Source organism: Algibacter lectus (assembly GCF_900112395.1).
Lineage (GTDB): Bacteria > Bacteroidota > Bacteroidia > Flavobacteriales > Flavobacteriaceae > Algibacter > Algibacter lectus.
Genome location: NZ_FOLN01000005.1, coordinates 230,686 through 346,028 on the forward strand (window position 1 = coordinate 230,686; position 115,343 = coordinate 346,028).

General features: G+C 33.5%; 104 protein-coding genes and 1 rRNA gene (1 of these 105 running past the window's edge). 29 read left to right on the top strand and 76 right to left on the bottom strand.

Features of this window, described 5'->3' with window-relative positions:
• Both carB and rpmH read right to left on the bottom strand, forming a co-directional pair.
• On the bottom strand, positions 1 to 896 hold the beginning of the coding sequence (gene carB, locus BM246_RS10855) for a carbamoyl-phosphate synthase large subunit (RefSeq protein ID WP_074937848.1). Its footprint begins 1,957 nt before the window's first position; only the first 896 of its 2,853 coding nucleotides appear in the window; the start codon lies at positions 894 to 896; its stop codon lies beyond the left edge, outside the window.
• A gap of 114 nt (positions 897 to 1,010) precedes the next feature.
• Positions 1,011 to 1,172 carry a 50S ribosomal protein L34 gene (rpmH, locus tag BM246_RS10860; protein ID WP_042495769.1) on the bottom strand — a complete coding sequence of 54 codons (162 nt, stop codon included), beginning with the start codon at positions 1,170 to 1,172 and terminating at the stop codon, positions 1,011 to 1,013.
• Positions 1,173 to 1,464: 292 nt separating this feature from the next.
• On the opposite strand from rpmH, the gene BM246_RS10865 reads away from it, so the two are divergent.
• Positions 1,465 to 2,040 carry a hypothetical protein gene (locus BM246_RS10865; RefSeq protein ID WP_042495771.1) on the top strand — a complete coding sequence of 192 codons (576 nt, stop codon included), beginning with the start codon at positions 1,465 to 1,467 and terminating at the stop codon, positions 2,038 to 2,040.
• Between the two features lie 76 nt (positions 2,041 to 2,116).
• Here the strand turns inward: BM246_RS10865 and BM246_RS10870 are convergent, their stop codons facing one another.
• Complete coding sequence (locus tag BM246_RS10870; protein ID WP_042495773.1) at positions 2,117 to 3,037, bottom strand: lytic transglycosylase domain-containing protein; 921 nt, start codon at positions 3,035 to 3,037, stop codon at positions 2,117 to 2,119.
• 36 nt (positions 3,038 to 3,073) lie between these two features.
• Complete coding sequence (locus BM246_RS10875; RefSeq protein ID WP_042505819.1) at positions 3,074 to 3,739, bottom strand: alpha/beta hydrolase; 666 nt, start codon at positions 3,737 to 3,739, stop codon at positions 3,074 to 3,076.
• Between the two features lie 122 nt (positions 3,740 to 3,861).
• On the opposite strand from BM246_RS10875, the gene BM246_RS10880 reads away from it, so the two are divergent.
• Positions 3,862 to 4,158, top strand: a complete 297-nt coding sequence (locus tag BM246_RS10880) for an N-acetyltransferase (RefSeq protein WP_042495776.1) — start codon at positions 3,862 to 3,864, stop codon at positions 4,156 to 4,158.
• Positions 4,159 to 4,234: 76 nt separating this feature from the next.
• On the opposite strand, the gene BM246_RS10885 is transcribed toward BM246_RS10880, so the two are convergent.
• Positions 4,235 to 4,630 (bottom strand): hypothetical protein, encoded by a 396-nt coding sequence (locus tag BM246_RS10885; RefSeq protein ID WP_042495779.1) that lies wholly within the window; start codon positions 4,628 to 4,630, stop codon positions 4,235 to 4,237.
• Positions 4,631 to 4,753: 123 nt separating this feature from the next.
• Positions 4,754 to 6,082, bottom strand: a complete 1,329-nt coding sequence (gene mtaB, locus BM246_RS10890) for a tRNA (N(6)-L-threonylcarbamoyladenosine(37)-C(2))-methylthiotransferase MtaB (RefSeq protein ID WP_074937850.1) — start codon at positions 6,080 to 6,082, stop codon at positions 4,754 to 4,756.
• 89 nt (positions 6,083 to 6,171) lie between these two features.
• On the opposite strand from mtaB, the gene BM246_RS10895 reads away from it, so the two are divergent.
• Positions 6,172 to 7,803, top strand: coding sequence for an ABC transporter substrate-binding protein (locus BM246_RS10895; RefSeq protein ID WP_074937989.1), 1,632 nt, complete (start codon positions 6,172 to 6,174; stop codon positions 7,801 to 7,803).
• On the opposite strand, the gene BM246_RS10900 is transcribed toward BM246_RS10895, so the two are convergent.
• From BM246_RS10900 to BM246_RS10915, 4 genes are all read right to left on the bottom strand, one after another.
• Positions 7,800 to 8,504, bottom strand: coding sequence for a lysoplasmalogenase family protein (locus BM246_RS10900; RefSeq protein WP_074937852.1), 705 nt, complete (start codon positions 8,502 to 8,504; stop codon positions 7,800 to 7,802). The genes BM246_RS10895 and BM246_RS10900 overlap by 4 nt on opposite strands.
• Before the next feature lie 48 nt (positions 8,505 to 8,552).
• The gene (locus BM246_RS10905; RefSeq protein WP_083415780.1) at positions 8,553 to 9,464 is read right to left on the bottom strand and encodes a TolB family protein; all 912 of its coding nucleotides are present in this window, start codon (positions 9,462 to 9,464) and stop codon (positions 8,553 to 8,555) included.
• Between the two features lie 89 nt (positions 9,465 to 9,553).
• Positions 9,554 to 10,729 (bottom strand): GlmU family protein, encoded by a 1,176-nt coding sequence (locus BM246_RS10910; RefSeq protein ID WP_042505825.1) that lies wholly within the window; start codon positions 10,727 to 10,729, stop codon positions 9,554 to 9,556.
• 129 nt (positions 10,730 to 10,858) lie between these two features.
• Positions 10,859 to 11,110, bottom strand: a complete 252-nt coding sequence (locus BM246_RS10915; RefSeq protein ID WP_042495792.1) for a type B 50S ribosomal protein L31 — start codon at positions 11,108 to 11,110, stop codon at positions 10,859 to 10,861.
• Between the two features lie 161 nt (positions 11,111 to 11,271).
• Between BM246_RS10915 and BM246_RS10920 the strand changes: the two genes are divergently transcribed.
• From BM246_RS10920 to BM246_RS10950, 7 genes are all read left to right on the top strand, one after another.
• Entirely contained in the window at positions 11,272 to 11,802 is a 531-nt protein-coding gene (locus BM246_RS10920; protein WP_042495793.1) for a DUF4199 domain-containing protein, read from the top strand.
• A 39-nt stretch (positions 11,803 to 11,841) separates the two neighbouring features.
• Positions 11,842 to 12,792, top strand: coding sequence for a glycosyltransferase family 2 protein (locus BM246_RS10925; protein WP_042505827.1), 951 nt, complete (start codon positions 11,842 to 11,844; stop codon positions 12,790 to 12,792).
• Positions 12,793 to 12,911: 119 nt separating this feature from the next.
• A complete protein-coding gene (locus BM246_RS10930; protein ID WP_175489796.1) occupies positions 12,912 to 14,642 on the top strand; it encodes a phospho-sugar mutase in 1,731 nt (576 codons plus the stop codon).
• Positions 14,643 to 14,680: 38 nt separating this feature from the next.
• The gene (locus BM246_RS10935) at positions 14,681 to 16,516 is read left to right on the top strand and encodes an ABC transporter ATP-binding protein (protein WP_042505828.1); all 1,836 of its coding nucleotides are present in this window, start codon (positions 14,681 to 14,683) and stop codon (positions 16,514 to 16,516) included.
• A 296-nt stretch (positions 16,517 to 16,812) separates the two neighbouring features.
• On the top strand, positions 16,813 to 17,355 hold the full coding sequence (locus BM246_RS10940; RefSeq protein WP_074937858.1) for an RNA polymerase sigma factor: 543 nt from the start codon (positions 16,813 to 16,815) through the stop codon (positions 17,353 to 17,355).
• A gap of 33 nt (positions 17,356 to 17,388) precedes the next feature.
• Complete coding sequence (locus BM246_RS10945) at positions 17,389 to 17,886, top strand: hypothetical protein (protein ID WP_074937861.1); 498 nt, start codon at positions 17,389 to 17,391, stop codon at positions 17,884 to 17,886.
• 6 nt (positions 17,887 to 17,892) lie between these two features.
• Positions 17,893 to 18,342, top strand: coding sequence for a Spy/CpxP family protein refolding chaperone (locus BM246_RS10950; protein ID WP_074937863.1), 450 nt, complete (start codon positions 17,893 to 17,895; stop codon positions 18,340 to 18,342).
• Between the two features lie 9 nt (positions 18,343 to 18,351).
• Here BM246_RS10950 and BM246_RS10955 read toward each other — a convergent pair whose 3' ends face one another.
• The gene (locus tag BM246_RS10955) at positions 18,352 to 19,077 is read right to left on the bottom strand and encodes an NUDIX hydrolase (protein WP_074937865.1); all 726 of its coding nucleotides are present in this window, start codon (positions 19,075 to 19,077) and stop codon (positions 18,352 to 18,354) included.
• Between the two features lie 174 nt (positions 19,078 to 19,251).
• On the opposite strand from BM246_RS10955, the gene BM246_RS10960 reads away from it, so the two are divergent.
• The gene (locus BM246_RS10960; protein WP_231961845.1) at positions 19,252 to 20,721 is read left to right on the top strand and encodes a mannitol dehydrogenase family protein; all 1,470 of its coding nucleotides are present in this window, start codon (positions 19,252 to 19,254) and stop codon (positions 20,719 to 20,721) included.
• Between the two features lie 73 nt (positions 20,722 to 20,794).
• Here the strand turns inward: BM246_RS10960 and BM246_RS10965 are convergent, their stop codons facing one another.
• The 18 genes from BM246_RS10965 to BM246_RS11050 form a co-directional block, all read right to left on the bottom strand.
• Positions 20,795 to 21,676, bottom strand: coding sequence for a carbohydrate kinase family protein (locus BM246_RS10965; protein WP_074937867.1), 882 nt, complete (start codon positions 21,674 to 21,676; stop codon positions 20,795 to 20,797).
• A 1-nt stretch (position 21,677) separates the two neighbouring features.
• The gene (locus BM246_RS10970; RefSeq protein WP_074937870.1) at positions 21,678 to 23,174 is read right to left on the bottom strand and encodes a mannitol dehydrogenase family protein; all 1,497 of its coding nucleotides are present in this window, start codon (positions 23,172 to 23,174) and stop codon (positions 21,678 to 21,680) included.
• A 22-nt stretch (positions 23,175 to 23,196) separates the two neighbouring features.
• Positions 23,197 to 24,165 (bottom strand): ABC transporter permease, encoded by a 969-nt coding sequence (locus BM246_RS10975; RefSeq protein ID WP_074937873.1) that lies wholly within the window; start codon positions 24,163 to 24,165, stop codon positions 23,197 to 23,199.
• Positions 24,166 to 24,191: 26 nt separating this feature from the next.
• Positions 24,192 to 25,715: a sugar ABC transporter ATP-binding protein gene (locus BM246_RS10980; RefSeq protein WP_074937875.1), complete on the bottom strand. Its 1,524-nt coding sequence runs from the start codon at positions 25,713 to 25,715 to the stop codon at positions 24,192 to 24,194.
• Between the two features lie 20 nt (positions 25,716 to 25,735).
• On the bottom strand, positions 25,736 to 26,800 hold the full coding sequence (locus BM246_RS10985) for a substrate-binding domain-containing protein (RefSeq protein WP_042495808.1): 1,065 nt from the start codon (positions 26,798 to 26,800) through the stop codon (positions 25,736 to 25,738).
• Positions 26,801 to 26,841: 41 nt separating this feature from the next.
• Positions 26,842 to 27,690 carry a hypothetical protein gene (locus tag BM246_RS10990; RefSeq protein WP_083415781.1) on the bottom strand — a complete coding sequence of 283 codons (849 nt, stop codon included), beginning with the start codon at positions 27,688 to 27,690 and terminating at the stop codon, positions 26,842 to 26,844.
• A 346-nt stretch (positions 27,691 to 28,036) separates the two neighbouring features.
• A complete protein-coding gene (locus BM246_RS10995) occupies positions 28,037 to 29,101 on the bottom strand; it encodes a WD40/YVTN/BNR-like repeat-containing protein (RefSeq protein ID WP_074937877.1) in 1,065 nt (354 codons plus the stop codon).
• 113 nt (positions 29,102 to 29,214) lie between these two features.
• Positions 29,215 to 29,883 (bottom strand): SCO family protein, encoded by a 669-nt coding sequence (locus BM246_RS11000; protein ID WP_074937879.1) that lies wholly within the window; start codon positions 29,881 to 29,883, stop codon positions 29,215 to 29,217.
• Between the two features lie 4 nt (positions 29,884 to 29,887).
• Positions 29,888 to 30,499 carry a toxin-antitoxin system YwqK family antitoxin gene (locus BM246_RS11005; protein ID WP_042505843.1) on the bottom strand — a complete coding sequence of 204 codons (612 nt, stop codon included), beginning with the start codon at positions 30,497 to 30,499 and terminating at the stop codon, positions 29,888 to 29,890.
• Positions 30,500 to 30,510: 11 nt separating this feature from the next.
• Entirely contained in the window at positions 30,511 to 31,311 is an 801-nt protein-coding gene (locus tag BM246_RS11010; protein ID WP_074937881.1) for a YHYH protein, read from the bottom strand.
• Between the two features lie 160 nt (positions 31,312 to 31,471).
• The gene (locus BM246_RS11015; protein WP_074937885.1) at positions 31,472 to 32,881 is read right to left on the bottom strand and encodes a CotH kinase family protein; all 1,410 of its coding nucleotides are present in this window, start codon (positions 32,879 to 32,881) and stop codon (positions 31,472 to 31,474) included.
• 18 nt (positions 32,882 to 32,899) lie between these two features.
• Positions 32,900 to 33,646: a DUF2490 domain-containing protein gene (locus BM246_RS11020; RefSeq protein ID WP_074937887.1), complete on the bottom strand. Its 747-nt coding sequence runs from the start codon at positions 33,644 to 33,646 to the stop codon at positions 32,900 to 32,902.
• A 1-nt stretch (position 33,647) separates the two neighbouring features.
• Positions 33,648 to 34,250: a DUF4956 domain-containing protein gene (locus BM246_RS11025; RefSeq protein ID WP_042505847.1), complete on the bottom strand. Its 603-nt coding sequence runs from the start codon at positions 34,248 to 34,250 to the stop codon at positions 33,648 to 33,650.
• Between the two features lie 2 nt (positions 34,251 to 34,252).
• The gene (locus tag BM246_RS11030) at positions 34,253 to 35,002 is read right to left on the bottom strand and encodes a polyphosphate polymerase domain-containing protein (protein WP_042495819.1); all 750 of its coding nucleotides are present in this window, start codon (positions 35,000 to 35,002) and stop codon (positions 34,253 to 34,255) included.
• 206 nt (positions 35,003 to 35,208) lie between these two features.
• Entirely contained in the window at positions 35,209 to 35,694 is a 486-nt protein-coding gene (locus BM246_RS11035) for an EF-hand domain-containing protein (RefSeq protein ID WP_042495820.1), read from the bottom strand.
• A 122-nt stretch (positions 35,695 to 35,816) separates the two neighbouring features.
• Positions 35,817 to 36,356, bottom strand: coding sequence for a Spy/CpxP family protein refolding chaperone (locus BM246_RS11040; RefSeq protein ID WP_074937889.1), 540 nt, complete (start codon positions 36,354 to 36,356; stop codon positions 35,817 to 35,819).
• Between the two features lie 7 nt (positions 36,357 to 36,363).
• A complete protein-coding gene (locus tag BM246_RS11045; protein ID WP_052415456.1) occupies positions 36,364 to 36,687 on the bottom strand; it encodes a hypothetical protein in 324 nt (107 codons plus the stop codon).
• A 68-nt stretch (positions 36,688 to 36,755) separates the two neighbouring features.
• Positions 36,756 to 37,337: an RNA polymerase sigma factor gene (locus tag BM246_RS11050; RefSeq protein WP_042505851.1), complete on the bottom strand. Its 582-nt coding sequence runs from the start codon at positions 37,335 to 37,337 to the stop codon at positions 36,756 to 36,758.
• Positions 37,338 to 37,482: 145 nt separating this feature from the next.
• Between BM246_RS11050 and BM246_RS11055 the strand changes: the two genes are divergently transcribed.
• The 3 genes from BM246_RS11055 (at position 37,483) to purL (ending at position 44,611) form a co-directional block, all read left to right on the top strand.
• Entirely contained in the window at positions 37,483 to 38,700 is a 1,218-nt protein-coding gene (locus BM246_RS11055) for an RsmB/NOP family class I SAM-dependent RNA methyltransferase (protein WP_042505852.1), read from the top strand.
• 219 nt (positions 38,701 to 38,919) lie between these two features.
• Positions 38,920 to 40,779: an endonuclease gene (locus BM246_RS11060; RefSeq protein WP_074937892.1), complete on the top strand. Its 1,860-nt coding sequence runs from the start codon at positions 38,920 to 38,922 to the stop codon at positions 40,777 to 40,779.
• A 157-nt stretch (positions 40,780 to 40,936) separates the two neighbouring features.
• A complete protein-coding gene (purL, locus tag BM246_RS11065) occupies positions 40,937 to 44,611 on the top strand; it encodes a phosphoribosylformylglycinamidine synthase (RefSeq protein WP_074937893.1) in 3,675 nt (1,224 codons plus the stop codon).
• A gap of 66 nt (positions 44,612 to 44,677) precedes the next feature.
• Here the strand turns inward: purL and BM246_RS11070 are convergent, their stop codons facing one another.
• Positions 44,678 to 45,127 carry a hypothetical protein gene (locus BM246_RS11070; RefSeq protein WP_074937895.1) on the bottom strand — a complete coding sequence of 150 codons (450 nt, stop codon included), beginning with the start codon at positions 45,125 to 45,127 and terminating at the stop codon, positions 44,678 to 44,680.
• Positions 45,118 to 45,681 (bottom strand): hypothetical protein, encoded by a 564-nt coding sequence (locus BM246_RS11075; RefSeq protein WP_074937897.1) that lies wholly within the window; start codon positions 45,679 to 45,681, stop codon positions 45,118 to 45,120. Before BM246_RS11075 ends, BM246_RS11070 begins: the two co-directional genes overlap by 10 nt.
• A gap of 301 nt (positions 45,682 to 45,982) precedes the next feature.
• On the opposite strand from BM246_RS11075, the gene BM246_RS11080 reads away from it, so the two are divergent.
• From BM246_RS11080 to BM246_RS11105, 6 genes are all read left to right on the top strand, one after another.
• Positions 45,983 to 47,752, top strand: a complete 1,770-nt coding sequence (locus tag BM246_RS11080) for an AMP-dependent synthetase/ligase (protein ID WP_074937899.1) — start codon at positions 45,983 to 45,985, stop codon at positions 47,750 to 47,752.
• A gap of 101 nt (positions 47,753 to 47,853) precedes the next feature.
• Positions 47,854 to 48,300 (top strand): MarR family winged helix-turn-helix transcriptional regulator, encoded by a 447-nt coding sequence (locus BM246_RS11085; protein ID WP_042495830.1) that lies wholly within the window; start codon positions 47,854 to 47,856, stop codon positions 48,298 to 48,300.
• A gap of 9 nt (positions 48,301 to 48,309) precedes the next feature.
• Complete coding sequence (locus tag BM246_RS11090; RefSeq protein ID WP_074937901.1) at positions 48,310 to 50,718, top strand: 3-hydroxyacyl-CoA dehydrogenase/enoyl-CoA hydratase family protein; 2,409 nt, start codon at positions 48,310 to 48,312, stop codon at positions 50,716 to 50,718.
• A 5-nt stretch (positions 50,719 to 50,723) separates the two neighbouring features.
• Complete coding sequence (locus BM246_RS11095; RefSeq protein ID WP_074937904.1) at positions 50,724 to 51,917, top strand: acetyl-CoA C-acyltransferase; 1,194 nt, start codon at positions 50,724 to 50,726, stop codon at positions 51,915 to 51,917.
• 26 nt (positions 51,918 to 51,943) lie between these two features.
• On the top strand, positions 51,944 to 53,752 hold the full coding sequence (locus BM246_RS11100; protein WP_042505862.1) for an acyl-CoA dehydrogenase family protein: 1,809 nt from the start codon (positions 51,944 to 51,946) through the stop codon (positions 53,750 to 53,752).
• A gap of 166 nt (positions 53,753 to 53,918) precedes the next feature.
• The gene (locus tag BM246_RS11105) at positions 53,919 to 55,250 is read left to right on the top strand and encodes a M28 family peptidase (RefSeq protein ID WP_074937905.1); all 1,332 of its coding nucleotides are present in this window, start codon (positions 53,919 to 53,921) and stop codon (positions 55,248 to 55,250) included.
• Between the two features lie 136 nt (positions 55,251 to 55,386).
• Here BM246_RS11105 and yajC read toward each other — a convergent pair whose 3' ends face one another.
• The 3 genes from yajC to nusB all read right to left on the bottom strand — a co-directional run bounded on the left by yajC (position 55,387) and on the right by nusB (position 57,290).
• A complete protein-coding gene (yajC, locus tag BM246_RS11110) occupies positions 55,387 to 55,683 on the bottom strand; it encodes a preprotein translocase subunit YajC (RefSeq protein WP_042495844.1) in 297 nt (98 codons plus the stop codon).
• 10 nt (positions 55,684 to 55,693) lie between these two features.
• On the bottom strand, positions 55,694 to 56,260 hold the full coding sequence (locus tag BM246_RS11115; protein ID WP_074937907.1) for a DUF1573 domain-containing protein: 567 nt from the start codon (positions 56,258 to 56,260) through the stop codon (positions 55,694 to 55,696).
• Positions 56,261 to 56,342: 82 nt separating this feature from the next.
• Entirely contained in the window at positions 56,343 to 57,290 is a 948-nt protein-coding gene (gene nusB, locus BM246_RS11120) for a transcription antitermination factor NusB (protein ID WP_081958580.1), read from the bottom strand.
• A 197-nt stretch (positions 57,291 to 57,487) separates the two neighbouring features.
• Here nusB and BM246_RS11125 point away from each other — a divergent pair, with 197 nt between their 5' ends.
• Together BM246_RS11125 and BM246_RS11130 are read left to right on the top strand one after the other, a co-directional pair.
• Positions 57,488 to 59,245 carry an ABC transporter ATP-binding protein gene (locus BM246_RS11125; protein WP_074937908.1) on the top strand — a complete coding sequence of 586 codons (1,758 nt, stop codon included), beginning with the start codon at positions 57,488 to 57,490 and terminating at the stop codon, positions 59,243 to 59,245.
• Between the two features lie 138 nt (positions 59,246 to 59,383).
• Positions 59,384 to 59,779, top strand: coding sequence for a PUR family DNA/RNA-binding protein (locus BM246_RS11130; RefSeq protein ID WP_074937910.1), 396 nt, complete (start codon positions 59,384 to 59,386; stop codon positions 59,777 to 59,779).
• A 57-nt stretch (positions 59,780 to 59,836) separates the two neighbouring features.
• Here BM246_RS11130 and BM246_RS11135 read toward each other — a convergent pair whose 3' ends face one another.
• The 3 genes from BM246_RS11135 to BM246_RS11145 are packed head-to-tail and all read right to left on the bottom strand — an operon-like array spanning position 59,837 to position 62,116.
• Positions 59,837 to 60,838 carry a lysophospholipid acyltransferase family protein gene (locus BM246_RS11135; protein ID WP_231961846.1) on the bottom strand — a complete coding sequence of 334 codons (1,002 nt, stop codon included), beginning with the start codon at positions 60,836 to 60,838 and terminating at the stop codon, positions 59,837 to 59,839.
• A 48-nt stretch (positions 60,839 to 60,886) separates the two neighbouring features.
• On the bottom strand, positions 60,887 to 61,777 hold the full coding sequence (locus tag BM246_RS11140; RefSeq protein WP_074937913.1) for a bile acid:sodium symporter family protein: 891 nt from the start codon (positions 61,775 to 61,777) through the stop codon (positions 60,887 to 60,889).
• Positions 61,778 to 61,780: 3 nt separating this feature from the next.
• Positions 61,781 to 62,116, bottom strand: coding sequence for a tRNA-binding protein (locus BM246_RS11145; RefSeq protein WP_042505870.1), 336 nt, complete (start codon positions 62,114 to 62,116; stop codon positions 61,781 to 61,783).
• Positions 62,117 to 62,163: 47 nt separating this feature from the next.
• Here BM246_RS11145 and BM246_RS11150 point away from each other — a divergent pair, with 47 nt between their 5' ends.
• A complete protein-coding gene (locus BM246_RS11150) occupies positions 62,164 to 62,724 on the top strand; it encodes a thioredoxin family protein (RefSeq protein WP_074937998.1) in 561 nt (186 codons plus the stop codon).
• Here BM246_RS11150 and BM246_RS11155 read toward each other — a convergent pair.
• The 10 genes from BM246_RS11155 to BM246_RS11200 all read right to left on the bottom strand — a co-directional run bounded on the left by BM246_RS11155 (position 62,721) and on the right by BM246_RS11200 (position 70,118).
• Positions 62,721 to 63,206: a GNAT family N-acetyltransferase gene (locus tag BM246_RS11155; protein ID WP_042495861.1), complete on the bottom strand. Its 486-nt coding sequence runs from the start codon at positions 63,204 to 63,206 to the stop codon at positions 62,721 to 62,723. The genes BM246_RS11150 and BM246_RS11155 overlap by 4 nt on opposite strands.
• Before the next feature lies 1 nt (position 63,207).
• Positions 63,208 to 63,753 (bottom strand): YfiT family bacillithiol transferase, encoded by a 546-nt coding sequence (locus BM246_RS11160; RefSeq protein ID WP_074937915.1) that lies wholly within the window; start codon positions 63,751 to 63,753, stop codon positions 63,208 to 63,210.
• Positions 63,754 to 63,774: 21 nt separating this feature from the next.
• The gene (locus tag BM246_RS11165; RefSeq protein ID WP_074937916.1) at positions 63,775 to 64,197 is read right to left on the bottom strand and encodes a hypothetical protein; all 423 of its coding nucleotides are present in this window, start codon (positions 64,195 to 64,197) and stop codon (positions 63,775 to 63,777) included.
• Positions 64,198 to 64,434: 237 nt separating this feature from the next.
• A complete protein-coding gene (locus tag BM246_RS11170; protein ID WP_042495869.1) occupies positions 64,435 to 65,367 on the bottom strand; it encodes a peptidylprolyl isomerase in 933 nt (310 codons plus the stop codon).
• 186 nt (positions 65,368 to 65,553) lie between these two features.
• Positions 65,554 to 65,787, bottom strand: a complete 234-nt coding sequence (locus BM246_RS11175) for a hypothetical protein (RefSeq protein WP_042495871.1) — start codon at positions 65,785 to 65,787, stop codon at positions 65,554 to 65,556.
• A 182-nt stretch (positions 65,788 to 65,969) separates the two neighbouring features.
• Entirely contained in the window at positions 65,970 to 66,482 is a 513-nt protein-coding gene (locus tag BM246_RS11180) for a hypothetical protein (protein WP_074937918.1), read from the bottom strand.
• Between the two features lie 121 nt (positions 66,483 to 66,603).
• Entirely contained in the window at positions 66,604 to 67,224 is a 621-nt protein-coding gene (locus tag BM246_RS11185) for a hypothetical protein (RefSeq protein ID WP_074937920.1), read from the bottom strand.
• A 234-nt stretch (positions 67,225 to 67,458) separates the two neighbouring features.
• The gene (locus tag BM246_RS11190; RefSeq protein WP_074937922.1) at positions 67,459 to 67,830 is read right to left on the bottom strand and encodes a hypothetical protein; all 372 of its coding nucleotides are present in this window, start codon (positions 67,828 to 67,830) and stop codon (positions 67,459 to 67,461) included.
• A gap of 86 nt (positions 67,831 to 67,916) precedes the next feature.
• Positions 67,917 to 68,387 (bottom strand): hypothetical protein, encoded by a 471-nt coding sequence (locus BM246_RS11195; RefSeq protein ID WP_074937924.1) that lies wholly within the window; start codon positions 68,385 to 68,387, stop codon positions 67,917 to 67,919.
• Between the two features lie 183 nt (positions 68,388 to 68,570).
• A complete protein-coding gene (locus BM246_RS11200) occupies positions 68,571 to 70,118 on the bottom strand; it encodes a hypothetical protein (protein ID WP_042495882.1) in 1,548 nt (515 codons plus the stop codon).
• A 148-nt stretch (positions 70,119 to 70,266) separates the two neighbouring features.
• Here BM246_RS11200 and BM246_RS11205 point away from each other — a divergent pair, with 148 nt between their 5' ends.
• Together BM246_RS11205 and leuB are read left to right on the top strand one after the other, a co-directional pair.
• Complete coding sequence (locus BM246_RS11205) at positions 70,267 to 71,442, top strand: 2-isopropylmalate synthase (protein ID WP_074937926.1); 1,176 nt, start codon at positions 70,267 to 70,269, stop codon at positions 71,440 to 71,442.
• A 54-nt stretch (positions 71,443 to 71,496) separates the two neighbouring features.
• Positions 71,497 to 72,615 (top strand): 3-isopropylmalate dehydrogenase, encoded by a 1,119-nt coding sequence (gene leuB / locus BM246_RS11210; RefSeq protein WP_074937928.1) that lies wholly within the window; start codon positions 71,497 to 71,499, stop codon positions 72,613 to 72,615.
• Between the two features lie 269 nt (positions 72,616 to 72,884).
• On the opposite strand, the gene BM246_RS11215 is transcribed toward leuB, so the two are convergent.
• From BM246_RS11215 to BM246_RS11305, 19 genes are all read right to left on the bottom strand, one after another.
• Entirely contained in the window at positions 72,885 to 73,853 is a 969-nt protein-coding gene (locus BM246_RS11215; protein WP_074937930.1) for a bile acid:sodium symporter family protein, read from the bottom strand.
• Between the two features lie 108 nt (positions 73,854 to 73,961).
• Complete coding sequence (locus BM246_RS11220) at positions 73,962 to 74,504, bottom strand: hypothetical protein (RefSeq protein ID WP_074937932.1); 543 nt, start codon at positions 74,502 to 74,504, stop codon at positions 73,962 to 73,964.
• Positions 74,505 to 74,559: 55 nt separating this feature from the next.
• Positions 74,560 to 75,834 (bottom strand): argininosuccinate lyase, encoded by a 1,275-nt coding sequence (argH, locus tag BM246_RS11225; RefSeq protein WP_074937934.1) that lies wholly within the window; start codon positions 75,832 to 75,834, stop codon positions 74,560 to 74,562.
• 82 nt (positions 75,835 to 75,916) lie between these two features.
• Entirely contained in the window at positions 75,917 to 76,987 is a 1,071-nt protein-coding gene (locus tag BM246_RS11230) for a M20 family metallo-hydrolase (RefSeq protein WP_042505877.1), read from the bottom strand.
• A gap of 2 nt (positions 76,988 to 76,989) precedes the next feature.
• On the bottom strand, positions 76,990 to 77,769 hold the full coding sequence (gene argB / locus BM246_RS11235; protein WP_042505878.1) for an acetylglutamate kinase: 780 nt from the start codon (positions 77,767 to 77,769) through the stop codon (positions 76,990 to 76,992).
• Positions 77,770 to 78,708, bottom strand: a complete 939-nt coding sequence (locus tag BM246_RS11240; protein ID WP_042505879.1) for a Rossmann-fold NAD(P)-binding domain-containing protein — start codon at positions 78,706 to 78,708, stop codon at positions 77,770 to 77,772.
• A gap of 99 nt (positions 78,709 to 78,807) precedes the next feature.
• Positions 78,808 to 79,572, bottom strand: coding sequence for a glutamate 5-kinase (gene proB / locus BM246_RS11245; protein WP_074938000.1), 765 nt, complete (start codon positions 79,570 to 79,572; stop codon positions 78,808 to 78,810).
• 1 nt (position 79,573) lies between these two features.
• Positions 79,574 to 80,767, bottom strand: coding sequence for a glutamate-5-semialdehyde dehydrogenase (locus BM246_RS11250; RefSeq protein ID WP_074937936.1), 1,194 nt, complete (start codon positions 80,765 to 80,767; stop codon positions 79,574 to 79,576).
• Between the two features lie 137 nt (positions 80,768 to 80,904).
• On the bottom strand, positions 80,905 to 82,059 hold the full coding sequence (locus tag BM246_RS11255; protein WP_042505881.1) for an aspartate aminotransferase family protein: 1,155 nt from the start codon (positions 82,057 to 82,059) through the stop codon (positions 80,905 to 80,907).
• A gap of 2 nt (positions 82,060 to 82,061) precedes the next feature.
• Positions 82,062 to 82,856, bottom strand: a complete 795-nt coding sequence (proC, locus tag BM246_RS11260) for a pyrroline-5-carboxylate reductase (protein ID WP_074937938.1) — start codon at positions 82,854 to 82,856, stop codon at positions 82,062 to 82,064.
• 239 nt (positions 82,857 to 83,095) lie between these two features.
• On the bottom strand, positions 83,096 to 84,079 hold the full coding sequence (gene argC, locus BM246_RS11265; protein WP_074937940.1) for an N-acetyl-gamma-glutamyl-phosphate reductase: 984 nt from the start codon (positions 84,077 to 84,079) through the stop codon (positions 83,096 to 83,098).
• An 85-nt stretch (positions 84,080 to 84,164) separates the two neighbouring features.
• A complete protein-coding gene (locus tag BM246_RS11270; RefSeq protein ID WP_042495901.1) occupies positions 84,165 to 85,346 on the bottom strand; it encodes an argininosuccinate synthase in 1,182 nt (393 codons plus the stop codon).
• Between the two features lie 30 nt (positions 85,347 to 85,376).
• A complete protein-coding gene (locus BM246_RS11275) occupies positions 85,377 to 85,949 on the bottom strand; it encodes a GNAT family N-acetyltransferase (RefSeq protein ID WP_042495904.1) in 573 nt (190 codons plus the stop codon).
• A 456-nt stretch (positions 85,950 to 86,405) separates the two neighbouring features.
• Entirely contained in the window at positions 86,406 to 87,383 is a 978-nt protein-coding gene (locus BM246_RS11280) for a ThuA domain-containing protein (RefSeq protein ID WP_074937942.1), read from the bottom strand.
• A gap of 16 nt (positions 87,384 to 87,399) precedes the next feature.
• The gene (locus tag BM246_RS11285; protein WP_074937944.1) at positions 87,400 to 88,191 is read right to left on the bottom strand and encodes a 3-keto-disaccharide hydrolase; all 792 of its coding nucleotides are present in this window, start codon (positions 88,189 to 88,191) and stop codon (positions 87,400 to 87,402) included.
• Positions 88,191 to 89,243, bottom strand: coding sequence for a sugar phosphate isomerase/epimerase family protein (locus BM246_RS11290; protein WP_074937946.1), 1,053 nt, complete (start codon positions 89,241 to 89,243; stop codon positions 88,191 to 88,193). The genes BM246_RS11285 and BM246_RS11290 overlap by 1 nt, the downstream gene beginning before the upstream one ends.
• 129 nt (positions 89,244 to 89,372) lie before the next feature.
• A complete protein-coding gene (locus tag BM246_RS11295) occupies positions 89,373 to 90,521 on the bottom strand; it encodes a Gfo/Idh/MocA family protein (RefSeq protein WP_074937948.1) in 1,149 nt (382 codons plus the stop codon).
• A gap of 6 nt (positions 90,522 to 90,527) precedes the next feature.
• The gene (locus BM246_RS11300) at positions 90,528 to 91,700 is read right to left on the bottom strand and encodes an MFS transporter (protein ID WP_074937950.1); all 1,173 of its coding nucleotides are present in this window, start codon (positions 91,698 to 91,700) and stop codon (positions 90,528 to 90,530) included.
• 204 nt (positions 91,701 to 91,904) lie between these two features.
• Positions 91,905 to 92,936: a helix-turn-helix transcriptional regulator gene (locus tag BM246_RS11305; protein WP_074938002.1), complete on the bottom strand. Its 1,032-nt coding sequence runs from the start codon at positions 92,934 to 92,936 to the stop codon at positions 91,905 to 91,907.
• Between the two features lie 210 nt (positions 92,937 to 93,146).
• On the opposite strand from BM246_RS11305, the gene BM246_RS11310 reads away from it, so the two are divergent.
• From BM246_RS11310 to BM246_RS11320, 3 genes are all read left to right on the top strand, one after another.
• Positions 93,147 to 95,972 carry a TonB-dependent receptor gene (locus tag BM246_RS11310; protein WP_074937951.1) on the top strand — a complete coding sequence of 942 codons (2,826 nt, stop codon included), beginning with the start codon at positions 93,147 to 93,149 and terminating at the stop codon, positions 95,970 to 95,972.
• Positions 95,973 to 96,079: 107 nt separating this feature from the next.
• The gene (locus tag BM246_RS11315; protein WP_074937953.1) at positions 96,080 to 97,981 is read left to right on the top strand and encodes a 3-keto-disaccharide hydrolase; all 1,902 of its coding nucleotides are present in this window, start codon (positions 96,080 to 96,082) and stop codon (positions 97,979 to 97,981) included.
• Between the two features lie 16 nt (positions 97,982 to 97,997).
• Entirely contained in the window at positions 97,998 to 99,971 is a 1,974-nt protein-coding gene (locus BM246_RS11320; RefSeq protein ID WP_074937955.1) for an auracyanin family protein, read from the top strand.
• A 221-nt stretch (positions 99,972 to 100,192) separates the two neighbouring features.
• Here the strand turns inward: BM246_RS11320 and BM246_RS11325 are convergent, their stop codons facing one another.
• From BM246_RS11325 to ilvD, 8 genes are all read right to left on the bottom strand, one after another.
• Positions 100,193 to 102,427, bottom strand: a complete 2,235-nt coding sequence (locus BM246_RS11325; RefSeq protein ID WP_074937957.1) for a DUF7133 domain-containing protein — start codon at positions 102,425 to 102,427, stop codon at positions 100,193 to 100,195.
• Between the two features lie 283 nt (positions 102,428 to 102,710).
• Positions 102,711 to 103,220, bottom strand: a complete 510-nt coding sequence (gene azu, locus BM246_RS11330; RefSeq protein WP_074937959.1) for an azurin — start codon at positions 103,218 to 103,220, stop codon at positions 102,711 to 102,713.
• Positions 103,221 to 103,387: 167 nt separating this feature from the next.
• A complete protein-coding gene (locus tag BM246_RS11335) occupies positions 103,388 to 104,980 on the bottom strand; it encodes an NADP-dependent glyceraldehyde-3-phosphate dehydrogenase (protein WP_042505887.1) in 1,593 nt (530 codons plus the stop codon).
• A 196-nt stretch (positions 104,981 to 105,176) separates the two neighbouring features.
• Positions 105,177 to 106,442 (bottom strand): threonine ammonia-lyase IlvA, encoded by a 1,266-nt coding sequence (ilvA, locus tag BM246_RS11340; protein WP_042505889.1) that lies wholly within the window; start codon positions 106,440 to 106,442, stop codon positions 105,177 to 105,179.
• 111 nt (positions 106,443 to 106,553) lie between these two features.
• Entirely contained in the window at positions 106,554 to 108,029 is a 1,476-nt protein-coding gene (ilvC, locus tag BM246_RS11345; protein WP_042495917.1) for a ketol-acid reductoisomerase, read from the bottom strand.
• A gap of 12 nt (positions 108,030 to 108,041) precedes the next feature.
• A complete protein-coding gene (gene ilvN, locus BM246_RS11350; RefSeq protein ID WP_042495918.1) occupies positions 108,042 to 108,578 on the bottom strand; it encodes an acetolactate synthase small subunit in 537 nt (178 codons plus the stop codon).
• A gap of 21 nt (positions 108,579 to 108,599) precedes the next feature.
• A complete protein-coding gene (ilvB, locus tag BM246_RS11355; RefSeq protein ID WP_042505893.1) occupies positions 108,600 to 110,336 on the bottom strand; it encodes a biosynthetic-type acetolactate synthase large subunit in 1,737 nt (578 codons plus the stop codon).
• Positions 110,337 to 110,375: 39 nt separating this feature from the next.
• Positions 110,376 to 112,058, bottom strand: a complete 1,683-nt coding sequence (gene ilvD / locus BM246_RS11360) for a dihydroxy-acid dehydratase (protein WP_042505895.1) — start codon at positions 112,056 to 112,058, stop codon at positions 110,376 to 110,378.
• 681 nt (positions 112,059 to 112,739) lie between these two features.
• On the opposite strand from ilvD, the gene metK reads away from it, so the two are divergent.
• Positions 112,740 to 113,993 carry a methionine adenosyltransferase gene (gene metK / locus BM246_RS11365; RefSeq protein WP_042505896.1) on the top strand — a complete coding sequence of 418 codons (1,254 nt, stop codon included), beginning with the start codon at positions 112,740 to 112,742 and terminating at the stop codon, positions 113,991 to 113,993.
• A gap of 110 nt (positions 113,994 to 114,103) precedes the next feature.
• On the opposite strand, the gene BM246_RS11370 is transcribed toward metK, so the two are convergent.
• Positions 114,104 to 114,550, bottom strand: coding sequence for a protein-disulfide reductase DsbD domain-containing protein (locus BM246_RS11370; protein ID WP_074937961.1), 447 nt, complete (start codon positions 114,548 to 114,550; stop codon positions 114,104 to 114,106).
• A 543-nt stretch (positions 114,551 to 115,093) separates the two neighbouring features.
• Positions 115,094 to 115,201 (bottom strand): 5S ribosomal RNA (rrf, locus tag BM246_RS11375).
• Between the last annotated feature and the right edge of the window lie 142 nt (positions 115,202 to 115,343).

Consider the following 115,343-nt stretch of genomic DNA (forward strand, 5'->3'; position numbering starts at 1 on the left):
GCGATAATATCTTCATTCTCGTCTGGAGAAATAGCAAACTGTACGTTACATCCACCTGCAAAATCACCAATATTACGCATCATATGGATAGCCATATCACGCATTTTTTGGAAGGTTTTGTCGCTTAATGTCATTGCTGGAGCAACCGTTATAGAATCTCCTGTATGAATACCAATTGGATCCATATTTTCGATAGAACAAATAATAACAACGTTATCATTAGAATCTCTAAGCAACTCTAACTCATACTCTTTCCAACCTATTAAGGCTTTATCAATCATAACCTCGTGAATTGGAGAAATCTCTAATCCGCGTGTTAACAACTCATCAAAATCTTCTTCTTTATATACAAAAGAAGCACCTGCTCCACCTAAAGTAAAGGATGCTCTAATAATTAAAGGGAAACCAAATTCTTGAGCAATTTCTTTACCTTTTAAGAATGAAGTTGCTGTTGCTTGTGGTGCCATTGGAATACCAATATCCAACATTAAGTGTCTAAACTTCTCTCTATCTTCGGTAATATTAATGGCATCAATATTAACACCAATAATTTCTACACCAAAATCTTTCCAAATTCCTTTTTCATCAGCTTGAATACATAAATTTAAAGCCGTTTGCCCACCCATTGTTGGTAAAACCGCATCAATTTGAGGATGATCTTTTAAAATCTGAATTAAAGATTTCGTAGTCAACGGAAGTAAGTAAACATGATCGGCCATAGATGGATCGGTCATGATAGTTGCTGGGTTGGAATTGATTAGAATTGTTTCTATCCCTTCTTCTCTTAGCGATCGTAACGCTTGAGTTCCTGAATAATCAAATTCGCAGGCTTGTCCAATTACAATTGGTCCTGAGCCAATAATTAATATCGATTTTAGTTTTGAATTTTTTGGCATTTTTACTCGTTATTTTATTGTAGCTTAATGAATTGCAAAAATAGTAATCAGTTGACATAAAAAAAGGCATTACACTTAAGTAACACCTTTAATTTATCAACAATTGTTAATCATTTATTTCTTATGTCTAGTTTCAGTAGAAACAGATAATTTTTTTCTTCCTTTAGCTCTTCTACGTGCTAATACCTTTCTACCATTGGCAGAAGCCATTCTTTCTCTAAAACCGTGTTTGTTTCTTCTTTTTCTCTTAGAAGGCTGAAAAGTTCTTTTACTCATTATCTTGTATCTTTAAAACTGAATTGTATTTTTTTAAATCTATGGCTCTGAGTGTTCCCCAAAACTGACGGCAAATATACGAAGACTTTTCACTTTGACAAATGTTATTAGAAAAAAAGTTATATTATTTTTATTCTGAACAAAAACATAGATAACACCGCAATATATTTGACTTCGTTAGTCTTTTTTATGATAAAGGTTTCATTTGTTTTTCATAAAAATTTAGTTTCTTTGCACAACTAATAGTTAAATAGAAGGATATTTTCTTCTAATTTCATACCAAAACTCAACCATGTACAATAAAATTATAAAACTTATTATCGCTGCAGGTATTATTGCTTTTGCAGTTTATCAATTTACAGAAGGTTATATAGGTAATGGCATTATGCTTATTTTACTATCGCTAATTTTCATTTTCTTATACTTTAAGAATGAATTTATTTTATTAGCTTTTTTAAAATTAAGAAAACAAGATTTTGAAGGTGCTACAAAATGGTTAAATAAAATTAAAAACCCAGAAACTGCTTTAGTAAAAAAACAACAAGGTTACTATAACTATTTGCATGGTATTATGGTATCGCAATCTAACATGAATGATGCTGAGAAATACTTTAAAAAAGCAATTTCTCTTGGTTTATCTATGGATCACGATTTAGCGATGGCTAAATTAAACTTAGCTGGTATTGCTTTTTCTAAACGAAGAAAAATAGAAGCTCAAAAATTACTTACTGAAGCAACAAAACTTGATAAACAAGGGATGTTAACCGACCAGATAAAAATGATGAAGGATAACATGAAACGTGCCGTTGGACCAACACAACATTATGGTGCTGGAGGTTCTGTAAGATCTCAAAAACGTAGAGGATAACATTATTTAAATACTCCATAATAAAAAAGCCAATACTTTTAAAAGTATTGGCTTTTTTATTGATATCTACTACCGACTAGTTGTAATATCCTTCTTCAGGAATATCGATATAATATTGTTTTCTAGATCTATTGTTTAAGTGTGGCTCACGTAACCAAGGGTTATGTAACTTTAATATTTTGTAGTTTATACCATAATTTTCGGCAAACTTAGTAAAATCTGTTACTGCTGTATCTACTTCTACTTTGTAAGTTGGTACAGGCGTGTATAAATCTTTATCTCTAAAATTGAAACCATATGTATCTGGGTTAGATAAAATTTCTTTTAAAGCTACAATTCTAAACATATAACGCCCTGTTTCTTCACCTAAAAGCAAATCGTAATACTCACTTACATTTTGTTCTTTTAAACGCCTAGAAACACCTGCATTTCCAGCATTATACGCGGCAGCTGCTAACGTCCAAGATCCTAATTGCTCTTTCGCTCTTAACAAATATCTACAGGCTACTTCTGTAGCCATTTCTAAATTGTAACGCTCATCAACATTATTGTTTACTTCTAAACCATTTTCTCTACCTGTTGCAGGCATAATTTGCCAAAACCCTCTTGCTCCTGCTGGAGATACCGCATTGGTTAAACCACTTTCTATAACAGCTAAATATTTAAAATCGTCTGGCACACCATGTTTAGCCAAAATAGGCTCTATAATTGGGAAATACTTTTTAGAGCGCTTAAACATTAATAAACCATTAGATTGCCAATACGTGTTTACTAACAACTCTCTATCCATACGTTCTAAAATATCTGGATTATCAAGTGGCATTGGCTCTCCTGCGAAATCTAATTTTTCTGGAACTTGCAATGCATAAACATTATAATCGTTTATTAATTTAGTTTCAAAATTCTCATCGGTAGGAGCTTCTTGAAAAGCATTAATAAACAAGGCGCATAAGCTTAATAAGCCTACTAAAGCTAAGGTTTTCTGTACTATTTTCATTTTTACTTCTTTTTATTTTAAATGTAAGTTTTTTATTTAATTTTCTAATATAATTTTTGGTAAATTTTCGTTAAACCATTTATACTTATTTATAATCGCAATATGTGTTCCGTTTTTAACAACCATACAGTTTTTTATATTTTTAATAGGAAAAACCCCATCGGCATCACCATGGATATGTACTATATCTTTTGGAGCCTCTTTTTGCTCCCAGCAAACCATTTGCTCTATAGCCCAAGATAAATAACGACTATCATTAACCGAAAGGTATTTTTGATAAAGTTCTATACGTTTCTTAACCACATTACCTACTGCATATTTTTCGAATACATCAATATTTGAAGCCAATTGTGTTGGCACTAACTTATAAGCCTTTGTTGTTTTAGCCAACAACATACGTTTTGGCAATTCGTCCATAGATTTAACACTCGATGCAATAATTAATTTCCTCGTTTTTATATGCTTAGCCATTTCTTGTACTAAAACACCTCCAAAAGAGACACCTAATAAAACAATATTATCGTGTTTTACACCCTGAGTCATTCGCAAAGCATAATCACTAAGCGACTCATTTTCAATAGGTATCATCCATTCTAACAGATGAATTTGAAAGGTTTCTTCTGGTAATTTTATGTTTTCAAAAATTAACGGACTAGCAGCCATTCCTGGCATGAGGTAAACATGTATTAGCTCTTGATGCATAAGGGATTAACTTCTATTTAACTATAATATAATGTTTTTTTTTCGTACTTTTGCACGACAAACTTATACAAAAATAGTTCTCACTATTTCAAGTTTGCAAATAATTTTAAAAATTTTATGATATGGTTGAAGCTGCTGAATTGATTGACAACGATTTTTTACGTCAATTTGAAATTAAAATCGATGACCAAATGGCCATAATCGAATATTCTCTACAAGAACGAAAGATTTTTTTAACAAAACTTTTTATTCCAGAAAGCATAACGGACGAAAACTTTAGTAAAGATTTTTTATCTGCTGTATTTGATCAAATAGCTGAACGTAACTTAAGCGTGATGCCTACTTGCCCAGAAATAGCAAAATTTGTTAGAAGCAACAGAAAGTACAAGCGCATGCTACCAGTAGGCGTAAGAATCTAATTTTAGAAATAACCTAAAACAAAAAATCCGAAGCAAAGCTTCGGATTTTTTTATGTTTTATATTCAACGTTGACTATCAATAATAATCTGAATAATCATTAGATATTTTATCAAGAACAACCACACCTGCAGAACCAGTTAACTCAAGTTGTCCGTCATCATTTATTTCATAACTATTTCCAGAGACATCTGTATCTAAAAGCGTAACCACTTTACCATTTAGCTCCCAATTAAAAGGCTCTAAACTTGAAGTCTCTTCACCTGTATTCGTTTCGATAGCATAAATACTTAATCCGGTATTATTGTCTCCAAAAACTAATGTAAATGTTGTTGTAGCTTCTGTGGTAACCTCACTGGTTTGCCAAACTCCTAATAAAATAGAATCTTTATCGTTATCATCATTGTCACTAGAACAAGACATGAACAGAAAAACAACTAAGAGAGAAGTTAATAATTTTAAGTTTCTTTTCATAATTAATAAATCTCGATACTTTATACCGAAAACACTTGATGTAAACTTACATCAGCAAACAACATTTAGCAAAATAAAATCGTTTAAACTCAAATAAACCAATGCAAGATGAAAAAGCAGTTATTAAGCAACGCTATCTTGCTTAACAAAATCGAAACGCACTAAGCCATCATCATCAATTTTCGTAAGATTTACCGCATGTAAAGTATTTACCAATTCTGGGTTCCATGGCGTTTTTACTTTTACATAATTTTCTGTAAAACCATGAATGTAACCGCTTTTATTTTCACTTTCAAACAAAACAGTTCTTGCTGATTCTAATTGACTTTCATAAAATGCACGGCGTTTTTTAACCGATAAGCCCCGCAACATCTTACTTCGCTTACTACGTACATTACCTGGAACAATACCATCCATTTCTGCAGCTTCGGTATTATCTCGTTCCGAATACGTAAACACGTGTAAATATGAAATATCTAACTCGGTTAAAAAATTATAAGTTTCTAGAAAATGCTCATCAGTTTCACCCGGAAACCCAACAATAACATCCACACCAATACAGGCATGAGGCATAACTTCTTTTATTTTAGAAACACGATCTACATAAAGTTCACGCATGTAACGGCGTTTCATTTTTTTAAGAATTTCATTACTTCCAGATTGTAGAGGAATATGAAAGTGTGGTACAAAAGCTCTAGATTTCGAAACCAAATCAATGGTATCATTCTTTAGTAAATTAGGTTCAATAGACGAAATTCGTAAACGCTCAATACCTTCTACTTTGTCCAACTCTGTTACTAAATCTAGAAACGTATGCTCATGTTTTTTGTTTCCGAATTCACCTTTGCCATAATCACCAATATTAACACCGGTTAAAACAATTTCTTTTATATTTTGTTTTGAAATATCTCGTGCGTTTTTCAATACGCCTTCCATAGTGTCACTTCTAGAAATACCACGTGCTAAAGGAATGGTGCAATATGTACATTTATAATCGCAACCATCTTGAACTTTTAGAAAAGCACGTGTTCTATCTCCAATTGAATAAGAACCAACATAAAAATCGGCATCTTCAATTTCGCAAGAATGCACTTCACCAAAATCGTTTTTAGATAAATCGTTTAAATAATCTGTTATTTTAAATTTCTCTGTAGCACCAAGCACCAAGTCTACTCCGTTTACATCGGCTAGTTCCTGAGGTTTTAATTGTGCATAACACCCCACTGCAGCTACAAAAGCATTTGGATTAGATTTTTGAGCTTGCTTAACAATAGTTTTAAAACGTTTGTCTGCATTTTCGGTTACCGAACAGGTGTTAATAACGTAAATATCTGCCTTTTCAGAAAAATCTACGCGACTAAATCCCTCATCGTCAAAGTTTCTAGCTATAGTTGATGTTTCGGAAAAATTCAGTTTGCAACCTAAAGTATAAAATGCGACTTTTTTATTCATTATATTTTGTTATCCTCTGCTTGTTTCAAGATCTTTTTAAAATTATCTTTACATTTAAAAAGTCTGCAAATTTACAATTAATAAGTTATATGATAAAACATGTTACTAGTCAAATAATAAACTATCTCTCAATTAGTTGCGTTGTTTTATTCATTTTTTCATGTGAAAGCGATACAAATACAGCCAAAGACCATCTTGTTTTTCGCTATAATGAGCATAAAAATATAGGATCTCTAGATCCTGCTTTCTCTAAAGACATTGCCGATATTTGGGCAACCAACCAACTATTTAATGGTCTGGTACAAATGGATAACAACTTAAAAGTAATACCATGTATTGCAAAAAACTGGACAATCTCTGAAGATGCAAAAACATATAACTTCAGCCTTAGAAATGATGTCTATTTCCACAAACACGAACTATTTGGCAAAGACTCCACCAGAACCGTTGTTGCTACAGATGTCGCTTATAGCTTAAACAGATTATTAGATAAACAAATTGCATCTCCCGGAAGTTGGATTTTAAATAAAGTAGACCAATTTAATGTGATTAACGATACTACGTTTCAAATTAAATTAAAACAACCATTTCCCGCGTTTTTAGGGTTACTAACCATGAAATACTGCTCGGTTGTGCCTAAGGAAATTGTAGATTTCTATAATTCAGATTTTAGAGCACACCCTATTGGAACAGGGCCCTTTAAATTTAAACGCTGGGAGGAAAATGTAAAGCTAGTTTTTAGAAAAAATGAAAATTATTTTGAAAAAGACCTTGACGGAAAGCAGCTACCTTACCTAGAAGCTGTTGCCATCACCTTTTTACCAGACAAGCAAAGTGAATTTATGCAATTTGCGCAAGGAAACATTGATTTCGTTTCTGGTTTAGATGCCTCATATAAAGATGAAATTTTAACGGCTGATGGTAAATTAAGAGCATCCTACGAAAAAACATCGCGCTTAATTCGTGGTCCATATTTAAATACCGAATACTTAGGGTTTAACTTAGATTCTGAAACCTCGGAAACACAATCAAAACTATTAAGACAAGCCATTAATTACGGCTTCGATAGAAAAAAAATGATGATTTACCTGCGTAACGGTGTTGGAATTCCCGCAAATGGCGGCTTTATACCTAAAGGTTTACCTGGTTACAATGCGACTACAGGTTTTAACTATAAGCCAGAAAAAGCTAAACAATTAGTTGAACAATATAAAAACGAGACCGGTAAACAAAACCCCGAAATTACAATTACAACCATTGGAAACTATTTAAGTTTTTGCGAATACATACAACGTGAACTACAAAAAACGGGACTTATAGTCAACATTGATGTTATACCTGCCGCCACTTTAAAAGATGCTAAAGCGAACAATAAATTAGATTTATTTAGAGCGAGTTGGGTTGCCGATTATCCTGACGCTGAAAATTATTTATCTTTATTTTATAGTAAAAACTTTTCACCAAACGGACCAAATTACACGCACTTTCAAAATCCACAATTCAACTCTTGGTACGAACAAGCTTTTACTGAAACTAATCCGGAAAACAGAGAACAACTTTATTCTAAAATGGATTCATTAGTTATGCAAGAAGCTCCAATTATTCCTTTATTTTATGATGAAGTGGTTCGATTTACAAGGAAAAACGTTCAGCATTTAGGCATAAACCCTATCAACTTACTAGAATTAAAACAGGTGAAAAAATTAAAAGAAAATATTTAGTCTATTTCAACTGGTTTAATTAAAACTTCTTCTAAAACACCAAGAATAAAAAGATATTGTCCCAACTCATATAAAACAAGAAGCGTTGGACCATCAAAGGCAAAACTATTTCCGTAGAGTTTTACAACCAACATACTTTCTGATATCACAAAAAATAACAAGCCTAAAAACACCAAAACATAACTCTTGTAGCAAACAAATTCCTTTCGAACAAAAGCGAATGCTAATAAAACTATAGAAATAAAAAAATAAATAACGATTATTATAAGTTGATCACCTAACTTTTCGTAAACCTCATTAACAAGCACGAACATATACAAACTAAAAAACAACAAGAAAAAGAATATTCTCTTAAAGCTAAAATCATGATTTTTCGCTAACCTCAAGGCATAGAAAAACTTGCCAGCAACAAAAAAAACAAAAGAGAGTAAAAAAAATATTTGATTATTATTCATAAGTGTACCAAAACACCCACCAATAGTAAAAAGAACTAACCCAATAATTACGGCGTTAGATTTTAATTTTGGTACCTTATCATTCTTGTTTACCAAATAGTAAACTAACAACAAGCCTGTTACTAAACTCTTAGATATATGTCGATTAAAGGATGTATCGAGATTTTGTTTAATTAAATTATCCAGCACCACTGCAACCAAAAACACTACAGAAAACAAGTAAATATTTTTAAAAAAAATATTCATATAATATATTAGTTGTCTTATTTTTTTTCAAGATAGGCAATTCCCTACTTATTTCATTTTAAAAACATAGATATCATCGTCTCCTTTTCCGCCTAAGCGTTTCGACGATAAAAAACCAGAAGTATTATTTGCATTCATTATTAAAGACAAATCGTCCTTAACACTATTTAATGGTTTTTCAAGTTTTTCTGCTTTTTCATAAGTACTATCTTCATTAATTTTACATTTATACAAATCGTAACCTCCAAAGCCATTAGGTCTGTTGGATGAAAAATACAATGTATTATCACTAGCTATAAATGGGAACATTTCTTTTCCATAAGAATTCACCTTGGAACCTAAATTTTCTGGTTCACTAAATGTGTTGCCATCTAAAATATCCACCTTAAAAATATCTGAACCTCCTTTTGTAGTAGCCTTACCTCCTTTAATATTTGCGGTAAAAAACAAAGTTTTACCATCGGGACTTAACGCGGGGTGCGCATAAGAAAACCGAGGTTTACAAAATGGCAAAACTTTAAAATTAGTAAAACCAACACCGGCTTTAAACTCCCCAACTTCTAAATGAAAATTAGTTTCCTTAAACCTAACGTTTGGTTTATTTTTATTGGTATAAACTGTAGTGATATAAATAAGACTTCCGTCTCGAGATAATGTTGCGCTAGTAATTTGCGGTACACCAGCTTTGGGATCGATTTGAACAGTTGATAAGTTTTCAATAGTCTCAGAATTCTTAATCTCACCTTGAAATATTGTTAGTTTTGGCTGGCCTTGAACGCGCTTTACTCTTCCTTTTTTATCAAGTTGAAAAGATGTTACTATAACCGCATCGGCAACTCGCATTAATCCAAAATGAGGATTTTCATTGTTCAAACTTAAATTCTCAACAACATAATTTTCATTTTGAGCTAAAACTATTCCGTTACAAAACAAAAAAACACAGACTACAAATTTCATCATAAAAAACTGATATTTAAACAAATATACAAATACCTGTGTAATTCAAAAGTTTACAAAAAAACTTCGTCTGTTTATTTTAAAACATAAATCTATTCTCTTCTAAACTTTTTTGTTTCCTCAAAAACATGAGTTAAAATAGCCTCTTCTTGCTCGGTAAATTCAATACCGCGCCTACTCATAACAATTTTAGTTACCTCAAAAGCTTTCTTTGTTAAGTAAGTGGTAAAACCACTGCTTCCGCCCCATGAAAAACTTGGTACAAAATTACGAGGAAACCCCGTTCCAAAAATATTTGCACTAACGCCAACTACAGTCCCGGTATTAAACATGGTGTTTATTCCACATTTACTATGGTCACCCATCATTAAACCACAAAACTGTAAACCTGTTTTAGCAAAACCTTCTGTTTGGTAATCCCATAAGCGCACTTCGGCATAATTATTTTTAAGGTTAGAATTGTTAGTGTCAGCACCTAAATTACACCACTCACCTAATACAGAGTTCCCTAAAAAGCCTTCATGTCCTTTATTAGAATACCCAAAAATAACCGAATTATTAACCTCGCCACCAACTTTACTAAAAGGCCCTACTGTTGTTGGACCATAAATTTTGGCTCCCATTTTAATAGTAGAAGATTCGCATAAAGCAAAAGGCCCACGAATAAGCGCACCTTCCATTATCTCCGCATCTTTAGCAATGTATATAGGTCCGTTTGTAGCGTTCAACGAAACATATTCCAATTTCGCCCCTTCTTCTATAAAAATGTTTTCTGGAGCTATAAGGTTATTGGTTTCCGAGATAGTTTCAGACTTTCTATCTTCTGTAATTAATTCAAAATCGGCCTTGATTGCATCGCCGTTTTTAGAAAAAATATCCCAAGTATTTTCAATTTTTAATACATCGCCATCAAACTCAATGGCTTTGTAGTCATCAAAATCAATATCTTCTTGTCCTTCTACTGCAAAAAAAGCAATAACATCGTCTCCTTGAAAAATAGCTTGATTTTCTTCTAATGTTTTAATTTTAGCAACCAATCCCTCATTTGGCAAGTACGACGCATTAATCATAACATTAACTTCCATCTCCACCATCGGATATTTATCTGCTAAATAATCTTCAGTTACCGTAGTTGTTGTGCAACTTAAATAGCTTTCCCACTTTTCACGAATAGTTAATATGCCTACTCTAATATCTGCAACAGGCCTTGTATAAGTAAAAGGCAATAGATTATTTCTTGAAGGACCGTCAAAAAGTATATAATTCATTTTAAGTATAAAATTAAAAGCTTGCCAACACAAACTTTAATTATGAATTCAAATGTAATTTAAATATAGAAAACAAAAAAGCCTTCCATATTAAATATGAAGGCTTTATATATTAAATGTAGGCTAAATTTATTTTTTAAACTTAGCGTATTTGTTTTTGAACTTGTCAATACGACCAGCTGTATCTACTAATTTAGATTTACCAGTGTAAAAAGGATGAGACGTTCTAGAAATTTCCATTTTTATTAATGGATATTCAACACCGTCAACCTCAATAGTTTCGTTTGTATTTGCTGTAGATTTTGTTAAAAACACATCTTCGTTAGACATATCTTTAAACGCTACTAATCTATAATTTTCTGGGTGTATACCTTTTCTCATCGCTAAATGCTTTTTATTCTTTTCAATTTTGGAAGTGCAAATTTAAGTAAATTTTATAAATTCACAATCTTTTTTGCATTTTATTTTTTACTGGTACAAATGTAACGTTTTAGTATCTTTGAACACTAACAATTCAACTAAAATAATTTAATCAAAATATCATGGAAAAAACTTTAAAATCTATTGCTACTAATTTCGGATTGTATTTAGGAGCTTTTCTAGCGCTAATCACTATAATTCCTTACGCCGTAAATATTGAATTACTTGCTAATACTTGGCTAGGTGCCTTCATTTTAATTGCTATTATTGTTTTCGGAATTGTTTCTGTAGCCAAGGTTAAACAAGCTCAAAACAGTTATGCTACTTTTAAAGAAGCTTTTACAGCCTATTTTATTACTGTTGCCCTAGGGTTACTAATTAGTACTTTAGTATCTTATATATTATTCAATTTTATCGATCCAGAAGCTGCAACCGCTTTAAAAGAGATTACTATTGAAAAAACAGTACAAATGATGGAGGGCTTTAATTCACCAACTGATATTATCGACCAAACCGTTGAAAACATGGAAGCTCAAAACAATTATTCTTTAGCCAACATCGCTAAAGGTTTGGCCGGTTACTTAGTTATGTTTAGTATTATTGGTTTAATAGTTGCGGCAGCAATGAAAAAAAAGAACCCTGACGCAGAATAATTTCAGTATTTTTGAACTTTATTATCTGAAAAAAATTACATGGATATATCAGTAGTTATACCACTACTTAACGAACAAGACTCTTTAACCGAATTGCACGATTGGATTGCTGGCGTTATGCAAAAGCATCAATTTTCGTACGAAATTATTTTTATTGATGACGGAAGTAAAGATGAGTCATGGAATATCATCACCTTACTTTCAACGCAAAATAATAGCGTAAAAGGCATTCGGTTTTTACGGAATTTTGGAAAATCTCAGGCTTTACATGCCGGTTTTGAAAAAGCGGAAGGCGATGTAATTATCACCATGGATGCCGATTTACAAGATAATCCAGACGAAATTCCGGATCTTTATAATATGATTACAAAGGATGGTTTCGATTTGGTTTCGGGCTGGAAAAAGAAACGTTATGACTCTGTAATAGCTAAAAACATTCCATCAAAACTATTTAATTGGGCTGCCAGAAAAACATCGGGAGTAAAACTGAACGATTTTAATTGTGGCTTAAAAGCTTATAAAAAAGAAGTTGTAAAAAACATTGATGTTAATGGCGAAATGCACCGTTATATTCCGGTGCTTTCAAAAAACGCAGGCTTCTCTAATATTGGTGAAAAAGTAGTACAGCACCAAGCCAGAAAATATGGTGAAACTAAATTTGGCATGGATCGTTTTATTCATGGTTTTCTAGATTTAATTACCATTTGGTTTCTATCTCGTTTCGGAAAACGCCCTATGCATCTCTTTGGAGCATTAGGCTTTATAATGTTTGCCATTGGTTTTGCATTTGCAATTTATCTTGGTATTGATAAATTATTTCTAGATCGCGCAGGTAGGTTAATTACGCAACGCCCTCAATTTTATATCGCACTTTCTACCATGATTATTGGTACACAGTTTTTTGTAGCTGGGTTTTTAGGAGAAATTATCTTGAGAAACAGACCAGATAAAAAACGGTATTTAATTAAAGATGAATTAAATTTAAACTAAAATCATTAAGAAATAGTTAAAAACACTTTTAAGAGCATCAAAATTGCCTGTTTTTAAAAATTATTCTTCAACAATTGTTTACTTTTGTTCTCATTTGTTACACAACTAATTATACATATATGATACACATTGAACCAAAAATTTTAGACAGAATAAACGCCTGGTTAACACCAGCTTTTGATGAGGAAACGCAAAAAACTATTAAAGATAGTATTGCAAACAATCCAAAAGATATACAAGAAAGCTTTTATAAAGATTTAGAATTTGGTACAGGTGGTATGCGTGGTATTATGGGGGTTGGTACAAACCGTATTAACAAATATACTTTAGGTAAAAGCACACAAGGTTTAAGTGATTATTTGCATAAATCTTTTCCAGATGAAACACCTAAAGCTGTAATTGCTTACGATTGTAGACACAACAGTAAATCTTTAGCAAAATTAGTTGCCGATGTATTTTCTGCAAATGGTATTCAAGTTTATTTATTTGAAGATTTACGTGCTACACCAGAATTATCTTTCGCAGTAAAACATTTAAACTGTCACTGTGGTATTGTATTAACAGCATCTCACAATCCACCAGAATATAATGGTTACAAAGTATACTGGCAAGATGGTGGGCAATTAGTACCTCCGCATGATGGTGGTGTTATTGGCTTAATTAACGATTTAGATTATGCTGATATTAAGTTTGAGGCAAACAACGATTTAATTCAATATATAGGTAAAGATGTTGACGATGTTTTTATCAACGCATCAGTTCAAAACGGTTCGGTTGGCGCAACTCAAGCCGCTAAAGACGATTTAACTATTGTATTTACATCATTACACGGTACATCAATTACCGCAGTTCCAGAAACATTAAAACGTGCTGGATACAAAAATGTACATATTGTAAAAGAACAAGAAGTGCCAGATGGTGATTTTCCAACAGTAAAATCTCCAAACCCAGAAGAACCTGCTGCTTTAAAAATGGCTTTAGAATTAGCCGATAAAGTAAATGCAGATATCGTTATTGGTACCGATCCAGATTGTGATCGTTTAGGCGTAGCCGTTAGAAATGCTGATGGTGAATTACAATTACTAAACGGAAACCAGACCATGTTAATGATGACGGATTTCTTACTAAAACAATGGAAAGAAGAAGACAGAATTAAAGGTAAAGAATTTATTGCATCTACAATTGTATCTACACCTATGCTAACAAAACTAGCTACATCTTACGGTGTAGAAAGTAAAATTGTTTTAACTGGTTTTAAATGGATAGCTAAATTAATTCACGATTTTCCAAAATTAGATTTTATTGGTGGTGGTGAAGAGAGTTTTGGTTTTATGGTTGGCGATTTTGTTCGCGATAAAGATGCCGTAACCTCTACCCTATTAGCATGCGAAATTGCAGCTATCACAAAATCTAACGGAAGTTCTTTCTTTAATGAATTACTTCAATTATATACAGAACATGGTTTTTACAAAGAGAAATTAATTTCGTTAACCAAGAAAGGTATTGAAGGTGCTGAAGAAATCAAACAAATGATGACGGATGCTCGTAACAACACACTTAAAGTTGTTAATGGTTCTAAAGTTGTAAAATTTGAAGATTACGATTTATCAATTTCAAAAAACATGATTACTGGTGAAGAATCTACAATAGACGTTCCAAAATCTAATGTACTAATTTACTATACTGAAGATGGAAGCCAAGTAGCATTAAGACCAAGTGGAACCGAACCAAAAATTAAGTTCTACGTAAGTGTAAACACAGAGCTAAAAGCTGTTGAAGATTTTAAAACAACCGAAGCTTCATTAGACGCTAAAGCTGAAGACATCTTAAAAAGCATGAACCTTATTTAAGGATCAGAACAATTTAAATAAAACAAGCATCAATTTAGATGAATCATTTTTATAACATACTTCGGTATGCCAAACCATATAAAAATTTCGCCATAGGACACATTATCGCTAATGTGTTTTATGCGTTATTTGGTACACTTTCTTTTATAGCATTAAAGCCTATGCTAGACGTTATTTTCGACGCAAAAAAGGTGGTTCCTACATCAAAACCTGTTTACACAGGCATAATGAAGCTAGGAGAATATGCTGAAAACTATTTAGCGTTCGAAATGAATCAACTAACTGGTGGCGATAATGCCAAAGCATTAGTTTATGTGGTTGGCTTAATAATTGTTATGTTTTTCCTAAAAAATATTGCCGGTTATTTAGCAAATTACTTCTTAGTGTTTTTAAGAAATGGGGTTATTCGAGATTTAAGAAATAGCGTTTACAAAAAAACAATGGAGTTGCCGCTTTCTTATTTTTCAGAACAACGTAAAGGTGACATCCTATCAAGAGTAACTAGTGATGTTTTAGATTTACAATACTCTTTTCTATCGGTTTTAGAATTAATCGTAAGAGAGCCTCTAACTATTATTTTCACACTAATAGCCATGCTATACATTAGTGTAAACTTAACATTATTTGTATTCGTTTTCATCCCTATAATGGGCTTTATTATCTCAAGAATAGGAAAAAGTTTAAAACGAAAATCCGATCGTGTTCAAAAAGAGCAAGGTGTTTTCTTATCTACTTTAGAAGAGACATTAACAGGATTACGTATCATTAAAGGTTTTAGTGCAGAAGACAACTTCAATACAAAGTTTCAAGAATCAACAACTAGATTTTACAACTTCTCAAACAAGCTACTAAATCGTCAAAACCTAGCATCGCCAAGTAGTGAGTTTTTAGGTATTTGTATGATTGCCGTAATTTTATGGTATGGAGGAAACTTAGTATTAAGCGGTAATGCCGATTCCTCATTAACGGGCAGTACCTTTCTTGTTTACATGGGGCTTGCTTATAACATTTTAACACCTGCAAAAGCGATTAGTCGCGGTTTATACAAAATAAAACAAGGTAGCGCTGCTGCGGAAAGAATACAGGAAATTATTGATACACCTAACCCTTTAAAAGATAAAGAAGGTGCTATCGACAAAACGAGTTTCGATTCTGAAATTGAATTCAAAAACATTTCCTTTAAATATCAAGATGATTATGTTTTAAAAGATTTTTCATTAACCATTCCTAAAGGAAAAACCGTTGCTTTAGTAGGCCAATCTGGTAGTGGTAAATCTACAATTGCCAACTTAATCACTCGTTTTTACGATGTAAACAAAGGAGAGATCTTAATAGACAGCATCAACATTAGTGATTTAAAAACAAGTGCTTTACGTGCGCAGTTAGGTATTGTAACACAAGATGCTATTCTATTTAACGAAAGCATAAAAAACAACCTAAAACTAGGTAAACAAAACGCTACCGACGACGAGGTTATTGAAGCCTTAAAAATTGCAAATGCCTGGGAATTTGTAAAAGATTTACCAAATGGTATTGAAACCAATATTGGCGACGCAGGAAACAAGCTTTCTGGCGGACAAAAGCAACGCTTAAGTATTGCGCGCGCTGTACTTAAAAGCCCTCCAATTATGGTGTTAGATGAGGCGACCTCTGCCTTAGACACCGAAAGCGAACGCTTAGTACAAGTTGCTCTAGAAAACATGATGAAAAACAGAACATCTATAGTTATTGCACATAGACTTTCAACCATTCAAAATGCAGATCAAATTGTTGTTTTAAACAAAGGCGAAATAGTAGAGCAAGGTAAACACCAGGAACTTATTGATAAAAATGGCGTTTATAAAAAACTTGTAGATATGCAAAGTTTCGAATAAACTTCAAAAACATGTTGTAAAATATAAAAAGGATAGAGACTTGGGGGTTTCTATCCTTTTTTGTAGGTTAATGCTAGATTTGGGGCATCTAACAACTTAAGCAGGTTTCTGAAGCAAATTTAAGACAATTAATCTTACAAAACAAAATAAATATGCTTTTAATCTAAAATATATGCTTTTTAACGGTAAAAACAAACAAAATCTATAAAAACAGAGCGTTTTATATTTTTAAAAAAAACATTATAACGTATTAAACCTTTTGTATATTTATAAGTCTAAGAAATAAAGAAGTATTAGTGACGGACGAAATACAGCTCATAGAGCAATTAAAATCGGATACCCATAAAGAATCCGCCTTTAGAGAGCTAATAACGCTTTACAAAGAGCGACTGTATTGGCATATTCGAAATATTGTAAAATCGCATGATGATACTGATGATGTATTGCAAAACACCTTTATTAAAATCTATAAAAACATAGGTAATTTTAAAGGTGATAGTAAACTTTTTTCCTGGATGTACCGTATAGCTACTAACGAGTCTATTACGTTTATAAACAAAAATGCTAAACGTTTGCAAACAAGTAACCAGGAAGTACAAGATTCAGCTATTAATAATTTAGCTTCCGATGTTTATTTTGAAGGCGATGCTATTCAATTAAAATTACAGCAAGCCATTGCTACGCTTCCGGAAAAGCAACAATTGGTTTTTAATATGAAATATTTTGAAGACATTAAATATAAAGATATGTCTGAAATTTTAGAAACAAGTGAAGGCGCTTTAAAAGCATCGTACCATTTGGCAGTCAAAAAAATTGAAGCGTTTTTAACCGAAGATTAAACCTTTTAGAAAAACACAAGTCTTAATAATAAGATGAAAACAAATAAAATACATAACGTAACTAATTCAGGCTTAAAAGCTCCCAAAGATTATTTCGATAATCTAGAAGATCGCTTAATGGCTGAAATTAAGCTAAATGAAACCGTGAGTGATTCTGGTTTCAAAGCTCCCGATGGTTATTTCGATACCCTAGAAAGCAGTATTTTAAGTAAAGTTTCAGAAAAAGAAACGACAAAAGTGATTCCTTTGTTCAACAAAAAGAATCTACTTTATTTTTCAAGTATTGCTGCCGCAGTTCTATTATTATTCAATCTTTCAATTTTTGAAAAAGAAACAAGCTGGGACAGTCTAGACACCGAAACCGTAGAGAACTATATTTTAGATGAAAACGTAGGCTCTTATGAAATCGCCTCACTATTATTAGTAGACGATATATCTGAAGATGATTTTGACTCTTTAGAATTTGCAGACGAAGCTATGGAAGGCTATTTTCTAGAAAACACTTCTGTAGAAGATTTAATTATAAAATAACAAAACATGAAAACATACATTTCAACCTTATTCGTACTCTTATTTACCGTAAGTGTATTTGCTCAACATAAAGATCGCGAGCGCATACAAGCGTTAAAAGTATCCTTTATTACCGAAAAGTTAGACTTAACAGCTAAAGAAGCGCAAGCATTCTGGCCTATTTACAATGCCTACGACGAAAAATCTAGAAAATGTAAATATGAAGATATGCGTGGTATTCGTAAAGAAATAAAAGATAATGCAGCTACACTTACTGATGCTAAAGCTGAAGAATTATTAGAGAAATTTGTACAGGCCGAAAACACATTGCACCAAGAGCGCGTTAACCTTATTGTTAACTTAAAGAAAATAATTTCTCCAAAAAAGATAATTTTACTAAAAGCTACAGAAGATGATTTTAACCGCAAATTATTTGACGAATACAAGAAGCGTAAACGCGAAGGAAAGAAGGAATAACATTAAAGATTATACATTAACAATAAAGTCTTTTTCCGAAACTTTATCATAAACATCACGGCTAAAAACATACAATTTGGATGGTTTTTTAGCCGTTCCTTTTTTAGTTTCATTTAATGGAACAATATATATTTTCTTCAATACTTTCTTTCTAAAGTTTCGGTTATCGAGTTCTATTTCTAAAACCGACTCGAAAGCAAATTGCAATTCATTTAAAGTAAATTTATTAGGCATTAAATCGAATATTATGGGCTCTACCATAATTTTCTGTTTTAAATCCTCGTGCGCATCTTTAATAATTTTACTATGATCGAAGCCTAGCTCTGGCAACGCATCGATAGAAAACCACTTAAACTGATCTTCATCAACAATAATGCTTTCTATGGGTTGTGCAAAATAATAAGCAATAGTCATAGATTGCGTTTTTACACCATGGCTACGCACCCAAAGTAAATCTTTATCAGATTTTAATCGTGTTGGATTTCCGTAGGTTCTAAATTGAGTTCTGTTAAATTCATTATACCCCGTAATACCTTCAAAAATTACATTGGCAGACTCCTCTAAGGTTTTACTAATAAAAACACGTCCACCGGTAATCATCCAATCGTCAATAACTGGGTAATTTTCATCAAACATATTCAAGGTTCGCTTTCGCAATAAAACGTTTAAACCCAAATCATTTAATCCAAAAATCACACAATCTACCGATACATTATCTCGCTTCCTAAAATCCATTTTTCACCTTAAAAATTCATCTGTAAAAAAAACAATAAAATATTTTTATATTCTCTAATATACAATGAAACCGCAAATTTTCAATGCAAATCAATATTTTTTTATGTAAATTTAAAAAGAATTTAAACACCCACACAATACCAAAATAAAATGCCCAATTCTTTATATTTAAACATGGAAAATATAGAAGCGATAAAAGAAAACGCTTCTACCCCTCTGTTTGATCGCGACCAAGTTAAAACAAGTATTGCACATATTGGCGTGAGTAATTTCCATCGCTCTCACCAAGCCTATTACATGCACAATTTAATTGAAAAGCATCATGAATTAAGCTATGGTATTTGTGGTATAGATTTATTGGATTCCGATAGAAAAACTTATAATGTTTTAAAAGACCAAGACGGGCTTTACACCCTAATAACCAAAGATGCCACTAGCGTACATAAACCTAAAATAATTGGCTCTATTGTAGAGTATTTTTTTGGACCAGAAAACCCAATGGCGGTTATTGAGCGCTTGGCAAACCCTGATATTAAAATAATTAGTTTAACCATTGCAGAAGATGGTTATCACTTAAATGAAATTACTGGTGAATTTAACCAAAAACATCCTGCAGTAGCAGAAGAAGTTATAAACCCGTTTAACCCGAAAACTGTTTTTGGATACTTAACACAGGCTTTTAAACTTAGAAAACTTCGCGGATTATCTGGTTGCACCATTCTATCTTGCGACAACATTAAGGATAATGGAGACACCATGAAGCTTTCGTTTTTAAATTACGTAAGTAAGAATGAACCCGACTTACTACCTTGGCTAAAAAGCAATACAACCTTTCCAAACACAATGGTTGACAGAATAACACCAGTTACCCACCACAAAGATTTAGATGCGCTAAAAAACGACTATTTAATAGAAGACCAGTGGCCTGTAGTTTGCGAATCTTTTACAGAATGGATTATTGAAGACAACTTCTATAAACAAAAGCCAAATTGGGAACAAGTAGGTGTTCAATTTGTAAAAAATATTGCACCATACCAAAACATGAAATTGCAGCTTTTAAATGCTGGCCATAGTATTTTAGGCGTTTTAGGCACTTTACACGGTTACAAAACAGTACAAGAAGCTGCCAATGATGATGATTTTATTTTATTTCTTGAAACTTTTATGGACCTTGAAGTAACACCAACTTTGGTTGATGCCAAAAACAAAACTATAGAAGAATATAAAACAACTTTAATTTCTCGGTTTAAAAACCCGAATATAAATGATAGTCTGTCTCGGATTTGTAGTGAAAGTTCGGCTAAAATTCCAATTTTTATTTTGTCAACACTAGATATTCAGCTTTCAGAAGAAACAAAAGATTTTAACCACATTGCTTTTGTAATTGCAGCTTGGTGTAAATATAACGATGGTATTGACGACCAAGGCAACCCTTACAACATAAACGATTCTATCAGTAATACACTAATTAGAATGGCAGCACTATCTCAACAAAACCCTATTAAGTTTTTAGAAATAAAATCGATTTTTAAAGACTTAAGTAACCATTCCGTTTTCACGGAAAAGTATTTTAAATATTTAAGCTACCTAAGAACACACAACATTAAAGAAAGCATTATAAACTTCAATGCTAATTTAATTTAACTCTATAAAACGAGAAAAGCTTTATGACCAAATTCATAAAGCTTCTCAAGCACTATTAACAAAAAACAAATTCTTAGCTGTTAATCATTCGCTTTATATCTGTTTCTTTAATTTCGGGATTTGCACCTTCGCTACTTGCTACAATGGCACCAACGGCACAAGCAAAGTTTAAAGCGTCTTGCGGTGCTGTTTTATTTAATAATTGTGTAACAATGGAAGCCAAAAACGAGTCGCCAGCACCAACCGTATCTACAACTGTTACCTCATAACCATCGTTATAATAAAAGGTATTATTAAAATACAAAATAGCGCCTTTACCTCCTTTAGTAACACAAATAGTTTTTGCCTGAGTTTCTTTCGCCATAAACTGAATAGCGTCTTCTAAAACATTAGACTTTAAGCCCAAATCACTTGCTATCTCTAAAATTTCATCGTCGTTAAACTTTACAAAATCAGCCTGACTCATTAAGTATTTTAGTACCTCAGCAGTATAATATGGCTGTCTTAAATTAACATCAAATATTTTATATTTTGCTAATTTCAAAAGCGCATAAAGCGTTTCTCGAGAAACATCACCTCTAGCTATTAAACTACCAAATACAAAGGCATCACCATTAGATACAATCGCTTTTACCTGATCGTTAAGCTCGATTTTATCCCAAGCTCTAGGAAACATAATATCGTAAGAAGCAGAACCTGTTTCATCTAATACTACTTTTACTTTTCCTGTTTTGTGAGTTGAATCTACTTGAACACCATCAACATTTACGCCTTTTGACTTAATGAATTTAACGATCTCCTCGCCATTTTCATCTTCACCAATACGACTAATCATAGACACATTATTTCCAAAAGATTGCAACCTAACTGCAACATTTAATGGAGCGCCTCCAATTTTTTTCATGGTTGGAAAAACATCCCACAAGACTTCTCCAAAACTTGTGATATTTGCCATTTTATATAAAATTTACACGATTAATATTCATTTCTAAAACACATTTTTCGACACCATGCTTTACAATGTCTTTATAAGCGCTAGTATAAGCTTCCGCAAAAAGTTTAGAATCTTTTAATTTTCCGAAAACAGATTCGATTTCTAAAAACGTGGTTGGACAATTTTTAGATTCCTTTGCCTTTTCATTTAAAACAGATGCCATAACATCTTTAACATTTATAGCCTTTCCGTTTTCATCACTACCCAAACTGTAAATAGCCCATGCCGCAGTTACTAAAGCTGCATGCTCAATATGGCCATCTAATTTTAACTGCGCATTTATAGTTGGTAAAATAAATATTGGGAATTTAGCCGAAGTTTCCGAGCAAATTCGATCAATTTGATCCTTAATATAAACATTACCGAAACGTTGTAGTAAAGATACTTCGTAACTTTCTAAATCCACACCTTTTAAGTCACTTAAAATTGGAGCAACTTCTCTACCCATATAAGCTCTTAAAAATGCATTTACACTTGGGTTGTTAGCAGCTTCATCTATAGTATCATACCCCATTAAAGCACCTAGAATTCCTAAAACAGAATGACCAGCATTTAATAACTGAAGTTTCATTTTTTCGTAAGGCTCCACGTTTGGCACAAATTGAGCGCCTACATTTTCCCAGCTTGGTCTTCCTGCAGAAAAATAATCTTCTATAACCCATTGTTTAAAAGGTTCGCAAACTACTGGCCATGCATCATCAATACCAGAAGTTTCTTTTAGGCTTGAAATATCCGAAGGACTTGTTGCTGGCGTAATTCTATCTACCATAGCATTCGGGAAAGATACATGCTCTTCTACCCAAGCAACCAATGCTGGCTCGGCAACGCCTACATAACTTAAAAGCATTTTTTTAGTCATGTGTCCATTACCTTGTATATTATCACAAGACTGAATAGTACAACCTTTTAAGCCACGTTCCTTTCTTAATTTCAACGCCTGCGTTAAGTAACCAAAAATAGTTTTTGGAGCTTCAGCATTAGCTATATCGTGTTGCACTAAAGGGTTTTCAAAATTGAATTCACCTGTTGCCTCATTATAGTTATAACCACCTTCTGTAATTGTTAGACTAATAATTTTAACATCTGGGCTAGCCATTTTTTCAATTACTTTCTTAGGATCTTCTGGCGCATACAGTACCTCAACAATAGAACCAATTACACGCTTAGTAAGCGTACCATCTAGCTCTTTTACAACTAGAGTGTATAGGCCATCTTGTTCCTTTAAAGTATTATATATTTTAGCATCAAAATCTAGCAATGCTACACCACAAATACCCCAATCTGCATTCGATTCATCATGCAATAATTGATCGGTATAAAACGCCTCATGCGATCTATGAAACCCACCAATACCAACATGTACAATTCCAGTTTTCACATTATTCCTGTTATATTTAGGAATAGAAACCTCACCCTCAAACCTTGATAGGTTCTGGTTATTTAATTTATAACTTGTCATTTTTTCTAAGTATTATATGATATTATTTGCTATCGAAACGTTGAAGTAACACAGCAAAAATAATGATAGCTCCTTTTACAACTTGCTGCGGATAAGATGGTACATTTAAAAGGTTTAGAATATTTCCTATTAAACCTAAAATAAGCACACCCATTAAGGTATTTATCGCGGTACCTTTTCCGCCATTTAAACTTGCTCCACCAATTACAACGGCAGCGATAGCATCTAACTCCCAAGCCATCCCCATGTTAGGCGACCCTAAGTTGGTTCTTGATGCTACAATTACAGCAGCAGTTGCTGCTAAAGCTCCAGAGATAGCATAGACTAAAAACTTGTATTTATTAACTTTTATACCAGATAAACGCGATGCTTCTTCATTACTTCCAATAGCAATTATTAATCGTCCAAAGACGTTGTAACGCAACATAACCATAGCTAAAATCACAATTAAAAAGAATACAATGGCAATATTTGGAATACCTAATGTAGAATTATTTGCAAAGTTAGACATAAACTCTCCTCCTGGAGTTTTGAAAGTAATTGGAGATCCTTTAGAATAGATAAACCCTAATCCTCTAGCAATCGTCATTAAAGCCAAAGTAGCGACAAAGGGTGCCATTTTTTGAAATGCGACCAAATATCCGGCAATACTCCCTAAGGCAAAACCAATAACAATAGTTAGTACAATTGCCAATGGTAGCACCACAATATTAACTAGAATTGCAAAGGTAACCGCCAGTAAAGCTACCATAGAACCCACAGATAAATCGATTCCTCCGGTTAAAATAACAAGCAACATACCGATACTAATAATACCTATACCCGAAACTTGTTTTAATAAATTTGAAAGATTTGTTGATGTAAAAAATACATCCGAAATTAATGCTGAAAAAACAACCAGCAATATGAAAATGAAAATTGTATTATGTTTTACGAGAAACTTAAGTATACCGCCAGGGCTACTAAGTTGTTGTTTTATTGTTAATGCCATGATTTTTGTTTTTTGTTATAGTTTTGTTAGACTACTTGTTTAAGTTTTTCGCCAATAGAATAGCGTAAAATGTTTTCTTCGGAAAATTCTTCTTTGGTTAACTCTCCGTAGAATGTACCTTCGTGCATCACTAAAATACGATCTGCTATCCCCATAATTTCAGGCATATCAGAAGAGATTACTACAACTCCAACGCCTTTTTTAGCAACTTCATTAATAAGATTATAAATTTCAATTTTCGCCCCAACATCAACGCCACGTGTAGGCTCGTCAATAAAAATAACTTTACTGTCTATACTTAACCATTTTGCTAAAGCCACCTTTTGTTGGTTTCCACCACTTAGGTTTTTAACATCGACCTCTGAACTTGGAGTTTTTATATTTAATTTTTCAATTAAACCTAACACATTTTTATACTCATCGTCCACATTAATAAAGCCTAGCTTTCCTGAAATACCTGCAAAATTGGTTACACTAATATTTCGTCTAATGGACAATGGTAAAAACACACCGTCTTCTTTTCTATCTTCTGAAACAAAACCAATTTGGTGTCCAACAGCACATACTGGTGAATTTGTTTTTATTTCTTTTCCGTTTAAAATTAAAGTTCCCGATTTTTTCTTGTGAGCTCCAAAAATAAGTTTTGCGGTTTCCGTTCTCCCACTTCCTCCTAAACCTGCAATTCCAAGCACTTCACCAGGACGTACCGAGAATGATACATCGTGAACTAAAGTATCTTTTGCTGTTAAGTTTTTAACTTCAAATACAGGAACATCTCCTATTTTCACATCACGTGTTGGATATAAATCTTTCAATTCTCTACCAATCATTAAACGAATTACTCCATCCGTATTTGTATCTTTAACAGCCATACTTCCAGTATCTACACCATCTCTAAGTACGGTAACAGAATCTGCAATTTTAAAAATCTCATCTAAATGATGCGAAATGTAAATAATAGAAATTCCCTTATCTCTAAGCTTAAAAAGGTTATCGAATAATTTTTTAGTATCCGTTGGATCGAAAACCGTTGTAGGCTCATCTAGCACCAAAACTTTAGTGTCTTCAGAAAGTGCTTTGGCAATTTCAACCACTTGCTTTTGCACAATACTTAAGTTTCTTACGGTTGCAGATGCATCAATATCAAACCCTAAAGAATCTATTAATTCTTGAGCATCTTTAGTAATTTGCTTCCAGTTCATCCAAAATTTACTTGCACCAAGTTTGTGCAGATATATGTTTTCGGCTACCGATAAATCGTTTACTAAAGATAATTCTTGATACACAACACTAATACCTAAAACCTGCCCGTCGTGAGTGTTTTTAGGACTAATTTCTTCACCATCTAAAATTACTTTTCCAGAATCTTTTTGATGCACACCACTAAGGATTTTAACCAAAGTAGATTTACCCGCACCATTTTCGCCAAGTAAAGCGTGGATTTCTCCAGGCTTTACTCTTAAATTTACATTTTCTAGTACTGAAACAACACCAAAACTTTTTGATATTCCGGTCATTTCAAGACGGTATTCATTATCTGAATTATGCATATCAATAAAATTTTAAAAGATTAAAATAATGCTTTTGGATCGTAGTACTTAGCAGCGTTTTCTTTTGTAATTAGTAAAGGCGCTGTGAAAGATGTTTTTTGGAAATCTCTTTTTCCGTTGATATATTCAATAGCATATTGAACAGCATTTTTACCAATTTGCACTGGGCTATTCATTGCTGTACAACCGTAAAAATCGGTATCCATAATATACTTAATAGCCTCTTTTTGTCCGTCTGCACCAGCTACAATTAAAATATCGTCTGTTTTACCAGCTTGAGCAATTGCTTTAATAGCTCCTAATACACAAACATCAGATTCTGTAATTACTACATTAATATCTGGGTGCGCTACTAAAATATCTTCCATAGCTTTTAAACCACCAGCATAAGACCACTCTGTATAAGCTTGCGTTTTTACATTTAAATCTATTTTACCTTGCGTTCTTAATTGCTCTTCTGTAATACCTTGCAATAAACCTTGCTTGCGAGTTCTTCCAACAGGGTTACCAGCGTTACCACTTAATAAAGCAATATTCATTGTTTTGTTTCCCATTTTTTTAACTAACCACTCACCTGCTAATTCTCCGTTTGCTAAATTGTTAGACTGTATAGTTGTAACATAGTCTGCGGAAGGATTTATAGAACTATCAATAATAAAAACAGGAATACCTGCAGCTTTTGCTGCTCTTGTAACACCTACTAAAGCATCAGGATCTTTTGGGTTTAGCAATAAAGCGTCAACACCTTTAGTAATTAAATCTTCAACAGCTGCAACTTGTTTGTTAATATCATCTTGACCATCGGCAGATAAAAATACCATACCATTTTTTTCTGTATTAGCTTTTATACTTTGTAATAAAGCTTGATAATAAGGAGCATTTAAAGATGGTGTACAATACCCAATTTTCATTCCAGTTAAATCTACATTACTTGCTACAGTAACACCTGTATCTTCTGCAGAATTTACAGTGGCACTTGTAGAACCTGTTTGCTCTACACAACTAGATAAATTAAATATTAATGCAAGCACCATTAATGGCTTTAAACATTGCTTTAGAACCGAAGTTTTGTTTTTTGTTTTCATAATGAACGTTTTAAAGAATTATTTTGTTTAGTTATTGGTTATTAAAATATTGTAAAATCTACTTGAAGTACCGTTTTCTCTTTTTCTGGATTCCACATAGCAGTTACTCCAATTGGTAAATTATAAGTACCTAATTTAACATTTTTATTGAAGGTTGCCCCTACATTTATTAAATTACCAGCTCCTTCGGTATAAAAAGTTTTATCTGTTACAAAAGACCATGCGCCTCCTGCGAAAAGTGATAAGCTAGAATCTCCCTTTTCCCAAACCTTACTACTCACCTCAAAGTAATGCGTCCAAGAGTCTTCTAAAGAACCATCAGTTTGCACTTCGTAGTCTCCAGAACCACCACCAAGAACGGTAGCAAAGTATAATAACGTGTTTGGCGTAACATTGTAACCAAAGTTAAGATCTACAAAGTTATACCCTTGTGTCTTATCATAACTCCAGTAATGTAACACATCACCACGCTCTTCTACACCTGTATAGTTATTATGAGTAACCGCTTCGATAAAGAACTTATCAGAAAAACGATATTTTGTATAAATAGAAAATTCTTGATAGTGAGCACCAACATTTTCACCTGTAATTTTATTAGTGACATCTACTGTTGTTAAACTCGCACCGCCCCAAACACCAAAAGTGAATTTAGCATCTCTTGAATTAAACTCCAAATTAGTAGCAAGCATAGCACCTGGGTGCACAACAAACCCATGCCATAAGTGCATGTTTTTTAAATGAGCACCAGCTGTAAAAGCTTTATAATCATCGTTTACTACATCGTCTTGTCCCTGTACAGAGTTAAAACCTAAAAAAAGCACAGCTAGTAAAATAGCTTTAATAGAAGATAAATTAGAATGGTTACTAATTCTTTGAAGTGGTAGTTTCATAATTTCAGTATTTAGTTTAGTTTTTTTTAATAACGTACTTTGGACGTTTATTTTTTCAAATATATATAATTATATTTAATATTTCCAAATAAAAAATAAAACAATACACTACAAAACAGATGATTACAGTGTTATTATTGCGTTAAACAAACCAAAACCCTTTACAAATAAGAGGTTTAACGTATTTATAACGCTTGTAAATAAAATAAGAAAAATTTAAAAAAAATAGTAGAATTTTACCGAATTCTAAATAAATGAAGTAAAATTCATAAGACTTGACAATTCCCAAGATAAACAAAAAATATTATTTTTCCTACAAATACATTTCTAAAATGAAGACAATCTACTATTTAAAATGAAGTTTAGATACTCTTCCCGCTCCAGCAGCATAAGCGATTGAATCGCTAACAAAGCGTATAGTATAAAAACCATCATCACTAACATGTTTCCAAGTATCACCGGCATCATTAGAAATATCGATACCTTTAAAACCTACTGCAACCAATTTTTTCCCGTTAGACTGAGGAACATATTGCACACAACTCCGGTATCCAGGGTTTGCTCCACTAGCAACAACCTGCCATGTTTTACCTCCATCGGACGTTCTAATTTTATTAGCAACATTAGCTTCAGGCTTCGTGTAATCGCCACCAATAGCAAAACCATGCTGGGCATCATAAAAATCTATTGAGTACATCCCTGTAGTTTCTGCGCCTTGTATAATAGGAGTTTCAAAAGCTTGCCATGTTTTTCCTTTATCCGGAGAATACAATATTCTACTCGACTTTCCTCCTGTTGCAACCCAAGTATGTTTACCTACAATAGAAATGTTGGTGTCGCTGGCAGCAAAAGCAGCTTCACCTTCTTTAGCTTTTGGTAAATTTTCGCATGGAATTTTAGACCAACTATTTCCTCCGTCTCTAGTAACTATAATACTTAAACATGTATTGGTAGGATCTCCAATAGCAACACCTTCTTGGTCGTTCCAAAAATCTAGAGCATCGTAAAATGCTTTTGAATGGTTTTCTTGATAAACAAGCCGCTTCTCGTCGTTTTTAACTTCATACAATCTTGCCGGACTCTCAATAGATAATCCGAAACCGTTTTTTGAAGTTACAGCTAAAGATCTAAAATTGTTTTTAATTGAATCTGGCGCTACAGCAATCGGGTAAACAATATTTAATCTTTTATCAGTATCACTATTATAAATATGTCCTGCTTTTCCGTTTGAAGTTAAAAAGAAAACCCCATTATTTTCCTTAACAATTTCTAACGCTCTAACGTTTAAAAGTGAATCTACTAACAAATGCCTAACCACAACGGTACTAAATTGTTTTTCTGGTAACTGATAATGGTTTCCACAAGACAACAAACTAAGTAACACTAAAACAATAAGGCTCATATTTTTCATAGGTACAAATTTAGTCAAAAATTAAAAAGGCTCCAGCTTTACGCGTGGAGCCTTTAGAGCTATTAAACAAAATTTAACCTACTATTAATACTGACCTAATCAAATAGCTATATTTATATTTCTTGTTTTAAAGCTTTAACATCGGTAATTAATTGAGCCATGGACGCTCTATTTAAACCATTATAAATTCCTCTAATATGTTTATTTTTATCAATTAATAAGAAATTTTCGGTGTGTAAAAAATCATCAATACTTTTTACTTCTCCTAAATCACTTTCAACAAAATAATAATCTCTTCCGAGGGTATAAATTTCATCTCTACTACCTGTTACTAAATGCCATTTATTATCTATAACATCATTTTTATTGGCATATGCACGCAAAACACTAACAGAATCTGTACTTGGCATTACGGAATGTGATAACAATAAAACATCCTGATCGTTTTTAAATTCCTCTTGAATTTTCGCCATATTGCCCGTCATTTTAGGACAAATACCTGGGCAGGTTGTAAAAAAGAAATCGGTTATATAAATTTTACCTTCAAAAGTATCTTGAGTAACTGTTTCTCCTGATTGATTTGTTAATGAAAAATCTGGAATTTTATGAAATGTTTTTTCTTCTTCTGTATTTGGCGTTAACCAATGTGGTGTAAAAGATTCATCGTTGTAATACGGCAAATAATCTACTCTACTATTTTCAACAACTTTAATATTTTCTTTTTTAACTTCATTCTTACACCTTGCAAAAACAAGCAGCACTGCAATTAATAGATATTTCATAACATTATTTTTTCCTGATAATTACTTCATCTTCTAACCTAACACATGATGTTGCTCTTCTCATACCGAAAACACGACCATTTTTGGCTTCATAATTAACATACATTTTGCCATTAGCTAACCAAGCTTTTTGAAAGCCATGTTCTTTTCCATCAACAAAATTTCTTAATTTATTCAATTGCCCATCTGAAAACCATTTTCTTTCCACACCTTGCTTTACGCCGTTTTCATAATAAGTTTCACCAGACAAAACACCATTTTCCCACCATGTTTTGTAGCTACCTACCAACCTATTATTTTTATAATAAGATTCTAATTGAAGCTTTTCGTTTCTAGTCCAACGTTTTGCAACACCTTCTCTTTTACCATTATAAAAACCCCATTTTTCTTCTAAAACACCGTTTGGGTAGTACTTTAAAGAATAACCATTGTAAGGCTGACCTTTATAATACCATATGCCTTTGTTTCCGTTAAGAACCAATTCTTCTTTTAAAACCTCAACACTATCAATAACGATTAACTCACCTTCAACAGCACTAGCTGTTTTACCAGATACACCTTTCTCACAACTCGTGATTGATAAAGTAATAAGTATAAAAAAAAGAATTGGTTTCATAATTTTAAAATTTAATATCCTTGAAATGGCCCTGCAAAAAGAACATACGCTGGCTGATATGCATAATTTCCCGCAGCGTACACTTCATTAATAATATGATAATGATACTCCTCTACACCATCTGTATATTGCGTAACAGATGTATGACCACCTGAAGCATCTAAATCTGTAGGCGTTCCTCCTGTAGAATTACATTGTCTTCCATAAATAAAAACACCATCAAGCAATATTCCAACTAAACTATCATCATCGCTAGTAATTGGTGTAGGCTCTAAGTGATAATGATATACACCAGGACCTTTATGAGCTCCAGCCCAATCTAAACTTCCGGCAGCTTGATCTAAATCTCCTGCACCTTCTTGATCGTTAAATATAGATGCCCCACTAACCGCTATACCAATAGTATTTAATTGTGTTGCAACAGTTGCTCCAGTTAAATCTGGTGTAGCATCTACTGTAAAACTCGCCGCTTCACCTTGCCCTCCACCTATATAAGTATCCTGAGTTGTTTTTGAAACATCTGGCTCATCGATGTAAAGCGCATTATCTGTTTCCCAATACACTGAAGTATGGTCTGGATACCCAGTGGTTTCAATGTAAACTTCCGTACCATCATCAGATAAAATAGCCGTAACCGCATCTGAATTAAATGCCGCAAAAGCGGCGTGCAATTCTGTTACTGCCTCTTCTCCATCATCACTATCTGCTTCTTCAGAGCTACTATCTTCACTACTACTACACGCTAGTACCGACATTAATATCAAAGCTAAAAAGCTCGAATACGACACTATTTTTTTAATTTCCTTTTTCATTTTAATCTATTCTTTAAAGTTATATATAATTGATATGCTTTTTTAGATGTGTTTATAAAAATAAACTTGCGCCAATTTTCACTTTTTTTTGATAAAAAAGAGAAACACCCCAAAAACATTGATTTTTTGAGGTGTTTTTTCTTAAAACTATTTACTAATATTAATCATTTAAGTAACTACTTACTGCAGATGCTCTGCTCGACACATGACTTTTTAATCCACTTACAGCAGACTGAAAGTCTGAACTTGAATTTAAAAACGTATAACCCGAAACCTCGGCATTTACATATTCTTCTAGTAAAGATGAATAAGAATCATACAAAGCCTGCATAGCACTAGTTTCAAAAGGACCATCGACAACCTCCTGAACGTACGTATCGTATTTTGCTCTGTAAACCTCATCACTATAGATGTAACCAATTAATGGCCATGTTGATGAATTTAATCCTGAAAAATCTAAAGACAACGCACCTCCTTGTTTCCCTGTTTGTAAAGACTCGTTGTTATCCCAAGGAATCCAGTTTAATTTACCGGTATCAGGGTTATTATACAAAAAGTAATTATGCGTCATCCTACCATAAGTATCCCAGTTTTGAATAACCGTATTTACAGCTAAATATTTTAAATACACATCGGTATCAAAAACCGTTTCTAAACTCGCTCTCCATGCCTCCGCATCGCTTGTTCTAGAACTATCATTAATAACATCTAACAAGTTTGCAACATCGGTAAAATCAGCTTCATCTTCGTTTGTTTTTTTAACATATTCATCTTCATCATAAGTTCCGCTAGCAAAACTTGCCGCATCTCCGTCTGGTTTATATAAATTACCGTCGTTATCAGCATATTGCGTATCAATAACCGTATCATCAACCTCTTCCACCAAAGTATAAACTCCAAAATATTGCGGTCCATCACCATGGTCTACATACACCGTATAAAACGCGGTATGTGACGCTACTAAACCTGCATTTCTAAAGACATCTGTCGCCACTTTTTCGCGCATCATAGAACTATCATCATAATTATTTTTAAGACTCAATTTCTTAAAGCCATAAAAGCGTTGGTTTTTTATTTGTGGATAATCATCTTCAAATTCATCAAAGTCAAGCTTGAATGACAACTTCAAAATACCAGCCTGCCAAGCACTTTGCAAGCTTGAATTTCCTTTAAAACGAATACCAACACGATACCATTCTTTATCTTGATAAAAAACTTCACCAGGAACAAAAACAGGATCTTCATCTGAAAAACCAGAACTACCACCTCCTCTAGAACCGAATGTTCCGTAAAGGTTAGTCATATCATCAAGCATAGCCTCCCAACGTTCTTCCGTGATTACAATATCCAAACGTTTCACAGTGCCATCCTCGAACACCTCATCAAAATCACCATCAACATCATTACTATGTGTTTCCGTTGTCCAATCTGTCGCTTCAAAATCAGTATCATCTGTAGTTATTACAACATCGTCTTCTTCGCCTGCCGATTGAGCGAAAGTACTATCATTAGCGCAAGAAAAAGCAAGCGCTAGAAAAGTAGATAAAAATAGGGTTTTTAAATATTTCATGTTTTTAATTTTAGTTTGTTAATTTTTCTTTTTTTTCGATTTATTCTTAATTGTATACATATATTTTAGACCAATTATATTGGTAACATCGGGTAAATCGACATTCAATTCTTTTTCAAAACGATAGAAAACACCAATCTCTCCAAAGTTTTTAATTTTATAATCTGTACCAAACGTTAATCTGTATTTGCTAAAGCCATTGTCATCTTCTTTTTCAAAATGATTAAATAGTTCTGCTGAAAATTTAGGATCCAATCTCCAGTTATTGATATTATATTCTACAGATGCTTTTAAACGAACATTCTGATTTGCATAATCACCCTCTTCTGAAGACACACCTAATTCATTTTTATGTTGATAACGCAAACGATAACCTAGTTTAAAATCATCTATTTCGTGTTTATAACTAGCATCGATATTAAAACGAAAATGATTCTCGTAACCTTGAATATTTCCTTGATTATCATTCTGACGAATATATCTAAGACCTCCTGCTAGTTTAAAATCTTTAAACAACTTATACTCAGCATTCAATTGAGTAAAATATTCATCTATCACAGATATATCCTCCTTTAACCGTAACTGCTCTTCTAAACTAAACGTCCATTTTTTATCTAATTTATACTCTAACCCTATGGTGTTCCAAGATCCCCAATCACTATCACCAGACTGTCCAAAACTTAAACAACCACTAAGCATAGCAACCCATATAACATTTAATAAGAAGCAATGCCTTAACCTAACCCCTTTAATTTGATTCTTCATATTATTTTCTGTTGTAGTAATAAATAGTTAGTACTGCTGTATCTCTTAAAAAATCTACGTTACCAATCGAAACATTGTTAATACTTAAACCTGTTCGATCCTCCAAATCGGTCTTAAGTAACTCATAATTCTCAGGTTTTATATTTTCTATATTTTCGTAGACAATCTCTTTAGTAACTTCGTGCTTTAAATGCCAAAACTTTTCAATTATAGCTATAGAAATTACCACAACAGTATTGGCTAGAAGAATTTCGGAATAACTCATTTTTTTGTTAGCCAAAGAGTTCATTACAGAAACACCAATAACAACAAACAAATAGGTCATTTCTTTAATATCGATAGCATCTGTTCGGTACCGTATAATACCGAAAATAGCAAAGAGACCTAGAGCCATACCAATATCTAACTCGAATTTTTTAAGCGTAAAACACAAGAAAAACACGATAAAACTTATCATATAAAAAGTAAACAAATAATCTTTTCGTCTAGAAGATGTATAATACAACCAGCGTATAATTAGCGTTAAAAACCCTAAGTTTATTGTAAAACGGAAAGCCATTTTAAAAAAATCGTCGTCGAAAATTGGTATCTCTAAAAACTCCATAGTTATGCTGTAATGTTATTGATTTTTATTAATTTCTTTTTAAACACATTGTACTTTACATCATTGTACAAGCTTATCATACCAATACAATATTTACTTATACTATAAGGATGCTGGCGTAAAGATTTTAAGGCTTTTACTATTGCCGAATTTCTATTGAAACGTTCTTGCTTAACTTCCACAACAACTAAATCATTATAGTTTTTCTCTGTTTCGTTAATTTTAAAAGAAAGGTTTAAATCTATAGTAACACGCTCTTTACTTTTTAAATTCACTAAGGTTATTCGGTTAAAACCATTCCAGAGGCTAGGCTCTAAATTAAAGTCTTCGTTTGTAGTTTCTGCGATAAAGGCTTCTGATGATTTTGATAAATTCAATTCAAAATCTTTTACAGGAATTCGTGTTTTATTCGTTTCTCCCTTACCATTCTTTTGCTTAATCTCAAGAAAACAGAGATTAGATTCAACATATTTACGCTGTCTAATTTTTGTTCTATTATTCTTCCCGTTATGGTGATCGTTGTAAAATTTATTATCTACAGTATCAAAATACAATGATGAGTAACTCATTACTCTATCCGTATTAATTTCTAAAACTCGATACTCCTGCTCTATCGAATGTAAAATAGAAACCAACTGCTTTTTATTAATTACAAACTTAGTATCGGTTCGCTTCATTAAGGCTACACTATTCATTTCATCTAACGAAATAGAAGAAAACCTACTCATTATTTTTTGAATGTTTTGCGGCATATTATCAACTTATTTAATATTAATAGAATGTTATTAAATTGTTACATAAAGTTTAGATGCCCATCTGTTTTAAAACTTGCGCTTGTATTATGTTAAAAAAATCTTAACAAAAAAAAACAAAAAAAAAAGACTCAAAATTTTTAAATTTTGAGTCTTTAAAAAAACTACAATGAGAGTTATAGTTTGTATTATAAATAATTAATCAATTACCTTCTTTGTGGACGCTCTGGCTTTGGAGCATTTTTTAATTCTGCCTCAGATAAAAAACCATCTTTATCAGTATCAACTTTAGAGAAATCGTTTTTCAATGGCCCCTTAACTTCACTTTTAGACAGTTTACCATCCTTATCAGCATCCATTTGTTCTAACAACTCCGTGTAAGTTGGCATACCTTTTCCTTGACCTTTACTCTTCTTTTCCGATTTTGCTTCTTTTGCCTTCGGTTTCATTTCAGCTTCAGTAATAAAACCATCTTTATCCGCATCAATTGTAGCAAACTGTTCTTTTAAAGGTCCGTCTACTTCATTTTCCGATAGTTTACCATCTTCATTAGCATCTAGCTTTTTCAACAACTCACTAAATGATGGCGGTTTTTGATTTCCCTTTTCTTCCGACTGTGCAAATGTTTGAGTCGAACCTAATAATGCCAATCCAAAAACTAAGGCACCTGTTTTAAATGTTTTATTTTTCATCTTAAAAATTATTTTATTGTTTATATAAGTTTAGATGGTATTATTTGTATAAACTCGCGCGCAGTTTTGTTAATATAATCACAAAAAAAAAGACACTCAAAATGAATGTCTTTTCTTTTATATTAATGCATTGGCGGTCGCCCTTCGTGCTCTCCACCCATTCTTGGTGGTGGCGGTCCGTTTCTATCTCTACCTTCTTGATCAGGGCCACCTTCTCTATTATTCGGTCCTTTCTGAAGTGCTTGTTTCATTATACTCTTAAATTTTTCTTTTTGTTCAGCATTGCATAATTCTTGAATATCTCTAAAATGATAAAATGCCATTTTATCAAACTCCATTTCCTTTAAAGCAATTTTACGAGCTAAAGAATCTACAACATTAGAATCTAAATCAGTCTCAGATAATTTACTAAACAAAGCATCCTTCATTTTTTTGATACCACTATTGTTTCGCATCATATTTTGACGATGCTCTCTATTTAGAATTTGCACAGCCTCTAGTTGCTCTTCGTTAAAGTTCAACTCATCTATAATAAAACTCATAGGATCTTGGCGCTCCATCTTTTGTTTCCCTATAGGCTTCCCTAAATAATTAAAGAGAAAAAAAGCATTAACAGCTACCAGAAAAACAAGTAGAATGTATAAAACTATATTTTTTTTCATTTGATTTTTAATTTAAAAATGATGTTGTCGAACTAGACGACAAACCGTATGTTTCTGCAAATTGATTCAAGTTCTCATCATAACTAGAGGTTCCCGAACTATTATCTAACTGCGTAAATGCAAGCACGTTTAAAACAACAACACATGCCAAAGTAGCCAATTGTAATTTTGGCGTAAACCAACTCGATGCCACAACAACCTCTTCCTTTTCAGAAAACAAACGTTGCATGGTTTTATCCTTAAAAAAAGGCGACACATTTACGGTTTCAATACCATCGACAGCTTGTAAAGTACTATCTATTTTCTGTTGTATATCTTTATTAATATCCATATCTTTTGTATTATAAAACTTTAGATGCAATATTTTATTAAAACTTGCGTTAGGCTGCTCATTTTTTTTTACTTCATGTCATTTTTATAAAAATCACCCAAAACATCTTGCAAGTTTTTTTTCGCCCTAAACATTAACGACTCTACCGACGACAAACTTTTTTCTGTAATATCACAAACCTCCTGATTACTAAGCCCATCTATTTTACTAAGCGTAAAAACCACACGCTGGGCATCGGGCAATTGGTTTATAGCTTTAAAGAGCGTTTCACTCTTTTGTTTATTCTCTAATAAAACTCCCGGATGGTTCATTTCTGTAAAATATTTGGTTTTATCCATAGGGATTTCATTTCCCATTATAGATTGCAGAAAGGCAAAACGCTTTTTCGTGTTTTTCTTCCTAATAAACTCCAAACATTTATTGGTGGTAATTCGGTAAATCCAAGTTGATAATTTCGAATTCCCTTTAAATTTATTAATCGAATTGAAAACCTCAACAAAAACATCCTGCGCAATATCTTCGGCATCTTCTTTATTGGGTACAAACGAGATACAAGTTGCAAACACTTTTTGCTGAAAGAGATCTAGCAACTTTCCATACGCAAATTGCTTACCTGCTCTTAAATCGTTTATAAAATCTTGTTCTTCCAAATGCGTTAATTAATCGCTGCAAATTAAGAAAAATTATTAATGAATAAAGCGTAACTTTGCAAACTCTAATAATTAATGCAGTTTGGATGAAAGATGGATAACTTTTGTTTGAAAACTTCCAACTGAAAACTGAGAACTAGAAAAAATGCGATTACACAGAAATTTATGCTTTGCGGTTATTGACGGTTTAACCCTAATCTTCAACGAAGGAAAATACGCCGATAAGGTTATACAACAACTTTTAAAACGCGATAAGCGTTGGGGAGCGAGAGACCGTGGTTTTGTTGCCGAAACTACTTATGAAATGGTAAGATGGAAACGTCTATATGCCGAAATTGCCGAAGTAAAAGAACCTTTTGACCGTGACAACCTGTGGCGTATGTTTGCTGTTTGGGCAACTTTAAAAGGTGTAAAATTACCAGATTGGAAATATTTTGAAGGTACACCATTACGCCGTATTAAAGGGCGCTATGATGAGCTTTCTAACAATAGAAAATTTAAAGAATCTATCCCAGATTGGATGGATGAAATTGGAGTAAAAGAATTAGGTAAAGAACTTTGGAGCAAAGAAATTGAAGCTTTAAACGTGCAAGCCGATGTTATTTTACGTGTTAACACATTAAAAACAACTAAGGAAGAGCTACAAACCGCCTTGTTTGATTTAGATATTGAAACCGATTTTTTACCAGATCACCCAAGTGCTCTAAAATTAAAAGAGCGTGCTAATGTATTTTCTACTGAAATGTTTAAAAACGGACATTTTGAAGTACAAGATGCCTCGTCTCAATTGGTTGCCGAGTTTTTAAATGTAGAGCCTGGTATGCGTGTTGTAGATGCTTGTGCCGGCGCTGGAGGAAAAACGTTGCACCTTGCTTCTTTAATGGAAAACAAAGGACAAATTATTGCCATGGATATTTATGGTAATAAATTGAACGAATTAAAAAGACGTGCAAAACGTAATGGTGCTCATAATATTGAAAACCGTGCTATAGAATCTACTAAAGTTATTAAAAAACTTTATGACAAAGCCGATCGTGTTTTAATCGATGCGCCTTGTTCTGGCTTAGGTGTTTTAAGAAGAAATCCCGATGCTAAATGGAAACTTCAGCCCGAGTTTATTGATAAAATTAAGAAAACACAACAGGAAATCATTCAGCAATACAGTAAAATGGTTAAGCCTGGCGGACAAATGGTTTACGCAACGTGCTCGGTATTACCTTCGGAAAATCAAGACCAAGTAGCTACCTTTTTAAAATCGGAAGCGGGAGAAAATTTCTCTTTAGTAAAAGATAAAAAGGTAATGGCTCATAAATCTGGATTCGACGGATTTTACATGGCACTTTTAGAGCGTAAAGTGAACTAACACCTATTCACTTAAAATATAAATAAGAAAGACTATCTGAAAAGATGGTCTTTTTTTATTTATAAAATCTTCAAACACATTATAAAAACAGAACAAGTTCGACTTCACAATTCCTTAACATAAGAGCGAGAAAAAGATTTTAACTTTGCGAAAAACTAAAGCACACCCTTAACTTGTGTTTTCATCTTATTTTTATAATTAATTAATCTATTCACCTCTATGAAGCACTTTTACTTATTCTTTTTATTTGTTACAACTTTAAGTTTTGCACAGCTAGCACCGCCACAAAACTTACAAAGCTATTACCAAGATGTAGATTTTTCGCAAACAGGACTAGATCTTTTTAACGATTTAGCTATAGAAACAGCTGCAAAACACACCCAGTACCTTACATATACGCCAGGTATTTGGGAAGCCAGTAAAATAACCGACCAAGATCCAGACAACCTCAATAATGTATTATTAATCTACGGCTACAGCGATACCGATGGCAACTACGTTACAGACCGAACTCGCAGTAACACTTCAACAGGTGGTAATCAAGGTACCGATTGGAATAGAGAACACACGTTCCCAAACTCTTTAGCCAGCCCTAAATTAGAAAGTACAGGTAAAAATGTACCTCCCTATGCCGATGCTCACAACCTGAGACCTTCCGATGTTAGAATGAACTCTAACCGTGGAAATTTAAAATACATCACCAATATTGGAGCAGATGGTAACCCAATTACAACTACAGCTGCTAATATTTCTGGAAGCTGGTATCCAGGAGACGAGTGGAAAGGCGATGCTGCTAGAATTATAATGTACATGTATTTAAGATATGGAACACAATGCAAACCAGTGTTTGTAGCTAATGGAGAAACCAACGCTATCGATTCAAACATGATTAATCTTCTTTTGGAATGGAATGCACAAGATCCAGTTTCTATAGTTGAAGACCAAAGAAACGCTTATCACGGAGACGTTAATAATGCTTACGGACAAGGAAACAGAAATCCATTTATTGACAACCCATATTTAGCAACAGCTATTTGGGGCGGACAAACTGCTCGTAACCGTTGGGGAGAATCTCAACCAAGCGATACACAAGCACCAACAGTACCGGCAAATTTAGTAGCAAGTAACGCAACGAGTACTACAGTAGATTTAAGTTGGGATGCTTCTACAGATGATACAGGTGTTACTTCATATCAAATTTATGTCGATGGGGAATATTTCATTTCTTCGCAATCAGAAACTTCTTTAACACTTAATGGTTTAACTCCAAAAACATCATACAGTTTTTCTGTACTTGCTGCAGATTTAGCAAATAACAAATCGGATTTAAGCGATGCGGTAAGTGCTACAACATTAGAAGATTCTACGCCAGTAAGTGGCGCATGTATCACAGAAACTTTCGAAAACCTAGTTTCCACAGTAGGATCTAATGACAGCCAATATACTGACAGAACATGGACAGGTAATGATGGAGACATATGGACAGCTACTTTAGCCAGAATCGATCAAGTAATTTTACCTGAAAGCAAAGCCATTACTTTTGATGTACGAGGCACTAAAACGGGTAAGGTCACATCTCCAATGTTCTCGGGGGGTATTGGTAGCTTAACAGCAACGACTCAACGAGCTTACAGCGGAGGTTCTGGAAATTTAGACGTTATGGTAAATGGTAACGTTGTTGGTTCACTACCTTATGGAGACTCTGCACAAACAACAACCATTTCTAATATCAATATCACTGGCAATGTAACTATTGTAATTACAGAAAACACAAGTGGCGGAGATCGTGTAACTCTAGATGATTTATCTTGGACTTGTTACACCTCATTAAGTACAGATGATAAATTTTTAGAAGACCTAAAAATATACCCAAACCCAGTAAAAGGAAGCAACATTAATATTGACACCAACGAACCTCTAGAATTTGGTATCTACGATATTCTTGGAAAGCAAACCAATAGAGGCGTAATTTCTTCTTCTGCGCAAAGCATAGATGTAGCAAACTTAAAGCAAGGTGTATATATTTTAAAACTTTCTTCAGAAGCAAGAAGCATCACTAAAAAAATAGTTAAACAATAAGCACACAACTACTCTTACCAAAAGCGGCTTTTTAAAGCCGCTTTTTTTTGTTTAAAACCTCGTGAATAACTCTCTATTTTCCTTCGCATTTTTTTAATAGAAAATCGGCTAAAAAAAAGTAAATTTGCACTTTCTTTAAACTAACAACACACATATAATGATTCATTTCTTTGGAAACGTAACCAGCAAGATATTTGCTGTTCAAACAACAAAAGAATTATCTACAGAAACCATAACAAAATTGTCTTGGTTATTTGGCGACCAACCTAAAATAGAACAAGCATCTTTAGATGCTTTTTTTGTTGGCCCACGAGCTGCGATGATTACACCTTGGAGTACTAATGCTGTTGAAATTACTCAGAATATGGGAATTTCAGACATTATCAGAATTGAAGAATTTTCAGCTTCAACAGAAGAATTCATGGATTTCGATCCTATGATTTCAGAAAAATTCGCAAGCTTAAATCAAGATACTTTTACTATAGATATTAAGCCCGAACCTATTTTAAACATTGAGAATGTTGGTGCTTATAATGAGCAAGAAGGCTTATCTTTAAGCACTGAAGAGGTTGAGTATTTAGAAAGTGTTGCTAAAAAAATTGGTCGTCCGCTAACAGATTCTGAAGTTTTCGGATTTTCTCAAGTAAACTCAGAGCACTGTCGTCACAAAATTTTCAACGGAACTTTTGTAATTGATGGAGAAGAAAAACCAACATCACTTTTCAAATTAATTAGAAAAACATCCGAAACAAATCCAAACGATATCGTTTCGGCTTATAAAGACAATGTTGCTTTTGTAAAAGGACCAGTTGTTGAGCAATTTGCTCCTAAAACAGCTGACAAACCAGATTTTTACGAAACAAAAAATTACGAGTCTGTTATTTCGCTTAAAGCGGAAACACATAACTTCCCAACAACCGTAGAACCTTTTAATGGTGCTGCAACAGGTGCTGGTGGAGAAATTAGAGACCGTCTTGCTGGCGGAAAAGGGTCTTTACCTTTAGCAGGAACGGCTGTTTACATGACATCGTATTCTCGATTAGAAGAAAACCGCCATTGGGAACAAAAGTTTAAAGCTAGAAAATGGCTTTATCAAACTCCAATGGATATTTTAATAAAAGCTTCAAATGGTGCTTCAGATTTTGGAAACAAATTTGGACAACCTTTAATTACGGGTTCTGTTTTAACTTTTGAACATGCCGAAAACGCATCATCTAGCGATTCTGAACCAAGGAAATTAGGTTTCGATAAAGTAATTATGCAAGCTGGTGGTATTGGTTACGGTAAAGCAGACCAAGCCTTAAAAGACACACCAAAAGAAGGCGACAAAATCGTTATTCTTGGTGGTGAAAATTATAGAATTGGAATGGGAGGCGCTGCGGTGTCTTCTGCAGATACAGGTGCACTTTCATCTGGTATTGAGTTAAACGCAGTACAACGTTCTAATCCTGAAATGCAAAAACGTGCTGCTAATGCCGTTCGTGGTATGGTAGAAAGCGATGAAAACTTCATTGTTTCTATTCACGATCACGGTGCCGGTGGACACTTAAACTGTTTATCAGAATTAGTTGAAGATACTGGTGGACATATCGATTTAGATAAATTACCTGTTGGAGACCCAACACTTTCTTCAAAAGAAATTATAGGTAACGAGTCTCAAGAGCGTATGGGCTTAGTGATTTCTGAAAAACATACAGAAACCCTAAAGAAAATTGCAGACCGTGAGCGTTCGCCAATGTATACTGTTGGAGAGGTAACTGGTAACAATCGTTTTACTTTCGAATCTAAAACCAAAGGTGACAAACCAATGGATTTAGCTTTAGAAGATATGTTTGGTAGCTCACCAAAAACCGTTTTAACAGATAAAACTGTTATTAGAAATTATAAAAACCCACGTTATAAAACCAAAAACTTAAAAATATACTTAGAGCAAGTTTTACAACTTGAAGCTGTAGCTTGTAAAGATTGGTTAACAAACAAAGTAGACCGTTGTGTTGGTGGTAAAGTAGCTAAACAGCAATGTGTTGGTCCTTTACAAATTCCTTTAAACAATGTTGGTGTTATGGCACTAGATTTTAAAGGTAAAGAAGGTGTTGCAACCTCTATTGGCCACTCGCCTATTTCTGGTTTAATTAACCCTGTTGCAGGAAGCAGAAACTCAATAACAGAAGCACTTACAAACTTAGTTTGGGCACCTTTAAAAGATGGTTTAAATGCGGTTTCGCTTTCAGCAAACTGGATGTGGCCTTGTAAAAACGAAGGTGAAGATGCGCGTTTATATGAAGCGGTAAAAGCCATTTCAGAATTTTCTATAGATTTAGGAATCAATGTGCCAACCGGGAAAGATTCACTTTCTATGAAACAAAAATATCCTGATGGTGATGTTATTTCTCCAGGAACGGTTATTATTTCTGCTGGTGCTAACTGTAATGATATTACTAAAGTTGTTGAGCCTGTTTTAAAACAAAACGGTGGTAACATTTACTATATCAATATTTCTCAAGATGATTTTAAATTAGGAGGAAGCTCTTTCAACCAAGTCTTAAATGCTATTGGAAATGAAACGCCAAATGTAAAAGATGCAGCTTATGTAAAAGCGGTTTTTAATACTATTCAAAATTTAATAACAGAAGATAAAATTGCAGCTGGTCATGATGTGGCTTCTGGTGGTTTAATTACTACTTTATTAGAACTTTGTTTTGCTGATGTTAATTTAGGTGCCGATTTAAATCTTTCTAAATTAGGTGAAGAAGATGCTATAAAAGTACTTTTTGCTGAAAACTCAGGAATTGTTTTTCAAGCAGATGCTTCTGTAGAAACTATTATGTCAGAAAATAAAATAAAGGCTATTAATATTGGTTCTGTAAACAATACAGGACAATTAAACATCAAAAACAACGACGAGAGTTTCTCTTTCGATGTTGCAGAAACTAGAGATGTTTGGTATAAAACGTCTTATTTATTAGACCAAAAACAAACGGCAAATAATTTAGCTGAAGCACGTTTCAAGAATTATAAAAATCAACCTCTTCAATATACATTCCCGAAAAATTTCACAGGAAAACTAGAAGCTTTTACTGGCAAACGCCCAAAAGCAGCTATTCTTCGTGAAAAAGGATCGAATTCAGAACGAGAAATGGCTAACGCTATGTATTTAGCTGGTTTCGATGTTAAGGATGTACACATGACAGATTTAATCTCTGGTCGTGAAACCTTAGAAGATATTCAGTTTTTAGGAGCTGTTGGTGGTTTTAGTAATTCTGATGTACTTGGTTCTGCAAAAGGATGGGCAGGCGCTATTAAATACAACGAGAAAGCAAATAAAGTAATTCAAGATTTCTTCAAAAGAGAAGATACATTATCGGTTGGTATTTGTAATGGATGCCAATTGTTCATGGAATTAGAAGAAATTAATCCAGAACACGAAGTACACGGAAAAATGATTCATAATGATTCTCATAAACACGAAAGTTCTTTTACTTCTGTAAAAATTCAAGATAATAACTCTGTAATGCTCTCAACTTTAGCAGGAACAGAATTAGGCGTTTGGATTTCTCATGGTGAAGGTAAATTTAGCTTACCACTTTCCGAAGAAAACTATAATATTGTTGCTAAATACGGTTACGAAGGCTATCCAAATAATCCAAACGGATCGGATTATAACACGGCAATGCTTTCTGATAAAACAGGGCGTCACTTAGTAACTATGCCACATATTGAGCGTTCTACGTTTCAATGGAACTGGGCAAATTACCCAGAAGGAAGAACGGACGAAGTTTCTCCTTGGTTAGAAGCTTTTGTGAATGCTAGATTATGGATCGAAAAAAAGTAAACTAGTATATAAATTATAAAAGCGGTTTAAGATTAAGTTCTTAAACCGCTTTTTTATACGTTAATTTTAATTATTTCCTTTAGATTTTCTGTACCGCTTTATTTGCAAGCCTCTCTTATGCAATTTTCTTTGTTTTCTTATAAGAGGAAAACTTAAACTAACCAAAAGTGCTATGCACGCAGCCGAACCTAAACCTCCACCAAAACCATAAAAAAAGCTACTGGTGTTAAAAAAAATAATGGTGAACACTATTCCTGAGAACCCTATTAAAAAATAGTTTGATAATACTTTAGACGACACCATACCTATAAAAGATGCTCCAAAACAAACTAATGGTAAGTTTTGAGTTAAATACGGTGACAACAAATCAGGACAAACTAAAACAAACACGCCAACCAAAACACCTACTAAAGAAGATGCTCTAACTGGTCCTTGGTTTAAATCTACATGCAAAAAGAACGTAAACATTGCAGAAACCCCACCAACTAAAAATAATATATATTGTTCTATACCCATTGAGAAATAAGAGATGTAATTAAAAAAGCAAACACAACACCAGCAAAAGCTAAAGTCCCCAGTTTACCACCAACTCCATGAAAAGTATCCTTTGTTCCAACCAAAAGCACCCCAGTAGTAGCACTCGCTATGCTTATAATAATATAATCGGTAGACACACTTATATTTGTCATTCCCACAAAAGCTCCGCAATATACAGCGGCTGGTACACCTTGAGCAAACGTGCTTCTTTTAAATAAACTAGGAATAAAACTCGCTATTAAGCCAACTAAACTAGCCGATAAAACACGGTTTAAACCAAAAGAACTAGATAAAACATAGGTTATTATAGCTCCAAAGAAAACAAAAGCAACAATTAACACATGCTCAAAACTATGATCTACAGAGTTTAAGGGTGTTTTCTTGTAAGTAACAACAAGCAATACTAAGGACATAACAATAAAAATCGAAACAAAAATATTATTCTGATTTTCAAATAAAATTGCAGCTAAAAACCCTAAATGGCATAAAATTATCGAAAAGAAAGAAAGCTTTTTTACATGTTTTTTAAACATACAAATTGTTTAATAAGAGCATCAAAAGTACAGAATATCAAGGAAATCTTCTCAATAAACCGCTAGGTATTTCAACAAAAAATGATACGTCTTAAAAGCAAGTTAAAACAAACTTATATTTAACCATAATATTGTATATTAATAACTGCTAAGCAATTAAAGCACTCAAAAAACTAAACTCATAGAGAATACAAAATTGACAGAAATCAATAAAGTTTTATACGAATACAATACTTTTTTGGTACATTATTTGATAATCTTATTTTATTTCCTATTTTGCACCCTAGAATACTTATAGCCCATGACCAAAATCACCAGACTTTTTGACTTTCCTTATTACCAATTAGAAACATACAATTTAGATAAGGCTTTTAACACAAAACATAATGGAAAATGGCAATCTACTTCTTCGCAAGAATATGTAGATCAAGCCAATGCCATAAGTCGTGGTTTATTAAAATTAGGTATAAAGCCTAACGATAAAATTGCGGTTATATCTTCTACAAACAGAACAGAGTGGAATATATTAGATATTGGAGTTTTACAAGTAGGTGCGCAAAACGTACCAATTTATCCAACAATTTGCGCCGAAGATTATGAATATATCTTAAATCACTCGGAATCTACATATTGTTTTGTTTCAGATAAAGAAATTCTAATTAAACTAAATTCAATAAAAGGAAACACAAAACTGAAACACGTGTACACTTTTGATGATATTCAAAACGAATCTAGCTGGAACGAAGTACTTAAGTTAGGTGAAGATACAAGTATACAACATGAAGTTGAGGCTAGAAAAAATGATGTAAAATCTACAGATTTAGCCACATTAATTTATACTTCGGGAACTACAGGAAGACCGAAAGGTGTTATGCTATCTCACAACAACCTCGTTTCAAATGTTTTAAATAGTCAAAACCGTGTTCCTTTTGAATATGGAGTTGCGAAAACACTTAGTTTCCTTCCCGTTTGTCATGTTTTTGAACGCATGATTCTTTATTTATATCAATATTGTGGTGCAGAAATTTACTTTGCAGAGTCTATCGACAAAATGAGCGATAACCTTAAAGAAATCAAGCCAAACGTAATGACCGCTGTACCACGTCTTTATGAAAAAGTATACGATAAAATTATAGCTAAAGGCAGTGATTTAACTGGATTAAAAAAATCACTTTTCTTTTGGGCAGTTAATCTTGGACTTAGATATGAACCTTACGGACAAAATGGTTGGTGGTATGAGTTACAACTTAAAATCGCTAGAAAGCTTATTTTTAGCAAATGGCAAGAAGGACTTGGAGGAAACCTAGACCTTATGGTTTCTGGCAGTGCCGCATTACAGCCAAGACTTACTAGAGTGTTTGCTGCCGCTGGTTTACCTATAATGGAAGGTTATGGATTAACAGAAACGTCTCCTGTTGTCTCAGTTAATGATACCCGAAACGGAGGTTTTAGAGTAGGAACTACTGGTAGAATAATTGATGATGTTGAGGTTAAAATAGCCGAAGATGGCGAAATACTTGTAAAAGGCCCAAACGTTATGATGGGGTATTTTAAAGATGAAGCCAAAACAGCCGAAGCTATTAAGGACAATTATTTCCACACTGGAGATATTGGAGAAATAGATGCTGATGGTTTTCTTAAAATCACTGACAGAAAGAAAGAAATGTTTAAAACCTCGGGAGGGAAATATGTAGCACCTACCCTACTTGAAAACCAATTTAAACAGTCTCGATTTATAGAACAAATTATGGTTATTGGTGAAGGCGAGAAAATGCCAGCAGCTTTAATTCAGGTAAATTATGATTTTGTAAAAGAATGGGCCAAACGTCATAACATTCCATTTACAACTAATGAAGACATAATCTTAAACACCCAATTACTAGAGAGAATTCAAGAAGAAATTAATTTTGCCAATGCCAACTTCGGCAAATGGGAACAAATTAAAAAATTCGAGATTACTCCAGATGTTTGGACTATAGATGCCGGACACTTAACGCCAACCATGAAAATGAAGCGTAAAGTTATAAAACAAAAGTACCTTTCTCTTATCGAGAAAATCTACAGAGGTTAGTCAAATCTTCTCTTATTAATAAAAGATTAACTAAAATTATTAATAATTTATTATGCATGCATAATAAATTTTACTATATTTGGGAACAACAACCTCTCAACATGAAAGATAGAACCATCGATTACATTTTAAGAACAACATGGCTGGCCGTTCAAAAAATGTATAACGAAGAAGCATTAAAATTTGATAGCACTATGGCAACGGGATTTACCTTATTAAGCATAGACCCAGAAAAAGGAACACCATCAACTGCTTTAGGCCCCAAAATGGGTATGGAAGCAACGAGTCTTTCTAGAATTTTAAAAGCTATGGAAAAAAAAGGTTTGATTGACAGACATCCTAATCCAGAAGATGGCCGTGGTGTAATTATCAAGCTAACACCTTTCGGAGTTCAAAAACGCACCTACTCTAAAGATCGAGTTTTAACTTTTAATGAGAAAATTAAAAATAACATCTCCGATGAAAAACTAAAGCACTTTAATGAAGTAGCCGATGTAATTTTAGAGATGGTTTCTAATAAAAAAATATATACACCAAACGACAACTAGTTAAATAAAATGAGCAAACGTAGAATAAAAAAAATCGCAATTATTGGTTCCGGAATTATGGGGAGCGGTATAGCTTGTCATTTCGCTAACATTGGCGTAGATGTCCTGTTACTAGACATTGTTCCAAGAGAACTAAACGACAAAGAGAAAGCTAAAGGTTTAACTTTAGAAGACAAAATAGTAAGAAATAGATTGGTTAATGATGCACTTACAGCATCGTTAAACTCTAAACCATCTCCAATTTATCATCAAGATTTCGCTAGTAGAATTACCACCGGTAATCTAGAAGACGATATTGCGAAAGTAGCAGATGTAGACTGGATTATGGAAGTTGTAGTCGAAAGACTAGACATCAAGAAAATGGTGTTTGAAAACTTAGAAAAATATCGTAAACCAGGCACATTAATTACATCTAATACCTCTGGTATTCCTATAAAATTTATGAGTGAAGGACGAAGTGAAGATTTCCAGAAACATTTCTGTGGAACACACTTCTTTAACCCAGCGCGTTACTTAAAATTATTTGAAATCATTCCTGGACCAAAAACAGATGCTTCTGTATTAGAATTTTTGAATGGTTACGGTGAGCAATTTCTTGGAAAAACATCGGTAGTAGCTAAAGATACGCCTGCTTTTATTGGTAACAGAATTGGAATTTTCAGCATACAAAGTTTATTTCACGCAGTTAAAGATTTAGATTTAACTATTGAGGAAGTAGATAAATTATCAGGACCAGTAATTGGTCGTCCAAAATCGGCTACCTTCCGTACGGTAGATGTTGTTGGATTAGATACTTTGGTTCATGTTGCAAATGGTATTGCAGAAAACTGCCCTAACGACGAACGATTAGAGCTGTTTAAACTACCAGATTTCATCAAAACAATGATGGAAAACAAATGGTTAGGAAGTAAAACAGGTCAAGGTTTTTACAAAAAACAAGTATCTCCAGATGGGAAAAAAGAAATCTTATCGCTTGATTTAAATACACTAGAATATCGTTCTGCTAAACGTGCAAAATTTACAACTTTAGAACTTACGAAAACGATTGATAAGGTTGTCGACCGATTTAAAGTTTTAGTTAAAGGAAAAGATAAAGCTGGCGAATTCTACAGAAAAAGCTTTGCTGCCTTATTTGCTTATGTTTCAAATAGAATTCCTGAAATAACAGACGATTTATATAAAATTGATGATGCTATGAAAGCGGGGTTTGGATGGGAACATGGTCCTTTCCAAATTTGGGATGCCATAGGCGTTGAAAAAGGAATTGAAATTATGAAAGCTGAAGGTTTAGAGCCTGCTGCTTGGGTAAACGAGATGTTAGCATCTGGAAATTCTTCTTTTTATACTATTAAAGAAGGCGCAAGTTATGCTTATGATATTCCTGAAAAATCACAAGTAAAAATACCAGGTCAAGACAGTTTCATTATTTTGGATAATATTAGAAAATCTAAAGAAGTCTTTAAAAATTCTGGTGTTGTTATTGAAGATTTAGGAGATGGCATATTAAACTGCGAATTCCAATCTAAAATGAATACTATTGGTGGAGATGTTCTTGCAGGGTTAAATAAAGCTATTGATTTAGCCGAAAAAGATTTTGCTGGTTTAGTAGTTGGTAATCAAGCTGCAAACTTCTCTGTTGGTGCCAACATTGGAATGATTTTCATGATGGCTGCAGAGCAAGAGTACGACGAGCTTAATATGGCTATTAAATATTTCCAAGATACCATGATGCGTATGCGTTATTCTTCAATCCCAACTATTTCTGCTCCTCACGGAATGGCTTTAGGTGGTGGTTGTGAATTATCATTACATGCAGATAAAGTAGTTGCAGCAGCAGAAACTTACATGGGACTTGTAGAGTTCGGTGTTGGTGTTATCCCTGGTGGTGGTGGTTCTAAGGAAATGGCTTTAAGAGCATCAGACACTTTTAGGAAAGGAGATGTTCAGCTAAATACACTTCAGGAATACTTTTTAACTATAGGTATGGCAAAAGTATCAACTTCGGCTTATGAAGCTTTTGATATGGGAGTTTTACAAAAGGGAAAAGATGTTGTTGTTGTTAATAAAGACCGCCAAATTGCAGTTGCTAAACAACATGCTATGTTAATGGCTAATTCTGGTTACACACAACCGGTAAAACGTACTGACGTAAAAGTACTTGGTAAACAAGCTTTAGGTATGTTTTTAGTAGGAACAGATTCTATGAAAGACTCCAACTACATTTCTGAACACGACATGAAAATTGCTAATAAATTAGCTTACGTTATGGCTGGTGGAGATTTATCTGAGCCAACTTTAGTTAGCGAGCAATATTTATTGGATTTAGAGCGTGAAGCTTTCTTAAGTTTATGTACAGAACGTAAAACTTTAGAACGTATTCAGCACATGTTAACAAAAGGTAAACCTTTAAGAAACTAAGAAAAATGAAAACAGCATATATAGTAAAAGCATATAGAACCGCAGTTGGTAAAGCACCAAAAGGCGTGTTTCGTTTTAAAAGAACAGATGAATTGGCAGCAGAAACCATCAAATATATGATGAAAGAATTGCCAAATTTAGATCCAAAGCGTATCGATGATGTTATTGTTGGTAACGCCATGCCAGAAGGTGCACAAGGTTTAAATATGGCACGTTTAATCTCTTTAATGGGATTAGATATTGTGGATGTTCCTGGTGTAACTGTAAACCGTTTTTGCTCTTCTGGAGTAGAAACAATTGGTATGGCAACTGCAAAAATACAAGCTGGAATGGCAGATTGTATTATTGCTGGAGGAGCAGAAAGCATGAGTAGCGTACCAATGACTGGTTTTAAACCTGAATTGAATTATGATGCAATTGTAAAAGCAGGTCATGAAGATTATTATTGGGGCATGGGAAATACTGCAGAGGCTGTTGCAAAACAGTTTAAGGTATCTCGCGAAGACCAAGATGAGTTTGCATTCAATTCTCATATGAAAGCATTACGAGCGCAGGCTGAAAATCGTTTTCAAGATCAAATAGTACCAATTGAAGTTGAGCAAACTTATATTGATGCAAACGGAAAGAAAGCGACTAAATCGTATACGGTAACTAAAGATGAAGGACCTCGTGCAGGAACTAGTAAAGAAGCTTTAGCGAAACTTAGAGCAGTATTTGCTGCTGGAGGAAGTGTTACAGCTGGTAACTCGTCACAAATGAGTGATGGTGCTGCTTTTGTAATGGTTATGAGTGAAGACATGGTTAAAGAGCTAGGTTTAGAACCAATTGCAAGAATGGTAAACTATGCAGCCGCAGGTGTTGAACCTCGTATTATGGGTATCGGACCAGTAAAAGCAATCCCGAAAGCATTAAAGCAAGCAGGATTAAAACAAGACGATTTATCTTTAATTGAGTTAAATGAAGCTTTTGCTTCTCAATCTTTAGCAGTAATTAGAGAGTTAAATCTTAACCCAGATATTATTAACGTAAATGGTGGTGCAATTGCATTGGGTCACCCATTAGGATGCACAGGAGCTAAATTATCTGTACAACTTTTTGACGAAATGCGTAAGCGTGACATGCAAGGCAAATATGGTGCAGTTACCATGTGTGTTGGAACAGGTCAAGGGGCTTGCGGAATATTTGAATTTTTAAACTAATAAAGAACTTAATACAAAAATATAAAATGGAAGCAAATGAAAAAGACATCTTAAGAGGTGGTCAATTCTTAGTAAAAGAAACAAATTGTGAAGATGTGTTTACTCCTGAAGATTTTTCAGAAGAGCAAACAATGATGAAAGAATCCGTAATGGAATTTAACGATCGTGAAATCATTCCTCATAAAGCACGTTTCGAAGCTAAAGATTATGCACTAACTGAAGAAGTTATGCGTAAAGCTGGAGATATGGGCTTTTTAAGTGTTGCTGTTCCTGAAGCTTTTGGAGGTATGGGAATGGGCTTTGTTTCTACTGTATTAACGTGTGATTATATTTCTTCTGGAACAGGTTCTTTCAGTACTGCTTTTGGTGCGCATACAGGCATTGGCACTATGCCAATTACTTTATACGGCACAGAGGAGCAAAAACAAAAATACGTACCAAAATTAGCGTCTGGTGAGTGGTTTGGAGCTTACTGTTTAACAGAGCCTGGAGCTGGATCTGATGCAAATTCTGGTAAAACAACTGCTGAGCTTTCTGCAGATGGAAAATCATATAAAATTAACGGTCAAAAAATGTGGATCTCAAATGCAGGTTTCTGTAGTGTGATGATTGTTTTTGCTCGTATTGAAGATGATAAAAATATTACGGGATTTATTGTAGAATATGATGGAGAAAATCCTAACGGAATTACTTTAGGTGAAGAAGAACACAAATTAGGTATTCGTGCGTCTTCTACACGTCAAGTATTTTTTAACGATACTGTAGTACCTATTGAAAATATGTTAGCTGGTCGTGGTGAAGGATTTAAAATCGCCATGAATGCACTTAACGTTGGCCGTATTAAATTAGCTGCTGCTTGTTTAGATTCTCAAAGAAGAATTTTATCTACAGCAGTAAATTATGCTAACGAGCGTAAACAATTTAAAACGCCTATTTCAGACTTTGGAGCTATTAAAGTTAAATTAGCTGAAATGGCAACTAATGCTTACGCAGGTGAATCTGCAACTTATAGAGCTGCAAAAAATATTGAAGACAGAATAGCAATGCGTGAAGCTGCTGGAAATACACATCAAGAAGCAGAACTTAAAGGTGTTGAAGAATATGCAATTGAATGTTCTATTCTAAAAGTAGCGGTTTCGGAAGATGTACAACATGCAGCTGATGAAGGTATCCAAATTTTTGGTGGAATGGGGTTCTCTGAAGAAACGCCTATGGAATCTGCTTGGAGAGATGCGCGTATTGCTCGTATTTACGAAGGAACTAACGAAATTAACAGAATGCTATCTGTTGGTATGTTAGTAAAGAAAGCTATGAAAGGTCATGTTGACCTATTAGGCCCTGCTCAAAAAGTTCAAGAAGAATTAATGGGAATTCCTTCTTTTGATACACCAGACTTTTCAGAATTATTTTCTGAAGAAAAAGTAATGATTAATAAGTTGAAAAAGACTTTTTTAATGGTTGCCGGAGGTGCTGTTCAAAAATTTGGCCCAGACCTAGACAAACACCAACAATTACTTATAGCGGCTGCTGATATTTTAATTGAAATATATATGGCTGAATCTGCTATATTAAGAACAGAAAAGAATGCTAAACGCTTTGGAGCCGAGTCTCAATCTGTACAAATTGCGATGTCTAAATTATACTTATACCACGCTGTAGATATTATCGAAGAAAAAGGAAAAGAGAGTATTATTTCTTTTGCCGAAGGTGATGAGCAACGTATGATGCTTATGGGACTTAAACGTTTTACTAAATATCAAAACTATCCAGACATTGTAGATTTACGTAACGAAATAGCCGAAAAAGTAAAGGCAGAAAACAAATATTGCTTTTAAGGGATTAAAACAATTCATTAGTGACTAACTCAAGTGTTAATAGGCGCTTCAAATTAATTTTTGAAGCGTCTTTTATTTAATATAATTTCATAGTTCTTAATTTTCACTCAAAACGATATTATATTCAAGTCCTTTTCTTTTTTGTATTTTTAAGAAAAAAAACTGAATGAAAAAATTAATACTCCCTTTACTCCTACTTTCTATATCCATTAGCTCTGCCCAAACCAATCAAAAAATATACGATATCATAGATGATGTTTCTGCGGAACGTATAGAAATAGACATTCAAAAACTGGTTGATTTTGGAACTAGAAACACCTTTAGCGATACTATTTCAAACACTAGAGGGATTGGTGCGGCAAGACGTTGGATTAAATCTGAATTTGAAATAATATCATCTAATTGTAAAGATTGTTTGGATGTCTTTTACCAAAAGGACTTTGTTACCAAAGAAGGCAACAGGCGTGTACCTCACGACGCTTGGATTGTTAACGTTGTCGCTATTCAAAAAGGAACGAAATATCCAAACCGCTATATTATCATGAGTGGAGATATAGACTCTCGTGGTAGCGACACTATGGAGTTCACAAAAGATGCTCCTGGTGCAAACGATAATGCTTCTGGTATGGCGGGAACTATTGAAGCTGCTAGAGTACTTTCTAAATATAAATTTGAAAACAGTATTATTTATGTTGGCTTATCTGGTGAAGAGCAAGGTCTTTTTGGTGGAGGCGGTTTAGCCAAATATGCTAAAGAGCAAGGTTGGGATATTATCGGAATATTTAATAATGACATGATTGGAAACATTGAAGGTGTAGATGGAGTAATAGATAATCGTACATTTAGAATATTTTCAGAACCTGTGCCTGCTAACGAAACCGAAAAAGAACGCAATTTAAGACGTTTTTATGGAGGAGAAGTAGATGGGATCTCTCGTCAATTAGCACGTTATATACATAAAACAGTAAAAACGTATATGCCAGAAATGAACCCGATGATGGTTTATAGACTAGATCGTTTTGGACGTGGTGGACACCACAGACCTTTTAACGACTTAGGTTTTGCAGGAATTCGTATTATGGAAGCACACGAAAACTACACGCAGCAGCATCAAGATATTAGAGAAGAAAACGGCATTAAATACGGCGATGTTATTGAGCACGTTAATTTCGATTATGCCAAGAAATTAACCACGGTAAATGCCATTAACATGGCTAGTTTAGCTTGGGCACCACCAGCTCCAAAAACAGTTGCTATTGGTGGTATTGTAGATGCATCGGTTAAATTTAAATGGGATAAAGTAGAAGGAGCTGTTGGCTACAAAATATACTGGAGAGATACCACCTCGCCTACTTGGGATAAAAGTCGCTACGTTGGTGATGTTTCGGAGTTTATGCTTGACGGTATTGTTATCGACAATTATTTCTTCGGAATTGCTTCTTTGGGAAAAGATGGATTTGAAAGCCCTGTAGTTTTTCCTAATCAGATATTAAGATGATTTCCATCTAGAAAGTCTTCACTATTAATCTAACCTTAATATATTTAATTCGACAACCCCGCTTTTAGATAAATATAGAATAAAAAAAAGAACCCAAAAGGGTTCTTTTTTTTATTCACTTAAGAAAAGCAAATATTTATTTTTTAACTACAGCAGGAGCATTTAATTTAGTGCTCATTTCCATAGAAATTGCCGAACGTTCAAATTTTACTTTCCCAGACATTGTTTCGATAACACAGCTACCGTCTTTGTCATTAAGCTCTAAAATTTTGCCGTGTAAACCACTTTTGGTTATAACTTTATCGCCACGTTTTAATTCGGCTGCAAATTTCTTTTCTTTCTTTGCTCGTTTCATTTGTGGTGCAATCATAAAGAAATACACTACTACAAACATTAATACAAACGGCAATAAACTACCAATTCCTTCTCCCATTATATTTTAATTAATCGTGATTATGACCTTCGTGGCCTGGTTGTGTGCTAGATTTAACAGCTCTTGATGCTGCCGCAGCAGAAATACCAGGAACTGTTTGCGTACTTGTAGCTTTCGGAGCTGCGTTGTCATCTGTTTTAACAAATGCCGTAATTTTCACAATCTCTTTACCTTTTTCAGTATTTGCTGTAAGCGTTAAACTCTTAGAGATTTTCCCTTTACCACTACCGTTATATTTTACTGTAAACTCACCTGTTTCTCCAACAGCTAAAGGCTCTCTAGACCAATCTTCAGGTACTGTACATCCACAAGACGTTCCAATATTAGTAATTACTAATGGTGCTTTACCTGTATTTTTATATTTAAAAACTGTTTCAACAGATTTTTTAGCTTCTATTTCTCCAAAATCATGAGTAGTTTCTTCAAACTCAATTACAGGAAAGTTAGATGCGCTAGCATCTCTTACCGCTGCTGCAGTAACATTTGCTTCTTCAATTTTTTTAGCTGCATTTTCTTCTTTACAAGAAGTTAAAGCTAATACACATAATGCACTTAATCCTAATATAACCTTTTTCATTTTTAATATATTTTTTAATTGAAGCTACAAAAATAACAATTATTTAGTCGAATTGAAATTTTTGTAATACTCTTAACATTAATTACATTAAACCTCTACCAATTTTATTTAAATTTCCCGCTTCGGTATACTCTTTTACAAGCTTATCTAAAATACCATTAATAAATACGCTACTTTTTGGTGTAGAATATTCTTTAGCTATTTCTAAATACTCATTAATAGTAACTTTTGCTGGTATAGAAGGAAAACTTTTAACTTCACAAATAGCCATTTGCAACAATACGTAATCTACATTAGCAATACGATCTGAATCCCAATTTTGAGTTTTAAGCTCAATCTCTTTGTTTATTGCCGTTCTATTCAATAATGTTTTTCTAAACAAATCGATAGCAAATTGCTTATCCTCAGAGTCCTTATATAAACGTGGTGTAAAATGATTTTCCGAAGAAGTTAACTTTACCTTTCTAAGTAATTTTAAAATAGTAGTATTTACAGTAGGCAAATCATCTAACCAAGTTAAATTTTTATCTTCTAAATATTCGTAAAGTTTTTCATTTGGAGCGATAATTTCTTTAAAAACATCCACTAAAAACTCTTTATCTTCCTTAAAGCTAGAAGTATCGGTTTCCATGTAGTTTTTATATAGTTCGCTAGATGTAATGGCTTTAAAAATAACCTCTACATACTCGCTATCCAATTCCCAATCCTTAATATTATAAAGTTCTAATTTGTCTTTTAAGTCCAAATTATTCAATAAAATTTTAAAAACTTCATTGTTTACAAACTTACGGTTTGGATCTATATCTTCTTTTGTGGCAAGGTGCTTGTTTTGTTTTTTCACTAAGTTACTCTCAGCTCTTTTTTGAACTTCAATTATAAGTGAAATAAGTAATAAGTATAAGTTATACATATTATCTATGCTAAATAGCAAGAATTTTTGATCTTTACTAAAATCATCACTTTCACTACCTTTAAAGGCATACATGGTTTGCATTACTTTTACACGAATATGTCTTCTATTTAGCATCATTACAAAGAACTTATTATGGTTTGAAAATTTTTATTGCTTTCGTGCGGCAAAAATAACACTATATTTAAATAAAAACCGCTTTTAAACACTTTATTATTTCGAAATACTTTAAGCTATATTTAACAATTGCTTATCGCATATCAATATCTCAATTATAATGAATACCCTATATTTGTATCTTATTTCCTTTAAAATTAATGAAAGAATTACAGCACTTAAATAAGTACTTTCTAAAATACAAAACCAATCTATTAATCGGGATTTTTATTACCATAATTGCCCGTATGTTTTTGTTATTTACGCCTCGATATGTAAAAAAAATATTTATTGTAATAGAAAAATATTTCAATGAAGAAATGCCTATTGAAGCCTTTAAAGCCGAGCTCCTTGAAGCTATTTTATTCATTATAGGTGCCGCAATTATTGGTGGTATCCTTACATTTTTTATGCGTCAGTACATTATAAATGTATCTCGATATATTGAATTCGATTTAAAAAATGAAATTTACGAACAGTACCAAAAGTTATCTTTAAATTTCTATAAGAAAAATAGAACGGGCGATTTAATGAACCGTATTAGTGAAGATGTTGGACGTGTTAGAATGTACGCTGGCCCGGCTATAATGTACAGTATAAATACAGTAACCCTTTTTGTAATTGCGCTAATATATATGTTTGAAGAATCGCCTTCTTTAGCGCTATATACCATAATACCTTTACCTATATTATCGATTGTAATCTACAAGCTAAGTAAAGAAATACATAGGCGAAGTACTATTGTACAAGAGTATTTATCCAAACTATCCACCTTTACACAAGAGTCTTTTAGCGGCATTTCGGTAATAAAAGCTTACGGCATAGAACCACAAACTTCGGCCAACTTCTCTACCCTTGCGGCAGAAAGCAAAGAAAAACAAATAGATTTAGCCCGTGTGCAAGCTTGGTTTTTTCCAATGATGCTATTACTAATTGGTGTAAGTAACCTAATTGTAATTTACATTGGTGGTATGCAATATATTAATGGTGAAATTGAAAGTATTGGTACCATAGCCGAATTTATAATTTATGTAAACCTGCTAACTTGGCCGGTAGCAACCGTTGGTTGGGTAACATCTATTATTCAGCAAGCGGAAGCTTCACAAAAAAGAATAAATGAGTTTTTAAGAATAGAGCCCGAAATAAAAAACACTGTTGAAACAGATACCGAAATCACTGGCGATATTGAGTTTAAAAACGTGACGTTTACTTACGATGACACTAATATTACCGCTCTAAAAAATATCAATTTCCATGTAAAAGAAGGAGAAACCCTTGCTATTATAGGAAAAACAGGATCAGGAAAATCTACTATTTTAGATTTAATTGGCCGTCTATATGATATTGATGAAGGTTCTATAATAATCAATAAACAAGAAATTGATCAAGTAAATTTGTCGAATTTAAGAGACAGTATTGGTTATGTACCTCAAGAAGCCTTCTTGTTTTCCGATAGTTTAAAAAACAACATTAAATTCGGTAAAGAAGACGCTACCGATGAAGAAGTGATTGAGGCAGCAAAAAATGCACAGGTTCATAAAAATATTATTAAATTTAATCAAGGATACGACACCGTTTTAGGTGAACGTGGCATTACACTTTCCGGCGGACAGAAACAACGTGTTTCTATAGCCAGAGCGATTATAAAACTACCTAAAATTTTACTTTTCGACGATTGTTTATCGGCTGTAGATACCGAAACGGAAGAGAAAATCCTTAAAAATCTTAATAAAATTACCGAAGGAAAAACCACGATTATAGTAAGCCATCGTGTATCATCGGCTAAAAATGCAAACAAAATAATTGTTCTAGAAGATGGTGAAATTGTACAACAAGGTACACACGATACGTTAATAGATATAGATGGCTATTACAAACATTTATATTTAAAGCAATTAAGCGAAACCACTTCAAAATAAAACACTTACAGTTCTATTTTGTTTATCTATGGCAATTAAATATTACTTTTTGAAAAGAAACTCCTTAAAAGGTTGGTTTGTTTAGGTTTTTTTTAGATTTTTGAGACACTAGAATTAAAAACAAATTTCTATATAATTATGAACAATAATGGTATGATGGAGAAAGAGGAGATTTTTTCAAAGGTATTGAGAGCAGGAAGGCGTACTTACTTTTTTGATGTAAGAGCAACGAAGGCAGAAGATTATTATTTAACAATTACTGAAAGTAAAAAGTTTACTAATGATGATGGCTCGTTTCATTATAAAAAACATAAAATTTATATTTATAAAGAAGATTTTACAGAGTTTAAAGATATTCTAGCCGAAATGACCGATTATATTATAAATGAAAAAGGAGACGAAGTTATAAGTGAGCGTCACCAAAAAGATTTCAAGAAAGAATACGATAACACAGTCGACGATGGATCTCGCGTTACTGAAGCAGAATTAAAAACACCAGAAAGCTTTACTGATATTAGCTTTGATGATATCTAAAACGTTTCAAAACATATAAATAAAAAATCCGTTGCTAAAAAAAGTAACGGATTTTTTTTATGTCTTAACCGCAAGTAGCGCCAAAAATAAACTACCTAAAATATAACCAAGTGCTATTTGCCATCCGAAGGCTGCAAAAATAATTCCAGAAACCGCTAACAACCAAATAGGCACCAAAGTAATGGCTATTGCAAAACGAAAGGTCCCAATAAACTCAACATCACTAACTTTAGGTTGAGCAATAAACTTCCAAACTAAATACGGTAAAATCAAATTACAAATTAGTAAAAACTTTAATCCGCTTTTCAATAAAGCCGGTTTTGTATATGTATTAATTTCAGATGAAGTGCCTCGGTTCTCTAAAAAATCATGAATTGCTTTTGGATTAGTAAAGCTTACATTCAAATCGTTAAGCTTCATAATCGTTTTCGTATATGTTTCTGTAGGTATGTGTATTGTAAGTTTTGATATTTCAGAATGAATTTTAGTTTTTAAATTTATTACTGCTTCGTTTCTTTTTTCCGAAGCATAGTCTTTTGCTCTAATAGTATCACCGAAATATAACGAAGCCGAATCTCCAAACTGCTCAGCATGCTGGTAATTTAATCCAACCGGAATAAGTTGTAAATCTATATCAGGATAAGTATCCAAAGTATCAAAAACAATACGTGTAAACCCTTTACTTAACGGACGTACGGTTCGTTTTAAATTATGGTTTCCTTCTGGAAAAATAGCCACCATTTCATTCTTATTCAATATGCCCGAACAAGCCTCGAATATAGCTTTGTTATTATTGATAGTGTTCCAACCATCACGAATTCTATAAACGGGTAGCATTTGCAAGCTTCTCAATATTTTGCCTACTAATGGTTTTTTAAAAACAGCTGCTCTCGTTAGAAAATAAGGAAACCTTCCCGACTGTGTACCAATTATCAATGCATCTAACAACGCGTTTTGATGATTCGATAATAGTAATAAAGGTTTATTTTCAGGTATGTTTTCAGCATTAAAAACATCGATTTTCTTATAATAGAAAAACAATCCTATTTTAATATACAACCGTACACTATGTAACCAAATTTTATTCAATAGTACTTTTATTATGTTTTATTTTTTAGACCAATACGTAGCCAATAGTAGTCCTGAAATAATATGCCATATTCCCCAAAACGCTGCTAAAATAGCCATTCCTCCTAACCCATTAAAAAACGAAAATATCAGTAGCAAGCCCAATCCTGAGTTTTGAATACCAGTTTCTATCGCTAACGTTTTTTGATCCAAAAACGACAGTTTAAAAGCCTTCGCTAATAAAAACCCAAGTAAAATAGCGAGTATATTATGCCCTATTCCTAATATTAAAACATGATGAATATAGGCATTAAACACATCTATATTTTTAGAAAAAGCAATAATAACAATAGCCGCAAAAATAACAATAGATAATGGTTTTAGTAGTTTAGATAACTTAATAGCCCATCTCTCTTTATAATAGCGTAATAACATGCCCAAGATTAAAGGAACACCAAGTATCATCAACACTAATTGTATTAAATCGAACGGGTTTAGTGCCACATTTTTTAAAATTTGCGCCGTTGGAGGATACAAATTTCCATAAAACTGAAAGTTAAAAGGTGTCATAAAAATAGCTGCAAAGGTTGCAAATGCCGTTAAACTTATGGATAACGCCGTGTTTCCTTTGGCTAAATGCGTCATGAAGTTAGAAATATTTCCACCAGGACAAGCTGCCACCATCATCATACCTAAAGCAATGCTTGGTTGGGGTTTCACGATATAAACAACACAAAAAGTAATGAATGGTAATAATACAAACTGACTTAAAACACCAACTAAAACGGCCTTAGGTTGCTTAAATAAAATTTTAAAATCGTTTAGACTAATACCTAATGCAACACCAAACATAACAACGGCCAATGCGATGTTTAAAACCCATAGCCCATTACTATCAAAGTTGATTTTCACATCATCGAGTTCTTGCATATGTTATGAAACCGTTGTTCCGTTTTTTACTTTATGTTCCGGATTTAACAATACAACATCTTTACCATCTACAGCACCAACAACCAAACATTCACTCATAAAATTAGCGATTTGTTTCTTCGGAAAATTAACAACAGCCACAATTTGCTTCTGTATTAAATCTTCTTTTTTATAAAGTGTGGTAATTTGTGCCGATGTTTTTTTCATGCCTAAATCGCCAAAATCAATAGTTAATTGATAAGCGGGTTTCCTTGCTTTTGGAAAATTATGCACCTCCAAAATAGTACCGACTCTTAAATCCACTTTTGTAAAATCTTCGAAAGTTATTGCTTGGTTCATTTTTTAAAAATACAAATAATCCCGAACTTAGCATAAAACTTTTAACTATGGCTCAAACTCCTTCCAACATGCTTCTTTTAGGAACAAAAGCACCTCATTTTTCATTGCTAGATACTGTATCTGGAGAAACTCTAGATCTCAATGCTTTAAAAGGTGAAACCGGTACTGTAATTATGTTTATTTGTAACCACTGCCCTTTTGTAATTCATGTAAATGAAGAATTAGTAGCCATAGCTAACGCGTATTTAGAAAAAGGCATTAAATGTATCGCTATTTCTAGTAACGATGTGGTTAACTATCCGCAAGATAGTCCTGAAAAAATGAAGCTTCATGCGGAAACAGAAGCGTATCCTTTTCCTTATTTGTACGATGAAAGCCAAGCTGTAGCAAAAGCTTATGATGCCGCTTGTACACCCGATTTTTATGTATTCAACAGAAATTTAGAATTAACTTATAGAGGGCAATTAGATGATTCTAGACCAGGCAACAGCGTTCCTGTTACCGGTAAAGATTTACGCCACGCCATAGATTGCTTAGTCAATAACACGAGTAATAATGCGCCACAAAAACCAAGTATTGGCTGCGGTATAAAATGGAAAATGGCTTAATTAATTTTTAATTGAAAAATGCCAACATCTAGCCAAGTGTCAAATTTGAAGCCGACTTCTTTTAAATGTGCCACTTGAGTAAAACCAAACTTTTCGTGTAGCTTAACGCTTGCAGGATTCGGAATGGTTAACACACCCAAAACCGATTTAAAATTACGTTGCTTTAATTGCTCTAGTAATTCAGTATATAACTTAGAACCTATTTGTTTACCATGCGCTCCATTTTTAACATATACTGTAGATTCTACAGTATAATTGTAGGCAGGTTTTGGTCTAAACTTACTACCGTAAGCAAAACCTAAAATCTCATTATTGTCTTCAAAAACTATACAAGGGTAATCTTTTAAAATAAGCTCTAACTTTTCGGTAAAAGCACTTAAGGATAAAGCCGATTCATCAAAAGTAACCGTAGTATGTATTACATAATAATTATAAATTTCTAAAAGTGCGCTGGTATCGGCAAGAGTTGCTTTTCTTATCATTTTAAATCCAACCTTTAAGTTTCATTAAATTTTCAATGTGCGCGTAATGGTGGTTACTATGCCAAGCGTAATTACCAACATTAAAATTTAACGGCACTTCACTATTGGTTTCCGGATGAATAAAACTAGCTTGCAAAGCTTCTTCCGATAAGGTTTTTAACAAATATACTAGTTTAAAATGGATGGCTCGTAAATGCGCTAGAGACATGTCTATAGGCGCAGATTTAGAATCTATTAATTCTGCCCAACGCTCTTCAAAATAAGCTTTTATTACAGGCTTATCTTCTGTTAAAGCCCATTTAAAACGTGTATAACTATGGTGATGACTATCGGATAAATGGTGAACAACTTGCCTAATCGTCCAGCCTTCTGGTCTATATGGGGTATCTAGCTGTTGGTCTGTTAAGTCTTTAACTAAACCTTCTAACCTATTAGGAAAGTGCTCTAATATCGAAATCCAGCCCGCTAGATGTTCTTTAGTAATATTGCTAGGGCAAGAAAATTGACCTATTGGGTATTTAAGCTGTTGGAGTTCTTTATCTGTCATAAAAACAAATATAAAACAATGCTAGCTAATTTCTACCATATCATTTTCTACAAAATTTATGGCCATATCTAACTCTTTAAAATGCTTTATAGTACCTTTAAAAAAGAGCTTTTCGATAATGGCATTAGATAGGCGTGTTTTATCTGAAACTACAATATAAGATTTTAAGAAATAACTGTTTTTAAAAAACCTTATCCAATCGGAAGCCATAACCGAATACGAATTAATTCTATTAGATATAAAATTAATAGTTGCCCCATCTGGTGTACCTAGGTATCCAAAGACATCGTCAATAATTCTTTTTGCATGTACATCCCAAGTAAAGTCAACACCTTCATTAACTTCAGAAACAACACATTTTTCGAAAATAAAAACGCTACCAAAGTCGTAATTAAATTCTTTCAATACCATAGGATAAAAATCCGATTCTGTAATACTAATCATACTACAAAAATAAATTTAACCAGAAAATTAAAAGAATAAAATCGTTGAATTAAAAAAATTATCAGTCCTTTGGTATCGCCAAAATACAACAATAAAAAAGCACCCTAAAAAAGAGTGCTTATTTTTATTAAATCTATATAAATCATTGTTGCTAAGCCTAATAATATCAAGAAAACATAACATTTACCATGTTTACTTTTCAATCATTATTCAACTTAAAAACTAAGTCTGTTTAGCTTATTTTACATCCATAAGTTCTACATCGAAAACCAATGTAGCATTTGGAGGAATTACACCACCTGCTCCAGCACTTCCGTACCCTAAGTGACTCGGAATTACTAAACGTGCCTTATCTCCAACTTTTAACAAGCCAATACCTTCATCCCACCCTGGAATAACTTGTCCTACTCCAATTGCGAAATCAATTGGCGAATTACGTTTGTATGATGAATCGAAAACAGTACCATCAGCCAATTGACCTTTATAGTGTACAGAAACCGTTTTACCTTTTTCTGCTTTTACTCCATTACCTTCTTGAATAATTTGGTAGCGTAAACCACTTTCTGTTTTTTCAAACCCAGCAGCCAATTTATCTAATTCTGCTTCACCAGCAGCTTTAGCCGCAGCTAATTTTGCCTCACGAGAACCTTCAAACGTTCTAAATGCTTCAACACCGTTAAAAGCTTCAGCTTCCGCACCAACTCTTACAATCTCTAAGGTATCAATTAAATCACCTTGTGCAATAGCATCAACTATGTTTTGTCCTTCTACAACTTTACCAAAAACAGTATGCTTACCATCTAACCAAGCTGTTTCTACGTGCGTTATAAAAAACTGACTTCCATTAGTTCCAGGTCCTGCATTTGCCATAGACAATACACCTGGTCCGTCGTGTTTTAAATCTGGATGAAATTCATCATCAAATTTATATCCAGGACTTCCTGTTCCTGTACCTTGTGGACATCCACCTTGGATCATAAAATCTTCAATTACTCTATGGAATTTTAATCCATCGTAATAAGGTGTTCCTTGTGGTTTTACTTTGTTTTCAAGATTTCCTTCTGCTAAAGCTACAAAGTGCCCAACTGTTCCTGGCGTTTTTTTGTACTCTAAAGCAACTAGAATTTCTCCTTTTGTTGTATTAAATTTTGCGTATAATCCGTCTTGCATGATTGTTATTTTTAAGAAAGTGCAAATATACGGAAGTAAGTTTGTAGATAAGAAACTTGTGGTTTATTTTTTCGCTTTCGCGGAAAGAGAACATCGCCAACACTTTATATCGTTAAAACTATGTTCCTTTTTATAATTTTTAAGAGTGAGATGGTTTGCTTGGATTTGATAGTTTAAATTCCGGTTTTATTGTTTTTGTAACCATACTCTAATTTCTTTTCTTAAAGAAACCTCAGGTTTTGGTAACGGAATTTTTTGTCCAAATTGTTTACTTTTATTAAATTTTGAATACATAATTTTATGTTTTTTCCACGCTTCTGGATACAATTCCAAGAACTTATTAAAAAAACTTTGCTCATTAATTTTTCCTTCTATTTTAGAAAGTACGTCTTTAAATTTTTCTTCTTGTTCTATAATCATGTTGTTATTATGTAGTAATAAATAAAACTTTTGTAGTCTCTGTTTTTATTTCTCTTAATTGTGGTTAATGGGTTTATATGCACCGATTTTTCTATGGAAAACCTGATATAACAGCATGCATTTACTCTTGATTAAGCACTAAACTAAGTATTATTTTTATATGGTATAAGGTTATATTTCTTTTATTTGAATACATCTTTAATTCTGTCTAAAATTCCTTTTTTCTTTGGAAAAACTTTCTGTTCTCTATTTTTATTTTGTTCCGAATATTTATTTTGTTTTTCTATTTCTTTTAAAAATCTAGGTGTATCTGCTAATAACATTTCTCTAGAATATTGGATTTCATCATCTAAATAATAAATCAAAGCTTTACACTTGTCAATTAAAGCAACTGAAATAAGTCCGATCGAAGCTCCAGCTGCAAAATCAGCTCCCCAAATAAATGAAACAGCAGTATCTTGGTCGGTTAAATCTTTTGTTATAAAATCAGATTCTTTTATTATTTCTGCTGGAATATTAAAATAAATTTCAAAAAATGTTTTTTGTCCGTTTATCCTACATTCAATTCCATCTATTCCATAAAAAGTTTCAAAATCATCGAGGATTTCAAAGTCACAACCAAGTTCGTTAATATTATTCTCTATTTCCTCTTTAGTTGGTAAATCCGCTTTTTTTAAAAAAGCTACTTGGGTCATTGACATATATTTTCTTTTAAATATTTTTTAAGGATTACTTACAACGACCTCTGATTAAGCCTAAAATATCAATTATTTTTGCACGGTGCCATAAGTGTTTTCTACATTTCAAATACAACTTTTATTTATACTTTTTACATAGTTTCCTATCATCGAAAAACTCAACTTTTTTAGTTTTAGGATTAATCACGCCATAAACGATACCATTTTCTTTTTCGATTCGAGTATTTATATTTTCAGACAGTTTATCATTTGGATAAGATTCATAATTTTCAATTACTAAATCGAATAATTGGTCAATAGCATCTTCCCAATCGGTTTTATCTAATTCATTATCAAACAATAACTTAATATGTCTATTATTTTTTGTTTGTAATTCGATAGAAACGACAACTGATTGATTATAGTCTTCGGATAGTTTTTTTGTTGATTGTTTAGCGGCAATAAATCTTGCTTTAATGATTTTACCCTTTTCTACAATTTTTTTTAATCCGCTTTTTAAAAGTAAATAGTGGTCTTTTCCAGCCTCTTTTAAAAATGAATCAAAATATGGTTTGAGAATATAAACTCCGAATGCAGTTGGTACAACCCATTCAAATGCCATCCAAGCATCTTTTTCTGCTTTTTGAACTTTGAGATTTAAATGACTTGAATAAAATTCTTTGATTTCATCCTCAATTAATTTATCGGGACAATCATCTGGATAAATTAAAACAATATCAGGTATTTCTTTACTGTTCATTGTTTTTGTTCGTTAAGTGTAAGACGCATAGGGCAGTTAATAAGCACTTTCGTTTCGATTTATTTCATAGCTAAATACAAATATTTTGCTTTTATCTTTTCTTCCATAAATGCCAATTTTTATATTTAGCGGACTTTATTATTATTATTATTATTATTATTATTATTATTATGCACGGAACTTTCTATTTATCACAAACGCCCTATGTTTTTTATACACTGTTGTAACACGTTTTTATTTTTCCGTTTTTACTAATTCAGTATATTTTTCATTGAATACATAAATTAAAATTGCGATTGTCAGAAACATAGTTTTTTTCAACAATTCAGAGGTTACAATTTCGTCTCCAAGAAATATTTTTATTGATTTTCCGATTAAGGAAAGTCCGTGACCAAAAATTAGGATTATCGCACCAATTTTAATTCCGTTTTTAGCATATTTATTTTCTGTTAATATTAGAATTAATAGTAATCCTTGAATTCCACAAGTAATTATTGCGAATAAATTCCCTGTTCCAAGGACATATAAATTCCAGGTTGATAGTAAAATCAGATATCCAATTAGAGAATATTCGAAGATTTTATTCTTAAATATTGTTTTTTCCATTTAGTTTGGTCAAATGTGTTACAACGTTTAGTATAAGCATAGTCTCGTATTTATTTAGCCTAAAATAGTAATTATTATAAAACGTTTTATTCACAATCTATGTCTGAGATGTTTCTGGCTTCCAAAATTTTTACCACCTCATAGGTGCTATCATAATCAGCAGCAAATCCATCTTCTGATTTTCCTTTATCAATAATTTCAATACCCACAAATATTGGAGAGTAAGGCGCTTTATTTTTTGTTAACTTGAAATATAACTCAGTCAGTTCCTCTTTCGCTATAATCCAAAATTCCTTATCATCTCCACAAGGGGAAAAACTACTAACCTCATGACCCAACGTTATTCTTCCTTTTAAAATATTTTGTGTACTATCAGATTTAGATTCGTGTTTTTCAGAATAAACCGGGAAATCTGTATTAATTTCTGAGTTTTGTTCTAGTATTTTTTCGTTTGTAACATTTTCAACGATTGTTTTTTGCTTTTCCTTACAAGAAATTAAAAATAGGTTAACAACAAATAGAACTAATAACGGTTTGTATATATCTTTTAATTTCATGTTTTTTTTATGATAATTATCTTTTTATCAAATGATATACAGCTTATCTCTAAGACTATTTACGTTTATATTTAAGCCCCAATTAGCAATTATTTCTAGACCTTATTAGATACCATTTTTCAATCCCTTCCATAAAAGAACTAAAGCAATTAATGCTATCCTTAAATTAAAAAGAAGGGAAACCTACTTCACCTTCAACTCATGAAATTTATTTCGAATAACCAAACCAATTGGTCGGTTCTGAATTTTAGATTCTAACCAAGAAATAATATCTAGATATAAAAACGCTCGACTTTGGTAGGGGTCGTTTTCGTATTCCTTTAGTTTTTTATGCAGTTTCTTAAATTCGTTCTTCACCTCATGCGGATAGATATCTCCTAAACCTCTTAAAAACTTGATAAATTCTTTTTGTACTTCATATAAATCTTCCATTTTAATTAAAAACTTATACGTACTCTTTATAAGCACATCGAGGTTGTAATCTAAACCAGCTTCGTAATGCGCCACAAGATTTAAAATACGAGAAAAACACAGCAAATCTTCACGCATTTGTAAAGACTTATTGCTTATAATTTTATCTAAAAACTGAATACATTTTTTGTTCTCGCCAGCTCCAAAATACATACTCGCCATTTTGTAATAAAACACCATAACATGATGCTCATCAATACGGTTTTTGTAGAATTTCAATTCGTCCAAAACAGTATCTACAAGCGGTAAGCCTTCGTCAAAGCTTCCTTCAATAAAATGTAAATTAAACTTGTTGTTATAAATATACAGAAAGGCTAACCCGTCTAAGTTATCATCTTTAGGGAACCATTTTTCTTTGGTTACACCTTCAAACTTAATTAAGCTCTCTTTAAACTTATCGTATTTTCTTAAAAAGTAAAGCGACTCTAATAAATAATTATTTCCACTTAAGAAAAACACCGGATTCAAGGCAATCATCTCTTCTTTCTCATAAAATAAATCTACCCATTTTAGAGAGTATTTATAACACGACAAAAAATCGACGGTTAAAAAACTATACCACAGGTAAGATTTGTATAACCATAGCTTTTCACGAAAACCTAACTCGTGTATATCGTATTTTGGCAAACGATCGTTGAAATATTTAGTAACCTGCTTATAGTCTTCATCATTCTTTATGTATCCTATTTTTAGATACAAGCCGTACAATTGCAGAGATAAATTAGATAGCTTACTAGCCAAAACATTGTGCAAACTAAGCTCCTTGGCTTGTATGGTAAGCTCATCGGCACGGTTACTTAAACTTCGGGTAATATATTGCGACTCGATTACTTTTTCGAGCTCCACAACCTCGTAAGCCACATTTTTTTCTTCGTTTAAAATGGCTAAGCTTTTTGCTTTATCCAAAATTTTCAAACTCTGTTTGTAAAGTCCTTTATGATAAAGTATGGTTGCAAAATCGAGTTGTTCGCGTATTTGTAGTCTAATATCTTTATGCGACGGGTTTAACCTTAAACTAATTAATATTTGTTTATAAAGATGCGCCTTTAAATTAGAGAGTTGTTGCTTTTTAACAATACCCTTCTTTAAAATAAAAGCCTCATCATAAACCGATAATTTATCGAGAATATTAAACAGCATTAAAAACTTAGAGTCCTCATTTACTCCCAATCGTCCTACATAAAGCTTAAATTGTCGCTTTTCGGATTTAGAAAGTGATTTCACTAGCACAAACAAATTATCTTTTTGCTCTTTCGTCATAGGTATAAAATCAATGTTAATTGATTGATTTTTAATATATTAACTACATAATTACAACTTTAAACATCGTAATAACCCAAGGTTGTATTATCCTTTTCGCTAAGCAAAATATAACTTCGTAGAACAATAAGAAAATATATTTTAATAAATGTCTGATAATAAAGTCCAAATTTTCGATACAACGCTAAGAGATGGTGAACAAGTCCCTGGGTGTAAACTAAATACCGAGCAAAAATTAATAATAGCCGAACAGCTAGATTTTTTAGGTGTTGACATTATTGAAGCTGGTTTTCCCGTTTCGAGTCCTGGTGATTTTAAGTCGGTTGAAGAAATTTCTAAAATTGTAAAAAACGCGACCGTTTGTGGTTTAACACGCTCGGTAGAAAATGATATAAAAGTAGCTGCCGAAGCTTTAAAATATGCTAAATTACCTAGAATACATACAGGTATTGGCACATCGGATTCTCATATTAAATTCAAATTTAAATCTACACAAGATGATATCATAGAACGTGCCGTTAGAGCCGTTACTTATGCTAAATCTTTTGTGGAAGATGTTGAATTTTATGCTGAAGACGCAGGTAGAACTGATAACGAATATTTAGCACGTGTTTGCGAAGCCGTTATTAAAGCTGGAGTAACAGTATTAAACATACCAGATACTACAGGCTATTGCTTACCTAGTGAATATGGTGCAAAAATTAAATACTTAAAAGAAAACGTAAAAGGTATAGACAAAGCAATTTTATCTTGTCACTGCCATAACGATTTAGGTTTAGCAACCGCAAACTCTATAGAAGGAGTAATTAATGGTGCACGCCAAATAGAGTGTACTATTAACGGTATTGGAGAGCGTGCTGGGAACACCGCTTTAGAAGAAGTTGTTATGATTTTAAAACAACATCCATACCTAAACTTAGATACCAACATTAAAACAGAAATGCTTTATGGCTTAAGCCAATTGGTATCAGATAGTATGGGGATTTACACACAACCTAACAAAGCCATTGTTGGTGCTAATGCTTTTGCACACAGCTCAGGAATTCACCAAGATGGTGTGATTAAAAATCGTGAAACTTACGAAATTATCGATCCTAAAGATGTTGGTGTAACAGAATCTGCTATTGTATTAACAGCCCGTAGCGGTCGTGCAGCACTAGCTTACAGAGCCAAAAATGTTGGCTACGAGTTAACAAAACTTCAATTAGACGTGATTTATACAAATTTCTTAGATTACGCCGATAAGAAAAAAGAAGTTGTAGATAGCGATATCCATAAAATAATAGAAAGCAGTAAAATTTATAACGAAATTGTTTCGTCGTAATTCAAAAGTAACGCCCTACGCCTAACCTTTGGTAAAAATATAAATACCTAACACATGAAATTAAATATAGCCGTATTGCCAGGCGATGGAATTGGCCCAGAGGTCACCGCGCAAGCCGTAAAGGTATTAAAAGCCATTGCTATGGATTTTAATCACATATTTACTTTCAACCATGGTTTAGTGGGCGCAGGTGCCATAGACAAAACGGGGAATCCGTTGCCACAAGAAACCATCGATATTTGTAAAAAAGCCGATGCCGTACTTTTTGGAGCCATTGGCCGTACCTCTTTCGATTTAGATCCGAATGCAAAAATACGTCCAGAACAAGGCTTATTAGGCATCCGTAAAGAATTAGGCTTACATACAAACATACGCCCAGTAATAGCTTACGAAGATTTGCTAAGCAAGTCGTCCCTAAAAGTGAAGCAAATTAAAGATGTAGATATCTTAATTTATCGCGAACTTACAGGTGGTATTTATTTTGGCGATCGTACGCTAAGCGAAGATGGCAACACAGCAACCGATACTTGTACCTATAACAGATACGAAATCGAGCGCATAGCACATGCCGCATTTAAAGCTGCGCAAGCCAGAAAAAAGAAAATTACACTTGTAGATAAAGCAAACGTTTTAGAAAGCTCACGCCTTTGGAGACGTATCGTGCAAGAAATTGCACCACAATATCCAGATGTAAAATTAAAATACATGTATATTGATAATGCTGCTATGGAACTCATTATCAACCCAAGACAATTTGATGTTATTTTAACCGAAAATATGTTTGGCGATATCCTTTCCGAAGAAGCCAGTGTTATTGTAGGTTCAATTGGCCTATTGGCATCGGCATCATTAGGCGACAAATACGCCATGTTCGAGCCTATTCACGGCGCTTACACCAAAGCAGCCAACAAAGGCATTGCAAACCCAATAGCATCAATTTTATCGGCCGCTATGCTGTTAGATCACTTTGGTTTAGACGAAGAAGCTAACCGTGTTCGCGAAGGTGTCGACAAATCATTAAAATTACATATTACAACACCCGATTTAAATAACAAATACGATAACATTAGCACCACCAAGGTTGGAGATTTCATCGAAGATTTTATAAACAATCCCGACGAAACCAATCTAAACTTTACCAACATACACTTGGGGCAATCTACTATTATTTAATTATTTTAGTTAGAGTATCTAAAACCCATACCAAGCGCATTTTTTTTTAAAGTGCGCTTTTTTTATACCATTTTTTTCGGGGCGTTACCCAAGGGTCGGGCTTTCCGCAGTCGCTTTTTTGTGTTGCAATAGGTGCAACAACACAAAAAGAGCTCCAACAATGCTGCAATCCCTAACGCAAGTATCCGCTAAGGTTCTAGAACAAGTATTAAGTAATTGTTTCTTTGTAGAAATCTACACTTGCAAAACAGAATATACGGTATAAAACCCTAATCTTCCCGTTTAGACAATCGTGTTGCTATTATGGTAATAATTAATATTTGCGACGCATGAAACAGCATTAAAGGCAATAAAACAATACCAATAGAAGCCATATTCCCAAATATAATTTTAGAAAACACCGTACCATGTACTAAAGATTTCTTGGTGCCGCAAAACTGCGCCGTAATCTGGTCTTCCTTGTTAAAATTCATTTTTCTAGATAAGAAACCGATCAAAACAAAAATAATAAAAAACAGCACTAACACAACTACAAAAAGCAATAACAAATCGAATACCGAAACCGAACTAAATATGTTTCCTGTAAAAGATTCAGCAAAACTCTTGTAAATAATAAGCAGAATAATAGATTTATCAAAAAGCGTAAGTTTCGCACTATGCTTTTGAACAAAGGCTCCAAAATAGCGCTGTAACCCAAGCCCTAAAACAACAGGTAAAATAATTTGAACAATAAGCTTAATGTAAATAGCCGTAAAGTCAAAATCGGTTTGAGCATCATTAACAAAAAGCCCCATCCAGAGTGGCGTTAAAGCAACACCAATAATACCAGAAATACTAGCATTAAAAATAGCAGCAGGTATATTGCCTTTTGCCATAGACACCATAACCACAGATGATGACACGGTAGACGGCAACGCTGCTAAAAAAAAGAACGCCAACCAAATGGTTTCTTGAGCCTCATTTTGTACTAACGGACGCAAAGCAAGTACTAACATCGGGAAAATTAAAAACGTAGCACTTTGCACTAACACATGTAGCTTCCAGTTTTTAAGTCCTGCTTTTAGCTTTGCCGGACTCAACTTAAGCCCGTAAAAAAAGAATATAAGAGAAATTCCTATCGCACTAATCGTGTCGATAGGAATTTTGCTTTCACTTACGCCCCATTGCGGGAAAAAATAAGCGAATATTATAACAACAATAATAGATAAAACAAATTTATCAATTTTAATTTTCTGCATCTTTAAAATTATAAAATACGATACAATATTAATATAGTTAAGTGTTTAAGAATAACATTTTAAGAAAACAAGTTCTTCAAAATAAATCTAACTTTTATTAGCAAAGCTCTATTTCGAATTAAGATTTATAATTTCTTCTACAAAACTGTTATAATCAAATCTTCTTTCTAAAACTATACTTTGTAATACCTCATAATCGTTCAGTTTCTGAGCAATTTTTTTCTTGTTTTTCAGTTTTCTAAAGCCAAAAACCTTAAACATAACAAACTTATTGTCAAAATCTAACAACAAAATAGGGCTTTTCAAAGAATTTGAACTTTCTTCTGTAGTTTCGAATAAGGTAAACCTACCTTCATCTATTAATTTAGCAAATTTATAGTTACCAAAACCGCCTATTTTTTTTATAAATCTTTTTAGATAAAGTTCTTCTTTAACCTTGTAGCCTTCAATTAAATCAGGTGTTAAATGCTCCGTAGAGCCATCCATACTTTTCTTGAATTTAACACTATCAAAAGAAATACTTTTAGTTTTAACAAATCCCTGAATAGTATCTGTTTTAGTAAATACTGATGCTTTAATCCAATTACCATTTTCTTGTGAAAACGTTATTTGTGTGAAAAATATAAATAATAAAACAACTGTTCTAAACATTATTTTCATAAATTGTATAAACTAGAAACAATAATAAAATGCGTTCCGACTAAAATTAAACAGGGAACTTAGCACGAATTTTATCTAAACATAAGTTATGGATACTTCCGGCATGTGTGTGCTTTTTAGAGGTGTCAGGGACGTAAGTACCATCTTGCACCTGTCCGCCAATTTTTTGATAAGCCTCTCTAAAACTTTGTCCTTCTACAACCAAAGTATTTATATTATCAACTGTGAAAAGGTATTTATATAAATCGCTATTTACATCAACGTCTTTCACTATAATTTGCTGAATAGAATAGTTAAAAATATCCAAGATATCTTTTAATTCTTCGAAAGCAGCAATCATGTTTTCTTTCAATAATTGGTAATCTCTGTGGTATCCACTTGGTAAATTATTGGTTATTAAAACCATTTCACCTTGTAAGGCTTGTATTTTATTACACTTACCTCTAATTAACTCAAAAACATCTGGATTTTTCTTGTGTGGCATAATGCTACTTCCCGTTGTTAATTCGTCTGGAAAAGAAATAAACCCAAAATTCTGACTCATATATAAACAGGTATCCATTGCAAAACGAGACAGTGTGTTACACAAACTACCTAGAGCCATAGCAATAGTACGTTCGTTTTTACCACGGCCCATTTGTGCTGCAACCACATTGTATTTAAGTGTTGCAAAACCCATTTCTTTAGTCGTTAATTCTCTATCGATAGGAAAAGAGCTTCCGTAACCAGCAGCCGAACCTAACGGATTTTGATCTACCGTTTTTATAGCAGCATCTAACAGAAACACGTCATCAATCATTAATTCTGCGTATGCAGAAAACCACAACCCAAAAGATGATGGCATAGCTACTTGCAAGTGCGTATAGCCAGGTAAAACCTTATCTTTATAAGTATCAGCTAAATCTAAAAGTGTATTAAAAAACGTTTTAGTTTTATCTTTTATAACACTCAAATTATCTTTATAATATAAATGGCATGCCACTAAAACCTGATCGTTTCTAGAACGCGCTGTGTGTATTTTTTTTCCAACTTCACCTAAAGATTTGGTAAGCTCGAATTCAATTTTAGAGTGTACATCTTCAAACTGTGCATCGATAACAAAAGTACCATCTTCAATTTGTTCTTCTAAAACTTTTAAACCTCGTAACAAATCGACTAACTCTTCAACAGAAATAATTCCGATTTTTTGAAGCATTTTAGCATGTGCACGCGATGCAATTACATCGTACTTTGCAATATGAATATCAATTTCTCTATCGTTTCCAACAGTAAATTGCTCTATTTTTTTATCTATTGAAATACCTTTATCCCACAACTTCATCTTAATACTTTTTTTTCTGTTTCCGCGAAAGCGAAAATCTATTATTTTAAAGAAAGAAGAACAATCTACTTTCCGTTTTTTTTTATTTTACGATAACCTTATCTAGTAATTTAATATACAAATCGACACCTTCTACTATTTCATGTAAATGAATAAATTCATCCGCTGAATGCGAACGCGTACTATCTCCAGGCCCTAGTTTTAAAGATGGACACGTTAATGTGGCTTGATCTGATAATGTTGGCGAACCATAAGTAGATCGTCCCATTTCGATACCTGCTTTCACTAAATCGTGATCCATTGGAATACAAGATGAATTTAAACGTAAACTACGAGGCGTAATACTTGTACATGGCGATTTTTCTTGTAAAATCTCAGCGATTTCTGTATTGGTATATGCATCGTTTACACGTACATCGACAACCAAATCTACATGGCCAGGCACCACATTATGCTGAGATCCTGCATTAATTTGTGTTACCGTTAACTTCACATCACCTAAAGCTTCAGAACCTTTTTCGAACTTAAAATCTTTAAACCATTGTAAAACTTCTATGGTGTTATAAATAGAATTATTATCGTTTGGATGTGCCGCATGACTTGGCGTTCCAGCTACAACAGCATCAAAAACCACAAGTCCTTTTTCAGCTACAGCTAAATTCATTAAAGTCGGTTCGCCTACAATAGCCACATCAACGTGTGGTATTACAGCCAACATACTATTTAAACCATTTGGCCCGCTGCTTTCTTCTTCCGCGGAAGCGACAATAACCAAATTGTATTTTAAATTATCATGATTGTAAAAATGAGTAAACGTCGCAATTAAAGATACCAAACATCCTCCAGCGTCATTACTTCCTAAACCGTATAATTTACCATCTTCTACAATGGCTTTAAAAGGATCTTTGGTATATGCTGAATTTGGTTTTACGGTATCGTGATGTGAGTTTAAAAGTAATGTTGGTTTACTCTCATCAAAATGTTTGTTTACTGCCCAAACATTATTTTGTGTACGTTTAAAATCAATATTATAACGCTTAAACCAATCTTCGATATGTAACGCCGTTGGATCCTCTTCCGAAGAAAAAGACTGTGTTTCTATCAGCTTTTTTAAAAGTAAAATGGCATCATTTGTTAAATCTTGCTGCGTCATTTTTATAAAGTTATTTTTGTAAAATTATCATTTTCTTGGGTTAACATTTCTGTATTCCCCATGTTTATTGTGCTAACGCCATTTTTTAAAGCAGCAAAGCAGTTTTCTAGTTTTGGTAACATACCATCGGCAATAATACCTTTTGCTAACAAATCTTGGTACAGGTTGGTATCAATATGTTTAACAACCGATTTTTTGTCGTTAATGTCTTCTAAAACCCCGTTTAATTCAAAACAATAATAAATAGATGTATCGTATAATTTACTCATTCCAATAGCCACTTGAGACGTTATAGTATCGGCATTTGTGTTTAATAATTGCCCATTACCATCGTGAGTAATAGCACAAAATACCGGTGTAAAATCGGCTTGAATTAATTTATCTATAGAGTCGTGAGCGACGCTTTCTACATCGCCAACAAAACCAAAATCAATATCTTTCACAGGGCGTTTAACCGATTGAATACTATTAATATCTGCACCTGTTAATCCAATAGCATTGCTATTTAAAGCCTGAAGTTTGGCAACAACATTTTTGTTAACCAAGCCACCATAAACCATAGTTATCACCTCTAAAGTTTCGGCATCGGTAATACGTCTGCCATTTACCATTTGAGACTCAATTCCTAATTTTGATGCTATATGTGTAGCGCGTTTACCACCACCATGCACTAAGATTTTCTTACCTTCCAAATTAGCAAACAACTTTAGAAAAGCTTGTAATGAGGTTTCGTCTTCAATGATATTACCTCCTATTTTTATAATTGATAATTTTTCTTTCATCTATAAGTTTTCTAAAATCTTCTTGAGTACTAATTGCGCTGCAAATGTTCTATTATTTGCTTGTTGAATCACTAAAGAGCTATCACTATCTAAAACAGCATCTTCCACAATTAAGTTTCGTCTAACTGGTAAACAGTGCATAAATTTAGCTTCACCAATTTTCTCTTTGGTAATCATCCATTCCGGATCAATATTATCAACTAAACCATAATCTTCATAAGAACTCCAGTTTTTTGTGTAAACAAAATCGGCATCTTTAAAAGCATCTTCTTGATTGTGATAAATTGGCGTATCGCCCGTAATTCCCGGGTTTAAATTATAACCTTCTGGATTTGCAATTACAAACTCCACATCCATTTTTCTCATGGCTTGCGTAAAACTATTTGCAACCGCATGTGGCAACGCTTTAACGTGTGGCGCCCAACTTAACACAACTTTTGGTTTAGACACTTTAGCGTGCTCTGCAATAGTAATAGCATCGGTTAAACCTTGTAATGGATGACCTGTAGCACTTTCCATACTTATAACAGGCACTGATGCAAACTTTTTAAAAGACTCTAAAACATATTCACTTTCGTCCAATGCTCTATCGGTTAAACTTGGAAATGCACGAACTGCAATAATATCGCAATATTGAGATATCACAGCGGCAGCTTCTTTTATGTGTTCCGCTGTACTACCATTCATAACAGTGCCATCTCCAAACTCAATTCCCCAAGCATCGCCAGAAACATTCATTACAATAGGATTCATTCCTAAATTTAAAGCCGCTTTTTGCGTGCTTAAACGTGTACGCAAACTAGAATTAAAAAACAATAAACCTAAGGTTTTGTTTTTTCCTAATTCAATGCCTTGTAACGGGTTTTCCTTTAAGGCTTTCGCTTCTTCAATCCAAGTATGGATGTTATCGATATCGTTAATGGATGTGTAATGTTTCATTTTTTAAACTTATTTTTTAAAACTTCTTGGTTTCGAAAACCCCAAAAAGTCTTGTACTTTAATTATTTATTTCAGGCTACATTCACCTAAAAATTTTCACTATTTTATTTTAGTAAAGGGCACTTTATTATCAAAAGCGTTGGTTATAAAATCGTCTTCCAAACCGTTTACAATCCAAGTTTCTATATTAGCTTTCTTGGTAACAGCAGCAGCTTCAATTTTAGACTCCATACCTCCACTTCCGTGGGAAGATTTAGAATTTACCACTTGAGCTCTCAAACCATCAAAGTCGGTAACCTCAGCAATAGTTTCAGGCACACCTTTCTCTATAGACTCTTTTGTATAAATCCCATTAGTATTAGTCGCTATTACAAGTAAATCCACCTCCAAAAGAGAAGCTGTTAAAGCAGCTAATTTATCGTTATCACCAAATTTAATCTCATCGGTAGCTACGGTATCATTTTCATTGATAATAGGAATGTAATTGTTTTGCACCAAAACATTTATGGTGTTTACAATATTGGTTTTACTTTCCTGTTTTTCAAAATCGGAATACGATAATAAACACTGAGATGTTAATAAACCGTATTCTCTAAAAATTTCTTGGTAAATACGAATTAAATGTGGCTGACCAATAGATGCCAAGGCTTGTTTTACAAAAACATCTTCCTGCTTACTTTCTAACTTTACAAACTGTTTTGCTACAGCTATTGCGCCAGAACTTACAATAATAAACTCGCAAGTATCTTGAAGTTTTGCTATTTGATTGGCAACATCTTCAATTTTACCACGGGAAATATTGTTGGTCTCTTTGGTAAGTGTATTAGATCCTATTTTTAATAAAATTCGTTTCTTTTTCTGCATGCTATCTTGTTTGTCCGTTACCATGAACATACCATTTGTTGGTAACCAAATGCTGCAAACCAATTGGTCCGCGTTGATGTAATTTATCTGTACTGATAGCCAATTCGCCACCTAAACCTAATTGTCCACCATCGGTAAAACGTGTGGATGCATTATGGTAAACTGCTGCCGTATCTACATTTTCCATAAACATTTTAGCTTCGTCATTATTTGTAGTAACAATAACGGACGAATGTCCACCAGAATATTTATTAATCATGGCAATGGTATCTTGGTTAGATGCTATTTCACCAATAAGTATTTTATAATCTAAAAATTCTTTATACCAAATATCATCTGAAGTAATTGCTTCTACCTCATGATTTTTTGAAATACTAGCATCACCTAAAACTTCAATATTAGCTTCTTTTAATTTTGCAATTAATCGATTTACAAATGTCGCTTTATCTGCAAGATTTTTATCAATTAAAATTTTATCAACCGCATTACACGCAGAAATTTTAGATTTTCCATTCATAATAACATCAATAGCAATATCTAAATCGGCATCTTTATGCACATAAACAAAATTATTACCACGTCCAGAGATAATCACTGGGCACGTAGCATGCTCTTTTACAAAAGCAATTAACCGCTCGCCACCACGTGGTACAATTAAATCAACTTTCTGCGTTGGCTTTTCTAAAAAAGCTTGAGTTTCTGTACGGTTAAATTGTAAATACTCCACCCAATCGGTCGATGCACCTTGCTCTTCTAAAGCTTGGTGCCATAATTCAACAATTTTTAAATTTGATTTTAAAGACTCTTTCCCGCCCTTTAATAAAATTTTGTTTCCTGATTTGAATGCAATTCCTGCTGCTTCTACAGTAACATCTGGACGAGATTCGTATATAATTAAAACCGTACCAAACGATGCTGTTTTATTATAAACCTGCATCCCGTTATCATGCTTAAAACTAAAACGCTCTACACCAACTGGATCTTCCTGCGAAGCCAAATGCGTAACAGATTTTATCATTTCATCAACTTTAAAATCATCAACCTTTAATCGGTCGAACATTGAAATATCGTCACCTTTATAAGCTTCTAAATCTGTTTTATTAATGCTAATTATCTCCTGACGCTCCTGTTCTAAAAGCTTTGCCATTTTTAACAAAACAGCATTTCTAGTTTCTATGGATAATAGGGTGTTCATTTTTTAATATTCAGTTTTTTTTAGTAAACAGACCTCAGTCTACCGTAATTGGTGTAAAATTTTTGAAAAGTATAGATTAAGCCATTCTCTTATTTCATTAATCTTCCGTCTATTTTCTTTTCTCTTTATTCTATCTTTTAATTTTCTACTTCTAATTCCTCAACCTCGCTTAAAACTTCAACTAAAGCTTCAAAAAACATATTAATATGCTCTTTTCTAATGGTTAATGGAGGTAAAATTCTCAACAAGTTTTTATTCATGGCACCACCAGTAAAAATATGATGCTTATATATTAACTCTTTGCGTAAATCGCCAACTTCAAAATCGAACTCCAAACCAATCATTAAGCCTTTACCTTTTATGGCTTTTATCTGCGGAATTGTTTTAGCCAGTTTCACGAAATAACACGACATCTCGTTTACGTTATCCATTAATTTTTCGCCTTCAATCACACTCAAAACAGATAAACCTGCAGCACAAGCCAAGTGGTTTCCACCAAACGTAGTACCTAACATACCAAATTTAGCTTCGATGCTTGGATGAATTAAAATACCACCTATTGGAAAACCATTCCCCATACCTTTGGCTATAGAAATAACATCTGGTGTTACATTATAATGTTGAAATGCAAAGAATTTTCCCGAACGGCCATAACCAGACTGAACCTCATCGGCAATAAAGAATGTATTGTTTGCTTTACAAAGCAAATCTACCTGTTCAAAAAATTCAGCAGTACCTTGATCTAATCCTCCAACACCTTGGATAAATTCAACAATTACAGCACAAACATCACCTTTTTCAAGTTCTCTTTTTACACCTTCAATATCATTTAAAGGTAAAATAGTTACGGCTTGTTGCGAGTTTATTGGCGCTATAATATTTTTATTATCGGTTACAGCAACAGCTGCCGATGTTCTACCATGAAATCCATTGCTAAAAGCAACAACACGTTTTTTGTTTGTTTTAAAAGATGCCAATTTTAAAGCATTCTCATTTGCCTCTGCACCTGAATTACACAAAAACAACTCGTAACCTTCACAGCCAGAAAGCGTTTCTAATCTTTCAGCCAGTGTAACCTGTAACGGATTTTGCACCGCGTTAGAATAAAAACCAAGCGCAGCAACCTGATTAGAAATCGCTGCCACATATTTTGGATGTGCATGTCCGATAGAAATTACGGCATGACCACCATAAAGATCTAAATATTCGTTTCCTTTTTCATCATAAACATAGATGCCTTTGCCCGATACAGGCGTAACATCATACAACGGATATACATTAAATAGTGGCATAACTAATTATTTTTTATCTGATTAATTTTTTCAAAAGATGCATTTATTCCTTTTATCAGCGACGAACTTAAACCGCGGTGTTCCATTTCATTCAAACCTTCAATAGTACAACCACTAGGTGTAGTTACACGGTCTATTTCCTCTTCTGGGTGCTTACCCGATTCTTTCAATAAACTAGCTGCGCCAAAACATGTTTGCATTGCTAATTGATGAGCTTCGTGTGCCTCAAAACCTAATTGAACCGCTCCTTGCGTTGTTGCACGAATTAAGCGCATCCAAAAAGCAATACCACTCGCACAAATTACTGTAGCGGCTTGTAATTGTTCCTCCGGAATTTCCAACGAAGTCCCCAAACTATTAAAAATAGTCATAGCTAAATCAATTTTTTCCTTCCCTTTTTTATTGGTAGAAATACAAGTCATTGATTGTCCCACAGATGCCGCAGTATTCGGCATAGCGCGTACCACGTAATTATCTTCACCAACAATAGCCTCAATTCTCGCAATAGCAAAACCGGTAATAACAGAAATTAAAACATGTGCTTTAGTTAAATGTGGTTTCAGGTCGTTTAAAATACCCTCAAAATGTCTCGGTTGAATGGCAAAAATTAAAATATCTGCATGTTTTACGGCCTCAACATTATCGGTAGTTAACGTTACTTTTTCCGAATTATCAAAATCTTTTAAAGCGCTTAAATTTCGTTTTGTTAAATACAAACTCGTCAACGCTTCCGAACTTAACAAGCCCTTTGCAATCGACTGCCCCAAGCTACCTGCACCAATTATGGCTACTCTCATAATGCCTAATTTTATATAAGTTTTTTTATTTCCGTGACAACGAAAACTTAATTTTCAGTTCTGTTTTGACGTTAGCACAAGAGTCCGGCTTTATTCGTTGATTTCTATTTCGAATCAAAGAAATCATGAATATAAATGTTTCTCTACTCGCTTCCTTACGTTGGTCGCGGAGCTCAAACATGCCATTCTATTCCTAACACGCCACTGTTATGTGCTTACTCTAGTTCTAAAATAATATTCTAGAAATAAGTAGCTTTTAAACCTAAGCCAGTAGTTTCTTCTAAACCAAACATCAAATTCATGTTCTGCACGGCTTGTCCCGAAGCTCCTTTTAATAAATTATCGATAATACTAGTCACCAATAATTTACCGTTATGCTTATGTAAATGTATTAAACATTTATTAGTATTTACTACTTGTTTTAAATGTAATTGATCATCCGATACAAAAGTGAATTTGGCATCTTTATAAAAATCTTTATAAATTGTTTTTGCGTCTTCAATAGTACCTTCAAAATCGGTGTAAAGTGTTGCAAAAATCCCTCTAGGAAAATCACCTCTATTTGGCATAAATAAAATCTCAGTAGCAAAATCACTTTGCAATTGCTTAACCGATTGATTTATTTCACCTAAATGCTGATGCGTAAATGGTTTGTAGTATGAAAAGTTATTATCTCTCCAAGTAAAATGTGTTGTTGCAGACAACGATGTTCCTGCACCAGTAGCACCTGTTACAGCATTAATATGCACATCTTTACTTATTAAACCTTTACCTGCCAAAGGCAACAACCCTAACTGAATTGCCGTAGCAAAACACCCCGGATTTGCAATATAATTTGCAGTTTTAATAGCTTCACGTTGCAATTCTGGTAAACCGTAAACAAATGTTTTACCATCAAAAACCTCATCGGCTTCTAATCTAAAATCATTTCCTAAATCTATTATTTTTGTGTTATCAGAAAACGTATTGTTCGATAAAAACTTCACCGAATTCCCGTGACCTAAACATAAAAATAAAACATCTACATCTAGGTTAACAGTATCGGTAAATTCTTGATCCAACGTTCCTACTAAATCTTGATGTATTTTACTTATTTTGTTTCCGGCATTCGATGTGCTAAACACAAAATTGATATCTGTATTTGGGTGATGGATTAATAAACGAATTAACTCACCAGCCGTATAACCAGCACCTCCAATAATTCCAACTTCAATATTTCTCATTATATACTATTTTTGTTCATTTCGCCGTATTAAAATTATGTATTTTCTTAATACTTCGAAATAACTCAATTATTCAATTCAAGTTCTATTCCTGAGAATTTACTTGTCTGTATATTTTATTTTGGTTTCCAAAAATCTTAATAAAACCTTTAGCGTCATCTGCCGTCCAAGCTTTGTTTTCTTCACCGTAAGTACTAAACTTACTCGACATTAAATCGTGATCTGAAACAATACCATCCAAAGAAAAGTGATAAGGTTTTAAAGTAACCACAACATTACCAGAAACCATTTTCTGAGAACTTTGTAAAAATGCTTCTGTATCCCTCATTACTGGATCTAAATATTGCCCTTCATGCAAATGCATACCGTAAAAACTAGACAAATAATCCTTATGTTGTAATTGCCATTTTGTTAAAGTATGCTTCTCTAACAAGTGGTGTGCTTTTACTGTAATTAAAGCAGCTGCGGCTTCAAAACCAACACGTCCTTTAGTTCCAACAATAGTATCTCCAACGTGAATATCTCTACCAATAGCATAAGCCGAAGCTATATTATTTAAATTTTCAATATTTACTTCTGGAGCATTTTCCTCACCATTAAGCGCAACAAACTCACCATTTTTAAAGGTTAGTGTTACTTTCTCTTCTCCTTCTTTTTCTAATTGAGATGGATAAGCTTCACTTGGTAAAGGTTTTTCAGACTTTAACGTCTCTACACCTCCTACACTAGTTCCCCAAAGCCCTTTATTTACAGAGTATTTTGACTTTTCCCAAGGCATATCAATACCTTCAGATTTTAAATAATCTATTTCCTCTTGTCTAGCTAATTTTTTATCTCTAATTGGCGTAATAATTTTAATATTTGGTGCTAAGGTTTGAAAAATCATATCGAAACGAACTTGATCATTACCTGCTCCTGTACTACCATGTGCAATATATTCTGCATCAATACTTTTAGCATATTCAATAATTTCTATAGCTTGAATAATACGCTCTGCACTTACAGACAATGGATATGTACCGTTCTTTAAAACATTACCGAAAATTAAATACTTCACTACTTTTTGGTAAAACGTAGCTACGGCATCAATATTTTTATAAGTTGAAACCCCCATTTTATAGGCATTACTTTCAATATGTTTAATTTCTTCAGTTGTAAAACCACCAGTATTTACACTTACAGCGTGTACATCATATTCTTTTGATAAACTTACGGCACAGTAAGATGTATCTAATCCTCCACTGTATGCTATGACTAATTTTTTCATTGTATAATTTTATATAACTTATTCTATAATTTAAATTTGTTTTAATTGACCTATTTCAGACTTGAAACAATCATTAACGTAATATTTGAAATTCAACTCATCACGTAATTTCCCCAATTTCTCAAGCTCCTCAACTAATACTGTAGACATTTTTGCCAAGGTAACGTGCGTCATCCCTAACAACTCGTTATAGTGATGTACTTTAGGTGTTTGGGCTACGGAAATAAGAAAGGTATCGGAGAACAACTCGGTCATTCTAGACATTAGCAATAACCCAAGGTTACAATTACGGCAATCGCGATCTACCCATAAAGAGGTACGTTCGTAAACAGAATGCCCTTTTACTTGATGTTCGTGAACAAAAATATGCCCATAAATTCTATCATTTTTTTTCAATATAAAACAGCCATTTTCAGCACGTGTTCTTAACATCTCGACATCTACATAATATAACGTAGCGAGCTCTTTAGATCGTTCTGAAATTAATTCTAACGTTTTATTTGAAAGTTTATAAACAAGCTTTATTTCTATCTCTTCCTCAGAACAATAGGCCTCAGCTTTCTCTATAACACTCTTGATGTCTGCGTTCAATATAGTATCCATTTTACAATACCTTCAAGGTATATTTTTACTTCATTCAAAACCAATAAATGATTTTAAAACAAATGATTAGCTTAAGTATTAAATACTTAAAAAATCTTTAAAAAAATAACGAAAATTGGAAAGCAAATAGCTTTCTTAATTGAAAAGCCCCATGGGGCGAATTTCAGGAATACGCACAACAGTTGTTTTAGTATTTGCTACTAAAACAGAAGAGATAAGAGATATGTTGTTTCCTGTTTTCACTGAATAACTACCTTAACTATTAACTCTAAATCGTCGGCGTGAGCCCCTTTCGTTAATATAAGCCGCAAAATTACAACTAATTATGAATTACACAACATTAAACATAAAAAATAGAGTAGATTTATATTTAATGTTGTGCAATTATATTAATCTGATATTTTTGCTATCAAAAACATTAATAAATTACTATTTCTTGAATAATTCAATAACCTCTTATTTTGCTAAATTGAAATTTCTTGTAGATACATTATCGGCAGATGGAAAATCTGCTGGCAATTCTATTTGAGTCACTTTATTAGTTGCAGCCCACTCTACCCCGCGTTTTAACAAGGTGATAAAACCAACACACTCAAATGATTTTGTATCGTGCCCCAAAGTAGTATGAAATATTCTTCCTTTACCATAATCGACAACCATAGCTACAGGTTCTTTTTGTTCTAGCTCTGGTTTTTTCTTTGTAGATACAGCAGTTGATAAAATGGTTACATTCTCGGCAGGCCCTCTAAGAAACGCATAACATTCATCTGGCGCATGCATCCAAACCTTTGGCATTCCTTTAGTAATTGGATGCTCGGTATTGTAGTTTGTTACGGCAAAAGCCTCTCTTTTACCATGAGTTCCTCCTTTTCCTGGACTATAATCTTTCTTTGGCTTATTGTCTTTATCGACATATAAATAAGGACCATGTTTTTCGGTACGACCACCCCAACCGCCTATAGCAATCATTTCGTTATAAGCTGTCCATTCTGGAAAGCTATTATCAGCAGCATGCACACTAACAAATCCGCCTCCTTTTTTAATATATTTTTCAAACTTCTTTTGAACTTTCTCAGGCCATGATGCTGCTTTGTATCCAAAATTAGAAATTACCACATCGTACTTTGAAAATTTTGGGTTAAAACCAGGATCTGTTTTAGGTTTCCCCTCAATGCCTTCACCTACGTTTGCCAACGCTAACCAATCTTTATTTTCCTCACTATTATTTAAATATTTCGTTCTAGCAATATCTACAGTAAACATACCTGTTTCTTCAAGGTACTGCTTCATCATAATCGTTGATTTTGGCCAAACCGTATGATTATTTTGTCCGTCTACAATGAGTACTTTTATTTTACTTTTAATTGGATTACACGAATAGCTATTGCTAATAAAACAAAGACTAATTAGTAGTACAACAATACGATTTATCATAATTTCTATTTTTTTTTTATAATTCTCTAACCCAAATATTTCTATAACTCACACCGCTATTATCTCTGTGGTCTTGCAACTTAATTGGCGCTTTTCCGTGCGGTTTATTTTTAGGCCACCCAATAAACTGAGTTGTTCCTTTAATTTCATAATGGTCTTGTATTAACACACCATTGTGAAGTACAGTTATTGTGCCGGATTCAGTTTTTTCTCCTGTTTCATTAAACACCGGTGCATGATAAATAATATCATAAACATTCCATTTTCCAGTTTCTGAAGATGCTTTAGCCAACGGAATACCCTGCTTATATATAGAACCAACTTGGCCATTTACATACGTTTCGTTATCATTATTATCTAAAATCTGCACTTCGTACCTGCCTTGAATAAACACGCCACTATTAGAACGACTTTGTCCTTTTCCTTTTATTTCTTCGGAAGATTTCCATTCTATATGAAGTTGCATATCACCAAAATCACGTTTGGTTTGAATATCCCCTGCCTTATTTTTAACAGTCATGCTTTTATCAGGGTTTAAAATCCATTCAACATTTGAAGAATCATCAGAAGATACCCATTCGTCAAAATTCTCACCATTAAATAATACAATCGCATCCGACGGAATTTGAGTCTCCTCATCCACCTCAACAACTTTAGGTTTAGGTTCCCAAACCTCGGTTTCCGAAGGCTTTGTAGGTTCTATTACATCTTCCGAAGTTTCAACCTGTTGTTTAGAATCTACCATTACAAGCCTTTGACTACAAGACGCAAAAACTAAAGCTGTTAAAATAATTAAACCTTTATTCATTAAATTCCGAGTATACTTTTTAAATAAGCTTCATCTGGTTTCGCTCCAGCAAAATCGTCGAAACTACGCTCGGCTGCCTCAATAATATGTTGCTGAATAAACGGAGCGCCTTCTCGAGCACCTTGAGCCGAAGATTTTATACAACATTCCCATTCCATAACCGCCCAAACATCACAATCGTATTTAGTAAGTTTTGTAAAAATACTTTTGAAATCGACTTGGCCGTCACCTAAAGATCTAAAACGACCTGCGCGATCTTGCCAATCCGAATAACCTCCGTAAACCCCTTGTTTTCCAGACATATTAAACTCTGCATCTTTAACATGAAAAGCTTTTATACGCTCGTGGTAATAATCTATAAATTTTAAATAATCTAATTGTTGCAATACAAAATGACTTGGATCGTAAAGAATATTGGCACGTTTATGATTTCCTGTTGCCTCTAAAAAACGCTCGAAAGACACGCCATCGTGCAAATCTTCACCCGGGTGCAGTTCATAACAAATATCAACCCCTTGCTCATCAAAATGATTTAAAATAGGTAACCAACGCTTTGCCAATTCCTTAAAGCCCATTTCCACTAAACCTTGCGGACGCTGTGGCCAAGGGTACATAGTATGCCAAAGTAAAGCACCCGAAAACGACGCGTGAGATTTTAAACCTAACCGCCCACTTGCTGTCCCCGATTTCTTAACAAAATCGATAGCCCATTCCGTTCTTGCTTTTGGGTTTCCTTTTACAGCATCGGGAGCAAAACCATCAAACAAGGTGTCATAAGCTGGGTTTACAGCTACTAATTGCCCTTGTAAATGTGTAGATAATTCTGTTATTTCTAATCCATAAGAATTAACTTTTCCTTTTAAATCATCGCAATACGTTTGACTTTCCGCAGCTATTTCTATATCGATTAATCCCGTTTCCCATGTTGGAATCTGAATCCCTTTATATCCTAAATCTGCAGCCCATTTACATAAGTTATCTAAAGTATTAAATGGCGCCTCACTTCCTGCGAATTGCGCTAAAAAAATTGCTGGTCCTTTTATTGTTTTCATATTTTATCTTATTTTTTTTGGCGTTACCCTAGGGTCGGGCTTTCTCTACTCGCTCCCTTCCGTTGGTCGGGGAGCTTAAACAGGCCGTTCAATCCCTAACGCAGCATCCGCCAATAGTAGTTTATATCGTTATTCTATTTTTGTCCAAGCAGCGTTATTCTTATCACTTTCAACGGCTGCATAAATAAATTGCATACCACGTATGCCATCTTTCACCGTTGGATAATCTGGTTTATCAATAGTTTTACCATTTAAAACAGCCATTAAATGTGTTGCGAAATTTTTATAAATAGTTGCAAAAGCTTCTAAATATCCTTCTGGATGTCCCGCAGGAATACGAGAAACATTTAGAGCTTCTTCATATAAATTATTACCGTTTGGCGTAAATATTTTAACAGGCTCTTCTAACCAATGTGTAATTAATTGGTTCGGATTTTCTTGATGCCATTCCAAACTTCCTTTTTCACCATAAACCTTTATAGCTAAATTATTTTCTTCACCTAAAGCAATTTGCGAAATAGACATGGTTCCCTTTGCTCCGTTTTCCATACGTAGTAATAAATTACCATCGTCATCAAGCACACGGCCTTCTCCAAACTTACCTAAATCTGCAGCAAGTTCTTCAATTTTTAGTCCTGTAATATATTCAGCTAAATTTTCTGCATGCGTTCCAATATCACCTAAAGCACCGCCAATACCCGATTTACTCGGGTCTACTCGCCAAGAGGCCTGTTTCTGTCCGGTTTGCTCTACTGCCGTAGACAACCAACCCTGTAAGTATTGCACTTGTATTTTTCTAATTTTACCCAAATCACCTTTCGCAACCATAGCTCGCGCTTGCTTTACCATCGGGTGCCCCGTGTAATTATGCGTTAAAGCAAAAAGTTTCCCGCTTTTTTCAATTATAGTTTCTAACGCAATAGCTTCGTCTAAAGTTAACGTCATCGGTTTATCGCAAACCACATTAAACCCATTTTCTAAAGCTAATTTTGCAGGAGGAAAATGCATATGGTTTGGTGTTACAATGGAAACAAAATCCATACGAACACCTTCAGGAAGTTCCTTTTCTTTTAAAATCATTTCCTCAAAACTACCATAGCATCTATCTTCAGGAAGGTATAATGCTTTGCCCGATGTTTTAGACTTTTCTTCATTACTACTAAAAGCCCCACAAACTAATTCTATCATGCCATCGATGGCTGCGGCTCTGCGGTGTACATCTCCAATGAATGATCCGGTGCCGCCACCTATCATTCCCATTCTTAATTTTCTTGTCATAACTACTTATGCTTGTTCTGTTTTATTTCTTTTTTTCATATAAAAATTTAAACCTAAAAAGGCCACAATAAGAATTGCTGGCAAAATAGACATGGTTCTTAAAGCTTCAGAAGCATTCGCATCATCCATCAATTTCCCCATAATTGGTAATACTAACGACACAGAAAACATACCTGCTCCACCCATAATTGAAAGTCCAAGCGCTCCTGTTTCTGGTAAATATTCTGCCACAAAGCCCAACATGGTTGGCCAAAAGAATGTAACTCCAATAGCAAAAACTGCTGCTGCAACAAAAGTCATTCCGCCACTAGTTACCGTTAACAACCATAAACCTATAAAAGTAAATATTGCTGAATACAACAACATGCCCGAAGGTTTTAACCTATGTACAACTTGCCCTGCGAACAGTCTCCCTAGAGCCATAATACCGTTGATAAACGCTAATACTAACAGTGGCACTGCAACAGATTCTTTTAAAAGCGATTCTATACGCTGTGTTGTTCCTAACTCTGAAGCCGCCGTTAAAAGCATGCAAAACACCATAAAAATGAATAAAGGTTTCCCAACGCTAGAGAACATTTTTTTATTACTAATTCCCATCTGTACACGCTCGGTAACCGGAAATTCTTGTCCAAAAAACAATACAGCATACAACACTAAAGGTATAAATAACGTTGAAACCATAATTTGCCAACTTAAGCCCATAACATCCATAACAAGCCACCCAATAATGGAACCAATTACGATACCACCAGGGAACCATACATGAAATCTATTTAGCATTTTTGTTTTTTCATTAGTATACATTGATGCTACCATTGGATTTAACGCTGCTTCTACCATACCATTACCGATACCTACAAATAATGTTGCTAGAAATAACGACGTCATTGAATCTGCCATAATAGTCCACACAATTCCGACGGCATGCATAGTAAAAGCAATCCATGTAATTTTTTTAATCCCGAGAAAATCGACTAAAGGTCCTCCAAAAATCATGGCAATTGTAAAACCGAAAAAAGCCGGCGTAAACGCGTAACCAATTTGTTCTAGTGTTAGCCCAACGCCTTCAGGTCCAAAAACAGTTTCTAATCGTGCGCGAATGGCAAATGTCATTGCCGTTGTAATTAATGCTAAACAACTCGCAAGAAAGAGTCGTTTCTTATTAATGTTTTCCATTTTAAAAAATTTAGTTTAGTTTGGTTGGTATAGAAATTACAGACTCTTATTTATCATTACAATACAGAACTGTTCCTTTATAAAATCGTTAACGTTATAAAGTACAGACTTTAAGTATTCGAACAAAAAAGCACAGTAATTTCTACCTAGTGAAAATATAAAATAGAATTTTAAATAGCGTGTATTATTATTCAGTGAAATAATTTAAACACAGTCTACCGCATTTACAGCATACTTTAACCTATAAGTATTAGGCGAGCATTTTTCATGCTTTTTAAAAACCGTTGCAAAGTATTGGCTTGTTGCAAAACCACACATATAGGCTACTTCTGCAATAGTCAACTCGTTGTTTTCTTGAAGGATTTTTTTAGATAAATCCAAACGCTTCATGGTTAGATAGCGCATAGGCGTTACATTGGTTAAGCGCTTGCAATGATGTGTAAACCTTGTTACTCCCACACCTGCGGATTCTGCCATTAGTTCTACAGTCCAATTTTCGGATAAATTATTCACCAATTCATCTAAAAAAAATTTTACGCTTCGTGAACTATCAGTTAGTTTTTCATCTAAAACAACATCGTCTGTATTTAATAAATCGAGTAAAAGGATCAATAAATAATTAACTAACAGTCTTATTTTAGAAGCATTGCTCCCATTTTCATCGGTATTGATCGCCTTGTTAATCCTAAGAAAACAATCGCGAACTGTTTGATCGGTTTTCCAAATAGATTTTTCATTCTGCCTTAAAATAGTAGTTAATCGTCCTAAATCACTCGGTGTTAATGTGATCCAATCTGGCCAAACCCATTCTTGATGAGGCCTTCGCACGCCTAAATCGATAATAACCCAATAGAATTTCCCCATACCAACATATGGGTTTCCTACTTTATGAGCTTCCCACGGACGTGTAATTGTTAAATGATTTGGAGTAAGCAAAACTTCTTTATTTTCCTGAGAATACGGCATGGTGCCCGATTCTAAAAAATGAAACTCAATACCTTCGTTGCGGTGCCAATCTAAACCCCAATCTTGCGGTTCGTTTGCATCCCAATAGCCAATACTGTTTAGCCCCATGGTATTTTCATCCAATCGATCACCAGGATAAGTATGCCTAGCTAAAGCTTTAAACTTTATTTTTTTTCTGTTAAACGCATCAATTAATGGCAAACAAGTATCTGCATGATATACAATACCATCAGCCTCATAAGGCTCAATATTTATTTTGTTTACTTTCACTGAAATTATTTGAACATTAACACCACGCAAAATACACATTTTTTATGAATTAAAAATTTGCCTTTTATTAAAATTGGAACAGGACGTTATTTATTACCAATTGATAGACCTGTTTGAATCCTTTCAGTGATAATATATAAACAGTAATGCGGATTAATTTTATAAATTTGTGTTCAAAAATCAACCAACTATTTTTACTCTCTATAACTTATGAATAGCATTAAATTACTAATATCGTTTTTGATATTGGGCCAAACCTTGTTAATTAACGCACAATCATCTCTTAACGGAACAATTACAGACAGCAACAATAATCCTATATCCGGAGCTACTGTTTTTTTAAACACAGAACCAATACTTTTTAGCATTACAGATACTGAAGGCAAGTATTATTTAACAAATACACCTAAGGGAAATTATATTTTAAGTATTTCGTATTTAGGATTTAAACCTATTAATGATAATGTTAGCTTAAATGGTAATAACACCGAGTTATCATACAATTTAGAGAGCGACTTATTAAGCCTACACACTGTAATTATTACAGGAAATTTCACACCTACAATACAATTAGAATCGAGTACCTCTGTGAGCACTTTAAACACCAAAGACTTAAAACAAATAGTTCCGCAAGGCACTGCAAACTTATTGCAGAACATCCCTGGAACTTTTGTTGATGCTTCTGCCGGAGAAGTTTTCACAAGAGTTTACATGCGTGGTATTTCGGCTGCAGCCGAAGATGATATGGGTTGGTATTACGTATCTTTACAGGAAGATGATTTACCTGTAAGCTTAGTACAACACTCGTACTATGGTCCAGATTTATTTCATCGCGCAGATTTAATGACAGCAAACGTTGAGGCCTTAAGAGGCGGTAGCGCATCCATAACAGCCATGAATGCTCCTGGAGGCGTTTATAATTTTATTTCTAGACAAACAAACTCAAAAGAATTAACTGGTGAAGCACAATTACAAACTGGTATTAAAGGTGAAGGCAATCCTTATTACAGAGCAGATGCTGTTTTAGGTAGCCAATTAGGAAATAATTGGAGTTTTAACGCTGGTGGACATTACAGACATGATGAAGGTGCAAGAAACACAGATTTTACGTTTAGTAAAGGTGGACAATTTAAATTCAACTTAACTAAAGTAAACTCTCGTGGATATTTTAAACTTTACGGAAAATATTTAAACGATTATACTAATAGATATAACGGTGTTGCGGCTACAAACTGGGACAATCCTGAAGCTGCTTTTGGACAAGATTTCAACTCCTCTGCTCTTTTAATGCCTTCTTACAATGCATCGATTCCCGATGGTCGTTATTTAGAAGACGGAAAAACAAATCGTTTTAATCCATCAAAAGGTGTACATGCAAAAGATTTAGCGATTGGATTAGATTTGTTTCAGAGCCTAAACAATAATTGGTCTATTAAAAACAATATGAAATTTTCGACCAAAAATGCAAATTGGCAAACCTCTATCAGTAACGCTTTTGTATCATTAAGCGACCCTACAACGTATTATTTACCAAGTAACGGAAATCCTTTTCCTGTTGGTCAAATTGTTTTTAAAAATACTCGAACAGGAGACGAAATGGCAAGAATTGATAACAGTCCTATTTTTGCAGGAAGCCCAATAAACTATCTAACCGAAAGCACATTACCTAACGATGCCGTTTTAGGAACATCTACTTGGTATAAAGATAACGATGCCGATGAGTTTATGCAGCAATTAACTTTATTGAAAACTTGGGATAACCACGATTTTAGTTTCGGTTTTTCTACAGGTATATCTAATACTTCCGTTTTTACACAAGGTAGTTTTGCGTTTTCTACTTATGAAAATAACCCAACCATGTTAGAGGTTACTTTAGAAAACCCCGGTGAACCGGTTCTATATTTATCTGATGAGCATGGTGTAAGTAACTATGGTGGTTTATTTTTCACAAACAGTCGTGCTGATGTTTTTCAAGCAGCTACGTTTGTTAATGATGTTTGGGCAATTTCAGATAACATCCAATTAGATTTAGGACTTCGTTATGAATCTATATACCATAAAGGCAGTAATGACCGTAGCGCTCCTTTTACACAAAATGGAGGTTTAGATGGAGATGAAACTACTATTTATGATAATAATATTTTACAACCAACAGGTGACCGTGATTCGTTTAATTTTAACTATAATTACTTATCATATTCAGCAGGTTTAAATATCAAATTAACAGAAGATGCTTCTCTATTTGGACGTTATTCTAGAGGAAACAAGGCACCAGAATTAAATTATTATTTCAACAATTTTGCTAACGTACCTATTATTAATGCAGGTGAAGTACAAAAAATAAAACAAGCAGAATTGGGATTGAAATCAGCTTTAAAAGATTTCTCATTTACAACAACACTTTTTTGGAGTGAATTAAAAAACATTGGAGTTTCTAATTTTGAATTTGATGATAGTACAAGCAGTACTTTTTACACACCAATACAGTTTAACAACTCACAAACATTTGGCTTAGAATGGGAAACCATTTACAACCCTATTCAATATTTAACCTTTCGTTTTAATGGTGTTTTACAAAACCCAAAGGCAAGAAAATGGAATATTTATGACGCAGCAGGATCTGTTGATATAGCAGATGATAGTATTATAAACTATTCTGGAAATAGATTACCATTCAACCCGAAATTACTATTTAATCTATCTGCAGAATTTGAGAAAGACAAAGTATCATCTTTCATTAAATGGAAATACACAGGCAAGCGTGAAGGTAACGTAGCCAACGCTTTTCAATTAGCCGCTTACAGTGTTTTCGATGCTGGTATAGGTTACCAAATAAACAAAAACTTAAGCGCTCGCGTATTAGCTAGCAACCTTTTAAACTCTGACGGACTGGCTAACTTTTTTGGAGCAAATTCTTTTGGAGCAAATGCCAATGGAGTAACTCAAGACTACATTAATGACAACCCAGATGCTAGTTTTATTGTAGTTCCTGTTTTACCAAGAAGTACCATGTTAACACTTAATTATGCGTTTTAAGAACCATATTTTGCATATAATAAGCCATATGAACAACGGGTAACAACTAAAAGCAGATACTTTTACGCAAGTCAAAAACAACCAACTTTATATAAACAAATAAGCATATGAAAAACAAACTCCTTTTTCTTTTTGCTATTTCGTTGATAATTTCTTGCGAAAAAGAAGAAACAAAACTGCTAGAAACTGTTAATGAAAAAGAAGAAACACTCAACGCATTACCGTTTACTAATATTGAGTTAGAAGACTTATCAGATTTTAGACCAACTACTAAAAACTGGCAAATAGCCGGAAGTGTAGTGGCTAATAGAAGTAAAGAAAAAACACTTATACCAAATGAGGGCAAAGGCGTTTTAATAAATAAAAACGACCAAGAGCAGAACAAACATATATTTTCCAATTTCGAACATGGTGATATTGAGTTAGAACTTGATGTTATGATGCCAATAAAATCTAATTCTGGCATTTATTTTCAAAGTAGATATGAAATTCAGCTATTTGATAGCTGGGGTGTAGAACATCCTAAATACAATGATATTGGAGGTATTTACCAACGATGGAACAAAGATGCTGAAAAAGGAAAAGAAGGCTACGAAGGACATTCGCCTTTAGTAAATGCCGCCAAGGCCCCTGGTTTATGGCAACATTTAAAAATTATTTTTCATTCACCAAAGTTTAACGAAAAAGGCGAAAAAATTAAAAACGCGTGGTTTGAAGAAGTTAGGTTAAATAATATTTTAATTCAGAAAAACGTAGAGGTTACTGGATCTACTCGTGCTAGCGCTGCAAAAGAAGAAGTGCCTTATGCTCCATTAATGATTCAGGGCGATCATGGACCTGTTGCTTTTAAAAATATAAAATATAAACTTTATGAAGACAAAAAAATTGGCATCGAAAAATCTGAGCTTAAAATTTACGATAATTCTAAAAAGCTTTCTGTTGTAAAAAACATAGAAGATCTTAAACTTCTTGAAACACATACAACAGACTCTATTTCTCCTTTAATGAGGATTGATGTAAGAGATCAAAAAGTATTAAGTTACTCAGGGAAGCTAGACATACCAACATCTGGCGACTATTTATTTGAAGCTGCGGTTAATGGCGGTACGTACTTAATCATTGAGAATGATACTGTAATGAAAATGAACGGCGACTTTGATATGAATACGACACAGTTTAATAAAGTCCATTTAAAAAAAGGCCAAGTTACTTATAACCTAGTATATAACAAACCCATAATATGGCGCCGTGGTTTCGACTTTTTTGTTGAAGGACCAAAAATGCAACGTTATTCATTATTAAAAACAGGAACTACAACTTTAAGCAAGAACAACCCAATAAAGCCAATAACCTTAAACGTGACAGAAAAGCCGCTTACACAACGTAGTTTTTTAAACCACAAAGGTGTTAAACGCTCGCATTGTATATCGGTTGGATTAGTTGAAAAACTGAATTATAGTTTAGATTTAGAAACAGGCACTTTACTCCATGTTTGGAGTGGTGATTTCTTAGATGCTACACAGATGTGGCACTCTCGAGGGGAACATCAACGCGGAGAACCTATGGGCTTTCCCATTTCATTGCATGGCGATTTAGATTTCGCTTCATTAAATTCTAAGAATGACGCATGGCCAAAAGCCTTAGATAACAACCAAACATTTAAACAAATTGGTTATGAATTTAAAAATGAAGGTTTACCCGTGTTTTCATTCGAAATTAATGAAAATGAAATATCACACAGCTTTAAAGCCTCTGCAAAAGCAAAAAGAGGTATAGATCGAATAATTACTTCTGAATCAAAATCTTCAATGTGGCATAAAATTGCAGATGGAGAAAGTATAAAAGCATTAGAAAATAACACGTTTATTATAAACAACGAAAGCTATTATATTGTTTTCCTAGATGGAGAAACGATTAAACCAATTATTAGAGACAGCAATGGAAAAAATGAATTACTTATAGAAATTCCTAAAGGACATTCAACAATAAATTATACTATAATCTGGTAAACTAAAACTTAAAAACATGAAGATTATCAATAAAACAATAGTAATAATAGCCGTCCTTCTAGTAAATCAATTTGGATTTTCTCAAAAAGATAAAATGTTAAACTCAGATCAAGCTAAAAAAGAAGCTGAGTATTATAAAATTGTAGACGTCCCGATACCTAATGATATCAAATTAGAAGTTGGAGGTTTAGCATTAACAGATAAAAACCAACTGGGTGTTTCTACCAGAAGAGGTGAAGTTTGGCTTGTTAACAATCCATATAGCAAAACACCAGTATTTAACAGATTTGCACATGGTATGCACGAAACGCTAGGTTTAGCATATAAAGACAATGGTTTTTATTTAGCACAACGTGGTGAATTAACAAGGCTTGAAGATAAAAACAATGATGGCGTAGCCGATTTATACAAAACGGTTTACTCATGGCCACTTTCCGGGAATTATCATGAATATTCATATGGTCCAAAGTTTGACAAAAAAGGCGACATGATATTAACGCTAAACGTATCATGGTACAAAGGCGGAAAAAGTTTTGCTAAATGGAGAGGCTGGCTTGTAAAGGTTACTACAGAAGGAGAATTCACACCTCTAGCTGCTGGACTTAGGTCTCCAGCTGGGTTTGCAATTAATGATAATAACGATATTTTCTATACAGAAAACCAAGGTGACTGGGTAGGCTCTGGACGTATGTCGCATTTAGAAATAGGTGATTTTGCAGGACATGCAGAAAGTTTAAAATGGACAGACGAACCAAACTCACCATTAAAATTAAAACCAGAGGATATTGAAAAACAATCTGGACTTTCAATGTATGATTATGCTAAAAAAGAAAAGGCATTAAAATCTGCCGCAATTTGGTTTCCGCACACCATATTAGGTATATCGACCTCAGATATTTTATACGACACTACTAATGGTAAATTTGGTCCGTTTGAAGGCCAACAATTTGTAGGAGATCAAGGGCATAGTAAAATTATGCGTGTTTACATGGAAAAGGTAAATGGTGTATACCAAGGCGCTGCTTTTGGTTTTGTTGAAGGTTTTTCTTCTGGAGTTTTAAGGATGATTTGGGGTAAAGACAACAATATGTTTGTTGGTATGACGAGTCGTGGTTGGGCATCTACAGGAAAAAAAGCCTATGGATTACAACGTTTAGTTTGGAGCGGTAAAACACCTTTTGAAATTAAAACGATGAAAGCGCTTGATGACGGTTTTGAATTTGAATTCACCAAGCCTATCAACAAAAAATTAGCTGAAGATCTTTCGAACTATAAGATGTCTACGTTTACATACAAATATCATGATACTTACGGTAGCCCAATTGTAGATCAACAAAAATCTATGGTTCATAAAGCTGAAATTTCCGCTGATGGTTTGAAAGTAAAATTAACGGTTCACGGCATGCGTTTAGGTTTTATTCATCAAATAGAAATGCCTAAACTAAAATCTGCATCTGGAGAATTATTATTACACAATACGGGCTATTACACTTTAAACCAAGTACCTGGTGGAGAATTAAAATCGCCACAAATGCATATAGCTAAAACGTCTAACAAAAAGGTAGACCAACCTAAGCGAGTTAATACCATGCCGTCTTCATGGGGAGAACATGGAGCAGATGAAAAAGTGGTTATTGGTACAATTCCTGGATTAAAATATGATACAGAAGAAATCACTATAAACCGAAATAGCAAAATACAACTTACCCTGAATAATAATGACGACATGATACACAATGTGGTTATCACCAAACCAGGTAAAGAAACACCACTTAAAATTGGAGAAATGGCTCTTAACCTTGGGTTAGATGGTCCAGATTTAAATTATGTTCCGTTTAGCGACTTAGTTTTATTTCATTCTGGAACTGTTGGACCTGAAAGTAACGAAACTATCTACTTTACATCTCCTAGTGAACCCGGTGAGTATTGGATTGTTTGTACCTTCCCCGGTCATTCATTTACTATGAGAACTAAGTTGATTGTAAAATAAAAACTTAATTTTATATAAAAAAGCCTCAGAGTTAAACTATAGTTTAACTCTGAGGCTTTTTTTTTATTTTTATTACAGGATTAAAAACACAACACCTCTGTAACTCACTAATAATCAAAATAAATTTTAATTTTTATATTGAATTTATTATTATTATTCAAACAAACAAAAAAGCTGGATTCTCATCCAACTTTTTTTGTCCACTATATTAAAAAATTTAATTACTCTTTATAAAGTTCTTCTAAAGTCCAATAATCTTCTCGATCTTTTGATTGTGCTCTAGCGTTTCTAACAACTTTTTTATCTACATTATCTTCATCATTCATTGCTCTAACATAACTCAATACATTTGCAATCCACTCATCACTATTATCTTTTAAAGGCATCATGATACCATATTCTTTCCCTTCAATTGGGCCAATAAGTCCGTTTAATAAAATTTTACTCAGTACACCTTTATCTCCAATTACCCTACCACTACCAATTAAGGATGGCGCTATAAGACCACTATCTTCCGTAGGCAAACCTTTTAAATCGGCACCATGACAGGTAATACATAGTTGTTTATAAGAGTCATAACCCTTCGTAATACTCAACCTTGCCCCTAAACTTCTTCCAGAAATTCGCTTTTTAAGTTGCGCTAACTGAGAGTCATCTTTCTTTAAACTTTCAACAACAGCATGAGAGATAATTTCGTGACTCTCATATTTTTCATTAATGGTTTTAAGTAATTCTGTAGCCTTTTTATCTTTACTGTAGCGTAAACTCAAAGCCAATTGATTTACTACGTTTACATCAACATCAGAAATTAATTTTTCCAAATCTTGAAGAATATCCGTATCTCCAGCTTTCATGAAATTCTCACTTAGTCTTATCGCTGTAAGTCTTACACGATAATCTTCATCTTGTAATTTTTCAGTAATTAAGGTTTTATCAATATTATCCAAACCTTCTAGTGTCCAAAGTGCAGTGACGCGCTCCAAACCAAAATCTTTATCACTATTAAACAAGCCATCGATAAAAGATTTGTTATCTCTAGCTAAAGCCTGTAATTCTGGAATAACAGACTCATCACCTCTTAAAACAATTAATTTCTGAGCCGTATTTCTGTACCAACCATTAGGATGACCTAAATATTCTATTAATTCTGAAGCTTTCTTCCCTATTAAATTAGGTTTTTTATCAAGTTCAATATCTTCATGCACAATTCTATAAATTCTACCTTTACCAATATTTTTATCTAACCCTTTGCGCTCAATAACAGGTCTTAAAAAACTTCCTTTTTTAGTCCAATTACTTTCTTGAATAATACCACGATACATATCTACAATATAAAGCGCACCATCCGGACCTGTTTTAGCTTGTAATGGTCTAAAATTCAAATCTGTAGATGCCATAAACTCAGCTTTATCGTAAGCGTTATAAACTACCTTTTTACCATTTTCATTTTTTATTTTTGCTCTACGAATTAATCTACCTACAGGCTCAGGAATAAAAAGATCACCATATAAACTAGGAGGTAATTTATGCCCTCTATAAATTTCTTGTCCTGCAGTTCCTGTAAAATGGTTAAGGGTACCATCTTCTCTTAATCTTTTTGGACCTCCTTGAACATCTGGAGTACCAACTACTGGCCAAGGTTCTACAAAACCTTCTGCCAGTCTACCTTTTGCATTAAACTCTCCATATACTGGTGGCTGTTGAAATCCGTAAGCCGGATTTTCACTACCCGCAGAAGAGTAATACATATTCCCTAAATCATCTTGAGTTAGTCCCCATTGCCCTCTATTAGGCATATTTTCTAAAGAGTCTACCTCTACTTTCCCATTACTCTTAAACTTAAATCGAATAGGATTATACGTTGTATATAACCAGTTATCTAAATTCCAAATTAAACCACTTTGTTGGTGTTCTAAATTTCCACCACGACGATTTGGGTTATAATAAACGCGTTCTTTCTTATCGGCTACACCATCTCCATTGGTATCTTTATAGCTCCATAAATCATACGAAAATGTCTCATTAACAATCAATTCATTTTCAAGGGGTAAAATCATTCGTGGTAATAATAAACTATCAATAAAAACAGTGCTTTTATCCATTTTACCATCACCATCTAAATCCTCAAGCATTTTGATTTTACTAATCGATCTGTTAGTTCCTGTTCCATCTACATCTTGCATGTAAGTATTCATTTCAGCAACATACATACGGCCATTTCCATCCCACGCAATGGTTACAGGCTCATCAATCATCGGTTCGCTTGCAACAAGCTCTACTCTATAGCCTTCTGGTAGATAAAAAGTTTTCATACTTTCTTCTGGTGAAAGAAATTGTGAAGATGCTTCTTTAACTATTTCTGGTTTTTCGTAAATTTTATCGACATACTCCTTTTTCTCACAATTGTAAAAAGATAATAAAACGAGTAATGACGAACTAATTTTTTTAATTTTCATGTTGGTTAGTTTTTTTTATTGGAAACATAGCATCTTGGATAATGTTATGCTTAAGAGGGTAAATTTATAATGAAAACAAGATTATAGCTATAAAATATAGTTTTAAGCCTATAAAATATGATTCAGATAGAGAGATTTTCGAATTAATATAAATAAAGGAAGTAAAACAATTATTAAAATTGAAGTTACTCTTATCCTAAAAAATTAAAGTCCTTATTTCTGTTAAAAACATTACAGAGATTAACAAAATAAGGACTTTAAAAGCTTTTATAATCTTCGTGATTTATTCTACTATTAATTTCCCTTTCATCATGGCATAATGCCCTGGGAAACTACATAAAAAATCGTATGTTCCTGGCTCAGGAGCATCAAACTCAACTATAGATGTTTCTCCTGCTCCAACAAGACCTGTATGAGCAATAACATCCTTACCATTTTCCGGAATATAATCTGAAGCTTTTGCTGTAGCCGCTTTATTTCCAAAAGCGGAAACGCTTACACCCTTTTTAAGTAAAACAAAATTATGTCCCATAACATTTTTATCCATTTTACCAATGTGCTTTAAAGTAATTTTAATTTTCTCGCCTGCTTTAACCTTAATTTCGGTCTTATTAAACTGCATGGCATCATTACCCGTAATAACAACATCGTTTGCGTTACTTTCTACAGGTTTAACAACCTCTGTTTTTTTCTCATAAGAAAAGCCTTCTTTCTTCTTTTCATCTTTTCCTCCACATCCTATTAATACTACTGCAGAACACGCAGCAACTAATACATACTTTGCTATTTTCATTTTAGTTATTTTAGTTTAAATTAAATTTTTACAGGAATCTTTAATGTATCAAATATACATATATAAAGGCTTCCAGTAGTGCAATATTTTTCAGTGAAAAATTCTGCACTACTGGAAGCCTAAAGATAAAATTATTTTTTTAGATAATTTATGTGATCTTCTCTTTATTATAGAATATAATCTGTGCTAATAAAGTTAGAAGTTTTCTTCTCTAATAATTCTTTTAAAATAGCATTATTATAAGCATTATCTTTTGAAGCAACAAAGGTTCTAATTGAAAAAGAACGTAATGCATCATGCACACTTAATGTTCCGTAAGCCGAATCTTTTCTTCCTGTAAAAGGATAAACATCTGGTCCACGTTGACAAGAACTGTTTAAATTTACACGACAAACTAAATTAACTAAGGTATCTATTAATGGAGATAATGTATGAACATTTTGACCAAACAAACTCACTTGTTGTCCGTAATTAGACTCTGCCATATCATGAAGCGGCTCTTCGATATCTGAAAAAGAAACCACTGGCACTACTGGTCCAAATTGTTCCTCTTTAAATACACGCATATCTTTTGTTACTGGATAAAGCACTGCTGGAAAAATAAAGTTCTCGGTAGTTTCTCCTCCTTTTTTGTTTAAAATTTTAGCGCCTTTTTCCTTTGCATCATCAATTAGTTCTTGAATATAACCAGGCTTTTCTATTTCTGGAAGTGGCGTTAATTTTGCACCTGCCTCCCAAGGGTTTCCAAATTTAAGTTGATCTACTTTGAAAGCAAACAATCTATTAAATTCCTCTACCACAGATTCGTGTACATAGATTACTTTTAAAGCAGTACAACGCTGTCCGTTAAAAGATAACGTTCCTGCAATACACTCCTCTACTGCCAAATCTAAGTCGGCATCTGGTAAAATAATTGCTGGATTTTTAGCTTCTAATCCTAAAACCATACGTAACCTATTTCCTTTCGGGTGTTGCGCTTGCAATGCATTTGCAGATTTACTATTACCAATTAATGCTAAAACATCAACTTTACCCGATTGCATTATTGGAGTTGCTAAAACACGACCACGACCGTAAACAATATTCACCACGCCTTTTGGAAAACTCTTTTGAAAAGCTTCTAATAATGGAGAGATTAATAATACACCAATTTTTGCCGGTTTAAAAACCACAGGATTCCCCATGATTAATGCTGGAATTAAAAGTGTAAAGGTTTCATTTAAAGGATAGTTGTATGGCCCTAAACATAGCACCACACCAAGTGGTCCACGACGGATATGTGCGTAAACGCCAGAGCTTTTTTCAAATTTTGCTGAGTCTCTATCAATTTGCTTGTAGGCCTCAATAGTATCGTAAATATAGTCTACTGTTCTATCAAATTCCTTTTGAGAATCGGGTAAGTTTTTACCAATTTCCCACATTAATAGTTTTACAACTTCTTCACGCTTGGTTTTCATTTCTTCAACAAACTTTTCCATACACGCAATTCTATCAATCACTTTCATGGTTGGCCATAAACCTTGCCCTTTGTTGTATGCAGATGTTGCCGAATCTAAAGCTTCCAATGCTTCAGCTTCGCCTAACTGAGGAATTGTTCCTAATACAGTTGTTTTATACTCTTTAGTAGATGAAATAGTAGAATAAACTTCTGCTGTTTCGCCTTCCCAATGTTTTAGTTCTCCATTAACCAAATATGTAGATTGGTGTAATAATGAGTCTATTTTATATTCGTCTGGAATGTCTTGAAATGCTGTTTTCATATTAAAATATATTGTGTTATGTAGTAAAGTAAAGGTATCAATATTCTCACTGAAATAACACTAAAACAGAGCTATTGTACGAAAAAATATCAAATTCTTAGCACTTCAATTACAACAGTTTCATATGTATACAACTCAAACGTTTTCGAAAAGAAATACATTAAAACTTTCACTATTTAAGCTAAAACCATGCGAATTACACTAAAAATTGAAACAAATCGGGTTTATCATTTAAATAATCGCCAAAAAATTTACGTGCCTTCATTTTAGCAATAAGCGGTTCTAAATCTTCAGAAGATTTTAACTGAATACCAACAACTGCTGCTCCATTTTCACGGTTTGTTTTTTTAGTATATTCAAAATGGGTAATATCATCGTTAGGACCTAAAATATCCACAACAAATTCCTTTAATGCTCCTGCCCTTTGGGGAAATTTCAATATAAAATAGTGCTTTAAATTAGCGTAAAGCAAGGCTCGTTCTTTAATTTCAGCAGTTCGGGTAATATCATTGTTACTTCCAGAAACAACACATACTACGTTTTTTCCTTTTATTTCTTCAGCATAAAAATCTAAAGCTGCTATGCTTAAAGCTCCAGCAGGCTCTACTACAATGGCATCCTTATTATAAAGTTCCAAAATAGTTTGGCATACTTTTCCTTCGGGAACTGTAATCATAGCATGTAAATTTTGCTTACATATAGAGAAGTTTAAATCTCCAACGCGTTTTACAGCCGCACCATCAACAAATTTCTCAATATGTTCTATCTCTGTATTTATATTATTTTTAATTGAAGTAGACATCGAAGGAGCGCCTTCTGGCTCTACACCAATAACTTTGGTATTTGGAGACAATGCTTTAAACACAGTTGATAAACCAGATGCTAAACCGCCACCACCAACTGCAACAAACACATAATCTATAGGTACTGTGGTTTGCTCTAAAACCTCTAAACCAACTGTACCTTGACCTTCAATAACTTTTTCATCATTAAATGGATGAATAAACATTTTACCCAAAGCAGTACATTCTTGAACGGCTGCATGGTTTGCATCGTCGAATGTATCTCCTTCAATTTTAATTTCTATATAATCGCCACCAAACATTTTTACCTGTTCTATTTTTTGGTTTGGTGTTGGAGACGGCATATATATTGTGCCTTTTATTTTCAGCAGTTTACAAGATAAGGCGACACCTTGCGCATGATTTCCTGCACTGGCACACACCACCCCTTTTTGAGATTCTTCAGAAGTTAAAGAGCTAATTTTATTGTAGGCACCACGAATTTTATACGAGCGTACTTGCTGTAGATCTTCGCGTTTTAATAAAATATTAGCGTCAAAAAATTCAGAATAACGAAGGCTTACTCCTAAAGGCGTAACTGCCGATACATTTTTAATAGTATCGGCAGCTAGCTTTATATTATTAAGACTCGGAAAATAGGTATTGCTCTCCTTACTCATTGCTTTATAATTTTAAAAACCTACAAGCTTATACAGCTTGTAGGTTATATTAATATGTAAAACCTATTAGTTCGTTTAAACTAATCGGGTTTTATAAATATGTTTAAAGAATTAAACTATTGGCTTCATAGCCGTCATAGATGCTCTTAAGAATGTACCAACCTTTTCTACTGGGTGATTTCTTAAAGCTGCATTTATTTCAATTAATTTAGCATTATCAACACCTTCACCATTACTTGTTGCGTAAGGCTTACCGATAATATCTGTATCAACAGTTTTCATGAAATCTGCTAATAAAGGCTTACAAGCGTGATCGAATAAATAACATCCGTACTCAGCAGTATCAGAAATTACGGCGTTCATTTCGTATAATTTACGTCTTGCAATAGTGTTTGCAATAAGTGGCGTTTCGTGTAAAGACTCGTAGTATGCAGAAGCTGCAATAATTCCAGAATCTGTCATAGCTTCAAAAGCTAATTCTACACCTGCTCTTACCATAGCTACCATTAACACACCATTATCATAAAATTCTTGTTCAGAAATTTCAACATCACCAGCTGGCGTTTTTTCGAATGCAGTTTCTGCTGTTGCAGCTCTCCATCCTAATAAATCTTTATCATCGTTAGCCCAGTCTGCCATCATACCAGCAGAAAAACGACCTTCAATAATATCATCCATATGCTTTTGGAATAACGGACGCATAATATCTTTTAATTCTTCTGAAAGTTCAAAAGCTTTAATTTTTGCTGGGTTAGATAAACGATCCATCATGTGAGTAATACCACCATATTTAAGACCTTCTGTAATAGTTTCCCAACCGTATTGAATTAATTTAGAAGCATAACCAGCATCAATTCCTTTTTCAATCATTTTATCGAAACAAAGAATAGAACCTGTTTGAAGTAAACCACATAAAATAGTTTGCTCTCCCATTAAATCAGATTTTACTTCAGCAATAAAAGAAGATGCTAAAACACCTGCTCTATCACCACCAGTTGCTGCTGCATAAGCTTTTGCTTGAGCCCAACCTTTTCCTTCTGGATCATTTTCTTCGTGAACCGCAATTAAAGTTGGTACACCAAAACCTCTTTTATATTCTTCTCTAACTTCGGTACCTGGACATTTTGGAGCTACCATAATTACTGTTAAATCTTCACGAACCTGAGTCCCTTCTTCAACAATATTAAAACCGTGAGAATAAGATAACGTTGCACCTTTTTTCATTAAAGGCATAACAGCTTTTACTACACTTGTATGTTGCTTATCTGGCGTTAAGTTTAACACTAAATCTGCAGTAGGAATTAACTCTTGGTAAGTACCAACAGTAAAACCATTATCACTTGCATTTACAAAAGATTGACGTTTTTCTGCAATAGCAGCATCACGAAGTGCATAAGAAATATCTAAACCAGAATCTCTCATGTTTAATCCTTGGTTTAATCCTTGTGCGCCACAACCTACTATGACAATTTTTTTACCTTTTAAAGCATTTACACCATCTTCAAATTCTGAAGAGTCCATAAATCTACATTTTGATAATTGATTTAATTTATCTCTTAATGATAAGGTGTTAAAATAATTTCCCATTTTTTAATTTAATTAGTATTTATTATTGAAGGCATGCAGCACTTCTGTTACTTTCATTTCGTCTTTAGTTACAGCAATACGTCCGGAACGTACAAATTGCATAATACCAAATTTGGTTAATTCTTTACGCAATGCTTCTATTTCGTTTCGGCGTCCAGATTTTTCTAAAACAAAAAACTCTTTGTTTACCGTTACAATTCTGGCATAACTTTCTTTTATTAAATTCTGAATTTGAGGTTCATCAAACAATAATTCGGATTTAATTTTGAACATACTCGATTCAGTAAAAATAGTATCATCTTCAGTATGATAAAATGCACGAATAGTCTCTACTTGTTTTTCTATTTGCTTCACTATTTTAATAGCTTGCTCTTCACAAATATTTACAACAATTACAAAACGATTTACACCATCGATTTCTGATTGTGATGTTGTTAAACTTTCTATATTTATGTGTCTACGCTGAAAAATAGCTGAAATACGATTTAATAACCCGATATTATTTTCGGTATAAATTGAAATCGTAAATGATTGTATATCTTGATTCATTTTATTTTAGATCTTAATTTATTAGCACAATCTTACTTCTGAAACGGAAGCTCCTGTTGGAATCATCGGAAAAACATTTCCTTCTTTTTCCACGCATACTTCTAAGAAATACGACTCTTTAGATTCAATCATTTCCTTAACTGCATCTGCCAACTCTTCACGTTTTACAACTTTTCTAGCTTTAATGTAATAGCCTTCTGCTATGGCCACAAAGTTAGGATTTGTCATTTCTGTAGAGGCATAACGTTTATCGAAAAACAGCTGTTGCCATTGACGCACCATACCTAAAAATTCATTATTTAAAACTACAATTTTAACAGGTGTTTTTTGCTGAAAAATAGTCCCTAATTCTTGTATGTTCATTTGGAAACCACCATCTCCGATGATTGCTACAACTTCACGCTCTGGAGCAGCCATTTTTGCACCAATAGCTGCAGGAAGCGCAAAGCCCATAGTACCTAAACCTCCTGAAGTAATATTACTTTTTGAAATATTAAAATCGGCATAACGACAAGCAATCATTTGGTGTTGTCCAACATCTGAAACTATGGCAGCATTTCCTTTTGTTTCAATATTTATTTGTTTAATAACCTCGCCCATAGTTAAACCTTCTTTACTTGGCGTAAGATCTTCTTTTATTACTTTTTCAAATTCAATAGCATACAAGTCTTTGAATTCTTGTAACCATGCATCGTGTGAATTTGTTTCTAATAAAGGCAATAACTGTGATAAGCTATCTTTAGAATTTCCTAAAACGGCAATTTCAGTTTTTACATTTTTATCAATCTCTGCCGGATCAATTTCAAAATGAATCACTTTAGCCTGCTTAGCATAGGTATTTAAACTACCAGTTACACGGTCATCAAAACGCATACCAATAGCAATTAAAACATCACATTGATTCGTTAAAACATTTGGAGCGTAATTACCATGCATACCAACCATACCTACATTTAGCGGATGAGATGTTGGTACTGCTGAAGCTCCAAGAATAGTCCAAGCCGAAGGAATTCCTGCTTTTTCTATTACAGCCTTTAATTCGGCTTCTGCTTTACCTAAAATAACACCTTGCCCCCAAACAATCATTGGTTTCTTTGCTGCATTAATTAATTTTGCAGCCTCTTTTACGGCTTCTGTATCGGTATCTGGTATAGGATTATAACTTCTTACACCTGTACATTTTTCATATTTAAAATCAAATTCTTCTAACTGAGCATCTTTAGTTATATCTACTAAAACAGGACCTGGACGGCCGCTTTTAGCTATATAGAATGCTTTTGCAATAGCTTCTGGAATTTGAGACGCTTTCGTTACTTGGCAATTCCATTTAGTAACTGGTGTAGATATTCCAACAATATCAGTTTCCTGAAAAGCATCACTACCTAACAAATGAGAAGCTACTTGACCAGTAATACATACTAGTGGTGTAGAATCTATTTGAGCATCTGCAATACCAGTAATTAAATTAGTAGCTCCAGGGCCAGAAGTAGCCATAGCTACACCAACTTTCCCAGAAATACGAGCATAACCTTGAGCTGCATGTGCTGCACCTTGTTCATGTCGTGTTAAAACGTGATGAATTTTATCTCTAAACTTGTATAATTCGTCGTAAACGGGCATTATCGCACCTCCCGGGTAGCCGTAAAGAATATCTACGCCTTCTGCTAATAAACAATGAATAATTGCTTCGCTACCAGAAATACGCATAGTTTTCTGCGTATTATTTGCTTGTTTTTTTATGGTTTGAGTGTCTTTCATCTCTATATATTTTCTTCTTGCTCTTGTAATCGTTACTTACTATAAATCTGTTACACAGCCTTTAGAAGCCGATGCCACAGATTTTGCATATTTGTATAATATTCCTTTTGAATGTTTTAAAGCTGGTTGAACCCATTGTGTTTTTCTTTCTGCTATTTCTTCCTCAGAAAGTAAAACATTAATAGAGTTATCTTCGGCGCTAATTCTAATTTTATCACCTGTTTTTAATAACCCAATGGTTCCACCTTCTTGAGCTTCTGGTGTAATATGCCCCACAACAAAACCGTGTGTTCCTCCAGAAAAACGACCATCAGTAATTAACGCTACAGATTTACCTAAACCTGCTCCCATAATTAAAGATGTTGGTTTTAACATTTCTGGCATTCCAGGACCTCCTTTTGGCCCCACATATCTAATGACGACAACATCACCTCTTTCTACTTCTCCGTTTGAAATTCCAGTATTTGCCGCTTGTTCTCCATCGTAAACCACAGCTTTACCTTCAAATAACAAACCTTCGTTTCCTGATATTTTTGCTACAGCACCTTCAGTCGCCAAGTTTCCGTAAAGAATTTGTAAATTCCCTGAAGATTTTAAAGCTTTATCCTTCGGAAATATAACGTCTTGATCGTCTTCAAAAGTTAGAGGCTCAACATCTGCTAAATTTTCAGCTAATGTTTTTCCTGTTACTGTTAAACAATCACCATGTAAATAACCATTATCTAATAAATATTTCATTACTGCAGGGGTTCCTCCAACGCCATGAACATCTTCCATTAAATATTTTCCAGATGGTTTTAAATCTGCTATCAAAGGGGTTCTATCACTAACACGTTGAAAATCTTCTAATGTGAATTCGATATCTGCAGCATGCGCAATAGCTAGAAAGTGTAATACTGCATTGGTAGAACCTCCTAAAGCATTGACAAGTGCTATAGCATTCTCAATAGATTTTTTAGTAATAATATCTAAAGGCTTTAAGTCTAATTCTAAAAGGTTTTTAATAGCGATTGCTGTTCTCTCACTTTCAGATAATTTATTAGGATTTTCTGCAGGAATAGAAGAGTTATAAGGTAACGCAAACCCCATACACTCTATAGCCGAAGCCATTGTATTGGCCGTATACATACCTCCACAAGCTCCCGCTCCTGGAATAGCACTTTTAATAATTTCTCTATATTCTTCTTCTCCAATTTCACCTGCTACTTTTTGACCTAAGGCCTCAAAAGCAGAAACGATGTTTAATTTTCTTCCTTTATATTTTCCTGAAGCAATTGTTCCACCATACATCATAATAGATGGACGATTTAACCGTAACATAGCAATAACGGCTCCTGGCATATTTTTATCACAACCAACAACAGAGATTAAAGCATCATAACTCTGTGCATTCATAACCGTTTCTATAGAATCGGCAATAATGTCACGAGAGGCTAAAGAGTAGTTCATTCCTGAAGTCCCCATAGAAATACCATCAGAAACACCGATAGTATTAAACCCTAAACCTACTAAATTTGCTATTTTACACTCAATTTTCACTTCAGCAGCCAAGTTATTCAAATGCATGTTACAAGGGTTACCATCGTAACCTGTACTAGCAATGCCAACTTGGGCTTTTTTCATATCTTCATCAGTTAAACCTACCGCGTATAACATCGCTTGAGATGCTGGTTGAGATTCATCTTGAGTTAACCTTTTACTATGTTTATTGAGTTCCTTCATTTTTGTTGCGGATAATTTTATCTTTTACTATACTTTTATTTTAATAATTTAGGTTTTTATGAATTTCATTAAAAACTCTTCATTCTTTTAAATAATGCTCGAAATTAATTTATTAGCCATTTAAAACCATTTATATTTCATTTTTTAGGTTAAATTCACAAACCTAAAACAACAGTCAAAATTTTGATAATCAGATATTTAGACTGATTTTTTTACTATGTCCAAAAAATCAAAAATTAACAATAAAAAAAGCCTTCTCTGAAAGGAAGGCTTTTAATCATATTTAAGATTTAAAAAAACGTTCCGAGTGCATCATGAAATAATCACAATGACATTAATAGCCGTTTTAATTAAAGAATTATTTTTCATTACAAATTCAATCACTTCTCTCTAAAACATTCTATATATAGGCAATGCTGAAGATTTGATTCATCAAATATTTATAAATAAAATTTATTAAGCAAATTTTAGGTTAAAAAACTCTAAATGAATTCGCAATTCCTTTTATTTTTCTATTTTTGCAGCCACATATAACAGAGGAAAGATTTGACTGATTGCAACCTCTTTGTAGTAAATAAAGTTTCAAAAACATTGAAATTAATTTTCTACAAATAAAAATGCTAAAGGCAGTGTAAACTTCCTTCGACGTTTTCGTCAAATCTTGCTATAAAATAATATAATATGGCTTATTTATTTACTTCAGAAAGTGTTTCTGAAGGACACCCAGATAAGGTGGCGGATCAGATTAGCGATGCGTTAATCGACAATTTTTTAGCTTTTGATACCGAATCGAAAGTAGCATGTGAAACTCTAGTTACTACAGGACAAGTAGTGCTTGCTGGTGAAGTTAAATCGACGACTTATTTAGACGTTCAAAAAATCGCTAGGGATACCATTAACAAAATTGGATATACCAAAGGTGAATACATGTTTGATGGAAATTCGTGCGGTGTACTTTCTGCAATCCACGAACAATCAGACGATATTAGCCAAGGTGTAGATCGTGGTACCAAAGAAGAACAAGGTGCAGGCGATCAAGGTATGATGTTTGGTTACGCTAGTAACGAAACAGAAAATTTTATGCCATTAGCTTTAGATCTATCTCATAGAATTTTAAAAGTTCTAGCTGAATTACGTCGCGAGAACAAAGATATTACTTATTTAAGACCAGATTCTAAAAGTCAAGTAACTATTGAATATAGCGATGATAACGTACCACAACGTATTGATGCTATTGTTGTTTCTACACAACATGATGATTTTGATGCGGATGACGTGATGCTTGCTAAAATTAGAAAAGATATAGTTGAAATTTTAATTCCACGTGTAGTTGCAGATTTACCTAAAGCTATTCAAAATTTATTCAACAACGATATTAAATATCACATCAACCCAACTGGTAAATTCGTTATTGGTGGACCTCACGGTGATACTGGTTTAACCGGTAGAAAAATTATTGTAGATACTTATGGTGGTAAAGGCGCACACGGTGGTGGAGCTTTTTCAGGAAAAGACCCAAGTAAAGTAGATAGAAGTGCTGCTTATGCTACAAGACATATTGCTAAAAATTTAGTAGCAGCTGGTGTTGCTAGCGAAGTTTTAGTACAAGTCAGTTATGCTATTGGTGTTGTAGAACCTATGGGGATTTTTATTGATACCTACGGAACTTGTGCCTTTAACATGACCGATGGTGAAATTGCACAGAAAGTAACAGAACTTTTTGATATGCGTCCATTCGCTATTGAAGAACGGTTAAAGCTTAGAGCTCCAATATACAGTGAAACCGCTGCATACGGCCATATGGGACGTAAAAATGAAATAGTTACTAAATCATTCTCACAACCAAACGGTGAATCAATAACATTAGATGTTGAATTATTTACTTGGGAGAAATTAGATTATGTAGATAAAGTAAAATCCGCTTTCGGATTGTAATATGTCTGAGCAAAGGTTAAATAAAAAAAAGTGATCAACTGAGTTGATCACTTTTTTTTATAATAATATCAAATGCTGTTTCTACATAAATATAGCTTTTAACGACTAAATTAATCTACAGTAAACAACAAATCCTCTTCTGTTGGTGCTAAGCATCTAATGTCGTTACATACCATAAAATTAACCACACCTTCTACAGTAAAACTTTTTTTAGTTTTAACCTTTATACGCTGCTTAAAAATGGCCTTATTATCAAAATACTTAATCTTCATTCCAAAAATAGGATCATCTACAACATGACCTTCATCTTCTTTGGTATTACCTTTCTTTAAGAATTTGCCATTTCCAACGAAACTAAAACTTGTCGCTATCGGACCTCCTTCCGGAACCGTTTGCGCATATAAATGCCAACCTGCATCAATTGTTGCTGTTGATATTAAGTCAAACTCTGTATCTGACACTCTATTAACTGAAGTTTCCCATTTTACAGGCTCTAAAATTTGAGCTTGTGATATATTCAAAGTTAAGACCGTAATAATTATAAATATAGTTTTCATATAATAATATTTTTTCAAGATTTCCTAAAAGATTAAATCAACTATTAAGCCATAAATTAAAATTACACCATGAAATAATACAACCTCGTAATATTATAATAATAATTAATTGAAGTAAATCTACAAAAACTTATAAGAACCATAAGATTAAAATAAAAAGAGATTGTAAGTAATCTATAAAACTAATTAATTCTGAATATTTGTTAGGCCAATTAAAAAGCAGATTATCTATAAAACGCGAAAACTCCAAATCATTACGATTCAGAGTTTTCATTAATTCTCCCTAAGAACTAATTAATAGCATTACAAATATAAGACAAAAACCACTTACAAAAAATGAGTAGTTGTACGTATTTTTCTATTTCAAAATGTGTTTAAAATAATAACTCCAATTTATTCATTGTAACCTCCTCAAATAACAAATTAAATCCTATCGCTTACGCGGAAGTATAACGGAGATTGTTCTCTTAAGCGTTACTCTATTCGTTATTTCAATAAATAATAAACAAAAAAAATCCTCAACAAATAAATGTTGAGGATTAAAAAAGGCAACGACCTACTCTCCCACAAATGCAGTACCATCGGCGCTAATGGGCTTAACTTCTCTGTTCGGAATGGTAAGAGGTGAGCCCCATCGCTATAACCACCTTAAGTTATAGCTGCTCGCTATTAGATCTAAATCCTTTAGCATACAGCGTTTATCACATAGGATAAACAAATATCTTAACATATTGAAATAAGAGACATGACTTGTAAATAATATAATATATTGTTCTCGTTTTAAAAAAACAGG

Bases quoted from the DNA above. Each gene is read 5' to 3' on its own strand.
- BM246_RS11170 (WP_042495869.1), bottom strand. From the start codon at position 65,367: ATGCAAGACGGATTATACGCAAAATTTAATACAACAAAAGGAGAAATT.
- BM246_RS10925 (WP_042505827.1), top strand. From the start codon at position 11,842: ATGGATATATCAGTAGTTATACCACTACTTAACGAACAAGACTCTTTA.
- ilvB (WP_042505893.1), bottom strand. From the start codon at position 110,336: ATGAAAGACACTCAAACCATAAAAAAACAAGCAAATAATACGCAGAAA.
- leuB (WP_074937928.1), top strand. From the start codon at position 71,497: ATGAAATTAAATATAGCCGTATTGCCAGGCGATGGAATTGGCCCAGAG.
- BM246_RS10875 (WP_042505819.1), bottom strand. From the start codon at position 3,739: ATGCATCAAGAGCTAATACATGTTTACCTCATGCCAGGAATGGCTGCT.
- BM246_RS10895 (WP_074937989.1), top strand. From the start codon at position 6,172: ATGATAAAACATGTTACTAGTCAAATAATAAACTATCTCTCAATTAGT.
- purL (WP_074937893.1), top strand. From the start codon at position 40,937: ATGATTCATTTCTTTGGAAACGTAACCAGCAAGATATTTGCTGTTCAA.
- BM246_RS11270 (WP_042495901.1), bottom strand. From the start codon at position 85,346: ATGAAAAAATTAGTCATAGCATACAGTGGAGGATTAGATACATCTTAC.
- BM246_RS11055 (WP_042505852.1), top strand. From the start codon at position 37,483: ATGCGATTACACAGAAATTTATGCTTTGCGGTTATTGACGGTTTAACC.
- BM246_RS10905 (WP_083415780.1), bottom strand. From the start codon at position 9,464: ATGATGAAATTTGTAGTCTGTGTTTTTTTGTTTTGTAACGGAATAGTT.
- ilvA (WP_042505889.1), bottom strand. From the start codon at position 106,442: ATGAGTAAGGAGAGCAATACCTATTTTCCGAGTCTTAATAATATAAAG.
- BM246_RS11310 (WP_074937951.1), top strand. From the start codon at position 93,147: ATGAATAGCATTAAATTACTAATATCGTTTTTGATATTGGGCCAAACC.
- BM246_RS11275 (WP_042495904.1), bottom strand. From the start codon at position 85,949: ATGGATACTATATTGAACGCAGACATCAAGAGTGTTATAGAGAAAGCT.
- BM246_RS10880 (WP_042495776.1), top strand. From the start codon at position 3,862: ATGGTTGAAGCTGCTGAATTGATTGACAACGATTTTTTACGTCAATTT.
- BM246_RS11190 (WP_074937922.1), bottom strand. From the start codon at position 67,830: ATGGAAAAAACAATATTTAAGAATAAAATCTTCGAATATTCTCTAATT.
- BM246_RS11150 (WP_074937998.1), top strand. From the start codon at position 62,164: ATGGCTCAAACTCCTTCCAACATGCTTCTTTTAGGAACAAAAGCACCT.
- BM246_RS11070 (WP_074937895.1), bottom strand. From the start codon at position 45,127: ATGGGTATAGAACAATATATATTATTTTTAGTTGGTGGGGTTTCTGCA.
- BM246_RS11205 (WP_074937926.1), top strand. From the start codon at position 70,267: ATGTCTGATAATAAAGTCCAAATTTTCGATACAACGCTAAGAGATGGT.
- BM246_RS10960 (WP_231961845.1), top strand. From the start codon at position 19,252: ATGGAAAATATAGAAGCGATAAAAGAAAACGCTTCTACCCCTCTGTTT.
- azu (WP_074937959.1), bottom strand. From the start codon at position 103,220: ATGAAAATAGCAAAGTATGTATTAGTTGCTGCGTGTTCTGCAGTAGTA.
- yajC (WP_042495844.1), bottom strand. From the start codon at position 55,683: ATGGGAGAAGGAATTGGTAGTTTATTGCCGTTTGTATTAATGTTTGTA.
- BM246_RS10970 (WP_074937870.1), bottom strand. From the start codon at position 23,174: ATGACAAGTTATAAATTAAATAACCAGAACCTATCAAGGTTTGAGGGT.
- BM246_RS11315 (WP_074937953.1), top strand. From the start codon at position 96,080: ATGAAAAACAAACTCCTTTTTCTTTTTGCTATTTCGTTGATAATTTCT.
- proB (WP_074938000.1), bottom strand. From the start codon at position 79,572: ATGCAGAAAAAGAAACGAATTTTATTAAAAATAGGATCTAATACACTT.
- BM246_RS11115 (WP_074937907.1), bottom strand. From the start codon at position 56,260: ATGAAAAAGGTTATATTAGGATTAAGTGCATTATGTGTATTAGCTTTA.
- metK (WP_042505896.1), top strand. From the start codon at position 112,740: ATGGCTTATTTATTTACTTCAGAAAGTGTTTCTGAAGGACACCCAGAT.
- BM246_RS11140 (WP_074937913.1), bottom strand. From the start codon at position 61,777: ATGCAAGAACTCGATGATGTGAAAATCAACTTTGATAGTAATGGGCTA.
- BM246_RS11010 (WP_074937881.1), bottom strand. From the start codon at position 31,311: ATGAAAAAGGAAATTAAAAAAATAGTGTCGTATTCGAGCTTTTTAGCT.
- BM246_RS11030 (WP_042495819.1), bottom strand. From the start codon at position 35,002: ATGCCGCAAAACATTCAAAAAATAATGAGTAGGTTTTCTTCTATTTCG.
- nusB (WP_081958580.1), bottom strand. From the start codon at position 57,290: ATGATGCTAAATAGAAGACATATTCGTGTAAAAGTAATGCAAACCATG.
- BM246_RS11080 (WP_074937899.1), top strand. From the start codon at position 45,983: ATGACCAAAATCACCAGACTTTTTGACTTTCCTTATTACCAATTAGAA.
- BM246_RS11185 (WP_074937920.1), bottom strand. From the start codon at position 67,224: ATGAACAGTAAAGAAATACCTGATATTGTTTTAATTTATCCAGATGAT.
- BM246_RS11215 (WP_074937930.1), bottom strand. From the start codon at position 73,853: ATGCAGAAAATTAAAATTGATAAATTTGTTTTATCTATTATTGTTGTT.
- BM246_RS10885 (WP_042495779.1), bottom strand. From the start codon at position 4,630: ATGAAAAGAAACTTAAAATTATTAACTTCTCTCTTAGTTGTTTTTCTG.
- BM246_RS10915 (WP_042495792.1), bottom strand. From the start codon at position 11,110: ATGAGAAAAGGTATACACCCAGAAAATTATAGATTAGTAGCGTTTAAA.
- BM246_RS10865 (WP_042495771.1), top strand. From the start codon at position 1,465: ATGTACAATAAAATTATAAAACTTATTATCGCTGCAGGTATTATTGCT.
- BM246_RS11335 (WP_042505887.1), bottom strand. From the start codon at position 104,980: ATGAAAACAGCATTTCAAGACATTCCAGACGAATATAAAATAGACTCA.
- BM246_RS11230 (WP_042505877.1), bottom strand. From the start codon at position 76,987: ATGACGCAGCAAGATTTAACAAATGATGCCATTTTACTTTTAAAAAAG.
- BM246_RS11020 (WP_074937887.1), bottom strand. From the start codon at position 33,646: ATGAAGAATCAAATTAAAGGGGTTAGGTTAAGGCATTGCTTCTTATTA.
- BM246_RS11160 (WP_074937915.1), bottom strand. From the start codon at position 63,753: ATGACAGATAAAGAACTCCAACAGCTTAAATACCCAATAGGTCAATTT.
- BM246_RS10870 (WP_042495773.1), bottom strand. From the start codon at position 3,037: ATGAAAATAGTACAGAAAACCTTAGCTTTAGTAGGCTTATTAAGCTTA.
- ilvN (WP_042495918.1), bottom strand. From the start codon at position 108,578: ATGAATCAAGATATACAATCATTTACGATTTCAATTTATACCGAAAAT.
- proC (WP_074937938.1), bottom strand. From the start codon at position 82,856: ATGAGAGTAGCCATAATTGGTGCAGGTAGCTTGGGGCAGTCGATTGCA.
- BM246_RS11000 (WP_074937879.1), bottom strand. From the start codon at position 29,883: ATGAAATATCTATTAATTGCAGTGCTGCTTGTTTTTGCAAGGTGTAAG.
- BM246_RS11130 (WP_074937910.1), top strand. From the start codon at position 59,384: ATGAACAATAATGGTATGATGGAGAAAGAGGAGATTTTTTCAAAGGTA.
- BM246_RS11300 (WP_074937950.1), bottom strand. From the start codon at position 91,700: ATGGAAAACATTAATAAGAAACGACTCTTTCTTGCGAGTTGTTTAGCA.
- BM246_RS11145 (WP_042505870.1), bottom strand. From the start codon at position 62,116: ATGAACCAAGCAATAACTTTCGAAGATTTTACAAAAGTGGATTTAAGA.
- BM246_RS11250 (WP_074937936.1), bottom strand. From the start codon at position 80,767: ATGAACACCCTATTATCCATAGAAACTAGAAATGCTGTTTTGTTAAAA.
- BM246_RS11005 (WP_042505843.1), bottom strand. From the start codon at position 30,499: ATGAAACCAATTCTTTTTTTTATACTTATTACTTTATCAATCACGAGT.
- BM246_RS11165 (WP_074937916.1), bottom strand. From the start codon at position 64,197: ATGATTAGTATTACAGAATCGGATTTTTATCCTATGGTATTGAAAGAA.
- BM246_RS11035 (WP_042495820.1), bottom strand. From the start codon at position 35,694: ATGAAAAATAAAACATTTAAAACAGGTGCCTTAGTTTTTGGATTGGCA.
- BM246_RS10920 (WP_042495793.1), top strand. From the start codon at position 11,272: ATGGAAAAAACTTTAAAATCTATTGCTACTAATTTCGGATTGTATTTA.
- BM246_RS10935 (WP_042505828.1), top strand. From the start codon at position 14,681: ATGAATCATTTTTATAACATACTTCGGTATGCCAAACCATATAAAAAT.
- mtaB (WP_074937850.1), bottom strand. From the start codon at position 6,082: ATGAATAAAAAAGTCGCATTTTATACTTTAGGTTGCAAACTGAATTTT.
- argC (WP_074937940.1), bottom strand. From the start codon at position 84,079: ATGAGAAATATTGAAGTTGGAATTATTGGAGGTGCTGGTTATACGGCT.
- BM246_RS11255 (WP_042505881.1), bottom strand. From the start codon at position 82,059: ATGCCACTATTTAATGTATATCCGTTGTATGATGTTACGCCTGTATCG.
- BM246_RS11045 (WP_052415456.1), bottom strand. From the start codon at position 36,687: ATGGATATTAATAAAGATATACAACAGAAAATAGATAGTACTTTACAA.
- BM246_RS11095 (WP_074937904.1), top strand. From the start codon at position 50,724: ATGAAAACAGCATATATAGTAAAAGCATATAGAACCGCAGTTGGTAAA.
- ilvD (WP_042505895.1), bottom strand. From the start codon at position 112,058: ATGAAGGAACTCAATAAACATAGTAAAAGGTTAACTCAAGATGAATCT.
- BM246_RS11325 (WP_074937957.1), bottom strand. From the start codon at position 102,427: ATGAAAATTAAAAAAATTAGTTCGTCATTACTCGTTTTATTATCTTTT.
- BM246_RS10910 (WP_042505825.1), bottom strand. From the start codon at position 10,729: ATGAATTATATACTTTTTGACGGTCCTTCAAGAAATAATCTATTGCCT.
- BM246_RS11280 (WP_074937942.1), bottom strand. From the start codon at position 87,383: ATGATAAATCGTATTGTTGTACTACTAATTAGTCTTTGTTTTATTAGC.
- BM246_RS11290 (WP_074937946.1), bottom strand. From the start codon at position 89,243: ATGAAAACAATAAAAGGACCAGCAATTTTTTTAGCGCAATTCGCAGGA.
- BM246_RS11180 (WP_074937918.1), bottom strand. From the start codon at position 66,482: ATGACCCAAGTAGCTTTTTTAAAAAAAGCGGATTTACCAACTAAAGAG.
- BM246_RS10945 (WP_074937861.1), top strand. From the start codon at position 17,389: ATGAAAACAAATAAAATACATAACGTAACTAATTCAGGCTTAAAAGCT.
- BM246_RS11105 (WP_074937905.1), top strand. From the start codon at position 53,919: ATGAAAAAATTAATACTCCCTTTACTCCTACTTTCTATATCCATTAGC.
- BM246_RS10985 (WP_042495808.1), bottom strand. From the start codon at position 26,800: ATGAAAACAAAAAACAAAACTTCGGTTCTAAAGCAATGTTTAAAGCCA.
- BM246_RS11195 (WP_074937924.1), bottom strand. From the start codon at position 68,387: ATGAAATTAAAAGATATATACAAACCGTTATTAGTTCTATTTGTTGTT.
- BM246_RS11295 (WP_074937948.1), bottom strand. From the start codon at position 90,521: ATGACAAGAAAATTAAGAATGGGAATGATAGGTGGCGGCACCGGATCA.
- BM246_RS10965 (WP_074937867.1), bottom strand. From the start codon at position 21,676: ATGGCAAATATCACAAGTTTTGGAGAAGTCTTGTGGGATGTTTTTCCA.
- BM246_RS11090 (WP_074937901.1), top strand. From the start codon at position 48,310: ATGAGCAAACGTAGAATAAAAAAAATCGCAATTATTGGTTCCGGAATT.
- BM246_RS11125 (WP_074937908.1), top strand. From the start codon at position 57,488: ATGAAAGAATTACAGCACTTAAATAAGTACTTTCTAAAATACAAAACC.
- BM246_RS10930 (WP_175489796.1), top strand. From the start codon at position 12,912: ATGATACACATTGAACCAAAAATTTTAGACAGAATAAACGCCTGGTTA.
- BM246_RS11320 (WP_074937955.1), top strand. From the start codon at position 97,998: ATGAAGATTATCAATAAAACAATAGTAATAATAGCCGTCCTTCTAGTA.
- BM246_RS11370 (WP_074937961.1), bottom strand. From the start codon at position 114,550: ATGAAAACTATATTTATAATTATTACGGTCTTAACTTTGAATATATCA.
- BM246_RS11220 (WP_074937932.1), bottom strand. From the start codon at position 74,504: ATGTTTAGAACAGTTGTTTTATTATTTATATTTTTCACACAAATAACG.
- BM246_RS10980 (WP_074937875.1), bottom strand. From the start codon at position 25,715: ATGCATAATTCAGATAATGAATACCGTCTTGAAATGACCGGAATATCA.
- BM246_RS10950 (WP_074937863.1), top strand. From the start codon at position 17,893: ATGAAAACATACATTTCAACCTTATTCGTACTCTTATTTACCGTAAGT.
- BM246_RS11075 (WP_074937897.1), bottom strand. From the start codon at position 45,681: ATGTTTAAAAAACATGTAAAAAAGCTTTCTTTCTTTTCGATAATTTTA.
- BM246_RS11240 (WP_042505879.1), bottom strand. From the start codon at position 78,708: ATGAAACATTACACATCCATTAACGATATCGATAACATCCATACTTGG.
- BM246_RS11040 (WP_074937889.1), bottom strand. From the start codon at position 36,356: ATGAAAAAAAATATAGTTTTATACATTCTACTTGTTTTTCTGGTAGCT.
- BM246_RS11100 (WP_042505862.1), top strand. From the start codon at position 51,944: ATGGAAGCAAATGAAAAAGACATCTTAAGAGGTGGTCAATTCTTAGTA.
- BM246_RS10900 (WP_074937852.1), bottom strand. From the start codon at position 8,504: ATGAATATTTTTTTTAAAAATATTTACTTGTTTTCTGTAGTGTTTTTG.
- ilvC (WP_042495917.1), bottom strand. From the start codon at position 108,029: ATGGGAAATTATTTTAACACCTTATCATTAAGAGATAAATTAAATCAA.
- BM246_RS11025 (WP_042505847.1), bottom strand. From the start codon at position 34,250: ATGGAGTTTTTAGAGATACCAATTTTCGACGACGATTTTTTTAAAATG.
- BM246_RS10955 (WP_074937865.1), bottom strand. From the start codon at position 19,077: ATGGATTTTAGGAAGCGAGATAATGTATCGGTAGATTGTGTGATTTTT.
- BM246_RS11085 (WP_042495830.1), top strand. From the start codon at position 47,854: ATGAAAGATAGAACCATCGATTACATTTTAAGAACAACATGGCTGGCC.
- argB (WP_042505878.1), bottom strand. From the start codon at position 77,769: ATGAAAGAAAAATTATCAATTATAAAAATAGGAGGTAATATCATTGAA.
- BM246_RS11175 (WP_042495871.1), bottom strand. From the start codon at position 65,787: ATGATTATAGAACAAGAAGAAAAATTTAAAGACGTACTTTCTAAAATA.
- BM246_RS10975 (WP_074937873.1), bottom strand. From the start codon at position 24,165: ATGGCATTAACAATAAAACAACAACTTAGTAGCCCTGGCGGTATACTT.
- BM246_RS11285 (WP_074937944.1), bottom strand. From the start codon at position 88,191: ATGAATAAAGGTTTAATTATTTTAACAGCTTTAGTTTTTGCGTCTTGT.
- rpmH (WP_042495769.1), bottom strand. From the start codon at position 1,172: ATGAGTAAAAGAACTTTTCAGCCTTCTAAGAGAAAAAGAAGAAACAAA.
- BM246_RS11200 (WP_042495882.1), bottom strand. From the start codon at position 70,118: ATGACGAAAGAGCAAAAAGATAATTTGTTTGTGCTAGTGAAATCACTT.
- argH (WP_074937934.1), bottom strand. From the start codon at position 75,834: ATGAAGTTGTGGGATAAAGGTATTTCAATAGATAAAAAAATAGAGCAA.
- BM246_RS10995 (WP_074937877.1), bottom strand. From the start codon at position 29,101: ATGAAAAATATGAGCCTTATTGTTTTAGTGTTACTTAGTTTGTTGTCT.
- BM246_RS11060 (WP_074937892.1), top strand. From the start codon at position 38,920: ATGAAGCACTTTTACTTATTCTTTTTATTTGTTACAACTTTAAGTTTT.
- BM246_RS11155 (WP_042495861.1), bottom strand. From the start codon at position 63,206: ATGATAAGAAAAGCAACTCTTGCCGATACCAGCGCACTTTTAGAAATT.
- BM246_RS11015 (WP_074937885.1), bottom strand. From the start codon at position 32,881: ATGAAATATTTAAAAACCCTATTTTTATCTACTTTTCTAGCGCTTGCT.
- BM246_RS10990 (WP_083415781.1), bottom strand. From the start codon at position 27,690: ATGAAACTACCACTTCAAAGAATTAGTAACCATTCTAATTTATCTTCT.